This window comes from Cupriavidus sp. 09_S30 (genome assembly GCF_056930435.1).
The window spans coordinates 4,153,174-4,268,516 of sequence record NZ_JBXOWI010000001.1; the positions used below are offsets into that span (position 1 = coordinate 4,153,174).

The window sequence follows — 115,343 nt, forward strand, 5'->3', positions numbered from 1 at the left end:
TTGCACTGAAGACATACTGGGTGGCGCTGGCCATACGCTAGGCCAGCGGCCCGGGGGCCGAAACCGGCGCCTTCGTCCGAAATGGGGCGCGCAGGCGGAATATCAAGAGTTGCAGTGCGGCGCGTCATCTTGATGACGCGGGGCACGGATAGGATAAGAGGGTCTTGCCCGCGGTGACCGGCCATTCGGCCGAAGGTGAGCAAGATGACTACCGGGTGTTCGCGGAGCGCGGCGCCGGTCTACAGATTTCGCAATATACCGTTCGTTCGACATGTCTGAAGCTATCCAAGGCGCGGAACACGTGCTTACACCCTCCGGCTATATCGCCGAACACTTGCAGAACCTGAACTCCGTCGGCGGCAAGCAAGCCTCCGTGGTCGATTTCAGCGTCCTCAACTACGACACGGTGTTCTGGTCGGTGCTGTGCGGCGTGATCGCCGTCGGCTTCCTGATGATCGCCGCGCGGCGCTGCACGCCCGGCGTGCCGGGCCGCTTCCAGGCCTTCGTCGAAATGATCGTCGAGATGGTCGACGACCAGGCCAAGGGCATCATCCACGGCGACCGCTCCTGGATCGCCCCGCTGGCGCTGATGGTGTTCTGCTGGATCACCATGATGAATGCCATCGACCTGATCCCGGTCGACTGGGTCACCGGCCTGAACGGCCTGCTCGGCATCTTCCACATCCATATTCCCCACCACCGCGCAGTGGCGACGGCCGACCTGAACGGCACGCTCGGCATGTCGTGCTCGGTGCTGGTCCTGATGATCTACTACAGCTTCAAGATCAAGGGCGTGGGCGGCTTCGCGCACGAGCTGTTCTCGGCCCCGTTCGGCGCCAAGTGGTACCTGGCTCCGTTCAACCTGATCCTGAACATCATCGAATTCCTGGCCAAGGCCGTTTCGCTCGGCATGCGGTTGTTCGGCAACATGTACGCCGGCGAACTCGTGTTCCTGCTGATCGCGCTGCTGGGCTCCATCTGGACGTTCGGTGCGGACCTGTCCGCGCTGGGCTTCGCTGGCCACGTACTGGCTGGTACCGTATGGGCGATCTTCCACATCCTGATCGTGCTGCTGCAGGCCTTCATCTTCATGATGCTGACGCTCGTGTATATCGGCCAGGCTCACGATCACCACTGATTTCCGGTTTTTGGTTTTTTGGTTTTTTGGTTCTAAGTCTCTCTAAATTAAAGGAGTCATCATGCAAGCATTTCTCGCCAACATCCAGGGTCTGACCGCTATCGGTATCGGCATCATCATCGGTCTGGGCGCCATCGGTGCCTGCCTGGGTATCGCCCTGATGGGCGGCAAGTACATCGAAGCCTGCGCACGTCAGCCCGAGCTGATGAACCCGCTGCAGACCAAGATGTTCCTGCTGGCTGGCCTGATCGACGCGGCATTCCTGATCGGTGTGGGCGTGGCCATGCTGTTCGCCTTCGCCAACCCGCTGCTGGCTGTCATCAAGTAATTCTTTTCGGTCTGCATGATGCTGACGGGCGGCGCGGGCCACTAGCCTGGCCGCCCTTGCGCATTTATCTGTAGTTTGATTACCGAAAGGAACACACCATGAATCTGAACGCAACGTTTTTTGCGCAGATGGTCGTGTTCTTCATCCTGTGGTGGGTTGTTGCCAAATTCATTTGGCCGCCGCTGGTGAAGGCGCTCGACGAACGCGCAAAGAAGATCGCCGATGGCCTCGCCGCCGCCGAAAAGGGCAAGGCAGAGCTCGAACTCGCCAACAAGCGCGTGGACCAGGCCATGGCCGAAGCCCGCACCGAAGGCGCACAGCGTGTTGCCGACGCCGAGAAGCGTGCCCAACTGGTCGCCGACGAGATCAAGCACAACGCCCAGGCCGAAGCCGCACGCATCATCGCCCAGGCCAAGTCCGACGCCGATCAGCAGGCTACCAAGGCGCGCGAGCAATTGCGTGACCAGGTTGCCGTGCTGGCAGTCAAGGGTGCCGAGCAGATCCTCAAGCGTGAAGTGAATGCGCAGGTCCACGCCGACCTGCTCACCCAACTCAAGGCTGAGCTCTAATCATGGCAGAAACCGCAACCATTGCCCGTCCCTACGCTGAGGCGCTGTTCCGCGTCGCAAGCGAATCGAGCGCTGGCAATCTGGGTGCATGGTCCGAGCTGGTGTCGGAGATGGGGCAGGTTGCCGCCAACCCCGACATGCAGGCGCTCGCCGCTGATCCGAACGTTCCCGGCAACAAGCTGGCCGAGACGTTCCTGTCGGTGCTGAAGTCCCCGGTCAACGACGAAGCCAAGCGCTTCGTCGGACTGCTGGTGGATAACAGCCGCCTGACCGTGCTGCCGGAGATCGCCGAGCAATTCCATGCGCTCAAGAACGCCCGCGAAGGGCAGGCCGATGTCGAGATCACCAGTGCCTTCCCGATGGAAGGCGCCGAGTTGAACGACCTCGTCGCCGCGCTCGAGCGCAAGTTCGGCCGCAAGCTGCAAGCCAAGGTGGCGGTTGACCCGTCCCTGATTGGCGGCGTGAGCGTCAAGGTCGGCGACGAAGTGCTCGACACCTCCGTGCGTGCGCGCCTGGCTGCCATGCAAGCCGCGCTGACCGCATGATGCGCCATTGAGCGCATCGGCCGACGGATTGAAGAATTAGGAGCATTGTGATGCAACTGAACCCCTCAGAAATCAGCGAGCTGATCAAGTCCCGCATCTCGGGCCTTGGCGCCGAAGCTGAAGTGCGCAACACCGGCACGGTGATTTCCGTGACCGATGGTATCTGCCGCGTGCACGGCCTGTCCGGCGTGATGCAGGGCGAGATGCTGGAATTCCCGGGTAACACCTTCGGCCTCGCGCTGAACCTCGAGCGCGACTCGGTCGGCGCCGTGGTGCTGGGTGATTACGAACACATTTCGGAAGGCGATACGGTCAAGTGCACCGGCCGCATTCTGGAAGTGCCCGTGGGCAAGGAACTGCTGGGCCGCGTGGTCAACACGCTGGGCCAGCCGATCGACGGCAAGGGCCCGATCAACGCCAAGGAAACGGACGTGATCGAGAAGGTCGCGCCGGGCGTGATCGCACGCCAGTCGGTGAGCCAGCCGGTGCAGACCGGCCTGAAGTCGATCGACGCCATGGTGCCGATCGGCCGCGGCCAGCGTGAGCTGATCATCGGCGACCGCCAGACCGGCAAGACCGCCGTCGCTGTCGACGCGATCATCAACCAGAAGGGCAAGGGCGTCTTCTGCGTGTACGTGGCAATCGGTCAGAAGGCTTCGACCATCGCCAACGTGGTGCGCAAGCTGGAAGAACTCGGCGCGATGGAATACACCGTCGTGGTCGCCGCCGCCGCTTCGGACTCGGCCGCCATGCAGTACCTGGCTGCCTACGCCGGCTGCACGATGGGCGAGTACTTCCGCGACCGCGGCGAAGACGCGCTGATCGTCTATGACGACCTGACCAAGCAAGCCTGGGCCTATCGCCAGGTCTCGCTGCTGCTGCGCCGCCCGCCGGGCCGCGAAGCCTACCCCGGCGACGTGTTCTACCTGCACTCGCGCCTGCTCGAGCGTGCCGCTCGCGTGAACGACGAGTACGTCGAGAAGTTCACCAAGGGCGCAGTCAAGGGCAAGACCGGTTCGCTGACCGCGCTGCCCGTGATCGAAACGCAGGCCGGCGACGTGTCCGCCTTCGTGCCGACCAACGTGATCTCGATCACCGACGGCCAGATCTTCCTGGAAACCGACCTGTTCAACGCCGGTATCCGCCCCGCAATCAACGCCGGTATCTCGGTGTCGCGCGTCGGTGGTGCCGCCCAGACCAAGGTCATCAAGAAGCTGTCCGGCGGTATCCGTACCGACCTGGCCCAGTACCGTGAGCTGGCTGCGTTCGCGCAGTTCGCCTCGGACCTGGACGATGCCACCCGCAAGCAGCTCGAGCGCGGCCGTCGCGTGACCGAACTGCTGAAGCAGCCGCAATACCAGCCGCTGCAGGTATGGCAGCTGGCCGCGTCGCTGTACGCCGCCAACAACGGCTACCTCGACAACGTGGAAGTGAAGGACCTGCTGCCGTTCGAGAAGGGCCTGCACGACCACCTGAAGTCGAAGTACGCCGATCTCGTCAACCGCATCGAAGACACCAAGGATCTCTCGAAGGATGACGAGGCCGCGCTGCGTGCCGCGATCGAGGATTTCAAGAAGTCCGCCGCGTTCTAACCACGTTATTCCGCAGCGCCGTGCCGCGCGCCACCGGCTGGTGGCGTGCAGCGCGGCGTGAATGGAGAGGAAGATATGGCCGGAACGAAAGAGATTCGAACCAAGATCAAGAGCGTGCAAAACACGCGCAAGATCACCAAGGCGATGGAGATGGTCGCCGCGTCCAAGATGCGCAAGGCGCAGGAGCGGATGCGCAATGCCCGTCCCTACGCCGAGAAGGTGCGCAATATCGCAGCGCACCTGGCGTCAGCCAACCCCGAGTTCAAGCACCCCTTCATGCAGGAGCGCGACGTCAAGCGCGCGGGCCTGATCGTGGTGACGACCGACAAGGGGCTGTGCGGCGGCCTGAACACCAACGTGCTGCGCTCGGTCACGAACGAGCTTCGCGACCTGCAGGCGCGTGGTGTGCAGGTGCAGGCGACCGCCATCGGTACCAAGGGCATGCAGTTCCTCGGCCGTATCGGCGCCAAGGTGGTTTCGCACGTGGTGCAGCTCGGTGACACCCCGCATCTGGAAAAGCTGATCGGCGCGGTCAAGGTCCAGCTCGATGCCTTCACCAATGGCGAGATCGACGCCGTGTACCTGGCGTACACGAAGTTCGTGAACACCATGAGGCAGGAGCCGGTGGTCGAGCAGCTGCTGCCGCTGGCAGCCGACAAGCTCTCCCAGACCGACGAAGAGAAGCGCGCGTACTCGTGGGACTACATCTACGAGCCGGACGCCCAGACCGTGGTGGAAGAACTGTTGGTCCGCTACGTGGAAGCGCTGGTGTACCAGTCCGTGGCCGAGAACATGGCGTCCGAGCAGTCGGCGCGCATGGTGGCCATGAAGGCGGCATCCGACAATGCCAAGAACGTGATCGGCGAGTTGCAGCTGGACTACAACAAGACCCGCCAGGCCGCGATCACCAAGGAACTGTCGGAAATCGTCAGCGGCGCAGCCGCTGTCTGATGCGCGTCTGAGGCGTCAAGAATTCAAGCTATCGGAGATACGAAATGAGTATCGGAAATATTGTGCAGTGCATTGGCGCCGTGGTGGACATCGAGTTCCCCCGCGACGCGCTGCCGAAGGTGTATGAGGCGCTCGTGCTGGAAGACAGCGCCGAGGCCTCGTTCGCCGAGAAGGGCCTGACCTTCGAAGTGCAGCAACAGCTCGGTGACGGCGTGGTCCGCACCATCGCCCTGGGTTCGTCCGACGGCCTGCGCCGCGGCATGGCCGTGAAGAGCACCGGCGCCCCGATTTCGGTGCCGGTCGGTCAAGGCACCCTGGGCCGCATCATGGACGTGCTGGGTCGTCCCATCGACGAAGCCGGCCCGATCGCTTCGGACGAGAAGCGCGCGATCCACCAGAAGGCACCGAAGTTCGACGAGCTGTCGCCCTCCGTTGACCTGCTCGAAACCGGCATCAAGGTGATCGACCTGGTCTGCCCGTTCGCAAAGGGCGGCAAGGTGGGTCTGTTCGGTGGTGCAGGCGTGGGCAAGACCGTCAACATGATGGAGCTCATCAACAACATCGCCAAGCAGCACAGCGGTCTGTCGGTGTTCGCCGGCGTGGGCGAGCGTACCCGTGAAGGGAACGACTTCTACCACGAAATGAAGGACTCGAACGTGCTCGACAAGGTGGCCATGGTGTTCGGCCAGATGAACGAGCCGCCGGGCAACCGTCTGCGCGTGGCGCTGTCCGGCCTGACCATGGCCGAGAAGTTCCGCGACGAAGGCCGCGACATCCTGTTCTTCGTCGACAACATCTACCGCTACACGCTGGCCGGTACCGAAGTGTCGGCACTGCTGGGCCGTATGCCTTCCGCCGTGGGCTACCAGCCGACGCTGGCCGAGGAAATGGGCAAGCTGCAGGAGCGCATCACCTCGACCAAGACCGGTTCGATCACCTCGATCCAGGCCGTGTACGTGCCTGCCGATGACTTGACCGACCCGTCGCCGGCTACCACCTTCCTGCACTTGGACTCGACCGTCGTGCTGTCGCGTGACATCGCTGCGCTCGGTATCTACCCCGCCATCGACCCGCTCGACTCGACCTCGCGCCAGCTGGATCCGCAGGTCGTCGGCACCGAGCACTACGAAATCGCTCGCCGTGTGCAGCAGACCCTGCAGCGCTACAAGGAACTGCGCGACATCATCGCGATTCTGGGCATGGACGAACTGGCGCCGGAAGACAAGCTAGCCGTGGCCCGCGCCCGTAAGATCCAGCGTTTCCTGTCGCAGCCCTTCCACGTCGCGGAAGTGTTCACGGGTTCGCCGGGCAAGTACGTGCCGCTGAAGGAAACCATCCGTGGCTTCAAGATGCTGGTGGACGGCGAGTGCGACCACCTGCCCGAGCAGGCCTTCTACATGGTCGGCTCGATCGACGAAGCCTTCGAGAAGGCCAAGAAGCTCCAGTAAGCGCCGTCTTCGCCCTGATGCACCGCGCCGCGTCCATCGCGGGCCGAAAGGCCTGCGGCGGGCGTGGAGCGATAGCGGGGCGGAAACCTGGCTTCCCGGTAACGGGAAGCCGATGCTTACCGGGACAAAGGAATTCACATGGCAACCATTCTTGTAGACGTCGTCAGCGCGGAAGCGTCGATCTTCTCCGGCCAGGCGAAGTTCGTGGCGCTGCCGGGCGAGGCGGGTGAACTGGGCATTCTGCCCGGCCACACGCCGCTGATCACGCGCATCCAGCCGGGCGCCGTGCGTATCGAGAAGGAAGACGGCAGCGAAGAGTTCGTGTTCGTTGCCGGCGGCATTCTCGAAGTCCAGCCCAAGCACGTCACCGTGCTGGCCGACACCGCCATCCGCGGTGCTGACTTGGACGAGGCCAAGGCACAAGAGGCCAAGCGCGCGGCCGAGGAAGCGCTGCAGAACAAGAGCAGCGACCTGGATCTGGCGCGCGCCCAAAGCGAACTGGCGGTTGCTGCCGCCCAGCTCGCCGCGATCTCGCGCCTGCGCCGCAAGCGTCGCTGAGCACGCTGCGCCGCCGCGGCTGTTGTTTTTTTGCGCGGCAACAAAAAAGGCAGCCGCAAGGCTGCCTTTCTTATTCGCGTCGCGCTATTCTTGAAACTTGAATCCGCAAAAAAAACGCGCGGGCCGGGGAGGCACCGCGCGGACGGGAAAATCCCTTCGAGGGGTCAATTCGAAGGAACGGGTTGGGTTCAGGATTCACTGCGGCGGACTGGCAATTGCCGCGTCGCGTCTTCGGTCTTCCTGCGTACCTGGACGGCCAGGTCTTGTATCTGGGCTGTCCAGGGTACTCTGAAAATATTCCTGGGCTTTCTTCGGACTGGCCTCTTCATCCTCTCCCTCTCTTGGGGGGCAGGGCCAGCGCATTCGAAACGCTGATCTGTGAAAGCATTGTGGGGGAAACTTCCTGTAATGGCAGTAACAAAGTGTATCGTTTTGCAAGAAGTTGAAAGCCGGATCTGACGGCAATTCGTCGGCTTCTGCGCCGTTTGTGCCCCATTCCCCCCCGGCTCCTGCCTGCTCTCGCCCAACCCTCCTGGGCTGCACCCTCCAATGAAGTATCGTAATAGGCACTTAAAGCGCCCATGACGTGGCGATTGCGCCGCTTTTATCCGGCGCCTGCACCACGCCTGTGCGCAGTCAGGGGCAATCCTGCCGTTCGGTCCTGCCGTATCATGCGGCGATAGGCCCACGTGCGGCCGGCATGGTGACGGCCGGGTGCGAGGCACCGCGAATGTGGGATAGCAAACAAAGCAAGCGCGCAGGCGCCGGAGATCGAGGGATGACAGAGATGGAAAAGGCCGTGCAGGCCATGCTGGCCATGAAGACAGTTGCGGTCGCTGGCCTTTCCGATCGGCCTGACCGGGCCAGCAATGAGGTGGCGGCCTTCCTGCAGGGCCAGGGCTTCCGTATCGTGCCGGTCAATCCTCGCCATGCCGGCGAGCGCATCCTGGGCGAGCGCTGCCACGCCAGCCTGGCCGATGCCGTGGCGGCGATCCGCGCCGAGGGCGGCGAGATCGGCTGGGTGGATATCTTCCGTCGGCCGGACGACGCGCTACCCGTGGTCGACGAGGCGATCGCGCAAGGTTTGCGCGGTGTCTGGCTGCAACTCGGCATTGTCAACGATGTCGCCGTGGAACGGGCTCGTGCGGCAGGCTTGCTGGCGGTGCAGGACCGCTGCAGCAAGATCGAGTGGATGCGCCAGTAGGCCTGCCAGTAGCCGAGCGGCTGCCGCCGTCGCTACACTTCGACCATCCCGTACCCCATTCAGCGCGCCCCCACCGTCCATGGCCATTGACCCGCAGATCCTTGCCTACTATCAGCAGCTTGCCGAGCGCTATGCCGGCCAGCCCGACCCGCAGGACGCACCGTCGCGCCGCGCCCGCTTTGCCGAGATCGCCACGACCTCGCGCGCGCCGGATCCTGAGGCGCTGATCGTCAAGGAGATCGAGATCCCGCTGCCCGGCCGCACGCTCGCCGCGCGGCTTTTCCTGCCGGCGGGCCAGGCGCGCTCGCGCCTGATCGTGTATTTCCACGGCGGCGGCTGGGTGGTGGGCTCGCGCGATACGCACCACACCGTGGCGGCATACCTGGCCGCTGACACCGGCTGTGCGGTGGCCAGCGTCGAGTACCGCATGGCGCCCGAGTTTCCCTTCCCCGCGCCTTGCGACGACGCTATCGAATCGCTGCTGTGGCTGGCGGAGCAGCGCGTCCGGCTGGGTTTCGAGCCGGGCTTCCTCGCCGTGGCGGGCGACAGCGCGGGCGCGCACCTGGCCGCGCAGGCAGCCAGCCAGGCCAGCGCCCGGGCGCGCCCTGGCCTGGTCGACGCGCAGTTGCTGGTCTACCCGGCCGCCGTGCCCGCGTTCAGCAGCGAGAGCTACCGTGCGTTCGCCGCCGGCCCGGGGCTCACGCGCGACGAGATGGCGTGGTACTGGTCGCAATTCATCGGTGCCGAAGCCCTGTCGCAGGGGGCCCGGCTCGAAGACACCCGCATCCATCTGATGGGCGCCGCCCCCGTGCACATGCCCCCCGCGACCGTGGTGGTGGTGGCTGCGCACGATGTGCTGCGCGACGACGGCCTGGCCTACGCAGACTATCTGGTGCGCTACGGTGCGCCGGTGATCACGATCGAGGCGGCCGGCATGACCCATGGCTTCGCGCGGTTGCAGCCCGATGCCCCGCGGGCGCGCGAGTGGATGCGTCGCGCGGCGCAGTCCTTCGTCAGCCTGCTCGACGAGGCCTGAGGGGCGCCAGGCCGCTTGCGCTGCCGGTCGCCGGCTTTGATCCGAATCGGCGGCCGAGCGGCGCCTATCCCTTAGAATGGCGGTCTTACGAGGGAATCTATGACCGCCTTGCAGAACGATACCTTGCTGCGCGCGCTGCGCCGGCAGCCGACCGAGTACACGCCGCTGTGGCTGATGCGCCAGGCAGGCCGCTACTTGCCCGAGTACAACGCCACGCGCGCGCGCGCCGGCAGCTTTCTTGGCTTGGCCAAGAACCCCGCCTACGCGACCGAGGTGACCCTGCAGCCGCTGGACCGCTTCCCGCTCGACGCGGCCATTCTTTTCTCGGACATCCTTACCGTACCCGATGCGATGGGCCTCGGGCTCTCCTTTGCGCAAGGCGAAGGTCCCCGATTCGCGCACCCGGTGCGGACCGAGGCGGATGTGGACAAGCTGGCGGTGCCCGATATGTCCTCGCTGCAGTATGTGTTCGACGCGGTCGCCGAGATCCGGCGCGCCCTGGTTCAGGACGGCCGCCAAAGAGTGCCGCTGATCGGCTTCTCGGGCAGCCCCTGGACCCTGGCCTGCTACATGGTCGAGGGGGGCGGCTCGGACGACTTCCGCACCGTCAAGTCGATGCTGTACGCGCGCCCCGACCTGATGCACCGCATCCTCGACATCAATGCACGCGCGGTGACGGCCTACCTGAACGCCCAGATCGAGGCCGGGGCGCAGGCGGTGATGATTTTCGACACCTGGGGCGGCGTACTCGCCGACGGCATTTACCAGGCCTTCTCGCTGGAGTACATGCGGCGTGTCCTGTCCGGGCTCCAGCGTACCCATGCGGGAGAGACGGTGCCGGCCATCGTGTTCACCAAGGGCGGGGGACTCTGGCTGGAGGCGCTCGCCGACAGTGGGGCCGACGCCGTGGGACTGGACTGGACCGTCAACCTGGCCGATGCACGCCGGCGCACTGCCGGCCGCGTGGCGCTGCAGGGCAATCTCGACCCGACCGTGCTGTTCGCCCCGGAAGCGGCGATCCGTGCACAGGCGCGCCGTGTGCTGGACGACTTCGCCGCCGGCGGCGGCTGCGATGGCCACGTCTTCAACCTGGGCCATGGCATTTCCCAATTCACGCCACCGGAGAGCGCCGCCATCCTCGTCGACGAGGTGCATCGCTACAGCCGCCAGTTGCGTGCGGCGCAAGCCTGATCACCCGGTGCGCCGCGCGCCACAAGGCGGCGGCGCCATCATGCGCTGCAGCGAGTCGCCGACGTTGCGGCCCGGTGCCGCTGGCGGCTCGGCACACGCGCTGTCAAGTAAACTTTTTTGTGCCATTTCGCCAAACCGGTGCAGCTTCCCGCTTGTCAAGGCTTGACTTATGCACACCAATGAGTTTGCCGCAGTGCAAGAGCGGGTTAGCCCTTAACTCATCTGAGGGGGGTTCGCAAGTGCTTGATTTCAAAGGGATTGGGTCTGTGTCAATCCCTGTGGGAAAGCCAGCGGATGCCTTGATTCTCGGGCCTTGGCGGGATCTGGAGGCCAGTTTTCAACAAAGTTATCCACAGGCGGCGGGCGGGCAGTGGAAAAGCAGTCATCTATCATCGACTTAGGGGCACATTTGATGTTTTACTTTAAGTTGATGCTGCGCCGCACACTAAACCGCCCCTTCGTCGTGACGCCGGCGTGGCTGCACAACTGGGGCGCAAGCCGCCCGCGCCCGGTGCACGGCGCGGCACGCCTGTCGGGCCGGGCGGCATGAAGCCTGCTGCACCAGACGCGATTCCAGATGCGCCGGATAGCGCCGGCGTCTTCCCTTCGGCCAGGCCAGGCATCGTCCGCGTGGCGCTCGACACGCCGGCCGCGGATCACTTCGATTACCTCACCCATCTCCCCCTGGAAGCCGGGGCCATTGTCAGCGTGCCCTTCGGGCGGCGCGAGCTGGCGGGCGTCGTGGTCGCCCGCGCTGACAGCAGCGAGGTGCCGGTGGAGCGCCTGCGCCCGATCGCGGCGCGAGTCGACTGGCTGCCGCCGCTCAACGCCGAATGGCTGGCGCTGGCGGCCTTCGCGTCACGCTACTACCACCGCGGCCTCGGCGAGGTCATGCTGCCGGCATTGCCACCGGCCTTGCGCGAGAGCAGCGGCTGGGCCGGCCTGGCGCAGCGTGCGCAGGCCAAGGTCTATCGCGTGCTGCCCGGCGCCGCCCAGGCGCTGCTCGACAGCGTGCCGGCGCGGGCGCGCAGTGTCATGGCGCTGGCCCAGGCACTGGTGGCCTGCCACGATCCCGCGCACGAGCAGGGTGGTGCGGGACTGGCGCTGACGGAAGCCCGTGCCCTGTGCAGCGCCGCGCCAGCGCGGCTGGCGCAGTGGGAAGAGGCCGGCTGGCTCGAAGCCGAGACCTGCGCGCGGCCTTTGCTCGATGTGCATCCCCAGCAACAAGCGTCCGTGCCGCCGCCGCTGCACGAGGAGCAGCGGCTGGCCACCGAGGCGATCGGCCAGGCGCAGGGTTTTTCGCCCTTCCTGCTGCACGGCGTGACGGGCAGCGGCAAGACCGAGGTCTACCTGCACGCCATCGCCCGCGCGCTGGCGGCGGACCCGCAGGCCCAGGTGCTGATGCTGGTGCCCGAGATCAACCTGACCCCGCAGCTGCAGGCGCGCGTGGCCGCGCGCTTTCCGGCCGAACCGCTGGCGGTGCTGCACAGCGGCCTGGCCGACCAGGAGCGCAGCCTGCAATGGCTCGCGGCGCACCGTGGCGAGGCCCGTATCGTGCTGGGCACGCGCATGGCCGTGATGGCATCGCTGCCGCGGCTGTCGCTGATCCTGGTCGACGAAGAGCACGATACGTCCTACAAGCAGCAGGAAGGATTGCGCTATTCGGCGCGCGACCTCGCTGTCTGGCGCGCCAAGCAACTTGGTATCCCGATCGTGCTGGGTTCCGCCACGCCCTCGATGGAGTCATGGTGGCGCGCGGAGCAGGGCGCCTACCGCAAGCTGGTGCTGCGCGAGCGCGCCCAGGCGGACGCCGTGCTGCCCACGGTACGGCTGGTCGACCTGAACCATGAGCGGCAGCGCCAGCGCCCGCTTTACGAAGGGCTGTCGGCGCCGCTGCTGGAGGCAGTGCAGGCGCGCCTGGAGCGCGGCGAGCAGAGCCTGCTGTTCCTCAACCGGCGCGGCTATGCGCCGGTGCTGGCCTGCGATGCCTGCGGCTGGCTGTCGGGCTGCCCGCGCTGCTCTGCCTACCTGGTGCTGCACCGGCCGGAACGGCGCCTGCGCTGCCACCATTGCGGGCTCGAGGCACCGGTGCCGCACCACTGCCCGGATTGCGGCAACATGGATATCGCACCGCTCGGGCGCGGCACCCAGCGTGTGGAAGAAGCGTTGGCGGCACGCTTCCCGCAGGCCCGAATCGCCCGCATCGATGCCGACTCGACGCGCCGCAAGGGCAGCGCCCAGGCCATGTTCGACGAGGTCCACGCGGGCGAGGTCGACATTCTGGTCGGCACCCAGATGGTGGCCAAGGGGCACGACTTCCAGCGCGTGACGCTGGTCGGCATCGTGCATCCGGACGCGGCCATGTTCAGCCACGATTTCCGCGCCGCCGAGCACCTCTTTGCCTCGCTGATGCAGGTGGCTGGCCGCGCCGGACGGGCGGGGCTGGCCGGCGAGGTCCTGATCCAGACCCGCTATCCGGATGCGGCCGCATTGCAGGCGCTGGCCCGGCATGACTATGATGGATTCGCCGCGGCCCAGTTGCGCGAGCGCCGGCAGGCCGGCCTGCCGCCCTTCGCCTACCAGGCCTTGCTGACAGCCGAACACGGGCAACTCGAGCGCGCGCTGGCCTTCCTGCAGGCCGCGCGCCGGCAGGCGGAATTGGGGTCGCAGGCGCCTGAGGTGCAACTCCACGACCCGGTGCCGATGTCGATGGTGCGGGTAGCCAACCGCGAGCGTGCCCAGATGCTGGCGGAGAGCCACTCGCGCCAGGCCCTGCAACGCTTTATCAGCGAGTGGGTGCAGACTTTCGGTGCACTTGGCGAGGCCGGAAAAGGGGTACGCTGGCAGTTGGAAGTGGATCCTCTAAGGATCTGAGGCAAGCAGGCCGCGGCTTGTCGCGAGATCCGAGGTGCAACCGCGTTTACCCCTAGGAAAATGTGGGTTGCACCCGGTTGCACCCGATGTTTTGCGCGGCGTATGATGGCGGCAGTCCACGGGCTGCCGCGCCGTCACGGCCGGCCGCCGCGCATCACGGAGAACCGCACGCATGGCCACCACCACCCTTGGCGTCAAGCTGGACGACGCTTCCCGCGAGCGCCTCAAGCGCGCGGCGCAACGCATCGACCGCACCCCGCACTGGCTGATCAAGCAAGCCATCTTCAGCTACCTGGAGCAGATCGAGCGCGGCCTGCTGCCGCACGAGGGTGCCGATGGCGCCGATGCCGGCACGGCCGAGGCCGGGGAAGGCGTGTCCGCCGAAAGCGCACCGCAGCCTTTCCTGGAGTTCGCGCAGAGCGTGCAGCCGCAGTCGGTGCTGCGCGCGGCCATCACCTCGGCCTATCGCCGGCCCGAGCCCGAATGCGTGCCGGTGCTGCTGGAACAGGCCCGGCTGCCCGCGGCGCAGGCCGAGGCGGCCGTGACCATGGCCGCCACGCTGGCGGGGCGGCTGCGCGAACGAACGGCCAGCGGCAGCCCTGGCTGGAGCAAGCAGGGGCTGGTGCAGGGCCTGATCCAGGAGTTCTCCCTGTCATCACAGGAGGGGGTGGCGCTGATGTGCCTGGCCGAGGCGCTGCTGCGCATCCCGGACAAGGCCACGCGCGACGCGCTGATCCGCGACAAGATCAGCGGCGCCAATTGGCAATCGCACCTGGGGCAGAGCCGCTCGCTGTTCGTCAACGCCGCCACCTGGGGCCTGCTGCTGACCGGCAAGCTGGTGACGACGCACACCGAGACTGGCCTGACGCACGCCCTCACGCGCCTGATCGGCAAGGGCGGCGAGCCTGTGATCCGCAAGGGCGTGGATATGGCGATGCGGCTGATGGGCGAGCAGTTCGTCACCGGCGAGACCATTTCGGAAGCGCTCGCCAACGCGCGCAAGTACGAGGCCGAGGGCTTCCGCTATTCCTACGACATGCTCGGCGAAGCCGCCATGACCGAGGCCGACGCCCAGTTCTACCTGGCCGCCTACGAGCAGGCCATCCATGCTATCGGGCAGGCGTCCGGCGGGCGCGGCATCTATGAAGGGCCGGGCATTTCCATCAAGCTCTCGGCGCTGCACCCGCGCTACAGCCGGGCCCAGCACGAACGCGTGATGGGCGAGTTGTACGACCGCCTCAAGTCGCTGACGCAGCTGGCGCGCCACTATGACATCGGCATCAACGTCGACGCCGAGGAGGCCGACCGGCTGGAGCTGTCGCTGGACCTGCTGGAGCGGCTGTGCTTCGAGCCGGAACTGGCCGGCTGGAACGGCATCGGATTCGTGGTGCAGGGCTACCAGAAGCGCTGCCCCTTCGTGATCGACCACCTGATCGACCTGGCGCGCCGCAGCCGCCATCGCCTGATGATCCGCCTGGTCAAGGGCGCCTACTGGGACAGCGAGATCAAGCGGGCCCAGGTCGAGGGCCTGGAAGGCTATCCGGTCTACACCCGCAAGGTCTACACCGATGTGTCCTACCTGGCCTGCGCGCGCAAGCTGCTGGCCGCGCCCGATGCCATCTTCCCGCAGTTCGCCACCCACAATGCCCACACGCTGGCCGCCATCTACCAGATCGCCGGCCACAACTACTACCCCGGCCAGTACGAGTTCCAATGCCTGCACGGCATGGGCGAGCCGCTCTACGACCAGGTGGTGGGCCCGCTGGCGCAGGGCAAGCTGAACCGGCCCTGCCGCATCTACGCGCCGGTGGGCACGCACGAGACGCTGCTGGCCTACCTGGTGCGCCGCCTGCTCGAGAACGGCGCCAACACCTCCTTCGTCAACCGCATCGCCGACGAGTCGGTGCCGATCGACGACCTGGTCGCCGACCCGGTGGCCGTGGTCGAGCGGCTGCACCGTGAGGAAGGCGTGCTCGGCCGGCCGCACCCTCGCATCCCGCTGCCGCGCGATCTGTATGGCGTGGTGCGCGCCAATTCGGCGGGGATCGACCTGTCCAATGAACAGCGCCTGGCCTCGCTGTCGTCGGCCCTGCTGGCCGCCTCGGGCGAGCGCGTCAGCGCCGAGCCGATGCTGGGCGTCGCGGCCAACGGCGAGGTGGCGGGCGGTGCGCGCGCCGAGGCCGTGCCGGTGCTGAACCCGGCCGACCGCCGCGACGTGGTCGGCCATGTCAGCGAGGCCGGCACCGCCGAGGTGGAGGCCGCGCTGGCCGCCGCCGTCAATGCCGCCCCGATCTGGCAGGCGACGCCGCCCGCGGTCCGCGCCGCCGCGCTGGAGCGCGCCGCGGACCTGATGGAAGCGCAGATGCAGTCGCTGATGAACGTGATCATGCGCGAAGCCGGCAAGACCTTCTCCAATGCCATCGCCGAGGTGCGCGAGGCGGTGGACTTCCTGCGCTACTACGCGGCGCAGGTACGCGAGGGCTTTTCCAACGACACCCACCGGCCGCTCGGCCCGGTGGTCTGCATCAGCCCGTGGAACTTCCCGCTGGCGATCTTCACTGGCCAGGTGGCGGCGGCACTGGCGGCAGGCAATACGGTGCTGGCCAAGCCCGCCGAGCAGACCCCGCTGATCGCGGCGCAGGCCGTGCGGCTGCTGCGCGAGGCCGGCGTGCCAGCCGGCGCGGTGCAGTTGCTGCCGGGGCGCGGCGAGACGGTGGGCGCGGCGCTGGTGGCCGACGCCCGCGTGCGCGGCGTGATGTTTACCGGGTCCACCGAGGTGGCGCGCCTGCTGCAGCGCAGCCTGGCGGGCCGGCTGGACGCCGGCGGCCGGCCGATCCCGCTGATCGCCGAAACCGGCGGCCAGAACGCGATGATCGTCGACTCCTCGGCGCTGGCCGAGCAGGTGGTGGCCGACGTGATGCAATCCGCCTTCGACTCCGCCGGGCAGCGCTGCTCGGCGCTGCGCGTGCTGTGCCTGCAGGAGGACGTGGCCGAGCGAGTGCTGAAGATGCTCAAGGGGGCGATGTCTGACCTGGCCCTGGGCAATCCGGACCGCCTGTCCACCGACGTCGGCCCGGTCATCGACGAAGAGGCGCGCGCCAACCTCGTGGCGCACATCGAAGCCATGCGCGCCAAGGGCCGCAGAGTGCACCAGGCGGAGCCGAACGCGGGGCTGACCGAGGCATGCCGGCATGGCACCTTCGTGCCGCCGACGCTGATCGAGCTGGACAGCGTTGCCGAACTGCGGCGCGAGGTGTTCGGCCCGGTCCTCCATGTGGTGCGCTACGCGCGCGAGGACCTCGAAGCGCTGATGGGTCAGATCAATGGCACCGGCTACGGCCTCACCATGGGCGTGCACACCCGCATCGATGAAACCATCGCGCGCATCGTAGAGAGTGCCCATACCGGCAACCTCTATGTGAACCGCAATATGGTCGGTGCCGTGGTGGGCGTACAGCCCTTCGGCGGCGAAGGCTTGTCCGGCACCGGGCCCAAGGCAGGCGGTCCGCTCTACCTGGCGCGGCTGCTGGCCGTGAGCCCGCAGGATGCGGTGGCGCTCGCGGTACGGCGGGCAGCGGCCGACGGTACCGGCGGCGCCGGCCAGGGCGAGGACGGCGCGCGCAGCGATTCCGCGCTGCGCACCCCGGCCGGCCGCGCAGCCCTGGCCCTGCTGGCGGAACTGGGCGCGTGGGCGGGCGAGTCGCATCCGGCCCTGGCCGAGGCCTGCCGCCGCTATGCCGCGGCTGCGCCGGCGGGGTTGGCGGTGACGCTGCCCGGCCCCACGGGCGAGCGCAATACCTACACCCTGCTGCCGCGAGACGGCGTGCTGTGCCTGGCGCGCGACGAGTCCGACCTGCTGCTCGAGCTGGCGGCGGCGCTGGCGGTCGGCGCGCCGGCGTTGTGGCCCGACGACGCGGCGCGACGAGCGCTGCAGGCGCGCCTGCCCCGGGCAGTACAATCGCGCGTCCAGCTGGTCGCCGACTGGACGGCGCCGGACTGCGCTTTCGACGCGGTGCTGCACCACGGCGATTCCGACCAGCTGCGCACGGTCTGCCAGCAGATTGCGGGGCGCACGGGCGCCATCGTCAGCGTGCAGGGACTGGCCCACGGTGAACCGGATGTCGCCCTGGAGCGTTTGGTGATCGAGCGCTCGTTGTCGGTCAATACGGCGGCGGCGGGCGGCAATGCCAGTCTGATGACGATCGGCTGAGATGGCCGGCGTCGTCGGGCATCGGACCGCGCGGGCAGGTGGCGATCCTGCCTGCCTGCGCAAAAAAGCGAGGCGCCGCAAAGGCGTTCCGCGCATACTGCCGTTATCGGCACCAATCGGGACCCAAAGGGACCAAGGAGAACTGATGAACTCGACATTGCACAAGACGGCGCTGGCCGTCGCCCTGGCCACGGCTGGCCTGGCTTCCACCACGGCGTTTGCCCAGGTGCAGGAGGTCAAGCTGGGCTTCGCCGCGCCGATGACCGGCGGCCAGGCGCAGTATGGCAAGGACATGCAGAACGGCGTGGTGCTTGCCATCGAGGACATGAATGCCACCAAGCCGAAGATCGGCGGCAAGCCGGTCAAGTTCGTGCTGCTCTCCGAGGACGACCAGGCCGATCCGAAGACCGGTTCGGTGGTGGCGCAGAAGCTGGTCGATTCCGGCATCCAGGGCATGCTCGGCCATTTCAACTCGGGCACCACGATCCCGGCCTCCATGGTCTATAACCGCGCCGGCATCCCGCAGATCGCCATGGCGACGGCGCCCGAGTACACCCGCCAGGGCTTCAAGACCACGTTCCGCATGATGACCTCCGACACCCAGCAGGGTTCGGTGATCGGCGCCTTCGTGGTCAAGAAGCTGGGCGCCAAGAACATCGCCATCGTCGACGACCGCACCGCCTACGGCCAGGGCCTGGCCGACGAGTTCGAGAAGGCCGCCAAGAGCGCCGGCGGCAAGATCGTGCGCCGCGAGTACACCAACGACAAGGCGGTGGACTTCAAGGCCGTGCTGACCAACATCAAGCGCAGCAACCCGGACGTGATCTTCTACGGTGGCGCCGAGACCCAGTCCGCACCGATGGCCAAGCAGATGAAGGAGCTGGGCATCAAGTCGCCGCTGGTGTCGGGCGAGATGTCGAAGACCGACAACTTCCTCAAGCTGGCGGGTTCCGCCGCCGAAGGCACCGTGGTGTCGCTGGCCGGCCTGCCGCTGGACGACATGCCGGGCGGCAAGGCCTACGAGCAGAAGTACGAGAAGCGCTTCGGCTCCAAGGTGCAGACCTACTCGCCGTATGCCTATGATGGTGCCACCGCCATGATGTCGGCCATGATCAAGGCAGGCTCCGCCGACCCGACGCGCTACCTGCCGGTGCTGGCCGCCACCAATATGCAGGGCGTGACCACCAAGAACCTGGGCTACGATGCGCGTGGCGACTTGAAGGATGGCGGCATCACCGTCTACAAGGTCGTCGATGGCAAGTGGACGGTGCTGCAGACGATGGGCGGCAAGTAAGCAATAGTCGCTCAGGAGAGCACGAAACGCCACTCCGCCAAGGGGTGGCGTTTTTTTTCGCTGCTATTGCCCGCGATGTCCTGCCCGCCATTGGCGCATAATTCCGCACTCGCACAATGATTGAGCAGAAGGAGTTGTCGTGTCCGTGCAGGAAGTGAGCTACGCGCATGCCGTCGAACTGGCCAACGCGGAGCGCTATGACGAGGCGCTGCAGATCGCCGACCAGCTCGCGCGTGCGCATCCCGAAGTGGTGGACTACGTGTTGCTGCAGGCGCGGCTGACCTTCGACCGCGGCGATGCGGCCCGCGCCTACGCCATTCTCGACGAAGCGCTGGCCGGGCTGCCCGGGCTGTCCCTGCAGCCGGCGCACCGCTGGGCATCGCGCGGCCTGCTGGCGCAGCGCTACGGCATGCTGCTGATGAGCGAGGGCCGTTGCCAGGAAGCCTTGCCCTGGCTGCGCGAGGCGGCGCAGCGCAATGGCCTGAGTTCGGGCGACTGGACGGCGCTGCTGCACGCGGGCCTGGCCCATTTCCGCCTGGGCGAGTTCGCCGCCGCCGGCCAGTGCTGGCACGCGCTGCTGTATCGCGCGCCTGACCTCGGCGCCGACGAGATCCTGCCGCTTTGCGTGGCCCACATCAACGCCGCCGGCGAGCGCGCGGAGCCGATGCTGCGGATTTGCCTGGGCCGTATCGCGCTGGACAACCCCGATCTGCTCGGCATGGATGCCGCGCAAGGCGACGCGGTGGCGCTGGATCAGGCCAGCCAGGTGCTCGGCGCGCACCCCGACCATCCGCAGGCCAGGCGCCTGCGGGCGCCGCTGCGCCATGGCGTCGGCGACCTGGCTGGCGCACTGGATGACCTGGACACCTATCTGCGCCAGCAGCCCGACCCGCAGGCGCAGGTACGCGCGCTGAACTGGCGCCACCAGGCCGCGGCGGCGACGGGCAATGGCGCCGCGGTCGGCGAGGTCTGGCAACGCTTCGCCTTCGATGCGAATGCCCAGGATGCCGCCGGCTACTATCGCGCGGCCGAGGCCCTGGCCGACTTCATCGGCACCGTGCCCTCGTCCGAAGCGGCGCTGCGGCCCCAGTTGGTGCAGGCGCTGCGCCTGGGCCAGCAACGCTTCGAGCGCTATTTCGAGACCGGCGAGGGCAGTGCCGAGGGCCACGGCGGCGACGCCGACCCGCACTTGTACGCACTGCTGTGCCGGCTGCTGGCGCGCAGCCTGCCGGCCGGCGCCGCGCATCTGGCCGAGCGCATCGAGCTGCATCGCAAGGGCATCGCCGCCAGCGAGTTCATTGCGCAGTGGATCGACCTGCTCGACTGCCACGCCGAGGCGGGCGACCACCACAAGGCGGTGGAAGTCGCCGGCGAGCTGCTCAACCGCTATCCTCTTGAGCGCGACCCCGCCAGCGTCGGCTGGATCTTCAGCAGGCTGATGGCGGCGTGGCAGGCCATCGGCGGGGCCGAGGCCACTGAATCGGCCCGCCTCGCATTGGCCCATATGGACGCGCGCCTCGACGGCCTGCCGGTGGAGGCCCGCAGCGAGGCGGCCCATGCCATGGCGCATGCGCGCGCACACCTGGCCGCGCTGCTGCAGGCCGGTGCCGATGGCGCGCACGAGCATGACCGGGCCGACCTGTGCACCGAGATCGAGGCACTGCAGCGGCGCGCCCTGCTGGTCGAGGACGCCTGGCTGTTCAATCGCTTCGGCCTGGTCTGGCGCGACATGGGCGAGCGCGAGCGTGCTTTCCCGCTGTTCGAGCAGGCCATCGCGCTGGCCGGAAACGACCCGCGTGACCAGGCCGGCCCGCGGGTGCAGCGCGCGCTCATCCTGAATGCCCAAGGGCGCCATGCCGAGGCGCTCACCGATTTCGACATGGCCTTCGCCGTGCGAGACGACTGGGATGCCGAAGCCTGCCTGAACGCGGTGCAGGCCGCGCTGGGGCTGGACCGGCGCGAGACTGCGCTGGCCTACTTCGACAAGGCAAGGGCCCGCGGCGCGGCCCAGGGGCGCAGCCGTGGCCTGTACGCGAAGGTGGAGTCGGCCCTGCGCGCGACCCGTCCCAAGTGGAAGCTATGGGGTGTGTGACCTGCCGCACATAGGCGGCTACCCGACCCGATCCATGTAGAAGACAGTGGTTTCGCTGGAGATCGAAGATAATCTCGTAGCGATGGGCGCAATGTCGGACAAACGCCGACTAGAATTGTCATGGGCTTCCAGTACCATGGCTGCCATGAATGGACTGAGCCAACTGTTTCCTAGCCTGCCGCTGGTACCCGGCGGGCTGTTCTGGGTCGGGCTGGCGCTGGTCGGCGCGGGGCTGGCTGGCGAGCTGAGCCGGGCCTACCTGCGCCTGCCGCGCATCGTCGGCTATGCCGCCGCCGGCCTGGCGGCCGGCACGCTTGGGCATGCCATCATCGATGAAGAGATGATCGAGCAGACGCGCGTGCTGATCGACATGGCGCTGGCGCTGGCGCTGTTCGAACTGGGCCACCGGCTGTCGATTTCCTGGCTGCGCGCCAATCGCTGGCTGCTTTTCACCAGCGCCTTCGAGAGCCTGCTCACCTGGGGCCTGGTCTCGGCCGTGCTGCAGTGGATGGGCGTGGCACCTGCGGTGGCCATCCTGGCCGGCGGCATCGCCGTCAGCACTTCGCCCACCATCGTCCTGCAGCTGAAGAACGAACTGCGCGCCGAGGGCCAGGTGACCGAGCGCCTGCTGGCGATGGCGGCGCTCAACAGCATCTACGCGGCCATCATCGTGCAGCTGGCCACCGGCTGGCTGCATTCCGAGTACGGCAATCTGGGCGCGGCGTTGCTGCACCCGCTCTACCTGTTCATCGGCTCCTGCGCGCTGGCCTGGGGCATCGGCAAGGCCGGCCATGCCATCTACGCCCGCATGTCTACTGACGATCACTACAGCTTCCTGGTGCTGGTCGGCCTCGTATTGTTCGCGCTGGCGCTGACACGGGTACTAAAATTGTCCATGCCGCTGACGCTGATGCTGGCCGGCGTGGTGTTCAAGCACCAGGACCGTCAGCCCCATGTGTGGCCGGCGCATTTCGGCAGCGCCGGCAGCTTGCTGATCATCGTGATGATCGTCTCGCTCGGCCTGCCGCTGACCGCCCATGACTGGGTGGTGGGCGGCGCGGCCGCCGTGGTGCTGGTGATCCTGCGCCATGCCGCCAAGCTGGCCGGCGTGGTCTCGCTGGGCTCCTTCTCCGGGTTGAGCCTGAAGCAATGCATGGCGCTCGGTCTGGCGCTGGCGCCGATGTCCGGCCTGGCCTACCTGCTGATGAGCGACGTGGGACGACTGTATCCCACCACCGGCGAGCCGCTGGCCGCCATCATCCTGTGCACGCTGGCCATCGAACAGTTGCTGGCACCCGTCCTGGCGGCCTGGGGGCTGCGCATCGCCGGTGAGTTGCGCGGCGGCAATGTCAGTGGAGGAGGGCGCTGATGTCTCTCGAATCGTTCAAGCACTCCGAGGCGTTGACCTTCGGCATCGAGCTGGAGCTGCAACTCGTCAACCGGCACGACTACGACCTGGCCCCGTTCGCGCCCGATCTGCTGCGCGCGCTCAAGGGAGCCCGGCACGAGGGCGACATCAAGCCCGAGATCAGCCCGTCGATGATCGAGATCAGCACCGGCATCTGCCATAGTTATGCACAGGCGCTGGACGAGCTCGGCACCATGCGCGACCTGATGGTCGAGGCTTCGCACGCGCTCAACCTGGGCATCGGCGGCGGCGGCACCCATCCGTTCCAGCAGTGGTCGGATCGCACCATCTCGGATTCGCCGCGCTACCGCTACATCTCCGAGCTCTACGGCTACCTGGCCAAGCAGTTCACGGTGTTCGGCCAGCACGTGCACATCGGCTGCCCCAGCGCCGACGAATCGCTGTACCTGCTCCACGCGATCGGCCGCTACGTGCCGCACTTCATCGCGCTGGCGGCGGCCTCGCCCTATGTGCAGGGCGTGGACACCGGCTTCGCCTCGGCACGGCTGAACTCGGTCTCCGCGTTCCCGATGAGCGGGCGCGCGCCCTTCGTGCTGACCTGGGAGGCCTTCACCGCCTACTTCAACAAGATGCACGCCACCGGCGTGATCGAGAGCATGAAGGACTTCTACTGGGACATCCGTCCCAAGCCGGAATTCGGCACCATCGAAGTCCGCGTGATGGATACCCCGCTCACGGTTCGGCACGCCTGCGACATCGCCGCCTATATCCAGGCCCTGGCGCGCTACCTGCTGCTGGCGCGCCCCTTCATGCCACAGGAAGACGACTACCTGGTCTATACCTTCAACCGCTTCCAGGCCTGCCGTTTCGGCCTGGAGGGCGAGTACGTGCATCCCAACGAACTGACGCGGATGCCGATCGCCGACCACATCCTGTCGATCTGCGACGCGCTGGTGCCCCACGCCGAAGCGCTGGGCTCGCTCGAGGCACTGGCCAATATCCGTGCACTGGCGCTCAGCCGCAACGGCGACGAGCGATGGCTGCGCCAGGTGCACGCGGACTCGCGCAGCCTGCGCGAAACGGTGCGCCAGAGCTGCGACCGCTGGGCCACGTGAGCCGCCGCGCGGCGGCGCGCGCAGGCGGCGCCGCCGGCTAAGCGGAGCCTGCCGCCGGCGCGGGCATGCGCCGGATCACGGCCGACGCCGTCGCCGTGGCAAGCAGCTCGCCGCCCTGGTAGAGCTCGGCGGCAAGCAGGCAGATCTGGCCGCCGCGCCGCACCACTCGGCCCATGGCGTGGATGCGGCCGGGCACGGCCGGGCGCGCGAACGAGACATTGAGATTGACGGTCGGAGCGAACTCGCCGCGCGCCAGCGTGGCAGCCAGCACGGGGCCCATGGTGTCGTCCAGCATGGCGGCGAGGAAGCCGCCCTGGATGTGCCCGGCCGGATTGCAGAAGGCCGGCCGGCCTGCGAAGTCGATCTCGATGCGGCTGCCGTCGGCCGATACGCCGCGGATCTCCATGCCCAGCGTGTGCGCCGCGGGCGGCTGCGGCAGCCGGCCGTCCTGTATCTGCCAGAAGAAGGCTTCCCGGTCCATCGTCGCTTGCTCCCCAGGGTGAGAAGACCCGATGCTGGGCCAGGCCTGCTGACAGCGTGCTGTCAGCAGGGGCGGCACCGCCGCAGCGGATGGACCGTGCCCGCGTACAGGCTGCGGCCCCCGCCGTTCAGCGCGGCAGCAGCACCTCGCTGAGCTGGATCACCGGCTTGGCGTCGGTGTAGTTGGGGATGTCGCGCTGCAGTTCGGCCGCATTCGGGCCGAAGGCGGCGGCGAAGGCCTCGGTGGTATCGAAGAGGAAGTGGCCCATCGCCACGAAGGCCGGCGGCGTACCCGGTGCTGCACCGCCCAGACCGCGCTCCACGCCGTAGCCGCGGTAGCCCGCCTGCGCACGGAACAGCTCGTCCGCGCGTGCCATATGGCGCGAGAGGTAGTAGTCGAAATCGAACTTGCCGCCTTCCTGGTAGGGATAGAGGATGCTGACTTTGATCATGGGAGTCCTGGTCGGAACTGCATCGGAGGCCGCGCCGCTCGCGTGCTGCCCCTGCCCGCCGCGGCGCGGCGACGACGGACAGGACGCCAGCCTAGCAAAAAGCGGCGCGGCCTGCCGGACCGGATTCAGCACTCGACGATATTGACGGCCAGCCCGCCGCGCGCGGTTTCCTTGTACTTGGTCTTCATGTCGGCGCCGGTCTCGCGCATGGTCTTGATCACCGAGTCGAGCGACACATAGTGCATGCCGTCACCGCGCATGGCCATGCGCGCCGCGTTCACCGCCTTGACCGCGGCCATCGCGTTGCGTTCGATGCAGGGGATCTGCACCAGGCCGCCGACGGGGTCGCAGGTCAAGCCCAGGTTGTGCTCCATGCCGATCTCGGCGGCATTCTCGACCTGCGCCGGCGTGCCGCCCAGCACGGCCGCCAGCGCGCCTGCGGCCATCGAGCAGGCCACGCCGACCTCGCCCTGGCAGCCTACCTCGGCGCCGGAGATCGAGGCGTTGAGCTTGTAGAGCAGGCCGATGGCGCCGGCGGTCAGCAGGAAGTCCACCACGCCCTGCGCGCTGGCGCCGGGCACGAAGCGGTCGTAGTAGTGCAGCACGGCGGGGATGATGCCGGCCGCGCCGTTGGTCGGTGCGGTGACGACCCGGCCGCCGGCGGCATTCTCTTCGTTGACGGCGATCGCATAGAGGTTGACCCAGTCGAGCGCGGAGAGGGGATCGGACAAGGCGCGTTCGGCGCGCTCGGTCAGGTTGCGGTACAGCTCGGGGGCGCGCCGCCTGACATGGAAGGGGCCCGGCAGCTCGCCTTCGGTGCGGCAGCCGCGCACCACGCAGCCCTGCATCACCTCCCAGATGTGCAGGAGGCCAGAACGTATCTCGGCCTCGCTGCGCCAGGTCAGTTCATTCTCCAGCATCAGCTGCGCGATGGACTTGCCGGTAGCCGCGGCCATCTCCAGCATGGTGCGGCCGCTGCGGAAAGGATGGGGCAGTTGCCGCTCGGCCTCGCGCAGCTGCGTGTTCGGCGCGCCGGCGGTGACTACAAAGCCGCCGCCTACCGACAGGTAGCGCGCTTCGCGCAGTGCCACGCCGGCCTCGTCGAAGGCGTGGAACTTCATGCCATTGGGGTGTTCGGCCATGGCCTCGCGCCGGTAGAAGACGATGTGCTCCTTTTCGACGAAGGGCACTTCGTGCTTGCCCAGCAAGGCCAGCCTGCCGCAGGCGCGCAGCGCGGCGAGCTGCGCCGCGATGCCGTCGGGGTCGACCGTGTCCGGGCTTTCGCCCATCAGGCCGAGGATCACGCCACGGTCGGTGCCGTGGCCCTTGCCGGTGGCGCCGAGCGAGCCGTACAGCTCGACTCTCACGCTCGCCACGCGCGACAGCAGGCCGTCGCGCTCCAGCCCGTGCGCGAACAGGTTCGCCGCGCGCATGGGGCCCACCGTATGCGAACTCGACGGGCCGATGCCGATCTTGAACAGATCGAAAACACTGACAGCCACGATGGTCTCCTTATCGATGGCTTTGCGGGTGCCGAGCCGGCCTCAGACCGTCTCGTCCTCCGTTTCCTTGTCACGCCACAGCGAGCCGGCGGCATCGTGCGGTGTCACGGGTGCTTCCTTGTGCACCAGCACGCTGATGCTGCCGTCGGTTTCGAGGATGGCGAAATGCACATCGCCGATGCGCTCGCAGCCGGCGCGGCGCAATGCTTTGTGCAGGTCGTCGCGGGTGATCCGCTCGCGCCTCATTAATTCAGTGTAGACCCGGCCGTCGTGCACCAGCACCTCGGGCCGGCCTTCGGTCAGGCGCTCGAAGCGCCGGCTGCGCGCGGTCAGCGTGGCCAGCAGAAGGTTGGCGGCGACCAGCGTGACGGCCAGGATCAGGCCTGCGGTGACCGAGTTGTCGCCCGCGTTCATGGCGTTCTGCACGGCATTGGACAGCACCAGCAGCAGCACCAGGTCGAACGGCGTGAGCTGTCCGATCTGGCGCTTGCCGGTGATGCGCAGCAGCACCAGCACGCCGCCGTAGACGATCAGGCCGCGCAGCACGAATTCCCACCAGGGGGCACTCAGGTTCCACATTGCGACTCCTGCTTTACAGCATTGTGCCATGTGGCGCGGCCGGCGCCGGGCGGCACCCGGCGCCTTGCTCGCTCACGCGCGCGCTCAGTCCTGCGCGTACTCGCTGACCGGCACGCAGCTGCAGAACAGGTTGCGGTCGCCGTACACGTTGTCGGCGCGTCCGACCGGCGGCCAGTACTTCTGCGTGCGCAGCGAGGCCACCGGATAGGCCGCTTCTTCGCGCGTGTACTGGTGGGTCCACTCGTTGGCGGTGACGACGGCGGCGGTGTGCGGCGCGTGCTTGAGCGGATTGTCCTCGCGGTCGAAGCTGCCGTCCTCGACGCGGCCGATCTCCTTGCGGATGGCGATCATCGCGTCGATGAAGCGGTCCAGCTCGTGCAGGGCCTCGCTCTCGGTCGGCTCGATCATCAGCGTGCCCGGCACCGGGAAGCTCATGGTCGGTGCGTGGAAGCCATAGTCCATCAGGCGCTTGGCCACATCCTCGTTGCTGATGCCGGTGGACTTCTGCAGCGGGCGCAGGTCCAGGATGCACTCGTGCGCGACCAGGCCGTGCTGGCCCGTGTACAGCACGGGATAGTACGGCGCCAGGCGCTTGGCCACGTAGTTGGCGGCGAGGATGGCGTTCTCGGTGGCGGCGGTGAGGCCGGCCGAGCCCATCATGGCGATGTACATCCACGAGATCGGCAGGATGCTGGCCGAGCCGAAGGGTGCCGAGGAGATGCCGCCGATGCCCCTGTCGTCGCGCCGGTAGCCCACGCTGTCCTGGTTGGGCAGGAAGTCCGCCAGGTGCGCGCCGACCGCGACCGGGCCCACGCCCGGGCCGCCGCCGCCGTGCGGGATGCAGAAGGTCTTGTGCAGGTTCAGGTGCGAGACGTCGCCGCCGAACTGGCCCGGCGCCGCGGTGCCGACCATCGCGTTCATATTGGCGCCATCCACGTAGACCTGGCCGCCGTGCTTGTGCACGATCTCGCAGATCTGCTGCACGCCCTGCTCGAACACGCCGTGCGTCGACGGGTAGGTGATCATGACGGCCGCCAGGTTCTGGCTGTGCTGCTCGGCCTTCTTGGCCAGGTCTTCCAGATCGACGTTGCCGTTCTCGTCGCAGGCCACCACCACCACCTTCATGCCGGCCATCTGCGCGGACGCCGGGTTGGTGCCGTGCGCCGACGACGGGATCAGGCAGATGTCGCGATGGCTCTCGCCGCGGCTCGCGTGGTAGGCATGGATGATCTGCAGGCCGGCGTACTCGCCCTGCGAGCCGGCGTTCGGCTGCAGGCTGACCGCCGCGTAGCCGGTGGCGGCGCACAGCATCGCCTCGAGCTGGTCGATCATCTCGCGGTAGCCAACGCTCTGGTCCAGCGGCGCGAACGGGTGGATCTGGCTGAACTCGGGCCAGGTCACCGGGATCATCTCGCTGGTGGCATTCAGCTTCATCGTGCACGAGCCCAGGGGGATCATGGTGCGGTCGAGCGCGAGGTCCTTGTCGGCCAGCATGCGCAGGTAGCGCAGCATCTCATGCTCGGCATGGTGCGTGTTGAACACCGGATGCGTCAGGTAGGCGCTCTGGCGCGCCAGCTCGGCCGGATACGCGTCCTGCACGGCGGCTTCGATGGCGTCGAAGGCGAGCGAGGCGGGCAGCGGCTTGCCGTGCGAGAAGACTTCCCACAGCGCGACCACGTCGTCGCGCGTGGCGGTCTCGTCCAGCGAGACGCCGACGCGGGTCGGGCTCACGTGGCGCAGGTTGAGGCCGCGCGAGGTGGCGGCGGCGTGGATCGCTTCGGTGTTGAAGCCGGTCTCGAACGTCAGGGTGTCGAAGAAGGTCGCGTTGGTGCGCGCGAAGCCCAGGGACTGCAGGCCGGCGGCCAAGGTTGCCGTGAGGCGGTGCACGCGCTGCGCGATGCGCTTCAGGCCGGCGGGACCGTGGTAGACCGCGTACATCGACGCCATCACGGCCAGCAGCACCTGTGCGGTACAGATATTGGAGGTCGCCTTCTCGCGGCGGATGTGCTGCTCGCGCGTCTGCAGCGCGAGGCGGTAGGCCTTGTTGCCCTGGGCGTCGATGGTAACGCCGACGAGGCGGCCCGGCATCGAGCGCTTGAAGGCGTCCTTGACGGCCATATAGCCTGCATGCGGCCCGCCGAAACCGAGCGGCACGCCGAAGCGCTGCGAGTTGCCCACGGCCACGTCGGCACCCCATTCGCCGGGCGCGGCCAGCAGCGTCAGGGCCAGCAGGTCGGCGGCGGCCACCACCAGGCCACCGGCGGCATGCACGGCATCCGCGATGGCGCGGTAGTCGTTGACGTCACCGTTGACGCCGGGATATTGCAGCAGCACGCCGAAGGCATGGGCGCCGGCGGCGTCGGCGGCGGGACCGACCTTGACTTCGATGCCGAGCGGCTTGGCACGCGTGCGTACCACTTCCAGCGTCTGCGGCAGCACGTCGTCGGCCACGTAGAAGGTGTTGGAGGCGTGCTTGTTGACGCGCTGCAGCAGCGTCATCGCCTCGGCGGCCGCGGTGCCTTCATCGAGCATCGAGGCATTGGCGATGTCCAGGCCGGTCAGGTCGGTGATCATCTGCTGGAAGTTGAGAATCGCTTCCAGGCGGCCTTGCGAGATCTCGGGCTGGTAGGGTGTGTAGGCGGTGTACCAGGCCGGGTTTTCGAAGATGTTGCGCAGCACCACGCCAGGGGTGTGCGTGCCGTAGTAGCCCTGGCCGATGAAGCTCTTGCACACCCTGTTCTTGCCGGCGATGGCGCGCAGCTTGGCCAGCGCCGCTTCCTCGCTCAGCGGCTCGGTGAATTCGCCCAGCGGCAGGCCGTCGCGGCGGCGAATGGCGGCGGGGATCACGGCGTCGATCAGCGCGGCGCGGCTGTCGTAGCCGAGCACCTTCAGCATGTGTTGCTGTTCGGCGGCGTCTGGGCCGATATGGCGGCCGGCGAAGGCGTCGCGCGCCTCCAGTTCGGCCAGCGTGGGCCGTGTGGTATTGGCGGCGTTCATGGGCAGCGGGGCGTTCATGGCAGGAATCTCGTGGGCGCGGCGCCGGTGGTCGGCCGGCCGCCGCGCGGTCTTTCGGTCTCGGGCGGCCCGCTCGCGGGCCGCTAGGCGTCAGGCGCCGACGCTGGCCTTGTAGGCATCGGCCGACATCAGGCCGTTGACGTCGTCCGCATTGGCCGGCTTCAGCTTGAACAGCCAGGCCTCGAAGGCGTTGGCGTTGACGCTTTCCGGCGCGGCGCTGGCGGCCTCGTTGACGGCGATCACTTCGCCGGCCACCGGCGCGTAGATGTCGGAGGCGGCCTTGACCGACTCGACCACGGCCAGCGCATCGCCGGCGCCGACCGCGCGGCCCACCTCGGGCAGCTCCAGGAAGACGATGTCGCCCAGCGCGTCCTGCGCGTGGTCGGTGATGCCGATGGTCAGCGTGCCGTCGGCTTCGACGCGCACCCACTCATGCGACTCGGTGTACTTGAGGTCGGGGGGGAAGTTCATGCGGATTCTCCAGATTCGGATTGTTCTATTTGCGTCCGCCGGCGTGCGGGTGCCGACCGCCGGCGGACGCGCTGTGACCGTTGCGAGCGTCAGCTCACGAGTGCCTTGCCATTGCGCACAAACGGCAGTTTAACCACAGTCGCGGCCAGCTTGCGGCCGCGGATCTCCACTTCGACGTTCTCGCCGATCTGCGTGCCCAGCGGCAGGCGGGCGAAGGCGATGGACTGGGACAGGGTCGGGCTGAAGGTGCCGCTGGTGGTTTCGCCGTTGCCGGCGGCGGTGATGACCGTCTGGTGCGCACGCAGCACGCCGCCCTTGTCACGCAGGATCAGGCCGGCGAAGGCGGACTTCTGGCCGGCGGCCAGCAGCGCGGCCTTGCCGGTGAAGTCGCGTTCGCTTTGCAGGTCCACGGTCCAGGCCAGGCCGGCGTCCAGCGGCGAGGTGTGGAGATCCATGTCCTGGCCGTACAGGTTCATGCCGGCCTCCAGGCGCAGCGTGTCGCGCGCGCCCAGACCGGCCGGGCGCACGCCGGCCGCGTCCAGCTTTTCCCAGACCGCGGCGACGTTCTCGGCCGGCACCACCAGCTCGAAGCCGTCCTCGCCGGTGTAGCCGGTACGTGCCACCATGATCTCGCCGACGGCCGGGTCCTGCACCGTGATGGCATTGAAGGGCTTGAGCGCATCGCTAGGCTGGGTGCTGGGGAAGGTGCTCCACACCTTGGCGCGCGCGTTCGGGCCCTGCACGGCAACGATGGCCAGCGGCTGCACGCCGGCGGGCGCGTTGTCGGTGCGGCGCGGCGTGATGGTGACACCGCTGCCGGTGGCCGCATTGCGGGCCTGGATCCATTCGATGTCGGTGGGCGCGGTGCTGGCGTTGACCACCAGGCGGAAACGGTCTTCGGCGAAGAAGTAGACGATCAGGTCGTCGATCACGCCGCCCTTTTCGTCGAGCATGCAGGAGTACAGCGCCTTGCCCGGCGTCTGCAGCTTGTCGACATTATTGGCCAGCAGGCCGCGCAGGAAGGCGCGCACATTGGCGCCGGCGAGGTCGACCACGCACATATGGGAGACGTCGAACATGCCGGCGTCGCTGCGCACGGCGTGGTGTTCCTCGATCTGGGAGCCGTAGTTGACCGGCATGTCCCAGCCGCCGAAGTCGACCATGCGGGCGCCGAGGGCGCGGTGGATGGCATTGAGGGGCGTGGCCTGGAGCGTCATGGGATGGATCTCTTCGGTTGCGAAAACGAAAAAAGGGCCATCCGCCGCATGGCTCGCGCGCGTTGCGCTGCGAATCCGCTGCGGCGGATGACCCCTCTGTCCTCGATACCTGAGAGATTACAAGGCGGTTCCTGGCGGAACCGGACCCTGTGCGCCCCTTCGGTGGACACGCTCACCGTCATTCATGCGAACGATGGCGGGTGTCGCTCTCCAGAGTACGGCGTGCATCGTGTGCATACTGCGCGCCGATCCGACCAGTCCATGGTGCCTGAGAGTTTTCGGGTGATACCCCTTCGGCGGCGCGATCTCTCGCGCGCTCTCCCGGCCGGATGCGCGAAATTTACGGGAGGCCCCTGGCTTTGTCAACGCGCTCTTTATCGACACGCTGCAGCCTGGCCGGGGCGGAGATCCATTGCCCTTGTTGCCCCTGTTAATGGCCCCTGTGGTTGCTCGGGGTGGTCACGTTGCCGATGACACCGCCCACGGCCGCGCCGCCGACCGTGCCCAGCGCATCGCCGCCGGTCAGCACTGCGCCGCCCACGGCGCCGACGCCGGCGCCGATGACGGTGTTACGCTGCTTCGGCGTCATATCCGCGCAGCCGACGAGCGCCACCAGCGCAGCCCCGACCAGCATCGCCCGTCCCCCGGTCTGAAGGAAATGCCTTTGCGTCCGCATGCTGCTTCCCCCTTTGTGTCTGACATGCCATTCCGGGCACGTACGACTTACTCGGCCATACTGATTAGAGGGTGAAGGCGGCGCGATTCTCCGGCACTTACGCAAAGTTACATCGATCAGACAAGGATCAGACCGGCAAAGTGGCGCGCAGGCAGGCCGGCGACGCGGCCGCCGCGTGTTAACATCGACCGCTTCGATCGACCGGATCGACCGCTTCGGCGGCCGCGCCCCGCATTGCGTATCCGTCACGCTCCGCTGCCTGCGGCCGCGCCCGGCGCGCCCTTCCGTACCCACTCCACTGCCACGCCGCCTTCCCGCGCATGACCCACGGACTCAATCCCGCCCAATCCGAAGCCGTCCGCTACCTCGACGGCCCCTGCCTGGTGCTGGCCGGCGCCGGCTCCGGCAAGACGCGGGTGATCACGCAGAAGATCGCCCACCTGATCGAAGACAAGGGCTTCGAGCCCCGCCACATCGCCGCGGTCACCTTCACCAACAAGGCCGCCAAGGAGATGCAGGAGCGCATCGGCAAGCTGATGGAAGGCAAGACCACGCGCGAGGGCAAGCGCATCCCGCTCAAGCAGCTCACCGTGTGTACCTTCCACTCGCTGGGCGTGCAGATCCTGCGCGCGGAAGCCGAGCACGTCGGCCTGAAGCCGCAGTTCTCGATCATGGATTCCGATGACTGCTTCGGGCTGGTGCAGGAGCAGCTCGCCACCACGGACAAGAAGCTGATCCGCAGCGTGCAGAGCACGATTTCCCTGTGGAAGAACGGCATGGTCGATCCCGAGGCGGCCATCGCCCAGGCCGCCGATGCCGACGAGCACCAGGCAGCGCTGGTCTACCGCAACTACGTGGCCACGCTCAATGCCTACCAGGCGGTGGATTTCGATGACCTGATCCGGCTGCCCGCCGAGCTGTTCGCGCGCGACGAGGCCGTGCGGCTAAAGTGGCAGAACCGCCTGCGTTACTTCCTCGTCGACGAGTACCAGGACACCAATGCCTGCCAGTACCAGCTGCTGAAGCTGCTGGCCGGCGGCTCCCACCTGCGCGCGCCGGCCTTCACCGCGGTGGGCGACGACGACCAGGCCATCTACGGCTGGCGCGGCGCGACACTGGACAACCTGCGCCTGCTGCAGACCGATTTCCCGGACCTGAAGGTGGTCAAGCTGGAGCAGAACTACCGCTCCACCGTGCGCATCCTGGAAGCGGCCAACGCCGTCATCGCCAATAATCCGAAGCTGTTCGACAAGAAGCTCTGGAGCGAGCACGGCATGGGCGATCCGGTCGCCATCAACCCGATGAACGACGAGGAGCACGAGGCGGAATCCGTCGTGTTCCGGCTCTCCGCCCACAAGTTCGAGCGCCGCGCGCAGTTCCGCGACTACGCCATCCTCTATCGCGGCAACCACCAGGCACGGTTGTTCGAACAGATCTTGCGCCGCGAGCGCATTCCTTATGTGCTGTCGGGCGGGCAGAGCTTCTTCGACAAGGCGGAGATCAAGGACATCTGCGCCTACCTGCGCCTGGTCGCCAATCCGGACGACGATCCCGCCTTTATCCGCGCCATCACGACGCCCCGCCGCGGCGTCGGCAACACCACGCTGGAGGTGCTCGGCACCTTCGCCGGCCAGGCCAAGGTGTCCTTGTTCGAGGCCGCCATGATGGGCGGCATCGAGGGCAAGCTGCAGCCGCGCCAGCTCGAGCCGCTGCGCGTGTTCTGCGAATCGATGGTGCGGCTGGCCGACCGCGCCGCCAAGGATCCCGCCACGGTGGTGCTCGACGACCTGATGGAAGGCATCCACTACGAGGCCTATCTCTACGACACCTTCGACGAGCGCCAGGCCCAGTCCAGATGGACCAACACGCTGGAGTTCCTCGAATGGCTCAAGCGCAAGGGCACTAAGCCCGAGGGTGAGGTGGGCGACGGCGAAGCCACCGGCTACGACACTGCCGACGGCTTCGGCAGCGAGGGCAAGAACCTGCTCGAACTGACGCAGACTGTAGCGCTGATGAGCATGCTCGAAGGCCGCGAGGAAGATCCCGACGCGGTGCGGCTGTCGACGCTGCACGCATCCAAGGGCCTGGAGTACCCGCACGTGTTCCTGGTCGGCGTGGAGGAGGGCATCCTGCCCCACTGCCGCGAGGACGAGGACATGAGTGACGAGAAGGTCGAGGAGGAGCGCCGGCTCATGTACGTGGGCATCACGCGCGCGCAGCGCAGCCTGCACATCAGCTGGTGCAAGAAGCGCAAGCGCGCGCGGGACACCTATTCCTGCCAGCCCTCCCGCTTCATCGGCGAGATGAAACTGGAAGAGGCGCCCGCGCCCAAGGACGAGGCGCCGGCGATGAGCCCCAAGGATCGCCTGGCCGGACTCAAGGCCCTGCTCGGCAACGGCAAGGCCGCCGGATGAAGCCCGGCCACGGTCCGCTGATACAAAGTGGATACATGGGGTTACTAGGCAGACAAGACCGGCACGGGCACCGGGGCTAGCATCAAACCTGTCCGCGGCCTTGCGTCGCGGGTACCGCTCCGGGCTTAACCCTTCTGTCCGGCGCGGTCGGGCATGCGTGCCCGGTTCTTCCCTGTTTGACGCCCTCGGCCTATGGCGCGGGGGCGTTCTTTTATCTGCTTGTATCTGCGTCTGCGCCCGGATGGCGCAGCAGATCCTATCGGAAAGGGCCGATCAGCGTGGAGAGTCGCGCCCGGGCCTGTTCCTGCCTTCCGGTTCCCCATTGCTGCCTAGGCCGCCGCGCATCCCGTGCATGGACGGTGGCATCAGGCCCAGCCAATGCGCCGCCTCCGGCATCGCGCGCAAGCGCTGGCGCTGAGCCGCATCCAGGCTTTCGTCCAAGGCCAGCCAGCGCTCGCTGACCGCGCGGCGATCCTTCTCCAGGGCATCGTGCAGGCGTTCCATGGCCTGCACGCGCGGACGCAGCGGCGCGCTGCCGTCTCGGATCGCATCGGGATCGCCGCCGTCGCGCAGGAAGCGCGCGCGCAGTTCCAGCGCATGCGCGCGCGCCTCGCGCGTGGCGGACTGCGCAGCCTGCCAGAGGGCGGTCTGCGCCGGGTTCAGGTTCAGTGCCTCGCGCAGTGGAACGGCCGCGCCGGCGCGCGCGGGCGGGTCCATCGGTGCACTTTGCAACGCGTGCGCCGGCAGGGCCAGCGCGGCGGCGGTGCCGAGCACGGCAAGGCTGAGGAGGAAGCGGGCGCGGCGTAGCGCGCCCTGCAGTCTGGTTGGGCTCGTCATGGGAAGGCTCCGTTAGCATCGAGGAAGGTCGATCGAGGAAGGCCGGCATCAGGAGGCGGATGGCCGACATTTCCATGCTATGCCCCGTTTCCGTGCGCAGTTTGAGCACTTCGTCACTGTGCGGACGCGTGTCCGTACATCCACCGGCCTGCGGGCGCCACTCTGTATCAGCGTCGATACAAAGCGGCCAAAGCCGGAGTATGCTGTGCTGCTACAGTGAGCGCCTGCGGCGCATGCCGCCTTGCTGAAATGAGAATGGAACCCTCCGCCACCGCTCCGCTTCAATTGCTCGTCGTCGACGACGACACCCAGATCCGCACGATGCTGGCCGACTACCTGTCGACCTTCGGCATGGCGGCCGACGGCGCCGAGGGCGGTGCGGCCATGCGCGCGGCGATGGCCGCCAAGACCTATGACCTGGTCATCCTCGACCTGTCGCTGCCCGGCGAGAACGGTCTTGCACTGTGCCGCGAGATCCGCGAGAACGGCGACACGCCCGTGATCATGCTGACCGCGCGCGCCGAACTGGCGGACCGCGTGGTCGGGCTGGAGGTCGGTGCCGACGACTACGTGACCAAGCCCTTCGAGATGCGCGAACTGGTGGCGCGCATCCATACCGTGCTGCGACGCAGCCAGGGCGGTCAGCGCCGGTCCGCCGCGGCCGCAGGCCACGACGTGCGCTTCGGCAACTGGCGGCTCAACACCACGCTGCGCCAGCTGGTCGATGGCGAAGACACGGTGGTGCCGCTGTCCAATGCGGAATTCCGCCTGCTGCTCACCTTCATCGAGCATCCGCACCGCGTGCTGGACCGGGAGCTGCTGATCAACCAGGCGCGCGGACGCGACCTGGACGTGTTCGATCGCAGCATCGATCTGCTCGTCTCCCGCCTGCGCCAGAAGCTGCGCGACGATCCGCGCGACCCCGTGCTGATCCGCACCGTGCGCGGCGAAGGCTACGTCTTCACAGCCACCGTGGAAGGCTGACGCCGTGCCGCTTCGCAGTCTGCTGGCGCGCTACGACACCATGTTCGTGCGCCTGTTCCTGGTGATGGCCTCGATCATGCTGGCCGTGCACCTGCTCGGCCTGACTGTCATCGAGAGCATCTTTCCGCGCCCCGGCTTCGAGCACCGTGAACACAGCACCACCGCTGCGGACGCGCGCCACGCGCAGCCCGCAGGTCCGGGTTTCGCGCCAGGCATGGAAGCCGGCCGCTTGCCGCCGCCTGGCGATCTCTTCGCCGCGGGCATGCCCCCGCCACCCCCGCCACCCCACGGGCGCCGCCTGCATGGGCTGTGGCCGCCGCGACTGGGCCTGCTGCTGCAACTGGCGGCCATCGTGGCCGCCTCGTGGGTGGGCGCGCGCCTGCTGGCGCGGCCGATACAGCAGCTGGCCAGCGGCGCTGGCCGCCTCGCCCAGGACGTCAACGCCCCCCAGCTCGATGAGGGCACCGGGCCGGTCGAGGCGCGCGCGGCAGCGGTGGCCTTCAATCACATGCAGCAGCGCATCCGCACGCAGATGGGCCAGCAGTCGCGCTTCCTGGCCGCGGTTTCGCACGACCTGCGCACGCCGCTGACGCGGATGAGCCTGCGCATCGAGCGCGTGGAGGACCGCGACGTACGCTATCGCCTGCGCCAGGACCTGGCCGAGATGAACGGCCTGATCGACTCCACCCTGTACTACCTGCGCGACCGCGACAGCGGCGGGCCGCGCCAGCGCGTCGACGTGCTCGCGCTGCTGCATGCCATCGTCGACGACGCGGCCGAACTCGGCCAGGACGTCGCGCTGGAGGGACAGGCCGCGCCGCTGCTGGCGTATCCGGCGGAACTGCGCCGCGCGGTGGTCAACCTGATCGAGAACGCGCACCGCTACGGCGGCGCCGCCCGGATCCTCCTGAACGACGAGACGGAGCGCGTGGTGATCGACGTGTGCGATGACGGTCCCGGCATTCCGCACGAGGAACTGCCGCGCGTGCTCGAGCCCTTCTACCGCGTGGAGTCCTCGCGCAGCCGGGCCACCGGCGGCGTCGGCATGGGCCTGTCCATCGCTGCCGACATCGTGGCGCGCCATGGCGGCGAGCTGGCGCTGGCCAATCGCACCGAAGGCGGACTGCGCGTGCGCATGGTGTTGCCGAGAGTCTGATGCGCCGCCCGGCGGGCGCGCAATCCATGCAGGCTTGACCGCCGTCAATCTGCTAGCGCCGCGCGGGAGCTAGCATGGGCCGTCAAGAATCCGTCCGCAGAGGGCGCCCCCATGTCCTGTCCTACCCCTTACGCACCGCGCGCGGTCGACCGCCGCGCGCTGGCCGATTTCCGCGCACTGGCCGGCCGCATTGACGGCAACGGTCCGCGCTACACCTCCTATCCCACCGCCGACCGCTTCCATGCCGGCGTCGGCGAAGCCGACTACCTCGCGGCGCTCGCCCACAGCGGCGCCGCGCCGGATGCGCCGCTCTCGCTCTACGTGCACGTGCCGTTCTGCGAGAACATCTGCTACTACTGCGGCTGCAACAAGATCATCACGCGCGACCACGGGCGCAGCGCACGCTACGTGCGCTACCTGGCGCGCGAGACCGCGCGCGTGGCCGAAGGGCTGGGCGCGCGCCGGCAGGTCCTGCAGTCGCACTGGGGCGGCGGCACACCGACCTTCCTCGATGAGACCGAGATGCGCAGCGTGATGAACACGCTGCACACGCACTTCGACCTGCCCGCGCACGGCGAGCATTCGATCGAGATCGACCCGCGCGTCGTCGACGACGCGCGCATGGCGCTGCTGGCCGAACTTGGCTTCAACCGTATCAGCCTGGGCGTGCAGGACTTCGACCCCGAGGTGCAGCGAGCGATCCATCGCGAGCAGTCGGTGGAGCAGACGCGCATGGTGGTGGATGCGGCACGCCGGCTGGGCATGCGCTCCATCAGCATGGACCTGATCTATGGCCTGCCACACCAGAATGCGCAGCGCTTCGCCGTCACCATCGAGCGCGTGCTGGAGATGCGTCCGGAACGCCTCTCGGTCTACAGCTACGCGCACCTGCCCCATGTATTCAAGCCGCAGCGGCGCATCGACGAAGCCACGCTGCCGGCGCCGGGCGAGAAGCTGGAAATCCTGGTCGCCACCATCGAGAAGCTGACCGCGGCCGGCTACGTCTACATCGGCATGGACCACTTCGCGCTGCCCGACGACGACCTGGCCGTGGCCCAGCGCGAGGGCAAGCTGCAGCGCAACTTCCAGGGCTATTCGACCCATGCCGGCTACGACCAGATCGGCCTGGGCGTGTCGGCGATCGGCGCGGTGGCAGGCCGCTACGTGCAGAACGCACGCACGCTGGATGACTACTACGCCGCGCTGGATGCAGGCCACCTGCCCGTGATGCGCGGTTTCCAGATGTCTGCCGATGACCACCTGCGCCGCGAGATCATCGGCGCGCTGATGTGCAACGGCGTGCTCGACACCGCTGCGCTGGGCGCGTCCCATGGCATCGATTTCGAGGCTGTCTTCGCCGCGGAACTGGCCGACCTGGACCGGCTCGCAGCCGATGGCCTGGTGGTGCACACTCCCGGCAGAGTCGAGGTGACCCCGCTCGGGCGCCTGCTGGTGCGCCGCGTGGCCATGGTGTTCGACGCCTACCTGCGGGCCGATGCCGCACGCCCGCGCGTGGCCGCCGACGAGGCTGTGGTCGCACCGCTGGTGCGTTACTCGCGCGTGGTGTAGCCAGTATCGGCAGCCCGGCGCCCGGGCTGGCTCCGGTCACCGGACACAAAAAAGCCCGCGGCATGCCGCGGGCTTTTTGCTTGGGGGAAGACGCCGGCCTTACTTGGCGGCGGCGGCCATGTAGTCGGCCGCGGCGAGCACGTCGCTGTCCGCGCCGGCGTAGCCACCCTTGGGCGGCATCACGCCCTTGCCCTTCAGCGCATAGTTGTGGACGACGTCCATGCCTTCCTTCAGGCGCGGCGCCCAGGCGGCCTTGTCGCCGAACTTCGGCGCACCGGCCACGCCGGCTGCGTGGCAAGCAGCGCAGACCTGCTCATAGACCTTCTTGCCGGTGTCGGCCGAAGCGACTGCCGGGGCCGCTGCGGCAGCGGCAGCGGGTGCAGCTGCAGGTGCGGCGGCAACGGCGGCCGGAGCCTCGCCTGCCGGCGCAGAAGCCGCTGCGGTGGCACCTGCCGCGGCCGGGGCGGCGGGCTCGGGGAACTTGGCGCCGCCAGCGTCGGCCATGTAGACCACGGCGCGGCCCAGTTCGTAGTCGCTATAGTCGTCGGGGGTGGTGCCGGCGCGCGCCTGCATCGCGCCCTTGCCGTGCATCACCGAGTTGAGCAGGCCGTCGAAGCCCTGGCCGATGCGCGGGGCCCAGTCGCCGGCGTTACCGTACTTGGGTGCGCCTGCCGCGCCGGTGGCGTGGCAAGCCGAGCAGACTTCCTTGTAGACCTGTTCGCCGGTCTTGTAGACGCGCGGCGCGTTGACGTCCTTCAGTTCGAGCGAGGCGATGGGCTTGATGCGGTCGGCGACGGCTTCTGCGGTATCCGTGGCGCCGGCGCCTTCCTTGGAGCCGTGGCCGACGAAGTTGACCAGCAGGATGATGACCAGGATCGGCACCAGGAACGCGGCGATGACTACCGCGATCAGCTGCTTGGGCGTCTTGATGGGAGACTCGTGTTCGTCGTGTGATTGTTGGACGTCGCTCATGTGCTGAACTCTCGTTTTTTGCAGGAAACCTGTCTGGCTGTCTGGCCGCACGCGTTCAGTTCTGATCGGTTCGGCCTCTTCTTCTGGCGCCACCATTCGCGCCACGGTTGCGTCAGCGGTGGGCCATTGCTCCTCCTGCTGGCGCCGCCGCGACTACTGCTGCGCACCAAGTGATGCGAAGCGGTCCCGTCCTTGCACAAATAGCTTGCGATTATAGCGGCAAAGCCCTACAGGCAGCGGCGAAAGCGACGGCTGCGTGACCTGGCTCAAATTGGCGGTCGCGCCCGTATTGGACGCGTGAGGACAAACAGGGTATGCTATGCGCCTTTCCGGCGAAGGCTGTCGTCTTCGCCACCTGCTCTGCGCGCCCGTAGCTCAATGGATAGAGTACTGCCCTCCGAAGGCAGGGGTTGCTGGTTCGATCCCAGCCGGGCGCGCCAATCCTGACAAGGGATTCCAGCACTTTTCCCCTGTGGCGGTAGGCAAAAACTGGCGGAAAAGACAGGATCTCCTTACGCCAGGTGACCCAAAAGAATCACCGAGGGCGCTCAGCTCCTAGTTTTCCGCCTTCGCACCGGCTTCGACGCCTCGCGCGCGCCAGTAGGCTTCCTGCACTTCGCTCCAACCAAGGCGGACCCCGCACTTCTCCAGATCGGCAAGGACTCGTCGACGAGTCGGCGACTCTCCTCGGGCGACGATTTCCTGATGCGCGCGACAGTACGCCTCAATTCGGCCCCTGGCGCGATGGGCCGACTCATGACGTTTGCGATTTCGCGATGCCTGCACGACTTCCCTAGCTCTGTCGGGGGAATGGCGCCGGATGTACTTTTGGTTCACCCCTGCTGCCTGGGCCACCTCCATCAGAGTCAACTGCTGGCTTTGGACTTCGTCGATCTTCTTTTCAACGGCGCTCCAGTTCAGCTTTCCGTTCCTGCAGCGCGGAGCATGGAGCTGAAGAGGCGCCTTCGTTAGCTGAGGCTTGTACCGAGGCACGATGTCATTGTTTAAAAGCACGTCGGAAATCAAACAATCAAACGCTTGCGCCATCCGCACGACCGCAGGGAAGGACGGAACTACATGTCCATGGAACCACCCGTGCATGTTGTTCTTTGTCGAGCCAAGCATTCCGGCGAGCTTCGAATACCGTCCATTGGCCACTTTGCGGGTCATCTGATGGAGAAAGTCTTTAACGCCCTCGCCATTCACCTGGGCACCTTTTACCCATCGCGCGTTGTCGAGGAATTCGCCGACTCGTCGTGCCGCATCGATTTCATTAGCCTCGGCTTCGCATGTCGGCGTGTTGCTAAGGTCGTAGGCGCATTTTGGGCAGACGCCAGGCACATATCGCCCATACGGCTTCGAAGGTTCGCCGTGCAATTTGCAGTACGGACAATTTTCGGGCAGCCGAACACCGTGAGTAGGGCATGCGCGAACAACATCGATGCTCCACAGGAGGCGGTTGTACACAGGGCGCCGCTGCTCCACATTCGCCTTGTAGCAGTGCGGGCAGAACCGTTGCGACTGTGCAAGCAACTTCGACTCCGGCAGCAGATGGGCGACCGGCAACAGCGTCAGCAACTCCAGATTGGGCTGGAGCGTGAGTTCACTAAGGGCATCGCACCAATCTCTTGCTTGTCTCCCGCGCCCACGGTTTGCCGGGTGGTTCCAAGTATCCATCACGCGAGAGCGCTCGACCCCCCGTTTGCGCAGGACATGCGGAATCACCATTCGCCACGCAAGAGTGCCAGGAGGCAAATGATGTGCGTCGCTGACACGCATAAAGAAACTCACCAGATCCTCCAGGGTCTGTCCGCACGATCCCATGATCGGGATTGCACTTAGCAAAGAGCGAGGCGGAAGTTCGTCTGGCCAATGCGACACCGTGCTGAGTTCGACGCAGATTTCATTACTAACCGTCATGCTGTCGCTCCCTCCGCATCAATGCCTTCCTGTTCGTCTTCGTCCTCGAGCTTACCCGCGGCCTTCAGTCGCGCTCGAATGGCTTCTTCGCTCGCAGCGTACTGCGGCTGAGACGTCCAGTGCTCGAATGGCTTCATGTGTTCTTCGCCTAGGATGATGTCTTCGATGATCGTGTTGCGCTTTGCGTCGGATGGCATGGCATGCCAGAGATACTCGTCACTCCATGTGCCAGGGTTCGTCTCCTTCAGTGAAGCCTCCACAACGGCTTGAGTGATCGTATCGGCGGTTAGGCCGCCAAGCCGACAGCATCCTTCATAGAGAGTCGCAGCGTGACGCATGAGGTCAGGCGCCTTTGCAAGCGGCAACGCATGGGCCAGCGTGTTGAGGTAAATGCAGTAGTTCTCAAACGAATCGAAGCGCCGAAAGTGCACAACGTTCACGCGCCTGGCCAGTTGTGCGGTCGTTTCGATGATCCTCTCTGCTCCGTACGCTCCCAGCATGAGAACATTCATTCCCCCAGCATTGGCCAGAGACTTGAGCACGTTCCCGTAGACCTTTGCGTCCGCCGCCGAGTCTACAAAGTGCCCGCACTCGTCAAGAATCAGGTGTCGAAGCTTGCGATTGACGATCGCCCGCTCGAACGCCGCTCGCAGGCCCGGCTTGTAATTCGGCATATCGCCGCCGTTGTACGTCGAGTTCTCTGGCGCGATGCGCTCCTCCGGTAGCGCGTCATGCATTGCAATCCCACATCGCCGATGAAAGAGATTCCAGTCAACGCCACCTTCCTTCTCCGATGGTGGGACCTCGACGTAAGCCGAGGGCACGCAGCTTGGGTCGTCACGTAAGTCGGCTGAAAACTGCTGCAAGGAATGCTCCATCATGCAGCGTGCCAGCGTAGTCTTGCCCACGCCAGTCGGTCCCACTACGACGGTGATCGAGATACCGGTGCCGGGTGTGAGAAGGCGAGTGACGTTTGTGATTGCTTCCTGAAGCTGTGGGTGAATGGCGCGTTGCTGACGCATGTACTTGATTTTGATCTGAACATTGCCAGCGATCGCTTCGGCTTTTGTGAGCTTGGCCATCATCGTCTCTGCTGATTGCTGCCAGGCGATTTGCCTGGCTAGACATGGAAGAAAGTGCCACCTGCGCTATTGCAGGTGGGGACGGTGCTTCTGTGCGTAGTGCGCCGGCGTTACTGCATGGGATACAGATCGTTCGGGCCGAGCTTAGGGGCCGGACGCGCGACTGGGGGTACGTAGGCAGGCATGGGCTTGGGCTTGCTGCTCTTGGCCTTCGCCGGCGGAACCGTTCGAACAGTCGAGCCCATGCCCCGCATCTCGTAGACGTCCTCGATATCGAAGTCATCCTTTTCCGCGACGCTGGCGTTGCGAGGCAGCTTTCTGAAGACAATCAACCGTTCGATGTCGGCCGCCGTCACGTCGCGTCCAATCCGTCGCAGCGAGATGCGCATCGAATCCATCATGTATCGCAACTCGATTCGGCTCATACGTTTGGTCGCGGCAAAAAGATGGCAGATGCATCGCTTCCATTCGCCATCAACATTCGCAAACGCCACACCGGCGTTCCACGGATCCAGCTTCACTTCTACAGACTTCTTGTGGTGCTTGGGGCTGGCAAAATCGGGACACCAATAGTGCAAGTGCCCAATCTTCACGCCACGCAAACGATCCACGATCCGGGTGCGATCCTTAACCGGCGGAACGCACGTAAGCACGCAAAATTGCGAGTCATAAGTGACCCGACGATTGAGCCGCCAACCGGTCTCGGTGAGTCGGCGCTCCATGTAGGAGCGTGGTGCCTCTTGAATTGCAGGGTGAACCTGGTTGGCGTAGATCTCGAAGAAGAAATAGTCCAACAAGCCGTGCAGTTGAGGCAACGTAGGCGCATCAGCGTTGATCGGATTGACCTGCTTGGTGACCCTCCGCACTTGAAGCGTGGCCTTGGTATTGCCGGCAAGATTGTGGATCAGCATCTTGTCGGTGGTCCCAAAGAGGCGTTCACAAACCGCGCCGAACCTAGCCTTATGGGGCGGACGGTATCGAATGCCAGTTCGCGTGGCGATGAGAAGTTGGTCAAAGGCCCATGAGTGGAACTCCTTTCCGTTGTCCACCACAACGAGCGAGGGCATTCGGCCGTGGCGATGGACAATGTCCCTACACAACATCATGCAACTCACGATACTCGGCGCATGCACGCTGAGGTAAAAGCCAACCACCACACGCGTTTCAGCGTCAATTGCAAGCGAAAGCCACGGCCGAATTTTGCGGATCTTCCCGTTGTGAAGCCGGATGGGCACCCGGAGCATCAACTTCGTGTGATCGAAGTGGACCATCTGAAACGGACGGACGCCGTTGATCTTCGTTTCTCGCTTGAGATAGTCGACGGCCGGTGTCTCCTGATACGCGGCACGAGAGCCGCGTCGGTGTTCTACGGACTTCCGTCGGTTGTATTCCTTGGCAAAACTCTGGCGCGAGCAAGCCTTGATGCTGCGCTGGTGGCATGTCACCCTGTACTCGCGGTAAGCGTCCGCTGTGAGGCGATCGGTGGGATTGTTGTCGGCATTCGCCATCTCCGCGATGATGTGAATCGTCTCATCGCCCAGCTTGGATTTCTTGCAGCCACGCAGATGCTTCTTGCTCACGAGTGCGAGAAGCTGTTGATGCTCGGATGGGCCAGCATCGCGCACGGCGCGGCGATAGCGAGAGAGTGTTCGGTTCGAAAGGGGCGTTGTGACGGGACCGAGGAAGGATGCACGGACGAGATTGAGGCGTTTGCGCGCTTCAATGAGCTGGGCTTCCGTAGGGACAGCTACCGAAGACCAATCCACTTCACCCAGTGCTCGCTTCGAGACAAGCTGAATCGTACCGCCTTCAACAGCCCTGGCCAGATCATCGACCTGCCACGGCTGGTGCCGTCCTTTCCCGTCACGGAGGATGCAATTTTGGCCGTTCAGCAGTTCGACAACGAGGATCTCGTCGCCGTGCCGAAGTTCGGCGCCGACCTCGAGATTTGTATCCAGATATTCTTCGACAACGTGGGAGACGGGGCGACTCGCTTGCACCATTTCGAGATGCGCTTGTGTCTCGCAGATGATGGTGTCGTGATGATTGGAGAGGTCATCATGCAACAGATCCACGAAGACGAGTCCGTCTGCAATGGCCTTGTAGGCGTGATCGGCCGTAAGCCGAGGGCCTGCAAACTCCACTGGCTTAACGTACTGGTCATCGCCTTCTTCTTCGGTGGGTGTCGCACCAGGAAGAAGGTCAGCCAAAGACAATGTGTGATGACGCGCGAGAATTTCCTGCATGAGCCTCCACGCCGTTGGGTCCAGCGCGGGCGCGTCGACTTCGCGATAGTCGGCCAGGAACTCGATGTTCTGAATGAGTTGTGGCGGGTTCTCTTCAGCAGTGTGAATCGAGTAATCGATACCCATCTTCGCGAAGTACTCTTCGCGCTCCGGGCATCGGTACCCGTTCTCTGTCTTCTCGTAGCGATATGGAAAGAGACGAACGAGTTCGTCCATGTTCTCGCGGGTCTTCCATTCTTCCAGCAGGAACCTGTTCTCAGTGATTCGCAGGATGTCCGGGGTATAGCGGGCAGGCGATTTGTATGGCTTCCGTGGAGAACCGTCTCGTCGGGTTCCCTTTGGCTGAACCACCAAGTCGATGACCCGCGAGGGCGGCTGGACGTAGAACTCCTGGGTTTCCATGTCGTAATCGTAGCGAAGTACCGCACCTTGTTCCGCGTAAAGACTTTCGGTCGAGATGCGTTGAGCCATTTTGCGACTCATGTACTTCGACACGACATTGCCCTTGCGGGAGCTAGGTGTGCGAGAAGGGCCAAACTTTCGCGCCTGGCGGATGTAGTCTCGGCCGGCTCTGGGGGTGCCCTGTTGCTCGAACCTCGACTCGAGCTCTGCAGCAGTAAGTCTTGCCATGGTGTGTCCTCTTAAGTTGGAAGTTGGACGTGTCTTCAACTCACGTGCGCAGCCTGTTCACACGCCAACCGTCAATCGCTTCGAAGCGAGATGCGATGGGTCGACGACGCTGACGTTGAATGGGTGGCACAAATTCGCGCGCCAACCGATCGAGCTCGGTGGCGCGCAGCGATCCCTCAGTGCATTGCGATATCGCGACCGAGGTTGTGAAGGATTGCAGTGAGGCCCTGGGAACTCTTGAGCGAGAGGCCTCGCCGAGTTGGAACGGACGGGGTTCGGTGATGATGCGCGGTCTGATGTCGAGCTCTGGCCCGAGACGCGAAAGTGCAGCGCTGACGAATGACCTCTTCAGCTTGCTCGGCAAGCATGGTTGCCGCAGCCAGATTCAATTCTTCGATGAGGCAGTCAAAGTCGTAGTTATCGATGAAAGTCGTCTTCATTTTCTGAAAGAAGAGTGAGCGCGTCCCTGCATCCGGAAATGCATTGAAAATAGACGAGCGAGTTAGCGGCCGGCGCTAGTGCGCGAAGGCCGGAAAGCGGGCGAGCACAGGCGACGGACTACGGGAGTCCGCGTCCGAACGTGATGCCGTTAGGGGCGAATGTCGGGATGGCGCCGAACAGGCAACTGGCCACGCGCCGACACGGTGCAGCCGCGGAAACGGCATGTACCGAGGGGGCGTTTTTGAGGGTAGGCGAGAAAATGTGGACGAAAATCCACAATAATGTGATGCATGATACTCTCAAGTGTCAAAAAAGTGAGCAAAGGCCCGCCTAAAGGCGAACGTTTACCTTGACGCCCAGAGTCGCACCTGAGAGTATACGCGCGCGTCCCAACGCGGCGCATTCACAGATGCGTCTCAAGGGCCAAGCATTAGGTCGCACTTTTGCTTGGCCCTTATTCCGTTTACGCACGGGTCAATCTCAGACCCGTGCCCCCCGGCAGGTGCCAAGCAAAAGTGCGACCTAAATTCTGTGCACCACTCCGCTGATTCCTGTCTACGTCCTCCCTGCCGTCGCATTGCAGGGGCTCGTCGCATTCATCGCTGCCATAGCAGCCCACGTCGCGGTACGGCGTGCATGATATACGCGCGAAAAAAGAATTGGCAATAGTTTTCGGTCAAGAAATTCCCGCCGCGAATGCTTGTCAATTCTTGCTCGAGTTGCTATATCGCGAGCGACCCTCTCATTGCGAATTTTGCAAAGATCCCCGAGCAATTTCTGCTAGCCCGTGGCGCGAACCTGGGAACTGTGAAAAAGATGGCTCAGACGCTCCAGTGAGTCTTTCAAATAATTCCGAAAGGCCGCATCCAAAAGGTTGTCGTCATCGCAGAAAAAAATGGCTCGATGTTGGAGTGCTCTGCTGATCGGTTCGTTGATGTCCTCAATGATGATCCAGTAGGGGTTGTGTCGTTGTTCGATGCTTGTCGTGATGATCTGTCCTCGCGAGGCCAAGACCATTGGAGAATCGCTTGACGGGGCATCGTCAGCCACCGGATGCGATGCGACCATCAACGACGAAAACCCCTTGTTTATAGGTACTTTTGTGGATCCTCGTGATGTCATGAAGAGCCTGAATGGGGCGCCTGCGGGGAGACACTTGCGCAGCAGATCGCAGCCCTTATTGATCGCCGCCCCGCGGCTTCCATACGCAGGCTCGACAGCGTGTCGGCGATGTCTTTCGCGCCCGTCCAGGAAGACATCGTCATTTACGTACAGGTCGATCTCGTCTTCGAAGAAATTCAAGGTTTTTTTCATGTGAATTTCGATAGAAAAATATTGCGAAAATTAGACGAAATTTCACGGAGGACGCTGTCGGGGCGGGGGCGCGTGCGGCAGGGAGGCGACAGAAGTTTGAGGCGGTCTTGAACAACTCAATGACACTCCACTGGAAGTGTATAATAGGTATTAAACGCGATTAATCTTTTGCTACTGAACGCGATGCGAAAAGATGCGTCATGGAGATCGTCTCTGTTGGGCGTCTGCAAGGCACTCAATGAGCGCAGTTAGTGTGTGTACCGATTTTGGGTCGGCGATGCCGTTCGTGTGAGGGAAGACGAACGACCGCGTTCCGAACTCGGGAAGCGCCTGCGTAGGCTCGCTGTCGATGAGGATCGGGAGCGCCGGATGGCGCCATCCGAGGTCGCGTCGCAGCCAGTCGCGGCGTGGAACATTCTTGCGGAATCTGAAATGACGCGAGCCTGGAATCGTCGCGCCAGCGATGTAAGATTGAAGTTCTAACGGAAGTTGGCGCAGCGAAGTTATGTAGCCGACCGAAGCGACCCACCAGGTGTGGAGAACGATTTCGGTATCTGGATGCGAGGCGAGCAGCGAGGCAAGGAGGCCGCAATGCTCGAAGAGTTTGTGGTTGCCGGCGTGAGATAGCCGGGGCAGTTTTCCTTCGCCCATGGTCACACTGCGTGGGTGAAGGACGCCATCGAAGTTCAGGTAGATCGTGCTCAGCACAATGAGCTCCCTAGAGATGTTGGCCACTTTACGGTCATCGCCAAAGCGTCAAGCGCGGGATTAGAATCGGGACGTCTCACATTCCGACTTTGCTGTCGCGACGTTGGAAGGGGCGGCGTTTGACTCAAAGACTCCAAGTCTGCGTGTCCTGTTTCGAGGGAAGAACTCGTGAGCCATACGGAATCTGCTTGGACTCGCCTGGCGTCGCGCACAGCTCGCGGACTACTCGTTCGAAAGGGGGTCACACACGAAGAGCTGATTCGGCGCCTCGCGTCCCTTGGCGTCGTTGAATCGGCCCGCGCGGTCGAAGGGAAGCTGCTGCGAGGTTCGTTCCGCTTCAGCTTCTTTCTGCAGATCCTTTGTGCAGTCGATTCCGACCATCCTGCTCATTGGAAGCACGTCATCGAGGGCAGCGCCAACTGGGACGATGCTTCATCCAGGATTATTCGAGCCGAACTGCGCGCGAACGCCGCGTCCGTACAAGAAGTTTGTGCCGCGCTCATCCGAAGCGGTATGGCACTGGATCCGCCAGCGACGGAGGTCGCTGTGGACAAAGGCACGTTCTCACTCGTGCTCTTTCTGCAATTCTGTCTGGTATTGCAGATCCCGGAGATCGGAAGCTTCGTCGATCTCTCCGACATCCGTCGTACCGCAGAAGAGGCGTTGCCCGCGTAGCGATCGCCGGAGTTGTTAAGCATCTACGTATGGGATAACCCTCACCACCATCGTAGTGCGAAGCACGACAATTTCAAGCGATGGTTACACATTGGCCCAGAGGCAATGTGTCAAGCAACCTCGGCCGCGGAGTCTGCAAATCAGCGTTTGACTTCGCTGGACGGTGGACTATAGTCCGTCTTGCATCAGTTCTTGATGCAATCGTTACGCGATAAGTAGAACGAAACTGCGTAGCCGTCTACCTCCCCCGCCAACCGCTGCAGTTCCACACGGTCCTCCGTAGCCATCCCACGAGCCGTCAGAGAGGCTGCTCGGCTGAGCCGCAACGTCTGGCGTCCCTTGCGAGCATCATGGAAACGAAATTCAAGGGACCTATCAACAGGTCACCCCCTGTCGACTTGCAACCCGTCGTCGCATTGGTGAACTGGCGCATCGTTCAATCGCCCTTCAGGACAAAGCACTTCATCGGGGTGAGCATCGAGGAGGGCTGTGCCCGAGTTAGTAGTGCGATTGTCGCGTTTGACGAGGCATCGTGCACAGGATTCACCCTCTCCGGCCGGGAGTATCACTTGCTAGGTGAGTCTGCTGCAGACGACGACGCGTCCGACCTGTTCACGGCGATGTACGGCTGCGCGCCCGTTGAAACGGATGTGGATGGCATTGCCGCGAACGGGGCACGCGCACACCAAGTCAATCACTTCCACGACGAGAGCGATTCCTCTTCTGACTCCTCCAATGGGTTGGACGGAGAAGGCCTCGACTAAGGAGCCCTCAATGACCGATATCACTGAACTCACAAACTGGCGGGTGTTTGCCACATCGACAGGCAGCATTCACTTCGCGGGGTACCGTCTTGAGGACAATCGACCGTACGTGAGTCCTGCCATTTTGTTCTATGACGCAATGTACAAGACCGGTGTCTCCTGGAGCGGTGCAGAGTTCATCCTTCTTGGTGAGCACGCCGCCAGTCGGCTCGATGCGGTGGTGGCGCCATACGTCGCGTTCGACGACAGACTATCGCGGCTGATGGACCTGAGCCAGATCTATTCGTGCGGGCTCGCTTCAAAGCCCGTTGGAAGCGCGTTTCGGATTTCGGCAGGACTACGGGCAACTTGGCGGGCTGGCGGTTTCGGGGCACGGGTAGCTCCGCCCGCGAGCCGCAGTGGCGCCGCCGTACGGGAGCAGCGATCTACCGTGAAGGTGCACGGGCACTGCAAACACACGGGGCTTCGCTCATAGGATCTCACCGGCTCTCGGATGGGATATAGCCATGAAGATCGTCGGACGCCGTAAGCCACGCCCGCGCATTGAGGTCGGCACGGAGAATGCGGCACCGAGAATGTCTACGAGAGGATCTGGGAACCCGGATGCGCAAATGATGCCCTACAACGCGATGATCGCGATGGCGATCGATCATGCAATTGGCCAAAAACGCATGACGCGGGAGAGCGCGGCGGCCGCGATTGACTGCCCTGAACTCACCCGATCCTCAACAGAAAATTCTCTAACGTAAGCGCCTCGAGAATTGGATCACTTCTCGTCCAGATCAAGCGGTTGCCATGCTCAGTGCTAAACGGGCATCGACTGATTGCGCCGAGGGCCGATGCTGCGGCTAACGGATGCAGCATCGCAGCCGAGCTTCACGCGACCAACTTGGGGTTCACCCTGAAGGAGAACAACTATGAACGTCGCAGCTAAGCAGTCCGGGCGACCAAGCGTCCCTTCAGAGGTACTCCATTGTCGGTGGCTATACGCTGCGGCACCTGGTATCGATGCTTTCTATTCGAATGACCGTACAGGCAAATGGTGCGTCTTCAAGCCACGCGAGAGCATCGACGCCGCGTGGCGGACCGTCCAGGCGCTCGTAGCGGCCGGGCAATTTCCCTGTGCAAAGTCCTCGACAGCAGCGTCGAGTAGCTACTACTCCGATTTCGTCATCTGTGTGTACACGACCGATTGGTCGGATATGGGAGCGCTGCTCGAATCCAGGGAAATTCTCCGCCTCGCTGGATTCGAAGAGAGACTCGGGTACAAGCGGGACGTAGACACCGCGAACGGCGTGTACGGGCCGAACGAGTGGTTTCTCAAGCTTTGAGAAGAGCAAAGCCTGGCCGCAGCCTGAGACGATCCAACAACGACGGCTCGCACGCAAGAACCCCAAGGAGGGCGCCCCAAAGCGCTGACAGCAGGCGAATCCTAAGAGCAGAAAACGTACGTTACGCGAACCGGCCCAGGTTATAGATGACGACGACCCAATGAACTTTGTCGACGTGGCGAAGCGCTTGTCCATCAGCATCCCGTACGCCTTAACGCTGATGGAAAGCGGGGCGCTAGGAAAGGTAACTGTAAAGGATGGAGTGTCGTATGTGCTGTCCACAGCCGTCGAGGCCTATCGCAGGGCGCAACCACGACGCGCTGGTAAGGCGGGCGAAGTTTCAGAGTCGGAGGGATTGGATGAATGCGACGACCTTCACCCCATTTCAGGACCCAAGAAGCGCTGAGCAGCAAGAGGTCGCCGACATGCCCGAGCAATCATGCACACGGACCCGATGTGTGAGATCCCGCAACGCCGGTGGTCGCCGTTGTACCGGGTATCGGCTTCAATAGCAGTTTGCTGGCCGGCGCTTCGCGACCCTTCTGCGACGTTCGACACAACTACCCTGGTTGGCTGTGATGGTCGAGAAAGCGCCATTCGACTTGGATTAGGGGATGGCCGAAGCCAGCCTAATAGCTGCCACCCACGCCTCGCGCTGTGGATGTGTTGGCGAGGAAGCAGGCGTCCCGGCTCCACGCCCGCGGCATTCGAGACAACGTCCTCAAAACGGCCCCGCCGACGGATCTGGAAGTCACTCCAGTCGGCAGGGCGCCCAGACGTGGCTATTCCTGGCTGTTGTCGGTCACGCCACGCAGGTATTCGATGCAGGCGACGTAGGCGCTCCGGTCCGGGATTTGCACCTGTTCATCGTGCATTGCCGCCGTGAAGTGTGACCAGTCACGCAGGATCTGCTCGCCCAGTGCGAGCGATGTCAGTCCATGCGCGTTAGCTTGGTAGGGCAAGCCAGCATCATATTCCACCAGAAGCGGCATGATCTCGGTACGTCCAAGCCTGACGGCGGTGTGCAAGGCGTTGTTGCGCTCACCATACTCGACGTTCCGCGACTCTGGCATGCGCGCGAGAATGGCAACGACGCACTCGGACGAGCCGCCCCTTACCGCGGCGTGCAGCGGCGTCCTGCCCAGATAGTCCTGCTGGTCAACAGCAGCGCCGGCTTCGAGCAGCGCACCGACAATCTGAACGTCGCCGGCGTCCGCCGCCAGCATGAGCGGGCTTTGCCGCTTGAAATCCGCCAGGTTCGCTTGTTCAGGCCACGCTTTGAGCAGAAGGCAGATCGCGTCGCGGCGCCGTTCGAGGTGCGCGGCAAATTTAGCGACATCGCCGGCCAGTTCGTCCGGAAGCAGGGCGCTCAGGAGCGGCATGTTCGCGTCGGAAATGTTGAGAAACTTCAGCCAGATCAGCAGGACAGAATCGCCGCGTACGCTGTCCGTCTGCTTATCGTGAAGCGCTTTGGCATTGCTGTCGAACCACCGCTGAAGGCTGTCCCAGTCTCCTTCTTCGATCATCCGGAATGTTTCACTCATGAACGTCTTTGCCTGGTCCGCGATGAGCGGGCGCCGCCTTGCATAGCCCGGATATGGCTTGTAGAGGTCGTCCCAGAAGTGTTCGGCGACCTGCTTCGCAACCTCCTCAATGCTGATGTTCATGGGGTCGCCTTCGATCATGTTGTGCATCAGCATGATGCGGTACTGTCGTTCATGCTTGGAGGGCATGAGACGCCGGTCCGCGACGAGCGTCGCGAAGAGGTCATGCGCCGCCTCGCCGATCATCGATCCGAAGTTGCGCTCAAAGCCACGGTCGACTGCCTGCTTGAAGAACTCGGCGGCCTTGCGGAATTCGTTGCGCGCGAGACAATGCTTCGCGCGATATTGCAGGAGCGGCAGCGCCCAAAGATCTCGGCCGGGGCTGCTCTCGGCTTCCTCCAGCAGCGCCTCGACGCGCTGTTCGACGTCGCCTGGCCTGTCCGAGATGTCGCAGTTGATCAGACTTCCGAGTGCACAGACAATCGCGCCGACAGTCTCTTCGGGTGACTTCGCGACTTCACGCAGTCGCACAAGCGCGGCCTCCCGCGCCCTCGGCGAGATGTCGTCGGACAAGGCCAACTGGCTGACCACGGAGTAGTCAGATTCCGTCTGCAAAAGGCGCCACGGCGAATGCCTGCGGAACAGGTCTTTCAGTTCAAGCTCCCGTTGCAGAACCTTGAAAAAGTCGTTCATCAGCGAGATCTTCGTCTGGGCGACGCGGGGCCAGTCCGCGCTATCCAGCGCGAAAAAGTCGTCAAGGGGCGCCTGCGGGTCCAGCTTGGCGAAGCGGTGCGTCAGCAGATCGCCGACCTCGGTATGCGCGGTGGGTCGGTGCGAAGGCAAAACCGACTGAAAAAGCGTCGCTTGATCCTCGGGCGGCAGATGAGCCTCGAACCACGCGTTCTGTTCTGTTTCGAAGTCGGCGCGTTTGTAGGCCTCGACGGTCAGGTTGTAGCTGAACTGGACGAGGGCGAAGAGTTGCAGGACCTTGTTCTCATTGGCATTGGTACAGGTGAAATCAACGTCCGGACACAGAAACTCGACGAGGCGCTTGTAGCCATCCTGCACCGCACGGGCGATGCGAAGGCGCTGACGGATGGTTCGCATCGACGGCCTGCCATAGCGAACCGCGAGCAGTCGTACGAATTCGGCTTTTTCTTCGGTCGACGCCTGGCCGTTCATGATGGCTTCGATGCGGCCCGGCTGCGTCATCGGGATCTGCGAGCGCAGTGCCTGGGGATCCAGCCGCTTGCGATCAACGAAAGCCAGCGCGGCGGCGAACCGGTCCTCGTGCGGCAGTTCCGCGGACACCTCGAAGGTGCCTTTAAAGTTCAAAGCGGAATCATTCGGAAAATATTCCTCGATCGTCTTGACCTGGGGGATCGTCCCATGTTTCCACTTGTAGAGTGAGCGCTCCATCGAATCCTGCTTGCCGCTAGCGCGCCCCTTCGCGCTGCCCAGATTCGCTGCGAGCTGATCCATCGGCAAGCCGAGAAGATCGATGATCCAGTCGACCACCTGCTGCATGGGTAGGGCAAGTTGTTTCGTCTTCTGGTCGACGTGAGGAAGGAACCAGAACTCGCCGCCTGGCATGCCGTGGTCAAAGGCTTCGCCGAGATTCCAGTTTGCGATCAAGCGTCCGGCCGCCGGAGCGTACGTGAAAGCGCACAGATGCCAGACGACTTGCCGAGCGCTGGCGTCAAATGTCCAGACATTCTGAGCAAGGAGACGTTGGAAGCCCGTCCAGTCGCTCAGGTTGAGAAAGGCGTCACGGCGGGCAGCGTCGCTCATCTCGAGCGCATCGAAAATCCCTTGGAGCTCGCTTGCCACCATGTCCAGGTGATTCTCGAGCGTCATTTCGAGATTGACGAACTCACCTTGCTTTTTCGTCGGCCGACGCTTGAGGCCAAGGCACTGGCTGATTTCAAGCAGCACGGATTCGAAGGTCGGGAGGGTGGCCATGAAAACGTCCTGACAAGTGGATTACAAGCCTCATTCTCTGCGATGGAGGGAAGGAAGCCAATGAACTTTCGCGTCCCCCATGTTTTCGGCCCGCTGCAAACGGAGGGGACGGGCAAGTTCATTTCGGGGCGAGACGGCTCTTGGCAATCTGGGGTGACCCACCACCCACCGGAGATCCCCCTTGCTGCAAGCCGAAAAAGACCGTCAGTCCATCTCGCGTGAGTTGGTCATCAACTGGCATGTGACCGAGGCGTGCAACTATGCCTGCCGCTACTGCTACGCCAAGTGGGACAAGCCCGAGTCCCGGCGTGAACTGATCCACGACTGGGCCGGCACGACGCGCCTGCTCCCGGAACTCAGCGCCTACTTTGCCCCCGGGAGCGCCGCCCATCCGCTTGCCGGTGCCATCGATTGGACGTCCGTCCGCCTGAACCTCGCCGGCGGCGAGCCGCTCCTGTATGGCCAGCAGGTCCTGCGCATCGCGGCGCTTGCGCGCGAGCTGGGGCTTGGCGTCTCGATCATCACGAACGCCAGCTTGCTGACGCCCGTGCTGGCCGAAGGGTTGGCCGAGCATCTGTCGTTGCTTGGCGTCAGTCTGGACTCCGCATGCAGGGTGACCAATCGGCAAATCGGTCGTCTAGACCGTCGAGGGAGGCAGCTAGCGCCCGACACGCTGGAAGCAAGCCTGGCGGCCGCGCGTCGGATCAACCCGGGACTTCGCCTGAAAATCAACACAGTGGTCAACGCCCTGAACTGCGACGAAGACATGACGCCGCAGATCAGAAGACTGGCCCCGGGGAAGTGGAAGGTGCTCCGGATGCTTCCGATCGTGACCACCGATCTCGCCGTCTCCGACGCGCAGTTCTGCGCCTTCGTGCAACGCCATTCCGGCCAAGGCCTGCCACTGCGCGTGGAGGACAACTCCGACATGACCGAGTCGTACATCATGATCGATCCGCTCGGGCGCTTCTTCCAGAACGCGGATGCTCGCGGCGGGTACCGCTACAGTCTGCCGATTCCTCGCGTCGGCGCGGCCGCGGCATTCGCGCAGACGGCGCTGTCGTCGTCGAGATACCTGGCTCGATACTCTTCGACGGAAACCGAGCGATGAAGTATTCCACGGGGAAGGAGATTGACGTCTTGGTGCGCCGACTCGTCAAGGAGGGCTGGCGATTCAGGCGAGGAGGCAGACATGGCCGCCTGCTGCACCCGTCTGGGCAAGGCGCGGTGATTGTCCCGTGCACCCCAGGCGATCGGCGGGCCTGGTTGAACTTCAAGGGCGACGTGAACAAGGCGCGTCGGGTCAGGGGCGAGGGCTCCGGCTAGGCCGGGCCGCGACTGTGGCTGGCCGGCTTAATCTTCGATGATGAGGGCGGCGGTCACGCATACGGACCCATCTAACCGTCGGCCCAATTTGCCGGCCCGCTGGGGTAGAAGTAGCCTCATTCGACCCGGGGGAGCGCGATGGCCGTAGCCGGGCTGGCAACGGCCGTAGTAACGTCAAGAGTGAACGGCGGAAACTCGGCCGACTCGGCCCTCCGACGGTGTAGGGACGCATGGCCGAGAATGGCCGGTGACGGACGTCTCTTTCGTTTGGGGAGAGTACGGCACGTTCGAATTGCGAACGATTTATCGTTCCAGGATAAATGCCGATAATTGGTGGGGCGACGCGTGGACGGTTGGCTGGCAGCGGCCGCGGCAGCCTCCACGCCACACTATTTTCGAAAGTCGTCGCCGGTCAAAACGATTGGCTTATCTGACGGCATGCGCCGGCTCCTGGCGGCAACGTTCCGGATTCGCTCCCACGCCGCAAAGAACGCAGATCGCATGTTTGCGTCCAGGGCGGAAGATTCCGAAACGTCTATTTGCAGACCAAGGTGGTCCTCCAGCGCTTCCCGCGTGACCACGAAGGCCTGGTTCCATCCCCCAATGACATACTGGAACTGAACGCCAAGTCCGCCGTCGACTGCGGCGACGTGAACTCCAATCGGGTAGACCATAGTGCGAGTTCTTTGGAAGTTGCCTGACGCCAAAATAGCATGAGCATTCACCCAACGCTGAGGTTGCATCGAAGTGGGCGTCGTACACCAGGGACAGTGAGCGCCAATGATCCGATCCAACCGACGCCTATCCGCACAGCAGTTTGCTGTCGGCGCTTCGCGACCCAGCAGAAGTTCGCGCCTCGCAGAAGCGGACGTCCGCGATGCGCCGGCGATCGTCATCTAGTCAGGTTGCACCTGGCCAGTTCTAGGAAGAACCACCTGCCTGTGGCAACATGTGCCGTCGAAAGCGCGCTAGGTCTCGCATGTCGCTCAACGCTACACTTCTCCAGGACGCATGCTCATCGTCACCATGGGATCTCGGCAACGAGGTCCTCTACTCCCTCTGCCGTGCGCATCCAACGCACGCGAACGGCGCGGGAGTCATTGCCAAGGTATGGCTCATCGGCCGCTCCTACGCCGCTGCGATTGAGCGCGGACGCGGCAGGGCAGAAGACAATGACGACTTCTACATTGACGTTGTGGCGCCGCAGATCGTCGCGTCTCCAATTGACCAATGGCTACAGCAGCTAGCCAAATTCTCTCATCCGAGCGCCGACTCACTACCCCACATTCTTCGAACACACGCGCAAGTCACCGCGCTTTTCGGTCAAATCAGTGGATTGGAGAAGCGTTCTCTCGCATCAAAGTACCTCCACTTCCACTTGCCGCACCTTTTTTATATCTTCGACACGCGAGCTGTCGAGGCAATGCGCAAGCTATCGCGCCTCGTGGGCCGAGCGCCCGTCACTCCGGTGGACGCCGACTTGGAATACGGAAAGTTCGCGTTAAAGTGCCTGCGCCTACAAGAACACACCGCTCAGGAGTTCGGCATTACTGTGCTTCCGCGTGGCCTCGACAACTTGTTGCTTCGGCTCTATAAGAGCGAGCACTAACTCTTCGTTTGCGCCGGGGCGCCATGGCGGATGAGGCTAGCCCTCGCGGGGTGCCGCGCCTGCCGCGGCACCCATCCCGGCACCAACGTTAGGCATCCGAATGCGACCACTGTTCACTATCCATGCAGGCGAATACATCGTTGGCGACTACATCGAAGAGCACTTTCGCGATCTAAGAGTTTGGATCCCCTCGAAAGACGAAGGCGTGGATTTGCTCGTGACAGACAAAGCCCATCGCAGGGTAGCCTCATTGCAGATCAAGTTCTCAAAGGACCACTTGGCCACCGGGCGGGATCGAAATGCCACCCACGCGATTAAGTCGGGCGGCTGGTGGCGCTTCGACCTGGAGAAGATCGCTCGAAGTACTGCCGACTACTGGGTGCTTGTCCTCTGCGAGTTCACTCGTAGAAGCTATGATTTTGTCATCATCGAACCTAAGGAACTGGCACGCCGGTACCAGCACATCGCGCCGGACGCCGAGACAATACAGAGCTATTTCTGGGTCACTCGGCAGCAAGAGTGCTGGGAAACACGTGGTCTAAACAAAGAGGAGTTGGAACAGGTTTGCGACGGATCCTACAGGAACGACACCAGGCGGTTCTCGCACTTCCTAAATCGATGGCAGCCATTCGTAGACGCCTAACCCCTCGTCGTAGGCGGTCCCGAGAACGCGCCGCGACTCTCGCGTGGTACTTGAATGTCGGCTCGCAGCACGAAGCGGCCAGTGCTCGCGTGGAAGCAAGCATCTACGCGCGCCAATAGGATGGCGAATCTCGCGCAGAGAAGCAGAATGGATCGCATACCGTCTTCGTGAGCTTTGCGTGTAGATTGGGGCCAGCATGCAGGACATCCTCTTCCTATCCGCCCCATATTAGGGTCTGTGACGGCGGGTGCAGTGTGGCTGGCCACTCGGCCTACAGGCTCCGTGAAGAGTTCCAAAAAGTGGAGGAGCTTACGACCTCGCCGCCGCAAGGTGCTCCGGCGAAAACTGGCTAGGAACCGTTCGCGACGATCACGAAACACCTCAGGCGCGCCCATCCGGCGTTCGCTTGAACAGCGCTATCTTTCTGATCTTGCGCTGCTACTGGTCAGCGGTCCAGTCGGAAGCTGATCTGACGGTATTGGTACAGAATCGACTTCCGTCGGAGATGATCATCCGGCTGCACGACGCCGGGTTCGCATGGGAGGAGATCGCGGACATCGTCCCACTCCAAACGCGGGGGCATGCACATGGCCGGTCGAGCGGTCCGACAAAGTCATTCGCCTTGCCCGGATACTTGCACGAGCCAATAGGACCTTTGGAGAGTGCGCGGCCGCGTTAAGATGGCTGCGAACAAAGCAACATCGCTTGGGTGGCCGATGAACTCCGCTTCTGCACGCAATCGGCGACGCGCAATGCGCCGACACGCGAGGTGCCTACGTCTACGTCTCCACTACATTCAATACGCCGTCGCAGACGTTCGCGATGACGTACTCGAGGCATGGATTGTGGCAACGCGTGCAAATGCTGGCAGGCTGCCCGCCGGTCTGATCCTCGACCCAGAGCTGGCCACCGCCGTCGAGCAAGCAATAACGCGCCCCCTCCACCTGATTCCATCTGTGCCGGTGCGCGGATCGCGCCGAGCAGCTCGTGCGCTAAACGCGGAGGGCGCCATTGCCCTCGGAAAAGAGCTAGCCGCTGGGCTGCGAAAGTAACCGTCGGATCAATCCGGCTTTTATCGCGAGTTTGCCGAGCCGGCTCGCACCGGTTCGCTTGGTGAACGAAGGATTGTTGCAGGGGTAAAGATTGGGGAAGAGGGCGGCCGGCAGGGGCCCGGCGCCCGCAGCGATCAGGCCGCCAGTGCCAGGCTGCCCTCATCGGGGCCGGCCGCCGCCGTCTGTGCGACCAGCGCCTCGGCGAATCGGGCCTGGCAGGTTTGCCGATCCGTTAGCCCCGCGCGCAGGTCGGCACACAAACGTCTCAGTTCTTCGACGCGCGTGACAATGCGTTCTTGCTCTGCTAGCGGCGGCAAGGGGATGAGAGTTGCTTTTACCTTGCCAACATTCAGGTTGGGCTGCGCGCCTCCCGCTGCTAGCTCGCGAATCTCGTCATAGCTTTTCTCGAAGAAAAGCTTCACGTACTTCCGGTGGTGAGCCTCGCCATTAACCAGAACGATGGCAGCGCAGGCCTGGTTGGTAGCTGCCGGCTCCAACAGCTCAGAGATTTGCCCCCGCGTTTTGCCCTGGCCGTACATCGCAACTATCAACGTGTGCACGGGATAGACCGTCAAACTTGTTTCGCGCAAGGCTAGATCAGAAACGTGTTGCGCTGTGGATGCGATAAAGGGCGCGCCAGTTTCACCACTCGTGACCCAGTTGACAGTAGGGGGAGCAAAGTAGTCCGGTCTGTCTCGTGATGGAGTCGTACCCGTTCCCACCGCGGCGATCTGATCTAACTGGCACCACTTCCATCCTACCGGAACTTCGTAGGGCTCCTCGTCCTCAGGGGGGGCAGAAGCAGAAGACCTCTCTCGCCTGATCTTGCCTTCAATAACAAGGCGCTCCTTCTGCGCGCGGATTTCTTGGATCAGAGTGCTGGCGGCCTCCTCTTTAGAATCCTGCGGCACGAGCATCCCCGCCACTGCAAGCCGCAGAATCGTCTGCTCGAGCGCATCGACGGCTGCCGGGCGGTCGAGCAGCAGGTCGAAGTGCGCGGCGACACGGGCCCAGTTTTCTGCCAGGGCATGCGCCGACTCGCTCGCGGCCAGCGCCTCGAACAGCGTCGCCGTCAGGCGGGCGTGCTGCTCCGCTTCCAGGCGTCCGTGGGCTTCCAGTTCGTCGCAAAGCTGCATCAGTTCGTTGACCTTGGCAACGATACGATCTTGCTCATTCAGTGGAGGAAGCGGGACAAGGATCTTCTCCATTTTCTCCTTGGTCATATGCACCATGGCAACGCCATGACCAGAGGCCTTGATCTCTTGGGTCTTCTCTTGAAGGAACGTGTACAGGTAGTGTTTATTCAGGTGTACATCTGAGTGCGGGACAAGTTTCCAAATGTGATAGTGGTAGATCGCTCGCGGACCAGACCAGATGAAAGGGCCAAAGGATGCCGACCATGCATATAGCAAGTCGCCTGGATCGCAATACTTGTCGGCGTCAAGCTTCAAATCAGAGTAATACCAGTGATTCGAAGTGAACAAATTTCCCACGCGGAGGACAGGCACTTCACCAGCCTCTAGCAGCTCGTGCTTGGCATACGCTCGTCCGTTCAAGACGGAGGTGAGATCCGAGAGTCGCGCCCACGTCCACGACTTTGGAAGCTCGTATGGCCTCTCCTCTTGCTCGCGCTCCGACTTTCGTTTGCTACGCCCCGACGTGACGGCCCCAATTCTTCCTTCTTTTTCGGCCAGAATCTTAGCAAGCAGATTGCCCGCCGGCTCGTCATCAGCATCTTGGGTTACCAGCCTGCCCTGTACTGCCATAGCAAGGATCAGTTCGCGCAGACGAGCGATGCCACCGGGCGCGGTGGCCAGCCATTCAAAGCCATCGCTGAGCTTCATGCCCGGCCCTCCAGTGCGTTGGCCAGAATCCCCTTGAGCTGGTCGCGCAAGGCCTGCGCCTCGTCGGTCAGCCGCCGGTACTGGGCGAGCAGTTCATCTGGGTCGTGGCTGATTGCTTCGCCCTGGTGCGGGTTCTTCTGGTCGAGGTTGAAGCCGTTGGCCTTCAGCGTGTCGATGTCGACCTTCCAGGCGAATTCGTTCTCCACACGGCTGGCAAAGCCATCGGCCTCGCTGCCCCACCAGGCCTTTTCCGGGGCGAACTCCTCGATGCGGATGGGCTTGGTCTTCGAGTAGCTCTTGTAGCCGGGGGGGTAGGGGTGCTCGTAGTACCAGACCTCGCGCGTGGGCGTGCCCTTGGTGAAGAAGAGCAGATTGGTCTTGATGCCGGTGTAGGGCGCGAACACGCCGTTGGGCAGCCGCACGATGGTGTGCAGGTTGCACTCGGTGAGGAGCTTTTCCTTGATGCGACTTTTCACGCCCTCACCAAACAGCGTGCCATCGGGCAGCACCACCGCAGCGCGCCCGTTGTGCTTGAGCAGCTCGATCATTAACACCAGGAACAGGTCGGCCGTTTCCCGCGTGCGCACGTCGGCCGGAAAGTTGGCCTCGATGCCCGGCTCTTCCGTGCCACCGAACGGCGGATTGGTCAGGATCACGTCGACCAGATCGCGGTTGCCATAGTCGATCAGCGGCCGCGACAGCGTGTTGTCGTGGCGGATCTGCGACGGCACCTCGATGCCATGCAGCATCATGTTGGTGCTGCACAGCAGGTGCGGCAACTGCTTCTTCTCGACCCCGTTGATGGCGTTCTGCAGCACGATGTCGTCGTCGGCCCGCTGGCGCTGGGGCTTCAGGTGCTCGATCGCGCAGGCAAGAAAGCCGCCGGTGCCGCAGGCCGGGTCGAGCACGCGTTCGCCGAGGCGCGGGTTGACCTGGTCGACCATGAATTGCGTGACCGCACGCGGCGTGTAGAACTCACCCGCCGTGCCCGCGCTCTGCAGGTCCTTGAGGATCTTCTCGTAAAGATCGTTGAACAGGTGCCGCTCGCTGCGGTTGTTGAAGTCAATCTCGTTGATCTTGTTGATCACCTGACGCAGCAACTGGCCCGACTTCATGTAGTTGTAGGCGTCGCTGAACACCTCGCGCGCGACGAAGCCGCGCGGGCTGCGCTTCTCGTCGGCATCGAGCGCCTTGAGGGTCGGGAACAGGTCGCCATTGACGAACTCGAGCAGTTCGTCGCCGGTGATGCCTTCTGGATCGGCCGCCCAGGTGCGCCAGCGCAACCGCTCCGGCAACGGCGAGCGGAATGTGTCGCGCAGCAGTTCGAGCTCGGTTTCCTGGTCGTCGAAGATCTTCAGGAACAGCAGCCAACTCAGTTGGGAGATACGCTGGGCGTCGCCGTCGACACCGGCGTCCTGGCGCAGGATGTCCTGCACGGACTTGATGAAGGTGGTGCTGATGGTCATGGGGATGCGTCGTTATTGGTAGAGGGCGCGTTCCAGATCCTGGAGCGCGGCCTGGTATTTCGCTTTGCCGCCGAAGGCGGTGATGATCTCGACGGGCGAGCCGAATTCATTGAGCGGCGCGAGCTTGAGCACCTCGATCTGCTCGATATTGGTGATGCCGGCATCCGCATACTTGTCGAGCAGCGCCTGCAGCACGCGCCTGGCGGTCTCGCCGTACTGGCCGAAGACGTTGCGTTTCCTGACGCGCTCGGCGCGCTCGCGTCGCGTCAGCGGCGGCTGATTGAAGGCGATATGGCAGATCAGGTCGAAAGGGTCAAGCTCCTTGCCGGCCATCTCAGCCAGCTCCTCGAACAGCACCCCCTGTTTTTCCAGTTCGGCTAGGATTGCCGCCTTGCGCTCGGCCGCATTCCAGGCCTGCAGGAAGCCTTCCAGCGACGCGTAGCGCTTGTTGAGCTGGATCCGGGTGAAGTCGCGCAGCGACTCGGTGATCAGCTTGCCGTCGGGCCCTAGGTACTGGACCTGCTCGTGCGCAACGCGCACCGGCACGTGATCCAGTACGTAGCGGGTACGGCCGGGCCCGGTCGGTTCGCACGGATCGTCGAAGCTGCCAGGCTTCCCGTCCTTGCCGTCCGGGTCATCGCCACCGGCACCAGGGCCTTGCGGGACATCGTCCGGCGGCAGCACCGGCCCCCCCGGCTCAGGGTTATACACCACGACCGGATCCCCATCGAAGGCCGGGTCCGCGAACAGGGCCGTGGCCCGCTTGAAGTCGAGGATCGTGAACCAGAGCTTGCCGTGCTCCTCGTCGATGCGCGTGCCACGGCCGATGATCTGCTTGAACTCGGTCATCGACTTGATGGTGCGGTCGAGCACCACCAGCTTGCAGGTCTTGGCGTCGACCCCCGTGGTCAGCAGCTTCGATGTGGTCGCGATCACCGGGTAGGGCTTGCGTGGGTTGATAAAGTTGTCGAGCTCGAGCTTGCCCTCGTCGTTGTCCCCAGTGATCTGCATCACATACTTCGAATTGGCGCTAACTAAATCAGAATTGGCATTGGCTAGCGCCTCGCGCATGCGCTCGGCGTGATCGATGTCCTCGCAGAACACGATGGTCTTGGCCATGCGATCGGTCGCGCGCAGGAATTCGGTGATGCGCGCCGCCACGGCCACGTCGCGCTGGGTCAGCACCAGCGTGCGGTTCATGTCGGACTGGTTGTAGATGCGGTCCTCGACGACCTGGCCGTGGCGGTCGATGGTGCCCACCGGCGGGCGCCAACCCAGGTCCTTGTCCAGATCGACGCGAATTACCTTATAGGGGGCGAGGAAACCATCGTCGATGCCCTGGCGCAGCGAGTAGGTGTAGACCGGCTCGCCGAAATAGGTGATGTTGGACACCTCCTCGGTTTCCTTCGGTGTCGCGGTCAGGCCGAGGTGGATCGCCGAGCTGAAGTAGTCGAGGATCTCGCGCCAGGCCGAGTCCTCGGCCGCGCTGCCGCGGTGACACTCGTCGATCACGATCAGGTCGAAGAATTCCGGGCTGAACTGGCGGTAGATATTTTGAATTTCTTCTGTCCCGGTGACGGCCTGGTAGAGCGACAGGTAGATCTCGTAAGACTTATCAATCGTCCGCTTCGTGATCTTGGTCATCGCCTTATCAAAGGGGGCGAAATCCTTGTTCTTGGCCTGATCAGCCAGGATGTTGCGGTCGGCGAGGAACAGGATGCGCTTGGCGACTTTCGCCTTGCGCAGGCGCCAGATGATCTGGAACGCGGTGAAGGTCTTGCCGGTGCCGGTGGCCATGACCAGCAGGATGCGCTTCTGACCCTTGAGCACCGCTTCGATGGTCCGATTGACGGCGTTTGCCTGGTAATAGCGCACGGGCTGCCCGGGATGGTAGTCCTGGGCGAAAACCGGCACGGCGTCCGGCGCGATGTCTTTCCATGCCAGGTAGCGCTGCCACAGCACGCTCGGGGGCGGAAAGTCCGCCAGCGTGATCTCGCGCTCGACGACGCCATCGGGCGCGGTCTTGTCGTGCCAGACGAAGCCATCGCCGTTGCTCGAGAACGCGAACGGCACGTCCAGCATCTCGGCATAACGCAGCGCCTGCTGCATGCCGGCACGCACGCTGTGGTGGTTGTCCTTGGCCTCGACCACCGCCAGCGGAATACCGGGCTTGAAGGACAGGACATAGTCGGCACGGGAAATGGTTTCCTCGTCGCGCTTCGCTTTCTTACCGCGCACGATGATCCGGCCATGGGTGAGGGACACTTCTTCACGCAGTTGCGTGTGCAGGTCCCATCCGGCTTCGACGATGGCCGGCGAGATGAATTTGGTGCAGATGTCCCGTTCGGAAAGCGATTTCTTGTTCATGTTCTGTCCTTCGCGTTATGCGCCAATGCCGCTTCAGTCGAGCGGCCACAGTTCGAGGGTCACCCGCGCCTGCTGTTTGCGCAACCCATCGATCTCCTGTTGCAGCTCTGCCTCTTTGTTTAATGCCGCTCCGGCCTTTCTCTGCTCTGTCAAACTCGGTTGCAGTACCTGCAGGGCTCTCAGCTCCGACAGGTTGATCATCTGCATCGTGGCACCGCCCGACACAATGCCCTGCAGCAGCGCCTGCCCGAGAGGCGAGCGCAGTTGCAGGAACAGGGCGCGCGGATCGGTGCCAGCCGCCGGGTCGACGCGCAGCACCATTGCCGACTGCCCGGCGACCCAGCCGCCTTCGCCCGGTGGCGGGACCTCGGGCGGCACGATCCCTACCTTGCCCACCCCGCCCTTGACGATCAGGACGATGTCGTGCGGCAGCAGGAACTGCTTTTCATTGCATTGCTGCGCAATCTCGCGCGGCAGGCTGACCGCTCGGCTGGCGTCCTGAATGTAGCCGTAGGCCGGCAGGTCGGCTGGTCCCACCTCCCAGGCCGACGCGGCGTCATCGCTGTCCAGGGACTTGATCGCCAGCGGCCGAAGCGTCGTCACCAGGTCGCCTAGCCTGACCATTTCGGCGTGGGCGAGTTTTTCCCGCAGCCGCTGCTGTGGGGGGGGCACGACGTAACGACTGACCTGAAGCTGGGCATCGTTGAACAGAATTTCCTTAACCGATACCACTATGACATCCGGGTCTGCAGCTTCCGTCAGAATCAGGTCGCCGAGCATGGAGGTATTGGTCAGCCTGGAACGCGCCTTCGACAGGGGCTCCACAAATCGCTCATTGTCGGCGTTGACGAAGCGCACTGTGCGATGGCCTCCACGCGGATCGAGCACCAGCAGCGCGATGGCAACCTGTGGACCGCTCAGAATGCCGCTGGGCAGGGCGACCACGGCCTGCACCATGCCGCGTCGCAGCAGATCGATGCGCAGCGCCGCCTCGCCTCGGCCGAACATGAAGCTGGGTGTCAGCGCGACCGCCACGCGTCGGCGAGTTTGAGCTAACAGGTGGCGAATCGACAGGATCGTCCCGGAAGTTGTCTTCTCCGGAAAGCGGCCGAACCAGTCCTGCTCGGCGACCTCGCGCTCATAGCGTTGGTTCAAGGGGGGGAAGGCGATGGCAACATCAAATTGGCGTGGTTTCCCCCCCTCAATGGCTTGGGGAAAACGAATCGGGTCCCCGATTTCGACGGTCAAAGGCCCGTCGGCCAGCAGTCCGATCTGCAATGTTACCCGCCATGGAAGGGGCGATTCCAAATAAACGGCGGCCCCTTGGCGCGTTCCTCTTACGCTCAGTTGCGCGCCGGTGTCCCAAGGCGTATAGAGCGTGTCCCCGGCCTGCAACTGGCCAAGGGTCAGCATCAGATCCGCCAGTTCAGGTGGATAGAACAGTTCGCCATCCCCCCTGCTGCCTGCCAGTCCAGTGACGACATCTGCGATGTCCAGGTGTTGCAGTACCCCGGTGTCGCGCAACTGCAGCACGAGATTCACGAGGTCCTGTAAGCCGGCTACCCTCAAGCGAGAGCCTTCCTTATCGTCGGGAAAGGCTCGCCGCAGGTCCCCATTTTGACTACTGAGCTGCTGCCAGCGCTCGACATAGTCCTGCGGCCTTTCACTCCTTGTAAGACACAGCGGCGGCGGCAGCTTGCCATCGCTCGACCACTTCTCCCAAACGAGAACCTGCAGCACCAATTCGAGTGCAATGGCGTTGTCTAATTGACCGCGTAAGGACTCAACCAGCCCCCAAACAATGTCTTTCATCCACTGAGTTCCCTTTAGTGGCGGCGTTCGCAGTTGTACGCCGTGACTAGTTCCTCGCCTGCTGCAACGACCGTTACCCCGCCTTTGTCCAGGATCTTCTTCAGAACCCGCTCCGTCTGCTGCATGGCTTCCAACAGACGGCGAGCCTCCCTGTGTCCTAAAACGTACTTGTCCTGATCCGCCACGCCGTGCGCGAGCACCAGATCCACCATGTCTTGGGTGATGCCGCGTTGGGACATGCGTTGCTTGATGTGATTAGTGTGTCGCATCCAGCGCTCCTCTTGGTGGAGCTAATCATATGATGTAATTTCTAAAACAACAAACGTAATTTAATTACAAAAACGAGAATTGAAGCCCAAGTTGATGCGTTCTGACGGAGCCAGTCCAGCTCCTGGGGTGGGCGAGTGCCTCGTAAGGCACTAAGATTGGGCGACGGCTTGCGCCAAGACCCGGACGCACCAGACATTCATAGAGACGCCCTCGTTGATGGCGTTGATGGCTGCGGCATTGAGAAGAATTTTCAACGTCTTGTCCATGCGTAGCGTTAGCGTGGTGCTCGGATCTCCGGCTTCCGGGACGTCGATGTAGCCTTCTATCTTGTGGTTGCAGTGCTCCTCCATCCATTTCATGGCCTGTTCCTGGTTCATGGGGAAGAGATGGCCAGCCGCGGCATTCCACTTCCGGGGGCAACCAGCCAGAGTCCACAAGGCCCGATGTTTGGCGTAAGTCGGAATGCGGAAACGGTTGAATGCCCCGCGTGTTGCGCGCTTCACGGCATGCAGTGGGCATTGCCGTGAAATCTTCCGATTTCGGTGGCGCGTCGAAATGGCGGGAATGTCGCGGTAGCGCTGTAAGCCAACACAGAAGCCACACCAGGTGGCCTCTATGATCTGATTGAAGTATTTGGGCCGCTAAGTGGCGCGCATTTCAATTCAGCGGTCAGCTCAGTGATGGCGTTGTGGGGCGAGCTACCGGGCGCGGCGCGGGTCCCCAACATCACGGTCCAGTTGGCGGGGCGGGGCCCATGATGCGACGCCACTTCAGCGATCGAACGACCGCTTACTGAGTGGAGCTGCCATGTGAATGTCTCGATGACGCATGGGACGAGGGCCCCTTCACGGCCGAACTCCGCCGTCAGCTCACCGCTCGATGGCCGAGGGCGGTCACCGGCGGCTGGCGACCCTAAGCGGGCATTCAAACTGCCACTGGCTAAGACCGTTCTCTTTAGGTCAGCGGATAGCGGCTGGCCTCATCGACTTCGTCAGCGACCTGAGCCGCACGGAATGTGCGATCACTGCGACGGGAATGGCAACAGTCGCATCCATTGCGGGGATGCCGCAGTCTGTTCAGTAGCCGTGATAGGTACCTAGGCCGTCCGCAGCCTCGTAGACTCTTCGCTGCCGCTCACGATCGGCAGCGGTTACCTTTTTTACTGCGCTGTGTTTCTCCGAAGGCGGTGAACTCTTGACAGCGGGTGCACCAAAGGCCTCTTTAACCGCTTGCTCTAGCGCGCCGATTCTCGGCACGCCTTGCGCAATGAGTTCGTCTCTCCTGACCCGGATCTGCCTGGTGGTCGTCACTTGATAGAGGGGCGAGTTTGGGTCGATTTGCGGGTATTGCCGCTCCAGCCGCGACACCGCCGCGTTGTAGTAGTCAATTGAGGAATCTGTACCTGGCGGCGTTGGCGTTGGCGTTGGCGTTGGCGTTGGCGTTGGCGTTGGCGCACTGTAACTCGCTGAGCTTACTGCAGGCGGCGGGTCCCGATGCGCCATGAGATCCTTGATGACCCCTTGCTCGACGAGCATCAGAAGCATGATCACCGCGAAGAGGGCCCATTTGCCGATCCTTACAAGGCCGCTCCCTAGCTTTCGCCCAGTTGCCGTCGCGCTAGCCACGACAACCTCCGCTCCATCCGTCGCAAATGCCGCGAGGTCCTGGAGGTGCCGGCCTGGCTGCCCGTCAGATTGCTTGCCGGCTTTCAGCCATTTGACGATAGATAGACCCAACTTCGTCCCGAGTGCGAGCCCAAGCAAGTCCGCGAAAACGAATATGGGATTTCCCATGGCGAACGCGATGAGGGCGCCTACAGCGGCTCCGATCATTACGCCGGTCCTGGACTTGCCCCAGATTGCGCCAAGGATGGGAGGAATTGCGTGAAGCGCTCCGATTGCTAGTACTACTAGGCTCATAATTTCACCCCTTTCCATTATCGTGGGTCTAACCGGCGAGCGATCTGCGACACATTATCATTCTGAATAATGAAATCAGGCGCTATCGCCCTCCGTAAGAAGGGCTTGACGTGCGCGGCAGAGGGGGGGCTGGGTGACAGGGCTAGATCTGAAGAGCTCGCAGGGCGCCAGACCGAGCCGCTCAGGAGATCTCTACAAGATGGCTAGCTTCCCTTATCTGCTGAAGTACCCGGCAAATGGGGGGACATTGGTTACCCGGAGCTGCCACTATGGACGGACCGTGTGGAAGTTCGTTTCGTGCAGGCGACAGTGGAGGCCCCCCACTTCGGCAAGATAGACGGATCTTTGCCAAGTGAACTACCATCCCGGTCTATGAGTAGCGCATTCGTCAACCCCGCCATGCTTACGTGGTCCCGCTCGCGAGCGGGGTTGAGTGAACACGACGTCGCAGATCGGATCGCAGTCAAGATTGCGCGAGTTGAAGAATGGGAGTCGGGCGACAGCCTACCGACGTTCAAGCAGGCACAGAAGTGGGCGTCCATTGCCCATATTCCTTTCGGATTTCTATTCCTCAAGCAGCCGCCGGCTGAAGAATTACCTCTGCCCGATCTGCGAACGATTGGCAATCTCGCACCAGAGCAACCGAGCATAGAACTTGTTGACACGGTCAAAGACGTGCTCTGGAAGCAAAGCTGGTACATCGATTACCTCAACGAACACGAATCTCCGCCGCTTCCATTTGTCGGCAGGTTCACCATTCGGAGCTCGATCAAAGACGTCGTTGCTGACATGCGGAATACGCTAAAAGTTGGCGTAGGAGAGCCGCGGCCAAACCAGGACGAGTTTTTCCGTGGAATCATTAAGGCTGCAGAGACGGTAGGCATACTCGTTATGCGCAGCGGTATCGTTGGTTCGAACACCCATCGAAGGCTGGACGTCGGTGAGTTCCGAGGCTTTGCTGTCAGCAACCCCTTAGCCCCTATCATCTTCGTGAACGTTGCGGACGCGCCGACTGCGAGACTGTTCACACTAGTCCACGAGTTGACTCATCTTTGGATAAATAGCAGCGGTATTTCTAGCTTATCGGTCAACACCTCGCGCCGTGAGGAGGTGTTCTGCAATGCGGTCGCCGGCGAGTTTCTGGTACCTGAAGTGGCATTCCGTAAAAAGTGGGATGCCTCTGTAGATTGGTTGCAGAACCTTTTACCGCTAGCCGATGCGTTCAAGGTCAGTAAGCTTGTCATAGCGCGGCGTGCCACTGATTTGGGCTTCGTATCGAAGGATGCCTACAGTGCGTACTACCTCGCCGAGCTTGAGGCGTATCGAGGGAAGGAAAAGAGTGGTGGCGACTACTATCGAAACGCCGGAGCTCGCAATAGTGCGAGATTCAGCCGAGCCGTAATTGCTGAAGCTATGCGAGGCAACATGCTTCTACGCGACGCAGCCAAGTTGCTCGGCATCCAACCGTCCAAACTCAAGACTTACGGCGCGAGCGTAACTGAATGAACTACCTGCTCGACTCGAATACCCTGATTGAGGCGAAGAACCGCTACTACAACATGAAGTTCTGTCCAGGCTTCTGGGACTGGATCGCGAGTCAAAATCTAGTGTTGGAGGTCGCGAGCATCTCGCTGGTGGGGGAGGAGCTTAAAAAGGGCAACGATGAGCTTGCGACATGGGCGAAAGACAATGCCGACTTGTTTATCGAAGTTGACGACGATGCCACCCAGCGCGCCTTCGCCGAGATTGCAGAGCTCGTCGCACAAAAGGCGCCTGCCATGAAAGTCGGCGCCTTTGATGACTTCATGGGAGGAGCAGATCCTTGGTTGATTGCAAAAGCAATGGCGACGGATGCGGTTGTTGTGACGCATGAAAGCTTCAACGCAGACATCAAGAAGAAATTTCTCATTCCGAACATCTGCAAGGATTTCGGCGTCACCTGGATCAACACCTTCGAGCTCATGCAAAAACTTGGAGCCGAGCTTGTGCTCGCTCAACGAGCCTGATGAAACACGCCGGTGCAATGCCAAAATGCACGGCCCCGAGTGACGAAAAAAGCCCCCTTTAACACGTTCAAGGGGGCTTTATTTCGGGCGCCGGCTAAGTGAGTCAGTAGGCGTAAATTCTTGGTGGCCAATGAGGGAATCGAGCCCCCGCCTCTCCGACGAAAGGGCGCTTTCTAAAAACAGCCCTTTCGTCGGAAGGCCGCGGGATTTCTCCCGCGACCTCGGAGTGCACTGCCGCTATGCAAACTGGCCAATGCTCATAAGGCTCTCACCACTTGAGCGCATGAAGCGTATCATTTATCTCCGCGGGCGCATAGAGAACCCGACGCCGGCTTGGCGACTCCCCGCGGGCGAGCACTTCGTGGTGAGCACGACAGTAGGCGTCCAGACGGGCCGTGGCTCGGTGCACAGTTTCCCGACGCTTGCGATTTCGCGAGGCCTGCACAATTGCTCGAGCCTTTTCCGAAAAACGGCGACGGATGTATTTTGGATCTACGCCCGCGATCTGGGCCACTTCCGTTAGGGTGAGTTCTTGGCTTTCGACATCTTCAATCTTGTTTTGGACGTCGGTCCAGTTCACCTTGCCGCTCCTGCGACGAGGGGCATGAAGCTTGAGGGTCTCTCTCGCCAACTGGGGTCTGTAACGCGGGACGATGTCGACGTTCAAAAGAACATCCGATATCAGGCAATCAAAGGCTTGCGCCATTCGGACTATGGCGGGAAAGGAAGGAACGACACGCCCGTGGATCCACCCATGCATGTTGTTCTTCGTCGACCCAAGCATTGTGGCCAGCTTTGAGTAATACCCATCTGCGACCTTTCTGGTCATCTGACGGAGGAAATCTTTGACGCCTTCCCCGTCTGCTTGGGCCGACTTCACCCAGCGTGCGTTGTCGAGGAATTCTGCGACTCGGCGCGCGGCGTCGATCTCACTCAGTTCCGCCTCGCAAGTGGGAGTATTGCTCAGATCGTACCGCGCACTTTGGGCAGATGCCAGGAGAATGCAATCCATAGGGCTTCGCCGGCTCTCCGTTATTTCTGCAATGTGGGCATTCTTCGGCAAGACGTACCCCATGGATCGAACACGCGCGTACGACGTCAAGGCTCCAGACGAGTCGGTTATACATCGGCCCGTCTCGCTGCACGTCCGCCTTGTAGCAGTGCGGGCAAAATCTCTGCGCTTGAGCAAGCAGCTTCGACTCAGGCAACAGGTGAGCGACTGGTAAAGGGGAATCGTGTCCTCCCTCAGGCCGTCGCAACGCCACCTCAAGGCACTCCGGAAGCTCATTCCTGCGTTCGAGGTCGCGTTCCTGACTCGCCCGTTACTCACATTTAATTAGTTCAGCAATCTCCATTGCGATCTCTTCGACCGTATGCGTCGCAGTACTTCGAGCAAGCTTGTCAGCGAGGGACGGGCTGTACTCGATCACCTCTTGCTTGCTGAGCTTGTGCCAGATCGGAAGCAAAACCTGCTCGCCGGTTACCGACCTAGTCACAATCCCATCAAGCTCATGGTTCGTCCACCCCTTTTTAAGGAAAGATGGGGAAAGCACAACAAGACCGATGCGGCTGTTTGCCAGCCCTTCGTCAATCTTCCGTCGCAGACTATCTCCGATCCGAAGTGTGAATTCGTCATACCAGACCCGCAGGCCTTGTGACTGCAATGCTTCGGCAAGCGGCCTGGCTACCTCACTCTTGTCTTCCGATGCGTGCGAGATAAACACATCGAATCGCTCGGAAGACCGCTCGTAGCTCGGAGGAGCTTCAGGGCGAAGGAGGCTAGGGACACTTGAAAGCGGATCCTCACGGATAGCGGGTAACGGGCTTGGAAGAACCCTGATGCTGTGCCGGACTGAACCGCTAAGCCCTTGTAGATCCACGGTTACGTACCAATGTCCCGACCGGGGGACCTGCAAGCGAACAGGCGATTGCCGAGCCAAGCCACCATAATACTGATGGCGGCCCCCCCGCTTGTAGCTACTGAAATTCGAGCCGTCCAACAGCCGGACGTTGGCAGCGTTCCCCGACAGAGTCACTTCGACGATCTGCCCGGATTGAAGCTGTCCCAAGTCGTAGTAAGAGAACTTTCCCGACACTAAACTCCCCCAAGCTTTATACGCGAAGCGGGCTTCTACCCGTGTGGAGTGTACGAAAACCAAACTATCAAATAGCCGATAATAAACCAATACATCACTCGCGCGTGGCTACTTACCCCGTCTGGGGGGTGTGGAAGCGGTCAATAGGAACGATCCTACGCCAAATACGTACGCTGGTCTTCGTTTCGATGTCGATAGTGTTATAATTTGCGGTTTAATAACCAAGGCTAGTCGCGAACTTGAGCTGACGGCAACAGTGTTAGATCGCCTTTCGTCAAGGCATTCCAAGGGTCGATAATATAGATATGGCAGCCAATAAGAAGAATATTGCAGCGTCTGTTGCACGTGCAAAAAAATCTGTTCCACGGAAAAGTCTTGCTGCAAAAGGGCGTAGCGCCGCCGTTAAGAAGGCTAGGGCTCAGCAATCCCCTAAAGAGCCTGCACAGCAGGTCGCGCGTTTGACGCTCGACTCCATTGACTTCAACTCCCCACCGTTTCGGAAGCTCGGTAATATCAAGATTAATATCGCCGACCGAATCACATTGATTGCAGGGCGGAACGGCGTAGGAAAATCGACCGTACTCGCACTGATTGCTAGCGCATCAGGTCTCAGTCGGACTAAATTCAAGACATATCTCGGAATCGAGCCGCGAGTCAACTCGGAAGAAATCCTTCGGCTATCGTACGATCGCGAATATAAGCGCACCGAAGCAGAGCGACCCTATGTGCTCCTCAACTACAAGGTTGGGAGTAATGTTTTTACAAAAAAAGGAAATGTTTCGGGCAATTCAACGCGCTTGCGCGTTGTTCCTCGAAATGAACCCAAGCAGCCTATTATCGTCGATGGGCTTCAGATTGGTGAGGCCGGCAAGGTTCCCTTGCCAACAATTTATCTTGGCATGACTCGCGTTATTCCGACTGGGGAAACTGAAGCCAGTTCCTTGGACGCAAAGAAGATGCGGATGCATGTGGATGATCTCAAGATTTACAATGAGATTGTCGAAGCCGTTATCCATCCAGGCCCGCTAAACGAGGATGGAACCGTTACCGCCCAGAGTATCAGGGGAACTCGGAAGAGTGCGCTGTATTCAAACTACGCGGATTATGATTCCGCCACAGTTTCGCTCGGCCAAGATTCGCTGAGTGCGATAGCGACGGCATTTGCTTCTTTCGGCAAACTTAAGCGGGAGTTGGGTAATGGATATCGCGGCGGCATTTTGGTAATCGATGAGCTAGATGCAGGCTTCCATCCACGTGCGCAGCAGGATCTGTTGGACCAAATAAAGGGCAAAGCGCGTAGTCTCAAGGTTCAGGTGATCGCGACGACGCATTCCCTGACGATGCTCGAGTACGCCCATCGTGAGATTCACAACACAAAGTTGCTGGGAGCGCCCCTCGATCAGATTGTGTATTTGAAAGGCGGAAATCCGATCCAGCTCCTTGATGTAAAGAGCTTTGAGGCGGTGCATGCGGATATGCACATGACCCTCTTGGCGCCGCGGACAACGCCTAAGGCGGGTTCCGTGAAGGTCTACGTGGAAGATAAAGAAGCGGCTTTGTTCCTGGAGGCGATCTTGTCGGAGCAAAGGAGGGATCAAGTACTGTCCTCAACCGGATTTAACTTGGACGTAGTTCCCGTTCATGTTGGGTGCGCAAATCTTGTGGGTCTTTTGAATGCGGATGATTACTTTAAATCCGTCGTGATTGCCGTTGACGCGGACGCCAGCGCAGGCAACGCCCCTAATGTCGTGAAATTGCCACCTGATCCCCAGAATAGCAAGAAGCAGTCTCCAGAAGTCATTCTGCGCGAAATGTGTGCAGCTATTGTGGCATCGGCTACGGCATACCCGGCGACGAAAGAATTAATTCGTAGTGTTGGTGCGGATGAAGATTACATTCAAAAGCACATTCTTGATCGTCGAAAGCATGAGTCTGACGGAAAACCAATCGAGGCAGACCGCGAGGTGGCAAAATCCTGGTTCACGACTCGGCTGGAGGAAATTAACAACATGAAGCTAGTTGAAGGTTGGGTCCTTGATAACGCGGTCGGTGTTGAATCATTTATGCAGGATTTGATCCTCGCTGTTAGGAATGCAACCGTCGATCCGTCCGAGTTGGCCAAGCAGTCTGGAAAGAACTCAACTGGGCAAAAGACAACCAAGAAATCGGAATCCGCGAGCGTTGCTGTCTCTCAAGCCTAATAATGTATTCCAATCGCCTTTACACTCCACTCCGCTATCCCGGCGGGAAAGCTCGGTTCGCCCAGTTTATCGGCGCCGTGATGCAGCATAATGGGCTTACGGGCGGGCATTACCTCGAGCCCTATGCCGGGGGTGCCGGCGTGGCTTTGGACCTGCTATTTCATGATGTTGCTGGGCATGTTCATATAAATGATTCGGATTCGGCCCTGTTCGCATTTTGGATATCCGCGACACAACACTCAGCCGAGTTGATCGAGCTTGTTCGGGAAACGCCCGTTAATATGGAGCAGTGGCACCATTGGCGACGGGTTCTGCGGGGGGAGGTGGTCGCAAGTCAAGTGGAAAGAGGCTTCGCTACTCTGTTCCTGAACCGTACCAATAGATCTGGGATCCTCAAGGCAGGCGTCATCGGAGGGAAGGATCAAGCTGGTCCCTATCGTTTGGATGCGCGGTATAAGAAGGAACAATTGATTGGGCGCCTAAACAAGATTGCAGCTTATGCGGACAGAATTTCGGTTCACAATGAGGACGCATTTTCCTTGCTCGGTTGCGCTGAGAAGATTCTTCCTGAAAGGTCGTTTATTTATCTTGATCCTCCCTACTACGTAAAGGGGCAAGATCTATATAGAAACTTCTACGAGCACGAGGATCACGCCCGAATTGCAAAATTGCTTTGTGATTCGAGATTCCCTTACCCCTGGGTGGTCTCCTACGATGGGGTCGATGAAATTCGAGGAATGTATGGGTTGGTGCGCTCGCGTGACTACAGTCTGCACTACACGGCACAGTCGCGGTATGTCGGCTCCGAGGTTATGTTTTTTAGTCCGAATCTCGACCTCGGAGAAGATTTCGAGTTGGACGCCCCGAAATTCGCGGCCTAGCAGCGCCATGCGGGTGAGCTATCAGGTCCGTCACGCAATAGGGAAGTCCGTTTTCCTCACCTAGCGAGGGGGATCGGTCATGGCGACTGCCCTTTGCGTTCTCTGGCACGCTTTCCGGATTTGCGTCAATCGAACCGCCGGCCTTGAGCGAGGGGAGTAATCCACACGATGATGGTAGCCATCTGACCAGATCGGCACTGGAGCTTCGCAGAGACGATGGTCGCGCGCGGGCTCATGCGTATTAAGCTTCGATGGTAATCTTGATGCTGTCCGGCGCCACCCCGAAAGTTGCAGCTAGCCGGCGTTTGGCGTCCGCGATGGTTAGCGGGCCTTCTTCCCGAGCGGCCGGCGGCGCGACGACTACCGGCATATCGATTGTCGACTTGGAGCCCTCTGGTTCCCTAGGCTCGATGTCGGCCAGAGGGATCTTCGCGATTGGTGGGTGAACCAGGCCAATGCCACAGCCGACATGACTCGGCGGGTCTTCAGCCTCGGGCTGGTAGATACCAACCCAGACGCCGCGGCCAGCGGGAATCGAATGTCCTGCCTTCAGGCGTGCGGCATGGGCACGATCAAAACGCGATCGAACCTCATCGCCGTCGAAGATATGGAAGTTGGCATATCGGGGCTCGCTGGGATCGTCGACAGACACGGCCACCACGGCGTCAACGTCAGAGAGCGTTCCCCACCGCTCGTCTGCCGCATCGCGCGGAAAAGCGATCCAGGTGTCCTGGGTGGTCCGAATACTCACCAGCTTACTTTCCTTGGCTCGCGTGATACGCCGCACGCTACCTTTGCCGGAGCCGGGCACTGGTGCCACCTCCCAACCTTCTTTGCGCAAAAACCCCCTCAAGATCGAGGGGGTTCGCGATTGACCTTACGCCGGGTCGAGCATGTCGGGCGGCAGCGGCGTGCAGTCATCCAGCGTGGTCTGGGCATCCAACACAATGTCCCTCGCCTCGTTGAAAGCCTGCGTGGTGACCTTTTCGCCATCGAGCAGCCTAGCCGCGCGCTTGAGCGCCAAGGGCAGTTCCTTCGTGCGTACCATCTCTTCACCGTACGGCAGATCGTCCAAGGACAGGCGGCGGTCTTCGTTCTGGCTCTCGACCTCCGCGTCAATCTGACCTGCGCAAGCGCGGTAGTTCAACACTGCCGCGCTAGTGGCAGCCACCGCGTCCTCCAACAGTTCAGCCTCCTCGATGGTCGGCGCAACCTCAATCGCGTCCGGGACTACAATAATGCTCATTGCATCACTCCACTCTATGGCTTCGGCTTCTCGTACTCAAGGCGAGAACGCCATATACCGTTGATTGATAAAGGAAAAGGCCGAGTCCTGGGACCTCCTGATGTGCGCCCGAAACTCGACAGGGCAAATGTATGAGGTGGGCTGTTCTCAGGCCACCGGAAAGGACGAGAGGCGATGAACGACGTGCCAGACCAGCGCTATGCGATGACTCCAACCTACGAGAAGTTGTTCGAGGAATTGGCGATCGGATTCGGGCTGGCGACGTCCCCGCCCGAAAGACTCTCCCAGGCTCGCTCCTGGACGGGTAAGCAGAGACGCTACGCGACAAAAATTCCGCATCAGCAAATTCGCGGCCTGGCCGACGAGCTTGCGCCGCTTCTTGGTGGAAACGACCCTTCCGCTGCGGATACGGTCCGCCACTGGCTTCAGCAATACGAAGCGCTCCTGTCGCATCTCCGAGCAATCCCACTTTTGACGCGGCGCGGGCATGCCGACGGAGTGGTCCTGTTCCTGCACCTCTGGGTTTTTCCGCAGGCGGCCGTGGTGCTTCGACGCGCCCGGGTATTTGGCAAGACGTCACCTTTGTTTTATATCCCCGACTTGTTGCCGCCCCTTGATGGCTCGCCCTACGATGTCGTGGCTGCAGTGAAGGAGGTTGTGAGGGCGCAAATTGCCTCAGAAGAAGTCGGTACAGCAGCGTCGGAATTCAGAAATCGGTTGGGCAAGCTTGATACCCGCTCGGATAAGAAGCGAGCGACCATTGATTCGGAGATCGAGGCGCTAAGAGCATCCCTGACACCGCGTCTTAGCGAAGACGCTATCGACGCAGTGATCTCCCAAGTGCGCGCGGCATACATCGCTGGCATGGCAATGAAGCGACTCATGGCTCGTACGTCCGATCTCGTACCCGGCGACCCTGTTACGCACTGGCGCGAATTACACCGTCGCTATGAACAGTTGGCCGACCTTGATCCGGAGGGATCGCTTGAAAGCTACCCGGAGGTTGCTCAAATTACGGGCGGTCACCTTCACCTGTTTGAGGAGCTGATGGCGTCTCTTGATCTGGATGCTTTGGAGCGAGACGGCACCTCTCCGTTCAATCTGCTCCGCCTGGCGTTTTGGCGGCGCCTCGACAATGTCGCGGCGTCGGGGTGTCGCCCTCTGCTCGACCTGCATTCGCTATTAGGTGCCAGATCCATAGACGCCGCCGTGTTCGACCGCGCGCTGACAGTCTTCCAAAATCACCCAAACCATTCAGTCCTGGAACCCTATGGTGACCTCACTTTGGGGCGGTACTTGCTTGCCAAATCCGATCTCGAGGGCGCCGCGGCCCAATTCCGGCGGGTCTTAAATCATGGGGAGACCCGGCAACTCGGTAACGTAGGCGCCGCTGCCGCTCGCTTCGCGATTGCGCTGGCCGTCATGTGCAAAAAAAAGCTCAACCACGGGAGCCTGGACCCATTGGTCATCCACTTTGCGCAAGGAATGAAGCTGGCGAATAACTGGTCAATCCAGCACCCGACAGTATTTGCGACCTTCTCCGAGACGCCCAACCTGGCTTCGTCCGACGAAATGGTGATGCAGGCCATCTGCCTGTTCAATAACGACTACATTGCAATGCTTCCGGGGCATGCGAGGCCATACTGCAACCCGCTCGAGCGCCTGGATCAAGCGATCGGCGAGTACTTCCGCCTTCGCGACGGGGTAGTGTCCGCGGGCGGGGACACCACTAATACGCCCGGTCTCGATCCCAAGCGGCTCCGCGAGCCGCTTGACTCCGCCATTGAGCAGGCTATCGACCGCGCATTCCCGCCGAGCGGCCGTAAGGGCAGCTACCTTCGCTTCGCTACCATTCCGCCTTACGACGCATTACGCGACCTGTCGTACTACCATCCGCGGCTATTTGGCAACAACACGGAGGGCGATAAGCTATTCATGGCGCTCAACCCGAATCTCCTCCGTTTCCAGACGTTGGCCGTGAGCGAACAGAAAGCAATACTTCGGCACCTTGATGAAACCGCATACGCGGAGGATGTCGCCAAGTATGCCGCCCGGCCGCGACAGACCAGTTGAGGCCCGAAGACAACGCGCAACTTGACCCCAATTACAAGAGCAACAGACCAGAGCACGCCGCATCGGCGTGCTCTGGGACTTGTTGCCTGCAGGGGATCACGATGCCCCCGCTAGTACCCTGATCGCACCAAAAGAATGAGGTAAGTGGGAAGTCGGATATACACAAGGTCGGCGTCGATATTGGCGCCACCCTGGCTGCACTTCAACGAATTAGCTGTCCCGGGGCAGACGAGATCTTGAGAGGTTGAGATCACTGGCCGCGCTACAGCGGAACTTCTCGTCCAGGATACCCAACCTTGATAAGGCGTTGGCGCCTGCGCGGGAGGTGATCCAGGCCCTCAGTAACTCGACGGCTCATCTGCGGGAAATTGGAGCTGTGTTTGAGAGCCAGCGCGTATGGCAAGTTTCTAGTTCGCTGCGTGCGCTGCTGCCGTCGGCCAAATCTGCTTCGGCGAACTTTCACTACCATGGAGTGGTGTCGCGGCTTGCGAAGCTAGACATCGAGGCTTTGCGTGCCCGGGACGAACGGGCCGTCCTCATCGCTGCGCGGCACAATTGGTTCTTCGTGCCCGATGCACCAATATCCTTTGCCGCCGATGTAGAGGAATGTGGGGATGATCCCGGCAAGTTGGACTCGTTGTTTGGCGATCTTGTGCGAGGCTTGCTTCCGACGATTAGGGCGAATCTGGAAGCAGCATTTCCTCACCGGGCGCCAATGCTGCGAGAGGTCTTTGCCCTTCACGAAGAGGGCCGCTATCTGGCAGCGGTGCCCTTGGCGATCATGTCGACGGAGGGCATTGCGTATGAGGTGAGCGAGACGTCGGTCTTTAATACCAAACAGAACCGACCAGCGATTGCGAAGTGGCTCGGCGACCAGGTGGTGGCGGACTATGCGAAGGCCTTTGTCGCATCGCTTAGCGTTCAGCATCCAATTAGCAAGCCGACCAACTCAGCAGCGCCAAACCACCTGAGCCGGCACCGCGTGCTACATGGGCACGACGTTGCCTACGGGAAGGAGCTTTATTCCCTACAGGCGATATCTCTGCTTGGACTGGTGGGGTGGGCATTTTGGCCCAACGGCTTCTTTGATTGACGAGGAGGGGGAGGAGGGCGCGATCTCCTGAGGCGCCTGCAAGAATATGCGGTGGCCACGGCCCCTCTCCCGATATTCGGGTGGACGGCGCTCTTGAAAACTTCATATGATTCAAAGGCTTACTCGTCCGATTCAGATAGGGACATTTAAACCGTAAAGAATGGGAACCTCGGACATTTAAACCGACAAAACGAAGCCACGAAAGCGCCTTATTGGTCATATTGATGGCGGGCACGGACAGCATCCGGATCCGAAACACGCCACTAATTGCTTAACGCCACATCCCCCACCGCATTGCACACCGACCGTAGCTGAATTGCAGCCAGCTTCGGCGCGCGCACGTCTGCCGGCGGCGTCTGCACCCAGGTCAGCGGTGTCACCGATTGCGCCAGGGGGGCGGCGCACATGCTGCCGTCTCCGATGGCCGGGTTTTCCCGCAAGAACAATGAGCCCGGTGGCAAAGTCCAATGAACGCGGCGGAGACATTCGGCCACATGTGTCCGCCGCGGCCTATGAAGAAGACCCCCGCCTATCCCTATCAGCCGGTCCCGGAGCGCGGCACCCTGTGGTGCTTTCTCCTCGCGCTCCTGATGCATCTGTTGTTCGGCGCCTTTCTTTACTACGGCGTGCATTGGCAGAGCAAACCACCAGTCGGTGTCCAGGCCGAACTGTGGGACGCGATCCCCGAGACCACGACCGCGCCGCCGGAAACCGCGGTGCCGCCGCAGCCGGCCGTGAAGCAGAAGGAGGAGGAGGCCGATATCTCGCTGCAGCAGAAGCGCCGCCAGGAGATCGCTGCCGAGCGTGAGCAGGCGCGCAAGCAGGCCGCCCTGAACACGCGCCACGCCCGCGAGGAAGCCGAGCGCCAGGACGCTGCCCGCAAGGAAGCGCAGGCAGAAGCCAAGGCTGCCGCCGACGCATCGCGCCGCGGCGAACTGGCGCGCCTGGAGGCCATGGCCGGCCGCTCGGCTGGCGGCAGCAGCAGCGGCGGAGGCAGCGGAGGCGGCACGGCCTCATCGGGCTATCCAGATCGATTGCGCAGCCGCGTCAAGCCGAACATCATCTTCTCCGAAGAGGTCGCCGGTAACCCCGCGGCGGTGGTTTTGGTGCAACTGGCCCCGGACGGCACGCTGCTGTCGGCCCGGCTGGTCAAGTCGAGTGGCAACTCGGACTGGGATAGCGCCGTGCTGCGCGCTCTGGAAAGATCCAATCCGCTGCCACGCGACGAGAACGGCATAGCGCCAGCCAGGGTCACCATCACCTTCAAGCCGAAGGACTAAGCCACCACCGCATCGCCATGGGCTCACGGTTTCGCATCCTGGCAGATTGCGTCAAGCGTACCAACGACCGCACTGCCGTCCTGTCAGCGAATGTGGGCGGCACCTTGCCGGAGCGGGTCCGGCCGAGGCCACTGCGGCACTGCAAGCTGCGTGCCGCCCCGCAATCGGCTACAGTGGGCCTGCGGCGTGACGCTCTCGTGGCGCGGGCCATCCGGCGGGAATCCGGCGCGTGCAGTTCCCATCCCAACATCATCCCAACAAAAATCAGGAGACGATGCATGGCGAAGCGAACGTTATCGGTTCTGGTGTCCGGCTATACCTTCCTCGAGGGCCTGAGGTGGCACGAGGGCAGGCTGTGGGCATCCGATTTCTACACGGGCAAGGTGATCGCCGCCGGTCTCGACGGCGCCGTCACCGAAATGGCGCAGGTGCCGCAGCAGCCCTCCGGCCTCGGCTGGCTGCCCGACGGGCGCCTGCTGATCTCGTCGATGCGCGACCGCAAGGTGCTGCGCTGCGATCCCGACGGCACCGTGGCCGTGCACGCCGACCTGAGCGCGCTGACCGGCGGCCATATCAACGACATGGTGGTCGATGCCACGGGCCGTGCCTATGTCGGCAATTTCGGCTTCGACCTGATGGCCGGCGCGCCCTTCCGGCCGACCGGCCTGGTCTGCGTCGAGCCCGACGGCGCGGCGCGCGTGGTGGCCGACGGCCTGTGGTTTCCCAACGGTTCCTTCATCACGCCCGACGGCCGCGAGTTGATCGTCAACGAGACCTTCGGCAATCGCATCTCGGTGTTCGACATCCCGGCAGGAGGCGATCTGGGCCCACGGCGCGACTGGGCGAGCTTCGGTCCCATGCCCGACAGCGATGACGTCGGCACGCTGATGGCCGCTGCCTCGATCGCGCCGGATGGCGGTGCGCTCGACGCCGAGGGCGCGGTCTGGGTGGCCGATGCGCTCGGCAAGCGCATCGTGCGCGTGCAGCAGGGCGGCAGGATCCTGGAACAGATCGACACCGGCGAGCAGGGCATCTTCGCCGCCGCGCTGGGCGGGCCGAAGGGCACCACGCTGTTCATGGCGGCGGCGCCGGGCTTCGCCGAGCACGAGCGGCGCACATCGCGTCTGGGCCAGATCCTGATGACCGAGGTGGATGTGCCGCACGCGGGGCTGCCCTGAGCCGCCTGGCCCTGGCCCGGCTACGCCAGCCCCATCTTGCGGGAAGCCGGGCGGCTACTTCTGCGGCGGCAGCAAGCTCAAGGGGCGATCGTCGTAGTTGGCGGGCACCCAATCGTAGCTCGAGATCATGGCGCCGCTGGACATGGACGCGGTCTCCCCGTCCATGATCTGGCACGAGCGCACGCACGACGACCCTGCGCACACCTGGTTGCGCCGGCAGATCATGGAAGTGGCGCAGGAAGCCGGATGATTCCGGTGGGTCTCACAGGGCGGGGTCCGCCGTGCTGCCGCCTTGCGCGCCGCCGCGCAGACGCTGCATGATGCGGCCCAGGGCGCGCCACTGCTGCGCCCACAGGCCGGCGCCGTAGTCGCGCCCGCTGCCCAGCGGTGCCGGCAGCTGGTCGCGGATGCCGGTCGGTTCCGCGCCGCTTGCCCACGAGGCCGTGCCGAACAGCATGTCCCACCAGGGGAACAGCACGCCGAAGTTGCAGCCGTAGCGCGAACCCTCATGACCGTAGCCGATGGCATGGTGGCGGCGGTGGAACGCGGGGCTGACCACCAGGCGTTCCAGCAGCCGGCCGAAGGGCAGGTGAGCATTGACGTGCTGCACGCTCTGCATGAAGTTGCCCACAGCCACCAGCACGACGAACTGCGTCGGCTGCACGCCGATAAACAGCGAGATCAACGCAAAGAAGGCCGCCTGCAGCAGCTCGTCGAGGAAGTGGTTGCGGTCGTCCGCCCACAGCGACATCTGCTGCTGGCTGTGATGGACCGCATGCAGCTCCCACCACAGGCCGAAGCGGTGCTGCCAGCGGTGGTACCAGTAGCCGGCGAAATCGAGCGCCACCAGGTAGACCAGGAAGGACGCCACCGGCTGCTCGCCCGCGTCCGGCAGAAGACGGTCGAGTTCGAAGGCCGTCACGCCGTGCATCACCATCAGGTTCTGCCAGTGATCGAAGAGCGGCCGCAGCAGGAAGAAGAAGGCGAGGTTGATCACGCCCAGCTTGCCGATCCAGGTGTAGGCCACGTCGGCGCGCACGGCCTTGCGGTCCGGCCAGCGTTCGAGCGGCCGCAGTGCCTCGAGGGGGCGCAGCAGGGCGTACATCACGGCGATCTGCAGCACGCCGATGATGACCCAGTACAGTGCCTCGTAGGCGTCCTCGTCGTAGCCCATCAGGCCGAAGCGGTAGCACAGCGGCTGCACGAGGTCGACGTACAGCAGCGTCTGCAGCGCCGCCACGGCGTTGTCGAGTTGAGCGAGCAGTTGGTGCAGCATGGCTTGCCTGGTCAAGTGCGCTGGCGGGAAGCGGATCCCGCGCCGCGCGCCGCCGCTGGAGAACGCCACCGCGTGGTATTTCCGATGTCAATAACGCGCGAACAATCGCCGCCGATGACGCACGGCCGGCATGTGCCCTGTCTTGTCCCTGAGGTAGCATTGCGGTCGATTGGAGCCGGCGCCGGCGCGACTCGTGTCGCCGGGGTGCGGCATCCGGAGGATGGAGCAGATGCTGGGCAAATCGAAACGGGCGGAGCAGGCAGAGCAGCTTGCGCAGATGGAGCAAGCGGACCAGGCAGGAAAACCGGAGTCCGGCGACGCGGCGGACGGCCTCGCCGCCCGGCAGGCTGCGACGCGGATCAGCACGCTGGTGAGCGTGGCCGTCAACACGGTGCTGAGCATCGTGCAGATCGTGGCGGGCCTGCTGTCCGGATCCAGCGGCCTGGTGGCGGACGGCCTGCACACGCTGTCCGACCTGGTGGCCGACTTCGTCGTGCTGTTCGCCGGCCACCACGGCGGCAAGGCGCCCGACGCCGAGCACCACTATGGACACCAGCGTTTCGAGAATGCCGCCTCGCTCGTGCTCGGCCTGCTGTTGCTGGTGGTCGGCGCGGGCATGCTGTGGTCGGCAGCGCACAAGCTGCAGCATCCGGAGGACATCCAGCACGTCAAGCCGATCGCGCTGTGGGTAGCGCTGGCCGCGCTGGTGGCCAAGGAATCGCTGTTCCGCTACATGCTGGCCGTCGCCCAGCGCGTGCGCTCCAGCATGCTGGTAGCCAACGCCTGGCATGCGCGCTCCGATGCCGCCTCCTCCCTGGTGGTGGCTTTCGGCATCGTCGGCAACCTGCTCGGCTACCACCTGCTGGATCCGGTCGCGGCCATCGTGGTGGGCCTGATGGTGGCGCGCATGGGCTGGAGCTTCGGCTGGGACGCGCTGAGCGACCTGACCGACCGCGCGGCCGACGCCGAGACGGTGGAGGTGCTGCGCGCAGTGATCGCGGCCACGCCCGGTGTGCAAGGGGTGCACGACCTGAAGACGCGCAAGATGGGCGACATGATCCTGGTCGACGTGCACCTGGAGGTGGACGGCAGCCTGACCGTGGCGCAAGGGCATGCGATCGCAACCGAGGCCAGCGATCGCGCGATGGCGCGCGCCGATGTGCTCAATGTGATGACCCACGTCGATCCGGTCAGTGTGGCGCGCTGAGCGGCACTTCCTGGGCACGCCTTGCTAAGATGCGCGCATGCACGGCGAGACCACCATCCCCCACCACGAGTACGAGATCACGGCGATCCGCGCGCAGGGCGCGGGCGGCCAGAACATCAACAAGGTCTCCAATGCCGTGCACCTGCGCTTCGACATCCGCGCCTCCTCGCTTGCCCTCGACCACCAGGAACGGCTGATGCAGCTGCACGACCACCGCATCACGCGCGATGGCGTGGTGGTCATCAAGGCGCAACAGCATCGCAGCCTGGAGGCCAATCGCGAGGAGGCGGTGCGCCGGCTGCACGAGCTGGTGCGAAGCGTGGCGCAGCCGCCGCGCACGCGCCGGCCGACCCGCCCCACCTATGGCTCCCGCGTGCGCCGGCTGGAAGGCAAGAGCCAGCGCAGCCAGCTCAAGGCACAGCGCGGCAAGGTCGTGGAATAACGGGAATAACGGGAACAACGGAGATAGCGGGAGTCGCGCGACAGGTGCGCCGGCACGCACGCTGAAGCGGCCCGCTGCGCCCATGCTCAGTTACCCGCCACGCGGCGCGCGAATGCCGCGGCCTGGTCCAGCGCGCGGCGCGCCTCTGGCAGGAAGGGATGGTAGATCTGCCACACATGGGGCACGCCGTGCCACAGGTGCAGTTCGGCCTGGCCGCCGGCCGCCTGCACGCGCGCCACGAGGCGGCGCGAGTCATCCAGCAGCACTTCCTTGTCGCTGGCCTGCACGTAGAGCGGGGGCAGGGCGGCGAGGTCCGCGTCGGCCGCATACAGCGGCGACACCAGCGGCTCGGTGGCCGGCGTCTGCGCCAGGTACAGGCGCGCCACCAGGCCGATCGCGTCGCCGTGGAACATGACGTCGTGGCGGTCGTTGCTGCGCAGGGTCTCGCCGGTGGCCGCCAGGTCGGTCCAGGGCGAGAACAGCAGCGCGCCGGCCGGCAGCGGCAGGCCGCGCGCATGCAGCGCGAGCAGGGTGGCCAGCGCCAGGCCGCCGCCGGCGGAATCCCCCGCGATCACGATGTGCGCAGGGGCCAGGCCGCGTGCCAGCAGGGCCGTGTAGGCCGCCAGCGCATCGTCGAGCGCCGCCGGGTAAGGGTGCTCCGGCGCCAGCCGGTAGTCCAGCGAGAACACCGGCATGCCGCTTTTCTGTGCCAGTGCCAGGGTCAGGGGCCGGTGCGTCTGTGGCGTGCAGAAGTAGTAGCCGCCGCCATGGAGATAGAACAGCGTGGGCTCGTCGGCGCGGGCGGCGGCGTCGGTGCGGCGTGTCCATTCGCCCGGCAGCGCCGCCTCGGTGCTCGCATCAATGCGCCAGCCGGCCGGCACGGGCGCATTGCGGCCGAAGCCGGACATCGCCTCGCGCATGGCCTCCACATCGATCTCCCGGGGCATCGGGCCGCGCTTCAGGCGCCGCTTCAGTCCAAAGGACAGCAACAGGTTCTGCAGGCTCATCGGGGGGCTCCTCTTGATGGTCTGACTTGCCTTGCTCTCGATTGTGCCGCCTGTTTCGGCCGGTCGCTGGCGCCGCCAATCAGCGCGGCGGCCTGCTTAGGTCTGCCTAAGCAGGCTTGCCGTTCCTGCCCGCGCCCCGGCAGGGCTCGCCCGCCTGCGTAGCCGCCGCGCCGTGCAGCAGCCAGGAAACCAGGCGCATCGCCCGCGCGACAAGCTCGCGCCGGCCTGCTTCGTCTGCTTCCAGGTACTCGGCCGACAGGTGGAAGAGATGGAAGACGATGTCGGCGCAGGCCGCGTCGATGGTGGCGCGCGGCAACGACGGGTAGAGTTGCAGCCGCTCCATATCCTCGGCGATCTCGGCGGCGACGTCGGCCAGCAGGCCGCGAATGGCCGCGCGCAGCGCGGGCTGCGGCCCCGTGCTGCCGCACAGTGCCAGCAAGAGCGCGTCGGCATGGTCGTGCGCATAGGCGAAGAAGGCCGCACAGGTGCGCTCGGCCACCACCTGCGAGCTGTCGCGCGCGGCCGCCCATCGCACCTCGCGCAGCATCGGCCGCAATTCCGCGCTGACCTCGGCCACCGCCGTCAGGGCCAGGTCTTCCATGTCGCGGAAGTGACGGTAGAAGGTGTTCGGATTGAGGCCGGCCTCGCGGGCCAGCTCGCGCAGCCCCAGCGAGGCAAAGCTGCGCTTGGCGGCGGCCAGCCGCAAAGCGGCGTCGATCAGTCTGCGTTTGCCGTCGGCAATGTCTTCCATGTGCAGCAAGGTCCACGGGCGCAGGCCCGCGCGTGTCGAATGGTTCTGGGGAATGGCCGCCTGTCATTCAAACGGCCGCGGCTGCTGGCCGATTCGCTGGCCGATTCGAATTGACACTCAGTCTACATTCGTCTACTTTGTTGTGGAAGTAGACGAGTGTCTACCGTCTTTCGGGTTTGCCCCCTGGATGTCCCGCGCCGGCCTGGGAATTCGCGCCGGCAGTTTTCCATCGCTTCGCCGAACGTGAACGCACGCCATGCCCCAAGCCGTATCTTCCTCGCCCGAGGCGCCTGTCGCGCCTGCCGCACCCGTCACCCCCCAGTCGCCGGCGCCTTCCCTGCAGCCGATCCCGCGCGATCCCGGCTGGCCGCTGGTGGGCAATATGCTGCAGATCACGCCGGGCGCCTTCGGCCAGCACCTGCTCAAGCGCGCGCGGGCGCATCAGGGCATCTTCGAGCTCGACTTCGCCGGGCGCAGCGTGCCCTTCGTCAGCTCCGCCGCGCTGGTGGCCGAGCTGGCCGATGCCACGCGCTTCCGCAAGCACATCGGTCCGCCGCTGTCTTTCCTGCGCGACATGGCCGGCGACGGCCTGTTCACCGCCCACAGTGATGAAGCCAACTGGGGCCGCGCCCACCGCATCCTGATGCCGGCCTTCAGCCAGCGCGCAATGAAAGGCTATTTCGACGTCATGCTGCGCGTGGCCATGCGGCTGGTGGACAAGTGGGACCGCCAGGGCCCGGATGCCGATATCGCCGTGTCCGACGACATGACGCGGCTGACGCTGGACACCATCGCGCTGTCCGGCTTCGGCTACGACTTCGATTCCTTCGCCAGCGAGCAGCTGCACCCCTTCATCCATGCCATGGTGGGCGCGCTGGAAGAGGCCATGGGCAAGATGACCCGCTTCGGCTGGCAGGACCGTTTCATGCACGCGGCGCACCGCAAGTTCGCCGAGGACACGCGCTTCATGCGCGAGCTGGTCGACGATGTGGTCCGCCGCCGGCGCCAGTCCCCCACATCGGCGCATGACCTGCTCAACCTGATGCTGGAGGCGCGCGATCCGGATACCGACCAGCGCCTGGACGACGTCAACATCCGCAACCAGGTCATCACCTTCCTGATCGCCGGGCACGAGACCACCAGCGGCCTCTTGACCTTCGCGCTGTACGAGCTGATGCGCAACCCGGGCGTGCTGGCCCAGGCCTATGCCGAGGTCGACGCCGTGCTGCCGGGCGACGCGCCGCCGGTCTACGCCGACCTGGCGCGGCTGCCGGTGCTGGACCGCGTGCTCAAGGAAACGCTGCGCCTGTGGCCTACCGCGCCCGCCTTCTCGGTGGCGCCGTTCGAGGACACCGTGATCGGCGGCCGCTACCTGATCCCCAAGAACCGCCGCGTGTCGGTGGTGCTGACGGCGCTGCACCGCGATCCGGCGGTGTGGGCCGACGCCGACCGCTTCGACATCGACCGCTTCCTGCCGGAGAACGAGGCGCGCATCCATCCGCATGGCTACAAGCCCTTCGGCAGCGGCGAGCGCGCCTGCATCGGCCGCCAGTTCGCGCTGACCGAGGCCAAGCTGGCGCTGGCCATGATGCTGCGCCACTTCCACTTCAGCGATCCGCATGACTACCAGTTCCGCATCAAGGAAACGCTGACCATCAAGCCGGACAACTTACTGTTGCGCGCGCGCCGGCGCCGCCCGCACGAGCGCATCGTGGCGCTGTCCGTGCCCGGCGCCAACGTGAACGCGGAGGCTGCGCGCCCGGCCGTGGCCGGCGGCGGCGAAGCGCTGGCGGTGCTGTGCGCCTCCAGCCTGGGCACCGCGCGCGAACTGGCCGAACAGATCCACGCGGGCGCGCTCGCCGCCGGCTACCAAGCCACGCTGCGCGACCTCGACGATGCGCTCGACGCGCTGCCCGCCGAAGGACTGGCGGTGATCGTGGCCGCCACCTACAACGGCCGCGCGCCCGACTCGGCGCGGCGCTTCGAGGCCATGCTCAACGCCAGCGGCGATGCGCCGGGCAGCTACCACGCCGCCGGCCTGCGCTACGCCGTGCTCGGCTGCGGCAACTCGCAGTGGACCACCTACCAGGCCTTCCCCAAGCGGCTCGACGCCTTCTTCGCCGCCGCCGGGGCCCAGCCCTTGCTGCCGCGCGGCGAGGCCGACGGCAACGGCGATTTCGACCAGGCCGCCGAGCAATGGCTGGCGGCGCTGTGGGGCGCGCTCGCCCGGCACCAGCCGGACGGCGCGGGCCGGGAAGCCGGCGCGGAGGGTGCCGCGCCGCTGGCGGTCAAGGTGCAGTTGCGCGGCATCGAGGAGATCCGCGCCGCGGTGCTGCCGGCCGGCACGCAGACCTTCACCGTGCTGGCCAACGAGGAACTGGTGCGCGATCCTGCCGGGCTGTGGGACTTCGCCATCGAGGCACCGCGCACCTCCACGCGCGACATCCGGCTGCGCCTGCCCGCCGGCGCCAGCTATGCCGCCGGCGACCACCTGGCCATCTACCCGCAGAACCATCCGGCGCAGGTGGCGGAACTGTGTGAGCGGCTCGACCTGGATGCCGAGGCCGTGGTCACGCTGAGCGCGGCGCGTGCCGGCGCCGCGCGCGGGCTGCCGCTCGACCAGCCGCTGCCGCTGCGTGCGCTGCTGACGCATTTCGTCGAGCTGCAGGACGTGGTGTCGCGCCACACGCTGCGGCTGCTGGCGCAGCACACGCGCTGCCCGTTCACGCGACAGTCGCTGGAGCGCCTAGGCTCCGACGATGCCGCCGAGGGCTACGCGGCCCAGGTGGCAGCGCGCCGACTCGGCCTGCTCGACGTGCTGGTACGCCATCCGGCCATTGAACTGGACCTGCCCGGCCTGCTGGCCTGCCTGACGCCGATGCGCCCGCGCTTCTACTCGATCGCCTCGTCGCCGCTGGTCTCGCCCGAAGTGGCGACCCTCACCGTCGGCACCGTGCGCGCGCCTGCGCTGTCGGGGCGCGGACAGTTCCGCGGTGTGGCCTCCAACTGGCTTCAAGGGCTGGCGCCGGGCGCCACGGTGGCGGCGGCGGTGCGCACGCCCAATCCGCCCTTCGCCCCGGAAGCCGATCCCGCGCGCCCGATGATCCTGATCGGGCCCGGCACCGGTATCGCGCCCTTCCGCGGCTTCCTGGAAGAGCGCTCCGCGCAGCGGGCGGCAGGGCAGCCGGTGGCCTGCACCGAGCTGTACTTCGGCTGCCGCCATCCGGAGCATGACTGGCTCTACAGGGACGAGTTGCTGGCGTGGCAGCGGCAGGGCGTGGCGCGGCTGCACGTGGCGCACTCGGCCACCGGCGGGCCCCTCCGCTTCGTGCAGGACCTGCTGTGGCAGCAGCGCGGCGAGCTGTGGCAGCAGCTGGCGGCGGACGCGGTCGTCTACTTGTGCGGCGACGGGCGCCAGATGGCGCCGGCGGTGCGCAAGACGCTGATCGACATCGCCGCCGCCGAGGGCGGCATGGACGCCGACGCCGCCTCGGCCTGGTTCGCCGGCCTGGTGGCGCAGGGCCGCTACCGGCAGGACGTATTCAACTGAGACAACTGAGAAGCGGCCGGCGCGCCGCCTGGCAGGATTCGACGGAACATTGTCCGTCGGGCACGGCGCGCCGGTCCTACGCTTGGGGGGACTTTTCCACCACCCCTCGGAGCGTTCCATGGCCACGCCGGCATTGTCGCAGGCCCGGGTACTGGCGGTCTGCCAGGCCCTGTTCACCGCAGCCCTATCCGTCGACCTGACGCTGACCGGCCTGGTCGGCTACACCCTGGCGCCCGACAAGGCACTGGCGACGCTGCCTTTCGCGCTGATCACCGTGGCCTCGGCTGTCACGGCCATCGCTGCCGCCTTCCTCATCGAGCGCCTTGGCCGGCGTGCGGCCTTCTGCCTGGGCGGGCTGGCCTGCACCGCGGGCGGCCTGGTCTCGGTGTGGGCCATCTCGCACCGCCACTTCGTGGCCTTCTGCGCCGGCACCGCGCTGGTCGGCGTGTTCCAGGCCTTCGCGCGCTTCTACCGGCTGGCGGCGGCCGACGCGGCGGCCCCGGCCGACAAGCCGCGCGCCATCGCCGCGGTGCTGACCGGCGGCGTGGTCGCCGCCGTGTGCGGGCCGGCCATTGCCGCCTGGAGCCGCGACATGCTGCAGGCCGAGCCTTTCGCCGGCGCCTACCTCGTGGTGGCCGGGTTCGGCGCGGCCACCATCCTGCTGCTGGCCTTCGCCTACCGCGAGCCGCCGCGCGCGGTGGCCGGCGCCGAGCCCGGCGCGGGACTGCCCGCGCGGCCGCTCGGCGAGATCGTGCGCCGGCCGGTGTTCCTGGCCGCCTTTGCCAACAACGGCATCGGCAACGCGGTGATGATGTTCGTGATGACCGCCACGCCGATCGCCGCCGTCGCCTGCGGGCACACCATCGGCCAGGGCGCGCAGATCATCGAGTGGCACCTGGTCGGTATGTACGCGCCCTCGTTCTTTTCCGGCTGGCTGTTGCAGCGCTTCGGCACCGCGCGCATGCTGGCCTGCGGCACCCTGCTGTGCGCCGCGGCCGCGCTGGCGGCGTTGTCTTCCACCACGCTGCCGGCCTTCTACGTCGCGTTGCTATGCCTGGGCGTGGGCTGGAATTTCATGTTCGTCGGCGGCACCGCCTTGCTGGCCGCGTCCTACCGCCCGGCCGAGCGCGCCCGCACCCAGGCGGCGGCCGAGTTTTCCACCGCGGTGCTGACCGCCCTGGCCACGCTGGCGGCCGGCCAGGTGCTGCACCGGCACGGCTGGCAGGCGGTCAACCTGGCCGTGCTGCCGGCACTCGGTGTGGCGCTGGCGTTGACTCTCGCCTGGCAGCGCCATGCGCGGCGCGAAGGGCTGTCGGCCGCCGCGGCGGCGGCAGGCACGGCCAATTGAGCCACGCCGCGAGCGGAAGGGGCCGGCCCGGTATGATCGTGGGCGGACCCGTCCACACTGCCGCCATGCCATCCCGTCCCCAACTCGTCACCGAACCACCGCGCCGGGTGGTCGTCGTCGCACCGGATCCGGCGCAGGAACTCGACGTGACCGGCCCGACCGCCGTGTTCGGCCAGGCCAACCGGCTGAGCGGCCGCGCCAGCCCCCCTTACCAGATACACGTCGCCAGCGTGCGCGACGACGGCATGATCCGCACCGAGAGCGGTCTCAGGCTGCTGGCCGACGCCCCTTACCACGGCATCGAGGCCTGCCTGGGCGGGCCCATCGATACGCTGCTCATCGCCGGCGGCGCGGGCCATGCGCGCGCCGCGGACGACGCGCGCCTGACCGCCTGGCTGCGCGCGCAGGCCCCGCGCGTGCGACGGCTCGGTGCTGTGTGCACCGGTGCGTTCGTGCTGGCCGCCACCGGCCTGCTCGATGCCCACCGTGCCACCACCCACTGGCGCCATGCCGACCGGCTCGCCACGCGGCACCCCCGCGTGCGGGTCGACCCCGATCCGATCTGGATCCGCGAGGGCGGGCTCTATACCTCCGCTGGTGTGACCGCCGGCATGGACCTGGCACTGGCCCTGGTCGAGGAAGATCTGGGCTACGCGGCCTCGCTGGAAGTGGCGCGCGAACTGGTGCTGTTCCTGCGCCGGCCCGGCACCCAGGCGCAGTTTTCCACTGTGCTGCAGGCGCAGGCGGCGCAGAGCCCCGAGCTCCGTGAACTGCAGGCCTGGATCGCCGACCACCTGGCGCATGACCTGTCAGTGGCAGTGCTGGCCGAGCGCGTGGCGATGAGTCCGCGCAACTTCGCCCGCGTGTTCGCGCGCGAGGTCGGCGAGACCCCGGCGCGCTACGTCGAGGGACTGCGGGTGGAAGCGGTACGGCGCATGCTGGAGGCGGGCGACCAGCGTCTCGAGGCCGTGGCGCGCACTGCCGGCTTCGGCAATGCCGACGTCATGCGCCAGGCCTTCCTGCGCCATGTGCAGACCACGCCGGAACGCTACCGCGCGGCCTTCCGGGCCGGGGTCGCGGCCTGAGCGGCGGCAAGCGCCGCCTGGACGGGACGGAGGGGAAGAAGGGAGTGAAGGGAAGGCGCGGCGGCCGCGCCCGTGCGATGCCGCCGCGCCTCAGCGCACCTCAGCGCGCCGCTTGCAGCGCGGCGATGCGCTGCTCGATCGGCGGATGGCTGGAGAACAGCGCCATCCACGACTTGCCGCCGGCGATGCCCATGGCCTGCATGTTCTGCGGCAGGCCTTCGGCGTCGAGGCCGCCCAGGCGGCGCAGGGCCGCCACCATCGGCGAGGGCGTGCCCATCAGTTGGGCCGCGCCGGCGTCGGCCCGATATTCGCGCTGGCGCGAGAAGGTCGCCACGATGACGCTGGCCAGGATGCCGAAGACGATCTCGCAGACGATCACGGTCACCATGTAGCCGATGCCGGGGCCGCTGGATTCCTCGTCGTTCTTGCGCAGCATCGAGTCGACGAAGTAGCCGACCACGCGCGCAAGGAAGATCACGAAGGTGTTCACCACGCCTTGGACCAGCGTGAGCGTGACCATGTCGCCGTTGGCGACGTGGGCCACTTCGTGCGCCAGCACGGCTTCCACCTCATCTTCCGACATGGACTGCAGCAGGCCGGTGGACACCGCCACCAGGGAGCTGTTCTTGCTCGCCCCGGTGGCGAAGGCGTTGGGCTCGCCTTCGTAGATGGCCACCTCGGGCATCGGCAGGCCGGCGCGCGTGGCCAGCTTCTCCACCGTCTGCACCAGCCACAGTTCGCGGCTGGTGCTGGGGTGGGTGATGACCTGGGCGCCGGTCGACCATTTGGCGATGGGCTTGGACATCAGCAGCGAGATGAACGCGCCGCCGAAGCCCATCAGCGCCGCGAAGGCCAGCAGCATGCCGAGGTTGAGTCCGTTGGCGGTCAGGAAGCGGTTCACGCCGAGCAGGCTGGCAGTGAAGCTGAGGACGAGCATGACGGCGAGGTTGGTCGCCAGGAAGAGCAGGATACGTTTCATGTTGTGGATAACTGTTGTGGATAACAGCAGGGGACGACAAGGGAATGCGGCCAGGCCGCGAACGCGCACCGCGCCATCGGCGCGACAGGCGAGAAAACAGCGAAAAAAAAAGCGGGAAGGGTGCGCGGTCAGGGCCGCGCGAAGGCGTCAGCCGCGCGGGGGGCGCGGCGGCTGGGGCAGGTCGGGGTCGGGCAGGGCGGCGCCGGTGTAGCGTGGCGCACCGGCCCGGGCGGGCAGCGCGGCCAGCCGCGGCGGCGTTGGCGGGAGCCACTGTTCGGCCAGGTCGGCGCCGGCCTGGGCGCCTTCAGCAGCCTTGCCGCTCGGGTCGCCGAGCGGGCTGCGGGAATCCTGTTCGCCATGGTCGGCGCTTGCGTCGGCAGTGCTGCCGGCGCTCAGGCCGCACTCGACGTTCATCGCGGCCGCCAGCGGGAGTGCGCGGTCCAGCCGCTCCAGCCCGGCCGCGCGCGCGCCGGCGGCTGCCCAGCTCTGCACGGGCAGGAAGGCAAGCAGCAGGATCAGCAGCAGGAGGCGGAAGGGACGGAAGAGCCGCAAGGGTCGCTAAAGTCGCAAAGGTCGCTTTTGGCGGTCGGATGGCGATGCGTTGACTGCGGATTCTACAGGATGCAGACCCTGTCGCAGCCCGTCCGGCAGCCCCGTCAGGCAGGCGCGCCGCTTCTGGGCTACACTGTCATAAGTCTAAAGCTACTACAGGGTTGAGGAGTTCCTATGCGTATCGGAGAACTGGCGCGCCGCAGCGGCTGTGACGTAGAGACGATCCGCTACTACGAGCGTGAGAGCCTGCTGGACTCGCCCCAACGTGAAGACAACGGCTATCGCCGCTATGGCGAGTCCCATGTGGTGCAGCTCAACTTCGTGCGCCACTGCCGCTCTCTGGGCATGAGCCTGGCCGATGTGCGCCGCCTGCGCGACTTCGAGCGCAATCCCGACCTGGCCTGCGATGACATCAATGCCCTGCTGGATCGGCAGATCGAACAGATCCATGCGCAGCGCGTGGCGCTGGAGACCTTGGAGAGCCAGTTGCGGGCGCTGCGTCACACCTGCATCCAGCCGCATCAGGTAAGCGAGTGCGGCATCCTGCAGAACCTGCAACAGGCCGCAGCCGGCGCCGGCTGCGAGTGCCATGCGCACGGCTGAGGCGGCGCCTGTGCTACGATGCCGGTTCCTGTCGCAATGGCACGCGGTGCCACAGACGGGGCGTGCAGCCAGCCTGCGCGGCAAATGATGCACCCGATGTGAGCCCTCGCTCGCGCCGAAACGGCGCAGCCGTGGCCAGAATATCCCGACTTCCCATTTTTGCAATGATGCCCGACCGCCTGCCGACGATCGCCACCTTGCCTGCCCGCCTTGCGCGGCAGGCAGGCGCGCGCGCGCGCGTGGCGGGCATGCGGGTCACGCCCGCCCTGTCTTGCAGCCGGATCAGCAAGCCGCTTGATCCGGCCCGGTTCCCGGCCTGACCGCCTTCGCAGCTTGCGGGCACGGGCCGGACCGGGCCCGGGCAGCAGGCCGCCTGGCATCGTTCCAGCCGGCGTTTTCCCCAGCATTTCCCAGTAATTGATCCGATGCGCGCCATCAGCGGCGCCGGTCCGGGCTTGATCGCCCGCGGTCTGGCCCGGCGGGCAGCATCAAGCACCAGGAGGCTTACCATGACCGCTTCTTCCGCGAAAAAGACCACGCTCTACCTGACCGAGCTCGACGTGACCCGCCTCGAGCGCATCGCCGAACGGGCGGGCAACGCACAACTGTCCGAGATGCTCGATGCGCTGCTCGAGCGCGCTGCCGTGGTGGCGCCGGAGGCCATCCCGCGCGATGTGGTGACCATGAATTCCCAGCTTCGCTGCGCGCTCGAGGGCGATGCCACGCCTCGCGACTGGACCCTCGTCTACCCGGACGCCGCCGATTTCGACGCCGGCCGGCTCTCCGTCCTGTCGCCGGTGGGGCAGGCATTGCTCGGCGCGCAGGCGGGCGAGACCGTCGGCTACCGGCTGCCGGACGGCAGGGAACAGCGCGTGACCGTGGTCGAGATCGCCTTCCAGCCCGAAGCCAACGGGCAGTACAACCTCTGAGCTCCGCCGGGCGATGTGCTTCAAGGCAGTCATCAGCCCGAATCCCTCCTTCTGAAAGTGCTTCAGGCGGCGCTATTGCCGCCTGAATGCCTTTTCCGCCCGGCGCGCCGGGCCCCCGTTCATCCCACCTCCCGGCGTTTCACGGCTCGCAACTCACCATTCGTCGCAGCGGTGTTTGTCCTGTCCAGGCGAGCAACTAATCTACAGTCCGTGCTCGCATCGCAACATGCCATGTCGTCGGCGCATGCAGGCAGGAATACACAAAAAAGACGATAGCCCAGTTGAAGGAGTCCGAAATGATCGCCAAACGCCTTATTGGCGGTGTGCTGGTGTTTGCCGCTGTGGCCGCTTCGGCCACGGCGCTTGCCGCCCCCGCCCGCAGCAAGGTCGGCAAGTTCGACGTCTACGCGGATGCACTGCGCGTCGGCAAGGCCGATCCCTATACCGATGGCTCCAAGATCAGCAGGTACGACACCTACACCGACGGTGCCAAGTCGGGCAAGTTCGACCCGTATAGCGACGGCACGCGGACCGGCAGGTTCGACCCGTACAGCGAAGGCTTGCGTGCTCCCGGTGGCCCGATCGCGGCCTCTTCGCTTGACAACTCCCGCTCCGGCGACGGCTCGCTTTACGGCTATCGCGTCTGACGTGAGGCCGTCCGCCTGAGCGCGGACGGCTCCTCCCGCCCGCGGCCGCCGCAAGGTGGCCGCCACGTTTATCTACCGCCTGCCCGCTCGACCTCCTCCTCCTTCTCTCTTCGCCGGGCAGGCGACTTTTCTTTCGGTCTTCCTCCGTGGCGGTGGCTGCCGTGACCCGAGCCACCGCCAGGCATTGGCGCGCGCTAGCTAGCGCCGGCGTTGCAGCCGGCCGATCAGCGCATAGAGCAGCGGCACGGCCAAGGTACCGAGCACGGTCGCACCCAGCATGCCGCCCAGCACGCCGGTGCCGACGGCGCGCTGCGCCGCAGCGCCGGGGCCGCTGCTGAGCACGAGCGGCACCACGCCGAGGATGAAGGCCAGCGAGGTCATCACCACCGGGCGCAGGCGCTGGCGCGCCGCCTGCTGCGCCGCTTCGAGCAGGCCCATGCCGCCGCTGCGCAGCTGCTGCGCGTACTCGACCACCAGGATCGCATTCTTGGCCGCCAGCCCCATCACCACCACCAGGCCGACCTTGAAGTAGACGTCGTTGGGCATGCCGCCCAGCCAGATCGCCACGGCCGCGCCGATCATGCCTGCCGGCACCACGGCCAGCACCGCCAGCGGCAAGGTCCAGCTCTCGTAGAGCGCCACCAGGCACAGAAAGATGAACAGGGCCGAGCAGGCGAACAGCCAGGGGGCCTGGTCGCCGCTCTGCAATTGCTCGAAGGCGCGGCCGGTCCAGCGCACGCCGTACTCCGGGCCCAGCTCGCGTACCAGGGCGGTCAACCGCGCCATCGCCGTGCCGCTGCTGTAGCCGGCTGCGGTATCGGCACTGATGCGCACCGACGGCACACCGTTGAAGCGCTCCAGCGTGGTTTCGCCATTACCCCATGCCAGGCTGGCGAAGGCGCCGAGCGAGACCATCTGGCCGTGCGCGTTGCGCACGTGCACGCGCGCCAGTTGCTCGGGCTGCATGCGGTGCGGCGCATCGGCCTGGAGGATCACGCGGCGGATGCGGCCCTCGCGCGTCACCTCGTCCACATAGCGCGAGCCCAGCGTCGACGCCAGCGCGTGATGGATCGTCTCGGCCTCGACGCCGAAGCTCTCCGCCTTGCGGTAGTCGATGCGCAGGTCCAGTGCCGACGTGGGCTGGGCCGCGGTGGCACGCACCTCGCGCAGCGCCGGGTCCGCCTCGGCCGCCGCCAGCAGCTTGTCGCGCGCCGCGAACAGGGCCTCACGGCTGGCACCGTGGGCCGAGGTCAGGCGCATGTCGATGCCGCTGGTGCTGCCAAGTTCGGGCAGGGCCGAGCTGTTGTAGGCGAACAGTTGGGCGTCGCCGCGCCCGGGCCAGCGCTCCAGGTCGGCGGACAGCCGCTCCAGCACCGCGGCGGCCTTGTCCTTGCTGCCGCGCTGCTCCCAGTCGGTCAGCGACAGCACCAGGTTGGCCCGCTGCTCGCCGTTGCCGCCATTGCCCCAGCCGATCACGGCAAAGGTGGACCTGAGCGGATAGCCTCGGTCGCGCAGCCAGTGCTCCAGGCCGGCGACCAGCGTGCGCGTCTGCTCCTGCGTGCTGCCGGTCGGCAGCTCGATGTCGACCACCAGCTCGCCGGTGTCTTCCTCGGGCAGGAAGCCGCTCGGCGTCTGCGACAGGCCGTAGCCGCAGGCCAGCGCCAGCGCCAGGTAGGCGCCCAGCCAGCGCAGGCGGCGCCGCTGCGCGCCCGCCACCCAGCGCCCGTAACGCCCGGTCAGCGCAGTGAAGCGGCGCTCGAACCAGGCCAGCGGCCCGCTCGCCGGCGCCGCGCTGTGGCGCAGCAGCCCGGCGCACATGGCCGGCGTAAGCGACAGCGCGAAGAACAGCGAGAAGGCGATCGAGATGGCCAGCGTGACGGCGAAGTGGCGGTAGATCACGCCGACCGCGCTGCCGAAGAAGGCCATCGGCACGAACACCGCGCACAGCACCAGGGTGACCGCCAGCAGTGCGCCCGACACCTCGCGCATCGAGCTCGCGGCGGCTTCGCGCGCGCTCACGCCCTGTTCGTGCACGATGCGCTCGACGTTCTCCACCACCACGATGGCGTCGTCGACCAGGATGCCGATGGCCAGCACCACGCCGAACAGCGTGATCGCGTTCAGCGACATGCCCAGCGCGTACAGGCAGGCCACCGTGCCCAGCAGCGATACCGGCACCACCACCACCGGGATCAGCGTGGCGCGCAGGTTGCCCAGGAAGAGGTAGAGGATCAGGAAGACCAGCACCACCGCCTCGACCAGGGTCAACAGCACACGCGAGATCGAGCGCTGCACGAAGCCGGCATTGTCATAGGAGACCTCGTAGCGCACGCCGACGGGAAAGCCCGGCGCGGCTGCGTCCAGCGCGGCACGCACCGTGCGCGAGGTGGCCAGCACATTGGCGCCGTCGGCCAGTTTCAGGCCGATGGAGGCGGCCGGGCGGCTGTCCAGGGTCGAGCCGAAGCGATAATCGCTGGCGGCCAGTTCCACGCGCGCCACGTCGCGCAGCAGCACGGCGGTGCCGTCGAGGCTGTTGCCACGCACGACGATATTGCCGAAGGCTTCGGGATCGGCCAGCGGCGCCGGCGGGCGCACCGTGGCCTGGAACGGCTGGCCGGGCAGGGCGGGGGCGCCGCCGAGCTGGCCGGGCGTGACGTTGCCATTGCGAGCCTTGATGGCAGCCTCGATCTCATCCGTGTTCAGGCCCAGTGCATTCAGCTTGTCCGGGTCGAACCAGATGCGCATCGCGTACTCGGAGCCATAAGCCTCGGCCTTGCCGATGCCCGGCAGGCGCCGCAGCATCGGCAGGATGGAGCCGGCGACGAAATCGCCCAGCGCGGTCTCGTCGAGCTGGTTGCCATCGGAGACCAGCGACACGTACATGAAGGCGCTGCTGCTGGCCTGGTCCACATACACGCCCCCGCGCCGCACCGTTTCGGGCAAGAGCGGCTCGGCCTGGGCCACGCGGTTGCGCACGTTGACCTGGGCCAGCTGCGGATCGGTGCCCTGGCGGAAGGACAGCGTGACCGTGGCGGCGCCAGGCTCGCTGCTGGAATCCAGGTGCAGCAGGCCGGGAATGCCGTGCATCTGCTGTTCGAGCACCGCGGTCACGCGGTCCTCGACCGTGCGCGCCGAGGCGCCGGGATAGTCGGCATAGACGATGACCATGGGCGGCGCCACCGCCGGATACTGGGCGATGGGAATGCGCGTCAGGGCCAGCAGGCCCGCGACCACGGTCAGGATGGCAAGCACCCAGGCAAAGGCCGGGCGGCGAAGGAAGAAGGACGCCATAGGTGACGACGGATGAACGGCATGGGCTGCCCTCAGAAACGGCGTGCGGCGGCGTGCGTGCGGCAGCACCGCGGCATCGTTGCAAGAGTGCGGCAGGCAGGGAATGAAGCGGCGGGGAGGGGCGGGCTGGCTGTCGGGTCCGCCGACCCTAAGTGTGCGGGCCGAAGCCGCGCAGCAGAGAGTCGAACAGCACGCGCCGGCGGTGCGCCAAGGGCTGCCAGTGCTCGCGCGACAGGTGCTCGAAGGTGATTTCGAGAGCAGCCAGCCCGTGCGCCGCGGTCCACAGCGCGTCGGCCACGTCCTCGGGCCGGTGATGGGCGGCGATGCCGCCGGCGGCCTGCAGGTCCTGCACGCAGGCCTCGAGCACCGAGCCGACCGGATCCTGCGGGAAGCGTTGCTGCCAGCGCAGGTCGATCGCACGTTCCGCCTCGGCGGGCAGGCCCATCATCAGCATCAGGTGGTAGCCATGGCGGTTGGCCATGGCCCAGTCCAGATAGGCGGCGAATACGGCCGGCAGCGCCTGGCCGGGCTGGCAGCCCTCGCGGGCCGCGGCCAGCGCCTGTGCCAGGCGTACCCAGTCCTGCGCGCACAGCTCGAACAGCAACGCGGCCTTGTCCTCGAAGTGCCGATAGATAGCCGCGGCGCTATAGCCGCAGCGCTCGCCGACGCGGCGCAGCGTGACCCCCGCGTAGCCGGCTTCGGCGAACAGGGCGCGCGCTGCGTCGAAGAAACCTTGCCGTACCGCTTCGCGGCGTGCGGCGGCACCCGGCGAGCGGGCGGCCGGCGCATCGGGCACGGTTTGCGGGAGCGAGGGCGTGGCGGACATGTGGCGCATTATAAACATCGTCCATTTTGTGAACAACGTTTACTAAGTGGAATTCACGCCACACCGATGAGGGGATTCCCGTCATCCGCCAACGGGGAAGACGGGCGTCCGCCTCAGAGCTGCTTGGCCGCGAAGGTATCGCAGCGGCGCATGTCGCCGGTGGTCAGGCCCTGGCGCAGCCAGCGGACACGCTGCTCGCTGGTGCCGTGGGTGAAGGCTTCGGGCACCACATAGCCTTGGGCCTGTTTCTGCAGGCGATCGTCGCCGATGGCCGCGGCGGCGCGCAGGCCGTCTTCGATATCGCCCGGTTCCAGCAGGTTCTGGTTGATCCGCTGCGCGTTGGCCGCCCACACACCGGCCAGGCAGTCCGCCTGCAACTCCATGCGCACCGACAACTGGTTGGCCTGCGCCTCGCCCATGCGGCGGCGGGCCGAGTCAACCTTCTCCGACACGCCCAGCAGGTTCTGCACATGGTGGCCGACCTCGTGCGCGATCACATAGGCCTGGGCGAAGTCGCCGCCCGCGCCGAAGCGCTGGCGCAGCTCGTTGTAGAAGGCCAGGTCGATGTAGACCTTGTGGTCGCCCGGGCAATAGAAGGGCCCCATGGCCGACTTGCCGGTGCCGCAGGCGGTAGGCGTGGCGTTGGAGAACAGCACCAGCGTGGGCGGTTCGTAGCGGCGGCCCAGCTCGGTCTCGAAGACACGCTCCCAGGTGCGCTCGGTGCTGCCCAGCACCTTGCGCGTGAACACCGTGAGGTGGTCGGTGGCCGGCGCATGCGCCGGCGCTTGCCGCTGCTGCGCGCTTTCGGAGCCTTGCAGCACCTGCGCGCCCTGCATGATCATGCGCGGGTCGATGCCGAAGAAATAGGACGCCGCCAGGGCGACGATGATGGTGCCGATGCCGATGGTGCCCGGCCCGCCGAACCCGCCGCCACCACCGCGGCGGTCTTCCACGTTCTGGCTTTCGGCTTCGTCGTCAAGACGCATGATGACTCCGTGATGCTGATGGTGAACGCGGCGACAGCCGGAATCGCCGGGTCGCCGCGTGCCGGTCAGTATAGCAATGGCATGCTTCGGCCAGATTTCAAAAAGTGTGACCGACGGTGTCTGGCGGGTGAGGCGCGGCAGGCGCGCCTTGCGAATGGGGTGGCGTTGCCGCCGGGTGGGTCGCGCTGCCGGGAGGGCGTTGCCGGCAGCGTGCTGGCCGAAAAAAGACGCCGGCGAGGCGTTGCGCAGTGGCGTGCTGCGTTCCGCCCCGCCGGCGCCGCGGGTGAATCAGGGCGGGCGCAGGTGGCGGCCGCCTGTCGCCTGCCGCCGCCCGCCCCGTGCAACCTGCCTTCGTATCGATCAGGCGGAGGCAGGCTCCGCCGCGCGCACGCAGGCAGCGTGGCCGGCCTGCGCCGTCGCGGCCACGGCTGGCGGGCCCGGGATCTCCGCTACGCGCAGCAGGTTGGTGGTGCCGCCCTCGCCGAAAGGCATGCCGGCGGCGATGGCGATCTGGTCTCCCGGATTGGCGAAGCCCTCGGCCACGGCCGCGCGGGTGGCGGCTTCCACCATCTCATCGACGCTCTGCACATCGGGGCTGACGGTGGAGTGCACGCCCCAGGCCAGCGCCAGGCGCCGCGCGATCTCCGGATGCGGCGTGATGCTGAGGATGGGCGCGCAGGGTCGCTCGCGCGCCGCCCGCAGCGCGGTAGCGCCGGAGGATGTGTAGGCCACGGTGGCGGCCGCGCCGATGATGTGCGTAACCTCGCGCAGCGCGGCGCAGATCGCGTCCTGGCGCGTTGCCAGCGGCGCCTCGTGCTGCGCATCGAGGAGGTTCCGGTAGAGCGGGTCGCGCTCCACCTCGCCGATGATGCGGTTCATCATCGCCACCGCCGGCACCGGGTGGCGGCCGTTGGCCGACTCGGCCGACAGCATCACCGCGTCGGCGCCGTCGTAGATGGCGCTGGCCACGTCGGAGGCCTCGGCGCGCGTCGGCACCGGCGACTCGATCATCGATTCCAGCATCTGCGTGGCGATCACGATGGGTTTGCCGTGCTGGCGGCACAGGCGCAGGATGCGCTTCTGCACGCCGGGAACGCGCTCGGGCGGCAGCTCCACGCCGAGGTCGCCGCGCGCCACCATGATGGCGTCGGACACGCGCACGATCTCTTCGAGCTGCTGCAGCGCGGCCGGCTTCTCGATCTTGGCCAGCACGCCGGCGCGCGTGCCGATCAGCTCGCGCGCCTCGACGATATCGGAGGGCCGCTGCACGAAGGACAGCGCGATCCAGTCGACGCCGAGCGACAGCGCGAACGCCAGGTCCGTGCGGTCCTTGGCGGTCAAGGCGGGAATGGGGATCACCGCGTCGGGCACGTTGACGCCCTTGCGGTCCGACAGCGTGCCAGTATTGACCACACGCGTGGCGATGCTGCCGCTGGCCACCGCTTCGATGCGCAGCTGCACCTTGCCGTCGTCGATCAGCAGCGACTGGCCCGCGCTGGCCGTGCGGAACAGCTCAGGGTGGGGCAGGTGCACACGGCTGGCGTCGCCCGGCGTGGGATCGCTGTCGAGCACGAAGGCGTCGCCCGCCTGCACGGCCACCTTGCCCGCGGCGAAGGTGCCGATGCGCAGCTTCGGTCCCTGCAGGTCGGCCAGGATCGCGATGGGCCGGCCGCGCTCGCGCTCTACTGTGCGCACGGCGTCGTAGCGGCGCTGGTGGTCCTCATGGCTGCCGTGGCTGAAGTTCAGCCGGAACACATCGGCGCCGGCATCGAACAGTTGCCGGATCACCTCGATGTCGGTGCTCGCCGGCCCGAGCGTGGCCACGATCTTGGCTTTGCGCTGGCGTCTCATCTTGCTCTCTCCTCCAATCCCCGGAGCGCGCCCTCGCGCCCCGTTCGAACTTTTCTGGCCCGGCCGTACGGCCGGATCGATACGCACCGCGGATCAGGTGATCAAGATCGCGCGGAAGTCGTTGACGTTGGTGCGCGTGGGGCCGGTGACGATCAGCTCGTCGAGCGCGGCAAAGAAGCCGTAGCCGTCGTTGTCTGCCAGGCGCGCGCGCGCCGACAGCTCCAGCGCGGCCGCGCGCGCCAGCGTGTCGGGGCCGAGCAGCGCACCGGCGTTGTCCTCCGAGCCGTCGATGCCGTCGGTGTCGCAGGCGATGGCATGCACGCCGGGCAGCCCGTCCAGCGCCACCGCCAGCGCCAGCAGGAACTCCGCATTGCGCCCGCCGCGCCCGTTGCCGCGCACCGTCACCGTAGTCTCGCCGCCGGATAGCAGCACGCAGGGCTTGTCGAAGGGCTGGCCGCGCTGCGCGATCTGGCGCGCGATGCCGGCATGCACTAGCGCCACATCGCGCGCTTCGCCCTCGATGCAGTCCGACAGGATGTGCGCCGCCAGGCCAAGCTCGCGCGCGCGTGCCGCTGCTGCTTCCAGCGACTGCTGGGCGCTGGCCAGCGTGACGCTGTGGTGGCCGTCGAAACGCGGGTCGCCGGGCTTGGGCGTCTCGCCGGCACCGCTCTCCAGGTGGGCGCGCACCTGCGCGGGGACATCGATGCCGTATTTGGCAATGACGGCCAGTGCGTCGGCGCAGGTAGTGGCATCGGGCAGCGTGGGGCCGCTGGCGATCAGCGCCGGGTCGTCGCCCGGGATGTCGGAGATCAGCAGCGTGTGCACGCGCGCCGGCGCGCACTGCAGCGCCAGGCGGCCGCCCTTGAGCGCCGACAGGTGCTTGCGCACGCAGTTCATCTCGGCAATGCTGGCGCCGCTCCTAAGCAGCGCCTTGTTGACCGCCTGCTTGTCCTGCAGCGTCAGGCCGGGCGCGGGCGCCGCCAGCAGCGCAGAGCCGCCGCCCGAGATCAGGCACAGCACCAGGTCATCCGCCGTCAGGCCCTGCACCAGTTCCACCATGCGCTGCGCGGCGCGCTGGCCGGCCGCGTCGGGCACCGGATGGGCGGCCTCCACCACCTCGATGCGATGGCACGGCGCGCCGTGGCCGTAGCGCGTGACCACCAGGCCGGAAAGCGGCCCGGACCAGTGCGCCTCGACCGCCTGCGCCATCGCGGCAGCGGCCTTGCCCGCGCCGATCACCACCGTGCGGCCCTTGGGCGGGGCGGGCAGGTGTTGCGGCAGGCAGTGGCCGGCGCTGACGGCTGCAACCGCCGTGTCGAACAGGTCGCGCAGCAGCGCGCGCGGATCGGAGAGGCCGGGGGCGCGCTGGGGTGCCAGCAGCGCGGCCTGGGAAGGGGGGACGAACATGGCGGAATCCGGTTGCGGTGAGGCGATCGCGCCGGCGCACCCGTCGGGGCCGGCGCGGCGCGTTGCTGGCGACTTACTTGCTGCCTTACTTGTCGCCCTTGGCGATGTCGTGGTTCGACATGAGCTCGATGGCGCGGCACAGCGCCGAATGGTCGAGCTTGCCGAAGCCGTTGGCCGCGCAGGTGTTGAACAGCTCCTGTGCGATCGCCGTGTTCGGCAGCGACACGCCCAGCGCCTTGGCACCCTGCAGTGCCAGGTTCAGGTCCTTCTGGTGCAGCTCGATGCGGAAGCCCGGGTCGAAGGTGCGCTTCACCATGCGCTCGCCGTGCACCTCCAGGATGCGCGAGGACGCGAAGCCGCCCATCAGCGCCGCACGCACCTTGGCCGGATCCGCACCCGCCTTGGAGGCGAACAGCAGCGCCTCGGACACGGCCTGGATGTTCAGCGCCACGATGATCTGGTTGGCCACCTTGGTGGTCTGGCCGTCGCCGTTGCCGCCCACCAGCGTGATGTTCTTGCCCATCAGCTCGAACAGCGGCTTGACCTCCTCGAAGGCCTCCGCCGGGCCGCCCACCATGATGGTCAGCGAGGCCGCCTTGGCGCCCACTTCGCCGCCCGACACCGGCGCGTCCAGATAGGCCGCGCCCAGCTTGTTGATGCGCGCGGCGAAGTCCTTGGTGGCGATCGGCGAGATCGAGCTCATGTCGACCACGATCTTGCCGTGCGCGGCTTCCTTGCCGGCCGCCTTGAGCGCCGCGGCCACGCCCTTGTCGCTGAACAGCACGGCGTCCACGTGCGGGGTGTCCGGCACCATGACGATGATGATGTCGGCGCGCTTGGCCACTTCCTCGGCGCTGGTGCAGACCGTCACGCCGGCATCGACCAGGACCTGCGGCGCGGGGTTCACGTCATGCACGAACAGCGTGTGGCCGGCCGCGCGCAGGTGGCCCGCCATCGGCGCGCCCATGATGCCAAGACCGATGAAGCCGACGTTGCGTTGCTTTGCCATGTTGATGTCTCCTGAAGAATGGAAAGAAGAACGAAATGCGAAATCGAAATTCGGTTGAACCCAGAAGGCTCTTGCTAGAGCCCAAGGTTCGAGGTGCACCCAAACCGCACGAACTAGCCAACAGGTGTGCCCCCTCTCCCCTCATGGGGAGAGGGTTGGGGTGAGGGGTGGTCTAGCAAGGCGCCACACCCAATCGAAGCCTTCGGTGTTGTCCAACACGCCGACATCTCAACGAAGCCTTCGGGGTTGTCCAGCACACCGACATCACAATGAAGCCCTCGGTGTTGGCCAACACGTCGCCGCTAGCCAGCGCCTGCCCTCTCCCCCGGCCCCTCTCCCGCAAGCGGGAGAGCAACTGTGTTTCAAGTCAAGGCTGGAGGGCCTGTGAAGCATGCCTGGTTGGATCCCATAGGGCGCCATCCCTGGCCATAGCATTGAGGATGGTCAGCAGCTTGCGCATGCAAGCGACGATCATGACCTTCTTGGGCTTGCCGGCGGCCAGCAAACGCTGCCGGAAAGCCGCGATCGCCGGGTTGTAACGCATCGCCGACAGGGTGGCCATGTAAAGCACCGCCCGCACGTCTGCACGCCCACCCCAGATACATCGGGTCCCCTGGCGCTTGCCGGAATCACAAGCCAGTGGCGCAACGCCAACGAGCTTGCTGATCGCCCGGCGCCCAAGCTTGCCCAGCTCCGGCAGCGCCGCCAGCAATGTCATGGTCGTCACCGCCCCGACACCCTTGACGCTATCGAGCAGCTTGCGCTGCTCCTTGAAGTGCTGCTCGATGTGGTCATCCAGATCCGAGTCGATCTCGGCAATCTGCTTGTCCAGCGTGCGTATCACTGCGCGGATGCTGCGCGCCGTCTTCGGCCCCGCCTTCTCCAGCCGATTGCCTTCGGCCACTCGCATCTCCACCAACTGGCGCCGCCGAATCATCAGCGCCGCCAGCGACTCCCGGTGCGCCTCCAGCGGTGCCGTGAGGTACTTGTGGCGATCCGGATGGCGTGCCAGCACATCGGCAAAGTCGCGCAACCCTCGCGCGTCGATCCGGTCTGTCTTGGCTAACTCGCCCATCGCCTTAGCAAAGTCGCGAGCCTGACGCGGATTCACCCGCGCAACTTCCACTCCTTCTTGCTGCAGCGCCCGTACCAGGCCTCGCTCGTAGCCGCCGGTCGCTTCAACCACAACCAGGTCGACATCGCACGCCTTGAACTTCGCTATCAACTCGCCCCATCCCGACGCCTCATTGCCTACCCGCAGCGACTGATCCATCCAGCAAGCATCAAGATGCTCCTTGGACACATCAATCCCTGCGGTGGGCCGTGGACGCCCGTCATTCGGTTCCCTGCCTTGCGGATGCATATTCAAAATTGGCAACTGTTCGGGTTATACGAAATGGATGAAGCGGACCCGTACGTTGACCACATGCTCTCCCACGAGCTTCAGACTCCGAGGGGTTTCAGGTTTGGCGTACCGGTGGCGAAGTTCCGCCCTATCGACAGCACTGTCCTATAAACCTTTGATCTTTCCTTGGCAATAGGACTGCAAATCCTGGCTTCGATTCGGGCTGATGGAAACATACAAGGGGAGCACACCGGCAGCGTTGTCCGAGGCTCACGCCTCAAGCCGCGTGGCCGTCGGTGCAAACTCACTGCACCCCATGCTCCGCACGCCAGCCCAGCCCCGCCTCGGTGCTCGTCTTCGGCTTGTATTCGCAGCCGACCCAGCCCGTGTAGCCGATCGCATCGAGCCACTGGAACAGGAAGCGGTAGTTCAGCTCGCCGGTGCCCGGCTCGTTGCGGCCCGGGTTGTCGGCCAGTTGCACGTGCTTGATCTTCGGCAGGTGGGCCTTCAGCGTGGCGGCGATCTCGCCCTCCATGCGCTGCATGTGATAGATGTCGTACTGCACGTAGAGGTTGGGCGCCGCGACCTGCTCGATCAGTTCCAGCGCCTCTCGTGTGCGCGAGAGGAAGAAGCCGGGGATGTCGAAGGTGTTGATCGGCTCCACCAGCAGGTCGATCTGTTCCGCGGCCAGCGCGCGGGCGGCGAAGCGCAGGTTTTCCACCAGCGTTTCCTGCGCCTGCTCGCGCTTGACGTTGGGCGGCTGGATGCCGACCAGGCAGTTGAGCTGGCGCACGCCCAGCGCCTTGGCGTACTTGATGGCCTCGCCCACGCCGTCCTGGAATTCGCCGACGCGGTCAGGGTGGCAGGCGATGCCGCGCTCGCCCGCTTCCCACTTGCCGGCCGGCAGGTTGTGCAGCACCAGGTCGAGCTGGAAGCGGTTCAGCCGGTCGGCGATCTGGTCAGCGTGGAAGGCATAGGGAAAGAGGAACTCCACGCCGCGGAAGCCGGCGCGTGCGGCGGCTTCGAAGCGGTCGAGGAAACCGACCTCGTTGAACAGCATGGTCAGGTTGGCGGCAAGTTTCGTCATCTATATCTCCGGATAAGATCCGCGGGTTCGCGCCCGCCGTGGCGGGTGCGCCTGCGTGTTGTGGGCAGCGCCGTCGGGCCGGGCCCTCAGGCGGTCTCCGCCCCCTCGTTGATGATGTCGTCGTCTTCGACGCGGTCTTCGATCGGCTCGAACTCGTTGATGTTGTCGATCTCGGTGCCCATCGCGATATTGGTCACGCGCTCCAGGATCACCTCGACCACCACCGGCACCGAGAACTCGGCCATCAGCTTGCGGGCCTGCGCGAAGGCGGGCTCGATGTCCTCCGGCTTGAACACGCGCAGCGCCTTGCAGCCCAGGCCCTCGACCACCTTGACGTGGTCCACGCCGTAGCCGTCGAGCTCGGGCGCGTTGATGTTGTCGAAGGCGAGCTGCACGCAGTAGTCCATGTCGAAGTTGCGCTGCGCCTGGCGGATCAGCCCGAGGTAAGAGTTGTTCACCACCACGTGGATGTAGGGCACATTGAACTGCGCCGCCACGGCCAGCTCCTCGAGCATGAACTGGAAGTCGTAGTCGCCCGAGATGGCCACCACATCCGAGTCGGGCGAGGCCACCTTGACGCCGATCGCCGCCGGGATGGTCCAGCCCAGCGGGCCGGCCTGGCCGCAGTTGATCCAGTGGCGCGGCTGGTTGACCGACAGGAACTGCGCCGCGGCGATCTGCGACAGGCCGATGGTCGACACATAGCGCACGTCGCGCGGGAAGTAGCGCTTCATCTCACGGTAGACGCGCTGCGGCTTGATCGGCACGTTGTCGAAGTCGCTCTTGCGGTGCAGGGTGCGGCGGCGCTGCTGCACTTCGGCCACCCAGTCCTTGCGGCAGGGCAGGCGGCCGGCCATCTTCATCTCGCGCGCCACCTCGACGAACAGCGCCAGCGCGGCCTTCGCGTCAGACACGATGCCCAGGTCCGGTCCGAACACACGGCCGATCTGGGTGGGCTCGATGTCCACGTGCACGAATTTGCGGCCCTTGGTGTAGACGTCGACGCTGCCGGTGTGACGGTTGGCCCAGCGGTTGCCGATGCCCATCACGAAGTCGGAGGCGAGCAGGTTGGCGTTGCCGTAGCGGTGCGAGGTCTGCAGGCCGACCATGCCGGCCTGCAGCGGATGGTCGTCGGCCAACACGCCCCAGCCCATCAGCGTGGGCACCACCGGCACGTCGACCAGCTCGGCGAATTCGACCAGCAGCTCGCTGGCGTCGGCATTGATCACGCCGCCACCGCAGACGATCAGCGGTCGTGCCGCGCCGTTCAGCATGGCGATGGCCTTCTCGATCTGCGCGCGCGAGGCGGCCGGCTTGTAGGGCTCGAGCGGTTGGTAGGTGTCGGGGTCGAATTCAATCTCGGCCACCTGCACGTCGAAGGGCAAGTCGATCAGCACCGGACCAGGACGGCCGGAGCGCATCAGGTGGAAGGCCTGCTGGAACACCTGGGGCACCAGCGCCGGCTCGCGCACGGTCACGGCCCACTTGGTCACGGGCTTGGCGATCGACTCGATGTCCACCGCCTGGAAGTCCTCCTTGTACAGCCGCGCGCGCGGCGCCTGGCCGGTCACGCACAGGATGGGGATGGAGTCGGCCCAGGCCGAGTACAGGCCGGTGATCATGTCAGTGCCGGCCGGGCCCGAGGTGCCGATGCACAGGCCGATATTGCCCGCGGCCGCGCGGGTGTAGCCCTCGGCCATGTGCGAGGCGCCTTCCACGTGGCGTGCCAGCACGTGGCTGATGCTGCCGGCCTTGCGCATGGCCGAGTAGAAGGGGTTGATGGCGGCGCCGGGCACGCCGAACGCGGTTGTGATGCCCTCTTTTTCCAACACGGCGATGGCCGCGTCGACTGCTCTCATCTTCGGCATGCTTGTCTCCAAAGGTCCGGATTAGTGGATTTCGTTTCGGGACCAATGTATTCCCGCAAGTCCGTCCGGATAAAGGGAGGCAGCGTCTATTGATTCGATACCAGGAGTACACAATGAGAGTGGGCTCGGGATGCTGCCATGCAGCATCGGCGGCGTGGCACGCCGTTTCGATACGTTTTCGTGAGGGGGAGTCAACCGGCGCGGCGGTGAAGCCCAGCGCGCCAGTCGAAGCCGGCAGGCTGCGCCAACACCGTGAGCCAAGCACGAGGTCTCGGCTCCCTCTCCCCTCAGCGGGAGAGGGTTGGGGAGAGGGGTGGTCTAGCAAGGCACCACAAACAACGAAGCCGACGGTGTGATCCCGCACGCCAAGGCAATGACGAAGCCGACAAGATGCGCCAGCACCGCTGGCCAAGCATAGTGTCCTGGCTCCCTCTCCCCTCATGGGGAGAGGGTTGGGGAGAGGGGTGGTCTAGCAAGGCACCACACCAAAACGAAGCCGCCGGTGTGATCCAGCACGCCAAGGCAAGCCGAAGCCGACAGGATGCGCCAGCACCATTGGCCAAGCACAGTGTCTTGACCCCCTCTCCCCTCAGGGGAGAGGGCCGGGGTGAGGGGTGGTCTAGCAAGGCGTCACAAACAACGAAGCCGGCGGTGTGATCCAGCACGCCAAGGCAATGACGAAGCCAATGGTGTGGTCCAGCCCGTCGCCGCCAGCAAGCGCCAACCCCTCTCCCGCAAGCGGGAGAGGGGAGCAAACAGCCGGTACAGTAAAGACCGTTGTGCTGGCACCGCACAGTGTGCGGCCTACCCCCGCAAGAACGTCTGCGCCAGCCTCACCCAGCAAGCCGCGCCCAGCGGCAGCACCTGGTCGTTGAAGTCATAGCCCGGGTTGTGCACCATGCAGCCGCCGAACTCGCCCTCGCCGTTGCCGAGGATCAGGTAGCAGCCCGGCACCGCGTTCAGCATCCAGGCGAAGTCCTCGCTGCCGTTCAGGCCCTTGGGCGCCTGCGTGACCACCTTGTCCGCGCCGACCAGCTCGGCGCAGACCTGCTGCGCCAGCTGTGTCTCGGCCTCGGTGTTGACCATCGGCGGCGTCAGCTGGCGATAGTCGATGTGCGCTTCCACGCCGTGCGCCTGCGCGGTCAGCGCCACGATCTCGCGGATGCGCTGCTCGACCAGCGCTCGCGTCTCGGGCCGGGCCGCGCGCACGTTCAGGCCCAGCGTGACGGATTCGGGAATCACGTTGTGGGTGGCGCCACCGCGGATGAAGCCCACCGACAGCACCGCGGTGTCGTCCGGCGCCACGTTGCGCGCCACCACCGTCTGCAGCGCAGTGACGACGGCCGCTGCGGCGGCGATCGGATCGCGCGCCCGGTGCGGCATGGCACCGTGCCCGCCCACGCCCTTGATGGTCACGTCGGCCACGTCGGACGACAGGCTGACCGGGCCGGGCAACACACGGAAGGTGCCGGCTGGCACACCGGGCATATTGTGCAGAGCGAACACGGCATCGCAGGGGAAGCGCTCGAACAGGCCGTCCTCGATCATCGCGCGCGCCCCGCACAGGTTCTCCTCGTCGGGCTGGAAGATCAGGTTGAGCGTGCCGTCGAAGTCGCGGCTGTCGGCCAGCGCCTTGGCCGCGGCCAGCAGGATGGCGGTGTGGCCGTCATGGCCGCAGGCGTGCATCTTGCCGGGTGTCTTGCTCGCATAGGGCAGGCCGGTGTTTTCGACGATGGGCAAGGCGTCCATGTCGGCACGGATGCCCAGGCGGCGCTTGCCGCTGCCGAGCTTGAGCTGGCCGACCACGCCGCTCTTGCCGATGCCGGTGTGCACCTCGTAGCCCCAGCTCTCCAGCAGCGTGGCCACCAGCCTGCTGGTGGCGCCGACCTCGAAGCCGAGCTCGGGCTGTGCGTGGATCTGGCGGCGGATGCCGATGAAGGTATCGGCGTCGATGCGGATGTCGGGCAGCAGGTGCGGCAGCAGTTGGAACGGCGTCAGCGTGGGTTCACGTGTCATGTCTTCTCCTTCGCCGGCAGGGCGGCCTTGGGTATCGCTATCGGTATCGATATCGGGTCAGTCGGCGCGATGCTCGCGGATGGTGAGGATGGTCAGCAGCGTCACCAGGCCGCAGGCCATCATGTAGAACGCGGGCGCCAGCGGGTTGCCGGTGCGCGCCAGCATCCAGGTCACGACGAACTGGCAGGAGCCACCGAACACGGTCACGCCGATGGCGTAGATCACCGACAGGCCGCTGGCGCGCACCCTGGTCGGCAGGATTTCCATCAGCACCAGCAGCATCGGCGTGGAGCCGAGGTAGAGGCTGGCCGTCAGCATGGCCGACAGGCTGAGCACCAGCGGCACGCTGGGGTAATGCGTCATCAGCCAGAAGGCGGGATAGAGCGACACCAGCGTGAACAGCATGGCGCCCACCACCAGCGGCTTGCGGCGCGGCAAGCGGTCCGCGAGCCAGCCCGACAGCAGCGAGGCCGCCAGGCAGACGAAGCCGGTGACGCAGCCCGACAGCAGCGACAGCGAGGGCGGCAGGTGCAGCTCGCGGATCATGTAGGTGGGCATGAAGTAGACCACCAGATAGGTGCCGACGGTGCCGCCGATGATGGTCAGGATGCCCTTGACCACCAGGCCGCCATGCTCGCGGAACAGCGTGCCGAGCGGGCTCGGCGCATGGGCCGGGGCGGCGTGGGTTTCATCGAGGTGGCGGCGGATGTAGAGGCCCACCGGCGCGATCGCCAGGCCGAGGAAGAAGGGCAGCCGCCAGCCCCAGCTTTCCAGCGCGTCCTGCGGCAGCGTACCGTACAGCACGGCCGCGGTCAGCGCGCCCAGCAGGGCCGCGATGCCCTGGCTGCCGAGCTGCCAGCTGATGCGGAAGCCGCGCCCCTTGATGCCGCCGGCCTCCATCAGCATGGCGGTGGAGGCGCCGATCTCCCCGCCGAGGGAGAAGCCCTGCAACAGGCGGCCGAGCACGATCATCACCGGGCCGAAGGCCCCCGCGTAGGCATGGGTCGGCGCCACCGCCAGGCACAGCGTGCCGGCGACCATCAAGCCGATGGTCAGCGTCATGGCAGCCTTGCGGCCGTGGCGGTCGGCGTAGTTGCCGATCACGAAGCCGCCCAGCGGACGCATCACGAAGCCGATGCCGAAGGTGGCCACGGCCAGCAGCAGCGAGCCATAGGCGCTGTCTGCGGGAAAGAACAGCTTGCCGATCAGGATCGCGAAGAAGCTGTAGACGGTGAAGTCATACATCTCGAGCGCGTTGCCGATGGAGCAGGCGGCGATCAGCCGGAACTGGCTTTGCCGCGCACCGGCTGCGCCCGGTGCGGCGGGCTGCGCGATGGCGGCGCCTGTGGCGCTCAGGGTGGCGTCGTTCATGTCGGATCTCCAGGAACGGTGGAGGGGGGACAGGATCCGTGCAGCAGGCCGCAGCCGGCTTCCGGGTTGTGGGGCCGGCGAGGCCGGGTCGACCAATATTCGGATAAGCGGAGCAGGGCGAAAAATCATATATTTTCATCCTGATAACCAAATAGAATCGCCGTCATAACCAGTGCGTTCGGACCATCCGTACAACTACCGATCGGCACCGCAACGGAACCGCGCGCACAGCCGTGGTGCGCGGCAAGGAGGAGCATGAAACTGCATCAGCTGCGCATCCTGCTGGCCGTGGCGCAGCACGGCAGCATCCACGAGGCCTCGCGCAGCCTCCATGTATCGCAGCCGGCACTATCCAAGGCCATCGCCGAACTGGAGCGCGAGTTGGGTGTGACGCTGATGTCGCGCTCGGTGCGCGGCGTTAGCCTGACCGCCTACGGCCTGGCGCTGGTCAAGCGCGCCAGCGTGGTGGAGCAGGAGCTGCGCCACGCGCTGGAGGACATCGAGGCCATCCGCGGCCACGCCGAAGCCCAGCTCAACATCGGCTTCACCGCGGTGGCGTCGAGCGGGCCGCTGCCCGAGGCGATCGCCGCCTTCCGGCAGCGCTTTCCCAATGTGGAACTGTTTGCCTACGAGCTGCGCCCGCAGCAGATCCTGGAAGGACTGCGCGAAGGGCGCCTCGACCTGGGCCTGATCTCCACCAACAGCGGGCCCGGCACCGGCGCCTTCCAGTGGGAGCCGCTGTTCTCGGTGGGCATGTCGCTGGCGGTGCGCCCCGGCCATCCGCTGCGAAGGGTCAGCCGGCTGCGCCCCTTGCTCGATGCCGACTGGCTGACGCTGGACCCCCTCGACGATCCCGGCAGCCCGCTGCCGAGCCTGATGCGCCTGCACCGCCTGGACATGCCGCGCCGCATCGTGCAGAGCGCCTCCAACCTGCTGGGCGTGCAACTGGCCGCCCGCACCGACCTGATCAGCATGTGGTCGGACTTCGTCTTCCATGGCACCGGCGGCCCGCTGCGCCTGGTGCAGGACTCGCTGGTGCAGTTGCCGATGCGCGACGAGCTGCCCGACTTCCGTGTCTTCCTGGTCTACCGCT

General features: G+C 64.9%; 94 protein-coding genes, 2 tRNA genes, 2 pseudogenes and 2 riboswitches (2 of these 100 only partly in view). Of the genes and pseudogenes, 52 read left to right on the plus strand and 46 right to left on the minus strand.

The annotated features are described in order from the left end of the window. The 18 genes from AC1Z3O_RS19325 to AC1Z3O_RS19410 form a co-directional block, all read left to right on the plus strand. Positions 1-41: the 3' portion of an ATP synthase subunit I gene (locus AC1Z3O_RS19325; protein ID WP_483517312.1), read on the plus strand. It extends 502 nt beyond the left edge of the window; only the last 41 of its 543 coding nucleotides appear in the window; the start codon falls outside the window, past its left edge; its stop codon occupies positions 39-41. Positions 42-271: 230 nt separating this feature from the next. Further along, positions 272-1,138 (plus strand): F0F1 ATP synthase subunit A, encoded by an 867-nt coding sequence (gene atpB / locus AC1Z3O_RS19330; protein WP_483517313.1) that lies wholly within the window; start codon positions 272-274, stop codon positions 1,136-1,138. A gap of 61 nt (positions 1,139-1,199) precedes the next feature. Next, positions 1,200-1,466 carry a F0F1 ATP synthase subunit C gene (atpE, locus tag AC1Z3O_RS19335; protein ID WP_013958389.1) on the plus strand — a complete coding sequence of 89 codons (267 nt, stop codon included), beginning with the start codon at positions 1,200-1,202 and terminating at the stop codon, positions 1,464-1,466. Between the two features lie 98 nt (positions 1,467-1,564). Further along, positions 1,565-2,035 (plus strand): F0F1 ATP synthase subunit B, encoded by a 471-nt coding sequence (locus AC1Z3O_RS19340; protein ID WP_483517314.1) that lies wholly within the window; start codon positions 1,565-1,567, stop codon positions 2,033-2,035. 2 nt (positions 2,036-2,037) lie between these two features. After that, positions 2,038-2,580 carry a F0F1 ATP synthase subunit delta gene (locus tag AC1Z3O_RS19345; RefSeq protein ID WP_483517315.1) on the plus strand — a complete coding sequence of 181 codons (543 nt, stop codon included), beginning with the start codon at positions 2,038-2,040 and terminating at the stop codon, positions 2,578-2,580. Positions 2,581-2,630: 50 nt separating this feature from the next. Continuing rightward, positions 2,631-4,172 (plus strand): F0F1 ATP synthase subunit alpha, encoded by a 1,542-nt coding sequence (gene atpA / locus AC1Z3O_RS19350; RefSeq protein WP_483517316.1) that lies wholly within the window; start codon positions 2,631-2,633, stop codon positions 4,170-4,172. A gap of 75 nt (positions 4,173-4,247) precedes the next feature. Continuing rightward, on the plus strand, positions 4,248-5,123 hold the full coding sequence (gene atpG / locus AC1Z3O_RS19355; RefSeq protein ID WP_483517317.1) for a F0F1 ATP synthase subunit gamma: 876 nt from the start codon (positions 4,248-4,250) through the stop codon (positions 5,121-5,123). 44 nt (positions 5,124-5,167) lie between these two features. Further along, positions 5,168-6,571, plus strand: a complete 1,404-nt coding sequence (gene atpD / locus AC1Z3O_RS19360; protein ID WP_483517318.1) for a F0F1 ATP synthase subunit beta — start codon at positions 5,168-5,170, stop codon at positions 6,569-6,571. Positions 6,572-6,709: 138 nt separating this feature from the next. Beyond that, complete coding sequence (locus AC1Z3O_RS19365; RefSeq protein ID WP_071010386.1) at positions 6,710-7,129, plus strand: F0F1 ATP synthase subunit epsilon; 420 nt, start codon at positions 6,710-6,712, stop codon at positions 7,127-7,129. A gap of 778 nt (positions 7,130-7,907) precedes the next feature. Further along, positions 7,908-8,333: a CoA-binding protein gene (locus AC1Z3O_RS19370; protein ID WP_483517319.1), complete on the plus strand. Its 426-nt coding sequence runs from the start codon at positions 7,908-7,910 to the stop codon at positions 8,331-8,333. Between the two features lie 79 nt (positions 8,334-8,412). Then, positions 8,413-9,369, plus strand: a complete 957-nt coding sequence (locus tag AC1Z3O_RS19375) for an alpha/beta hydrolase (RefSeq protein WP_483517320.1) — start codon at positions 8,413-8,415, stop codon at positions 9,367-9,369. Positions 9,370-9,468: 99 nt separating this feature from the next. Beyond that, the gene (gene hemE / locus AC1Z3O_RS19380; RefSeq protein WP_483517321.1) at positions 9,469-10,560 is read left to right on the plus strand and encodes a uroporphyrinogen decarboxylase; all 1,092 of its coding nucleotides are present in this window, start codon (positions 9,469-9,471) and stop codon (positions 10,558-10,560) included. Between the two features lie 546 nt (positions 10,561-11,106). After that, on the plus strand, positions 11,107-13,434 hold the full coding sequence (locus AC1Z3O_RS19385; protein WP_483517663.1) for a primosomal protein N': 2,328 nt from the start codon (positions 11,107-11,109) through the stop codon (positions 13,432-13,434). Positions 13,435-13,606: 172 nt separating this feature from the next. After that, on the plus strand, positions 13,607-17,644 hold the full coding sequence (putA, locus tag AC1Z3O_RS19390; RefSeq protein ID WP_483517322.1) for a trifunctional transcriptional regulator/proline dehydrogenase/L-glutamate gamma-semialdehyde dehydrogenase: 4,038 nt from the start codon (positions 13,607-13,609) through the stop codon (positions 17,642-17,644). 145 nt (positions 17,645-17,789) lie between these two features. Next, a complete protein-coding gene (locus AC1Z3O_RS19395) occupies positions 17,790-18,938 on the plus strand; it encodes a branched-chain amino acid ABC transporter substrate-binding protein (protein WP_483517323.1) in 1,149 nt (382 codons plus the stop codon). A 139-nt stretch (positions 18,939-19,077) separates the two neighbouring features. Further along, complete coding sequence (locus tag AC1Z3O_RS19400) at positions 19,078-21,030, plus strand: hypothetical protein (protein ID WP_483517324.1); 1,953 nt, start codon at positions 19,078-19,080, stop codon at positions 21,028-21,030. 145 nt (positions 21,031-21,175) lie between these two features. Further along, on the plus strand, positions 21,176-22,399 hold the full coding sequence (locus AC1Z3O_RS19405; RefSeq protein WP_483517325.1) for a cation:proton antiporter: 1,224 nt from the start codon (positions 21,176-21,178) through the stop codon (positions 22,397-22,399). After that, a complete protein-coding gene (locus tag AC1Z3O_RS19410; RefSeq protein WP_483517326.1) occupies positions 22,399-23,514 on the plus strand; it encodes a YbdK family carboxylate-amine ligase in 1,116 nt (371 codons plus the stop codon). The genes AC1Z3O_RS19405 and AC1Z3O_RS19410 overlap by 1 nt, the downstream gene beginning before the upstream one ends. 37 nt (positions 23,515-23,551) lie before the next feature. Here the strand turns inward: AC1Z3O_RS19410 and AC1Z3O_RS19415 are convergent, their stop codons facing one another. The 8 genes from AC1Z3O_RS19415 to AC1Z3O_RS19450 all read right to left on the minus strand — a co-directional run bounded on the left by AC1Z3O_RS19415 (position 23,552) and on the right by AC1Z3O_RS19450 (position 31,864). Continuing rightward, positions 23,552-23,995 carry a PaaI family thioesterase gene (locus tag AC1Z3O_RS19415; RefSeq protein ID WP_483517327.1) on the minus strand — a complete coding sequence of 148 codons (444 nt, stop codon included), beginning with the start codon at positions 23,993-23,995 and terminating at the stop codon, positions 23,552-23,554. A gap of 127 nt (positions 23,996-24,122) precedes the next feature. Next, positions 24,123-24,446 carry an EthD family reductase gene (locus AC1Z3O_RS19420; protein ID WP_483517328.1) on the minus strand — a complete coding sequence of 108 codons (324 nt, stop codon included), beginning with the start codon at positions 24,444-24,446 and terminating at the stop codon, positions 24,123-24,125. 125 nt (positions 24,447-24,571) lie between these two features. Further along, a complete protein-coding gene (locus AC1Z3O_RS19425) occupies positions 24,572-25,948 on the minus strand; it encodes an L-serine ammonia-lyase (protein ID WP_483517329.1) in 1,377 nt (458 codons plus the stop codon). Between the two features lie 42 nt (positions 25,949-25,990). Next, entirely contained in the window at positions 25,991-26,527 is a 537-nt protein-coding gene (locus AC1Z3O_RS19430) for a DUF421 domain-containing protein (RefSeq protein WP_483517330.1), read from the minus strand. Between the two features lie 84 nt (positions 26,528-26,611). Next, positions 26,612-29,542, minus strand: a complete 2,931-nt coding sequence (gcvP, locus tag AC1Z3O_RS19435) for an aminomethyl-transferring glycine dehydrogenase (RefSeq protein WP_483517331.1) — start codon at positions 29,540-29,542, stop codon at positions 26,612-26,614. 90 nt (positions 29,543-29,632) lie between these two features. Then, a complete protein-coding gene (gene gcvH, locus AC1Z3O_RS19440) occupies positions 29,633-30,013 on the minus strand; it encodes a glycine cleavage system protein GcvH (RefSeq protein WP_483517332.1) in 381 nt (126 codons plus the stop codon). 89 nt (positions 30,014-30,102) lie between these two features. Continuing rightward, a complete protein-coding gene (gene gcvT / locus AC1Z3O_RS19445) occupies positions 30,103-31,230 on the minus strand; it encodes a glycine cleavage system aminomethyltransferase GcvT (RefSeq protein WP_483517333.1) in 1,128 nt (375 codons plus the stop codon). An 86-nt stretch (positions 31,231-31,316) separates the two neighbouring features. Beyond that, a riboswitch (glycine riboswitch) is annotated at positions 31,317-31,454 on the minus strand. A 21-nt stretch (positions 31,455-31,475) separates the two neighbouring features. Beyond that, positions 31,476-31,564: riboswitch (glycine riboswitch) on the minus strand. A 96-nt stretch (positions 31,565-31,660) separates the two neighbouring features. Beyond that, positions 31,661-31,864 carry a glycine zipper 2TM domain-containing protein gene (locus AC1Z3O_RS19450; RefSeq protein ID WP_483517664.1) on the minus strand — a complete coding sequence of 68 codons (204 nt, stop codon included), beginning with the start codon at positions 31,862-31,864 and terminating at the stop codon, positions 31,661-31,663. A gap of 362 nt (positions 31,865-32,226) precedes the next feature. Between AC1Z3O_RS19450 and AC1Z3O_RS19455 the strand changes: the two genes are divergently transcribed. Continuing rightward, the gene (locus tag AC1Z3O_RS19455) at positions 32,227-34,320 is read left to right on the plus strand and encodes a UvrD-helicase domain-containing protein (RefSeq protein ID WP_483517334.1); all 2,094 of its coding nucleotides are present in this window, start codon (positions 32,227-32,229) and stop codon (positions 34,318-34,320) included. A 273-nt stretch (positions 34,321-34,593) separates the two neighbouring features. Here AC1Z3O_RS19455 and AC1Z3O_RS19460 read toward each other — a convergent pair whose 3' ends face one another. After that, on the minus strand, positions 34,594-35,157 hold the full coding sequence (locus tag AC1Z3O_RS19460) for a hypothetical protein (RefSeq protein WP_483517335.1): 564 nt from the start codon (positions 35,155-35,157) through the stop codon (positions 34,594-34,596). Between the two features lie 255 nt (positions 35,158-35,412). Here AC1Z3O_RS19460 and AC1Z3O_RS19465 point away from each other — a divergent pair, with 255 nt between their 5' ends. The 3 genes from AC1Z3O_RS19465 (at position 35,413) to hemN (ending at position 38,866) form a co-directional block, all read left to right on the plus strand. After that, positions 35,413-36,141: a response regulator gene (locus AC1Z3O_RS19465; RefSeq protein ID WP_483517336.1), complete on the plus strand. Its 729-nt coding sequence runs from the start codon at positions 35,413-35,415 to the stop codon at positions 36,139-36,141. A 40-nt stretch (positions 36,142-36,181) separates the two neighbouring features. Then, complete coding sequence (locus AC1Z3O_RS19470; RefSeq protein WP_483517665.1) at positions 36,182-37,297, plus strand: ATP-binding protein; 1,116 nt, start codon at positions 36,182-36,184, stop codon at positions 37,295-37,297. A 111-nt stretch (positions 37,298-37,408) separates the two neighbouring features. Next, entirely contained in the window at positions 37,409-38,866 is a 1,458-nt protein-coding gene (gene hemN / locus AC1Z3O_RS19475; RefSeq protein ID WP_483517337.1) for an oxygen-independent coproporphyrinogen III oxidase, read from the plus strand. Positions 38,867-38,965: 99 nt separating this feature from the next. Here hemN and AC1Z3O_RS19480 read toward each other — a convergent pair whose 3' ends face one another. After that, positions 38,966-39,838, minus strand: coding sequence for a c-type cytochrome (locus AC1Z3O_RS19480; protein WP_483517338.1), 873 nt, complete (start codon positions 39,836-39,838; stop codon positions 38,966-38,968). 364 nt (positions 39,839-40,202) lie between these two features. On the opposite strand from AC1Z3O_RS19480, the gene AC1Z3O_RS19485 reads away from it, so the two are divergent. Continuing rightward, positions 40,203-40,278, plus strand: a tRNA-Arg gene (locus tag AC1Z3O_RS19485). A gap of 115 nt (positions 40,279-40,393) precedes the next feature. Here AC1Z3O_RS19485 and AC1Z3O_RS19490 read toward each other — a convergent pair. The 3 genes from AC1Z3O_RS19490 to AC1Z3O_RS19500 form a co-directional block, all read right to left on the minus strand. Continuing rightward, positions 40,394-41,758: a TniQ family protein gene (locus tag AC1Z3O_RS19490; protein WP_483517339.1), complete on the minus strand. Its 1,365-nt coding sequence runs from the start codon at positions 41,756-41,758 to the stop codon at positions 40,394-40,396. Continuing rightward, positions 41,755-42,843: a TniB family NTP-binding protein gene (locus AC1Z3O_RS19495; protein ID WP_483517340.1), complete on the minus strand. Its 1,089-nt coding sequence runs from the start codon at positions 42,841-42,843 to the stop codon at positions 41,755-41,757. Before AC1Z3O_RS19495 ends, AC1Z3O_RS19490 begins: the two co-directional genes overlap by 4 nt. Positions 42,844-42,950: 107 nt before the next feature. Further along, positions 42,951-45,557: a hypothetical protein gene (locus tag AC1Z3O_RS19500; RefSeq protein ID WP_483517341.1), complete on the minus strand. Its 2,607-nt coding sequence runs from the start codon at positions 45,555-45,557 to the stop codon at positions 42,951-42,953. 278 nt (positions 45,558-45,835) lie between these two features. On the opposite strand from AC1Z3O_RS19500, the gene AC1Z3O_RS19505 reads away from it, so the two are divergent. Next, complete coding sequence (locus tag AC1Z3O_RS19505; RefSeq protein WP_483517342.1) at positions 45,836-46,174, plus strand: hypothetical protein; 339 nt, start codon at positions 45,836-45,838, stop codon at positions 46,172-46,174. A 763-nt stretch (positions 46,175-46,937) separates the two neighbouring features. Here the strand turns inward: AC1Z3O_RS19505 and AC1Z3O_RS19510 are convergent. Further along, complete coding sequence (locus AC1Z3O_RS19510) at positions 46,938-47,471, minus strand: hypothetical protein (protein ID WP_483517343.1); 534 nt, start codon at positions 47,469-47,471, stop codon at positions 46,938-46,940. Positions 47,472-47,669: 198 nt separating this feature from the next. After that, positions 47,670-48,179, minus strand: a complete 510-nt coding sequence (locus AC1Z3O_RS19515) for an HAD domain-containing protein (RefSeq protein WP_483517344.1) — start codon at positions 48,177-48,179, stop codon at positions 47,670-47,672. A 168-nt stretch (positions 48,180-48,347) separates the two neighbouring features. Here AC1Z3O_RS19515 and AC1Z3O_RS19520 point away from each other — a divergent pair, with 168 nt between their 5' ends. From AC1Z3O_RS19520 to AC1Z3O_RS19545, 6 genes are all read left to right on the plus strand, one after another. Further along, complete coding sequence (locus tag AC1Z3O_RS19520; protein WP_483517345.1) at positions 48,348-48,854, plus strand: DUF6471 domain-containing protein; 507 nt, start codon at positions 48,348-48,350, stop codon at positions 48,852-48,854. A 350-nt stretch (positions 48,855-49,204) separates the two neighbouring features. Beyond that, entirely contained in the window at positions 49,205-49,618 is a 414-nt protein-coding gene (locus tag AC1Z3O_RS19525) for a hypothetical protein (protein ID WP_483517346.1), read from the plus strand. A gap of 10 nt (positions 49,619-49,628) precedes the next feature. Beyond that, complete coding sequence (locus tag AC1Z3O_RS19530) at positions 49,629-50,093, plus strand: hypothetical protein (protein WP_483517347.1); 465 nt, start codon at positions 49,629-49,631, stop codon at positions 50,091-50,093. A gap of 31 nt (positions 50,094-50,124) precedes the next feature. After that, entirely contained in the window at positions 50,125-50,367 is a 243-nt protein-coding gene (locus AC1Z3O_RS19535; protein ID WP_483517348.1) for a hypothetical protein, read from the plus strand. Positions 50,368-50,535: 168 nt separating this feature from the next. Further along, positions 50,536-50,949, plus strand: coding sequence for a putative phosphothreonine lyase domain-containing protein (locus AC1Z3O_RS19540; RefSeq protein ID WP_483517349.1), 414 nt, complete (start codon positions 50,536-50,538; stop codon positions 50,947-50,949). Positions 50,950-51,109: 160 nt separating this feature from the next. Next, on the plus strand, positions 51,110-51,355 hold the full coding sequence (locus tag AC1Z3O_RS19545; RefSeq protein ID WP_483517350.1) for a hypothetical protein: 246 nt from the start codon (positions 51,110-51,112) through the stop codon (positions 51,353-51,355). A 376-nt stretch (positions 51,356-51,731) separates the two neighbouring features. Here AC1Z3O_RS19545 and AC1Z3O_RS19550 read toward each other — a convergent pair whose 3' ends face one another. Next, positions 51,732-54,455: an ankyrin repeat domain-containing protein gene (locus tag AC1Z3O_RS19550; RefSeq protein ID WP_483517351.1), complete on the minus strand. Its 2,724-nt coding sequence runs from the start codon at positions 54,453-54,455 to the stop codon at positions 51,732-51,734. Between the two features lie 181 nt (positions 54,456-54,636). Between AC1Z3O_RS19550 and AC1Z3O_RS19555 the strand changes: the two genes are divergently transcribed. The 3 genes from AC1Z3O_RS19555 to AC1Z3O_RS19565 all read left to right on the plus strand — a co-directional run bounded on the left by AC1Z3O_RS19555 (position 54,637) and on the right by AC1Z3O_RS19565 (position 58,033). After that, the gene (locus AC1Z3O_RS19555) at positions 54,637-55,566 is read left to right on the plus strand and encodes a viperin family antiviral radical SAM protein (protein WP_483517352.1); all 930 of its coding nucleotides are present in this window, start codon (positions 54,637-54,639) and stop codon (positions 55,564-55,566) included. A gap of 1,194 nt (positions 55,567-56,760) precedes the next feature. Continuing rightward, positions 56,761-57,390, plus strand: a complete 630-nt coding sequence (locus tag AC1Z3O_RS19560; protein ID WP_483517353.1) for a hypothetical protein — start codon at positions 56,761-56,763, stop codon at positions 57,388-57,390. A gap of 100 nt (positions 57,391-57,490) precedes the next feature. Further along, positions 57,491-58,033, plus strand: coding sequence for a hypothetical protein (locus tag AC1Z3O_RS19565; protein ID WP_483517354.1), 543 nt, complete (start codon positions 57,491-57,493; stop codon positions 58,031-58,033). 1,186 nt (positions 58,034-59,219) lie between these two features. Here the strand turns inward: AC1Z3O_RS19565 and AC1Z3O_RS19570 are convergent. The 6 genes from AC1Z3O_RS19570 to AC1Z3O_RS19595 all read right to left on the minus strand — a co-directional run bounded on the left by AC1Z3O_RS19570 (position 59,220) and on the right by AC1Z3O_RS19595 (position 67,221). Then, positions 59,220-60,929, minus strand: a complete 1,710-nt coding sequence (locus AC1Z3O_RS19570) for a restriction endonuclease subunit S (RefSeq protein ID WP_483517355.1) — start codon at positions 60,927-60,929, stop codon at positions 59,220-59,222. Beyond that, positions 60,926-62,395, minus strand: coding sequence for a type I restriction-modification system subunit M (locus AC1Z3O_RS19575; protein WP_483517356.1), 1,470 nt, complete (start codon positions 62,393-62,395; stop codon positions 60,926-60,928). Before AC1Z3O_RS19575 ends, AC1Z3O_RS19570 begins: the two co-directional genes overlap by 4 nt. 12 nt (positions 62,396-62,407) lie before the next feature. Further along, positions 62,408-64,762: an EcoAI/FtnUII family type I restriction enzme subunit R gene (hsdR, locus tag AC1Z3O_RS19580; RefSeq protein ID WP_483517357.1), complete on the minus strand. Its 2,355-nt coding sequence runs from the start codon at positions 64,760-64,762 to the stop codon at positions 62,408-62,410. A gap of 33 nt (positions 64,763-64,795) precedes the next feature. Further along, positions 64,796-66,574 (minus strand): N-6 DNA methylase, encoded by a 1,779-nt coding sequence (locus AC1Z3O_RS19585; RefSeq protein ID WP_483517358.1) that lies wholly within the window; start codon positions 66,572-66,574, stop codon positions 64,796-64,798. A gap of 14 nt (positions 66,575-66,588) precedes the next feature. Beyond that, positions 66,589-66,843 (minus strand): DUF4258 domain-containing protein, encoded by a 255-nt coding sequence (locus AC1Z3O_RS19590; RefSeq protein ID WP_483517359.1) that lies wholly within the window; start codon positions 66,841-66,843, stop codon positions 66,589-66,591. Positions 66,844-66,993: 150 nt separating this feature from the next. Further along, entirely contained in the window at positions 66,994-67,221 is a 228-nt protein-coding gene (locus AC1Z3O_RS19595) for a hypothetical protein (protein WP_483517360.1), read from the minus strand. 171 nt (positions 67,222-67,392) lie between these two features. Here AC1Z3O_RS19595 and AC1Z3O_RS19600 point away from each other — a divergent pair. Then, positions 67,393-67,590, plus strand: a pseudogene (locus AC1Z3O_RS19600) (aquaporin family protein); the annotation flags it as partial. Between the two features lie 330 nt (positions 67,591-67,920). On the opposite strand, the gene AC1Z3O_RS19605 reads toward AC1Z3O_RS19600, so the two are convergent. Continuing rightward, the gene (locus tag AC1Z3O_RS19605; RefSeq protein ID WP_483517361.1) at positions 67,921-68,763 is read right to left on the minus strand and encodes a hypothetical protein; all 843 of its coding nucleotides are present in this window, start codon (positions 68,761-68,763) and stop codon (positions 67,921-67,923) included. Between the two features lie 429 nt (positions 68,764-69,192). Between AC1Z3O_RS19605 and AC1Z3O_RS19610 the strand changes: the two genes are divergently transcribed. Both AC1Z3O_RS19610 and AC1Z3O_RS19615 read left to right on the plus strand, forming a co-directional pair. Next, a complete protein-coding gene (locus tag AC1Z3O_RS19610) occupies positions 69,193-70,269 on the plus strand; it encodes an ImmA/IrrE family metallo-endopeptidase (RefSeq protein ID WP_483517362.1) in 1,077 nt (358 codons plus the stop codon). Beyond that, on the plus strand, positions 70,266-70,769 hold the full coding sequence (locus AC1Z3O_RS19615; RefSeq protein WP_483517363.1) for a DUF4411 family protein: 504 nt from the start codon (positions 70,266-70,268) through the stop codon (positions 70,767-70,769). The genes AC1Z3O_RS19610 and AC1Z3O_RS19615 overlap by 4 nt, the downstream gene beginning before the upstream one ends. A 121-nt stretch (positions 70,770-70,890) precedes the next feature. Here the strand turns inward: AC1Z3O_RS19615 and AC1Z3O_RS19620 are convergent. The 5 genes and pseudogenes from AC1Z3O_RS19620 to AC1Z3O_RS19640 form a co-directional block, all read right to left on the minus strand. Then, positions 70,891-71,021: transfer RNA gene (locus AC1Z3O_RS19620), tRNA-OTHER, on the minus strand. Between the two features lie 16 nt (positions 71,022-71,037). Beyond that, positions 71,038-71,781 carry a hypothetical protein gene (locus tag AC1Z3O_RS19625; RefSeq protein WP_483517673.1) on the minus strand — a complete coding sequence of 248 codons (744 nt, stop codon included), beginning with the start codon at positions 71,779-71,781 and terminating at the stop codon, positions 71,038-71,040. Continuing rightward, the gene (locus AC1Z3O_RS19630) at positions 71,699-72,034 is read right to left on the minus strand and encodes a TniQ family protein (protein WP_483517364.1); all 336 of its coding nucleotides are present in this window, start codon (positions 72,032-72,034) and stop codon (positions 71,699-71,701) included. The genes AC1Z3O_RS19625 and AC1Z3O_RS19630 overlap by 83 nt, the downstream gene beginning before the upstream one ends. Positions 72,035-72,091: 57 nt before the next feature. Then, on the minus strand, positions 72,092-72,493 hold the full coding sequence (locus AC1Z3O_RS19635) for a toll/interleukin-1 receptor domain-containing protein (protein WP_483517666.1): 402 nt from the start codon (positions 72,491-72,493) through the stop codon (positions 72,092-72,094). Between the two features lie 111 nt (positions 72,494-72,604). Beyond that, positions 72,605-72,865 (minus strand): annotated as a pseudogene (locus tag AC1Z3O_RS19640) (DUF1883 domain-containing protein); the annotation flags it as partial. A 305-nt stretch (positions 72,866-73,170) separates the two neighbouring features. On the opposite strand from AC1Z3O_RS19640, the gene AC1Z3O_RS19645 reads away from it, so the two are divergent. Beyond that, positions 73,171-75,066, plus strand: coding sequence for an AAA family ATPase (locus AC1Z3O_RS19645; protein ID WP_483517365.1), 1,896 nt, complete (start codon positions 73,171-73,173; stop codon positions 75,064-75,066). A 2-nt stretch (positions 75,067-75,068) separates the two neighbouring features. Beyond that, positions 75,069-75,947, plus strand: coding sequence for a DNA adenine methylase (locus AC1Z3O_RS19650; RefSeq protein ID WP_483517366.1), 879 nt, complete (start codon positions 75,069-75,071; stop codon positions 75,945-75,947). Between the two features lie 241 nt (positions 75,948-76,188). Here the strand turns inward: AC1Z3O_RS19650 and AC1Z3O_RS19655 are convergent, their stop codons facing one another. Then, positions 76,189-76,698 (minus strand): hypothetical protein, encoded by a 510-nt coding sequence (locus AC1Z3O_RS19655; RefSeq protein ID WP_483517367.1) that lies wholly within the window; start codon positions 76,696-76,698, stop codon positions 76,189-76,191. Positions 76,699-76,824: 126 nt separating this feature from the next. Beyond that, the gene (locus AC1Z3O_RS19660; protein ID WP_483517368.1) at positions 76,825-77,193 is read right to left on the minus strand and encodes a hypothetical protein; all 369 of its coding nucleotides are present in this window, start codon (positions 77,191-77,193) and stop codon (positions 76,825-76,827) included. 174 nt (positions 77,194-77,367) lie between these two features. Here AC1Z3O_RS19660 and AC1Z3O_RS19665 point away from each other — a divergent pair, with 174 nt between their 5' ends. The 5 genes from AC1Z3O_RS19665 (at position 77,368) to AC1Z3O_RS19685 (ending at position 83,067) form a co-directional block, all read left to right on the plus strand. Continuing rightward, positions 77,368-79,266 carry a hypothetical protein gene (locus tag AC1Z3O_RS19665; protein ID WP_483517369.1) on the plus strand — a complete coding sequence of 633 codons (1,899 nt, stop codon included), beginning with the start codon at positions 77,368-77,370 and terminating at the stop codon, positions 79,264-79,266. 376 nt (positions 79,267-79,642) lie between these two features. Then, the gene (locus AC1Z3O_RS19670; protein WP_483517370.1) at positions 79,643-80,359 is read left to right on the plus strand and encodes a hypothetical protein; all 717 of its coding nucleotides are present in this window, start codon (positions 79,643-79,645) and stop codon (positions 80,357-80,359) included. A 467-nt stretch (positions 80,360-80,826) separates the two neighbouring features. Continuing rightward, a complete protein-coding gene (tolA, locus tag AC1Z3O_RS19675; protein ID WP_483517371.1) occupies positions 80,827-81,639 on the plus strand; it encodes a cell envelope integrity protein TolA in 813 nt (270 codons plus the stop codon). Between the two features lie 278 nt (positions 81,640-81,917). Next, on the plus strand, positions 81,918-82,817 hold the full coding sequence (locus tag AC1Z3O_RS19680; RefSeq protein WP_483517372.1) for an SMP-30/gluconolactonase/LRE family protein: 900 nt from the start codon (positions 81,918-81,920) through the stop codon (positions 82,815-82,817). Positions 82,818-82,944: 127 nt separating this feature from the next. After that, positions 82,945-83,067, plus strand: coding sequence for a hypothetical protein (locus AC1Z3O_RS19685; protein ID WP_483517373.1), 123 nt, complete (start codon positions 82,945-82,947; stop codon positions 83,065-83,067). A 12-nt stretch (positions 83,068-83,079) separates the two neighbouring features. On the opposite strand, the gene AC1Z3O_RS19690 is transcribed toward AC1Z3O_RS19685, so the two are convergent. After that, positions 83,080-84,093, minus strand: a complete 1,014-nt coding sequence (locus AC1Z3O_RS19690) for a sterol desaturase family protein (protein WP_483517374.1) — start codon at positions 84,091-84,093, stop codon at positions 83,080-83,082. Between the two features lie 277 nt (positions 84,094-84,370). Here AC1Z3O_RS19690 and AC1Z3O_RS19695 point away from each other — a divergent pair, with 277 nt between their 5' ends. Both AC1Z3O_RS19695 and arfB read left to right on the plus strand, forming a co-directional pair. Beyond that, the gene (locus tag AC1Z3O_RS19695; protein ID WP_483517667.1) at positions 84,371-85,300 is read left to right on the plus strand and encodes a cation diffusion facilitator family transporter; all 930 of its coding nucleotides are present in this window, start codon (positions 84,371-84,373) and stop codon (positions 85,298-85,300) included. A gap of 37 nt (positions 85,301-85,337) precedes the next feature. Beyond that, on the plus strand, positions 85,338-85,742 hold the full coding sequence (gene arfB, locus AC1Z3O_RS19700) for an alternative ribosome rescue aminoacyl-tRNA hydrolase ArfB (protein ID WP_483517375.1): 405 nt from the start codon (positions 85,338-85,340) through the stop codon (positions 85,740-85,742). Positions 85,743-85,828: 86 nt separating this feature from the next. Here arfB and AC1Z3O_RS19705 read toward each other — a convergent pair whose 3' ends face one another. Continuing rightward, positions 85,829-86,749: an alpha/beta hydrolase fold domain-containing protein gene (locus AC1Z3O_RS19705; protein WP_483517376.1), complete on the minus strand. Its 921-nt coding sequence runs from the start codon at positions 86,747-86,749 to the stop codon at positions 85,829-85,831. Between the two features lie 106 nt (positions 86,750-86,855). Beyond that, complete coding sequence (locus AC1Z3O_RS19710) at positions 86,856-87,500, minus strand: TetR family transcriptional regulator (protein WP_483517377.1); 645 nt, start codon at positions 87,498-87,500, stop codon at positions 86,856-86,858. Between the two features lie 256 nt (positions 87,501-87,756). Between AC1Z3O_RS19710 and AC1Z3O_RS19715 the strand changes: the two genes are divergently transcribed. From AC1Z3O_RS19715 to AC1Z3O_RS19725, 3 genes are all read left to right on the plus strand, one after another. After that, positions 87,757-91,050, plus strand: coding sequence for a bifunctional cytochrome P450/NADPH--P450 reductase (locus AC1Z3O_RS19715; RefSeq protein WP_483517378.1), 3,294 nt, complete (start codon positions 87,757-87,759; stop codon positions 91,048-91,050). A 118-nt stretch (positions 91,051-91,168) separates the two neighbouring features. Next, positions 91,169-92,398: an MFS transporter gene (locus AC1Z3O_RS19720; RefSeq protein WP_483517379.1), complete on the plus strand. Its 1,230-nt coding sequence runs from the start codon at positions 91,169-91,171 to the stop codon at positions 92,396-92,398. Positions 92,399-92,463: 65 nt separating this feature from the next. Continuing rightward, a complete protein-coding gene (locus AC1Z3O_RS19725; protein WP_483517380.1) occupies positions 92,464-93,483 on the plus strand; it encodes a GlxA family transcriptional regulator in 1,020 nt (339 codons plus the stop codon). Between the two features lie 100 nt (positions 93,484-93,583). Here the strand turns inward: AC1Z3O_RS19725 and htpX are convergent, their stop codons facing one another. Both htpX and AC1Z3O_RS19735 read right to left on the minus strand, forming a co-directional pair. After that, entirely contained in the window at positions 93,584-94,462 is an 879-nt protein-coding gene (gene htpX / locus AC1Z3O_RS19730) for a protease HtpX (RefSeq protein WP_483517381.1), read from the minus strand. Between the two features lie 147 nt (positions 94,463-94,609). After that, positions 94,610-95,014 carry a hypothetical protein gene (locus AC1Z3O_RS19735; RefSeq protein ID WP_483517382.1) on the minus strand — a complete coding sequence of 135 codons (405 nt, stop codon included), beginning with the start codon at positions 95,012-95,014 and terminating at the stop codon, positions 94,610-94,612. 174 nt (positions 95,015-95,188) lie between these two features. Between AC1Z3O_RS19735 and AC1Z3O_RS19740 the strand changes: the two genes are divergently transcribed. The 3 genes from AC1Z3O_RS19740 to AC1Z3O_RS19750 all read left to right on the plus strand — a co-directional run bounded on the left by AC1Z3O_RS19740 (position 95,189) and on the right by AC1Z3O_RS19750 (position 97,193). Then, positions 95,189-95,617 (plus strand): Cd(II)/Pb(II)-responsive transcriptional regulator, encoded by a 429-nt coding sequence (locus tag AC1Z3O_RS19740; protein WP_483517383.1) that lies wholly within the window; start codon positions 95,189-95,191, stop codon positions 95,615-95,617. A gap of 509 nt (positions 95,618-96,126) precedes the next feature. Further along, positions 96,127-96,546, plus strand: a complete 420-nt coding sequence (gene rnk / locus AC1Z3O_RS19745) for a nucleoside diphosphate kinase regulator (protein ID WP_483517384.1) — start codon at positions 96,127-96,129, stop codon at positions 96,544-96,546. A 296-nt stretch (positions 96,547-96,842) separates the two neighbouring features. Then, positions 96,843-97,193: a hypothetical protein gene (locus AC1Z3O_RS19750; protein ID WP_483517385.1), complete on the plus strand. Its 351-nt coding sequence runs from the start codon at positions 96,843-96,845 to the stop codon at positions 97,191-97,193. A 198-nt stretch (positions 97,194-97,391) separates the two neighbouring features. On the opposite strand, the gene AC1Z3O_RS19755 is transcribed toward AC1Z3O_RS19750, so the two are convergent. From AC1Z3O_RS19755 to AC1Z3O_RS19805, 11 genes are all read right to left on the minus strand, one after another. Then, complete coding sequence (locus AC1Z3O_RS19755; RefSeq protein WP_483517386.1) at positions 97,392-100,484, minus strand: efflux RND transporter permease subunit; 3,093 nt, start codon at positions 100,482-100,484, stop codon at positions 97,392-97,394. A 148-nt stretch (positions 100,485-100,632) separates the two neighbouring features. Next, on the minus strand, positions 100,633-101,319 hold the full coding sequence (locus AC1Z3O_RS19760; RefSeq protein ID WP_483517387.1) for a TetR/AcrR family transcriptional regulator: 687 nt from the start codon (positions 101,317-101,319) through the stop codon (positions 100,633-100,635). 104 nt (positions 101,320-101,423) lie between these two features. Further along, the gene (gene ypfJ / locus AC1Z3O_RS19765; RefSeq protein WP_483517388.1) at positions 101,424-102,296 is read right to left on the minus strand and encodes a KPN_02809 family neutral zinc metallopeptidase; all 873 of its coding nucleotides are present in this window, start codon (positions 102,294-102,296) and stop codon (positions 101,424-101,426) included. A gap of 360 nt (positions 102,297-102,656) precedes the next feature. Then, on the minus strand, positions 102,657-104,147 hold the full coding sequence (gene pyk / locus AC1Z3O_RS19770; protein WP_483517389.1) for a pyruvate kinase: 1,491 nt from the start codon (positions 104,145-104,147) through the stop codon (positions 102,657-102,659). A gap of 93 nt (positions 104,148-104,240) precedes the next feature. Continuing rightward, positions 104,241-105,554 carry a glycerate kinase type-2 family protein gene (locus AC1Z3O_RS19775; RefSeq protein ID WP_483517390.1) on the minus strand — a complete coding sequence of 438 codons (1,314 nt, stop codon included), beginning with the start codon at positions 105,552-105,554 and terminating at the stop codon, positions 104,241-104,243. An 85-nt stretch (positions 105,555-105,639) separates the two neighbouring features. Next, complete coding sequence (glxR, locus tag AC1Z3O_RS19780) at positions 105,640-106,563, minus strand: 2-hydroxy-3-oxopropionate reductase (RefSeq protein ID WP_483517391.1); 924 nt, start codon at positions 106,561-106,563, stop codon at positions 105,640-105,642. A 367-nt stretch (positions 106,564-106,930) separates the two neighbouring features. Next, complete coding sequence (locus AC1Z3O_RS19785) at positions 106,931-107,926, minus strand: IS110 family RNA-guided transposase (RefSeq protein WP_483515946.1); 996 nt, start codon at positions 107,924-107,926, stop codon at positions 106,931-106,933. Positions 107,927-108,212: 286 nt separating this feature from the next. Beyond that, the gene (gene hyi / locus AC1Z3O_RS19790) at positions 108,213-108,995 is read right to left on the minus strand and encodes a hydroxypyruvate isomerase (protein WP_483517392.1); all 783 of its coding nucleotides are present in this window, start codon (positions 108,993-108,995) and stop codon (positions 108,213-108,215) included. 86 nt (positions 108,996-109,081) lie between these two features. After that, complete coding sequence (gcl, locus tag AC1Z3O_RS19795; RefSeq protein ID WP_483517393.1) at positions 109,082-110,863, minus strand: glyoxylate carboligase; 1,782 nt, start codon at positions 110,861-110,863, stop codon at positions 109,082-109,084. 804 nt (positions 110,864-111,667) lie between these two features. After that, positions 111,668-112,879 (minus strand): M20 aminoacylase family protein, encoded by a 1,212-nt coding sequence (locus AC1Z3O_RS19800; protein ID WP_483517394.1) that lies wholly within the window; start codon positions 112,877-112,879, stop codon positions 111,668-111,670. A 57-nt stretch (positions 112,880-112,936) separates the two neighbouring features. After that, entirely contained in the window at positions 112,937-114,250 is a 1,314-nt protein-coding gene (locus AC1Z3O_RS19805) for an MFS transporter (RefSeq protein WP_483517395.1), read from the minus strand. A 255-nt stretch (positions 114,251-114,505) separates the two neighbouring features. Between AC1Z3O_RS19805 and AC1Z3O_RS19810 the strand changes: the two genes are divergently transcribed. Continuing rightward, positions 114,506-115,343, plus strand: partial view of a LysR family transcriptional regulator gene (locus AC1Z3O_RS19810; RefSeq protein WP_483517396.1) — the 5' portion only. Its footprint extends 116 nt past the window's final position; the window shows 838 of its 954 coding nt (coding positions 1-838); its start codon is at positions 114,506-114,508; its stop codon lies beyond the right edge, outside the window.

Bases quoted from the DNA above. Each gene is read 5' to 3' on its own strand.
- atpB (WP_483517313.1), top strand. From the start codon at position 272: ATGTCTGAAGCTATCCAAGGCGCGGAACACGTGCTTACACCCTCCGGC.
- atpE (WP_013958389.1), top strand. From the start codon at position 1,200: ATGCAAGCATTTCTCGCCAACATCCAGGGTCTGACCGCTATCGGTATC.
- AC1Z3O_RS19340 (WP_483517314.1), top strand. From the start codon at position 1,565: ATGAATCTGAACGCAACGTTTTTTGCGCAGATGGTCGTGTTCTTCATC.
- AC1Z3O_RS19345 (WP_483517315.1), top strand. From the start codon at position 2,038: ATGGCAGAAACCGCAACCATTGCCCGTCCCTACGCTGAGGCGCTGTTC.
- atpA (WP_483517316.1), top strand. From the start codon at position 2,631: ATGCAACTGAACCCCTCAGAAATCAGCGAGCTGATCAAGTCCCGCATC.
- atpG (WP_483517317.1), top strand. From the start codon at position 4,248: ATGGCCGGAACGAAAGAGATTCGAACCAAGATCAAGAGCGTGCAAAAC.
- atpD (WP_483517318.1), top strand. From the start codon at position 5,168: ATGAGTATCGGAAATATTGTGCAGTGCATTGGCGCCGTGGTGGACATC.
- AC1Z3O_RS19365 (WP_071010386.1), top strand. From the start codon at position 6,710: ATGGCAACCATTCTTGTAGACGTCGTCAGCGCGGAAGCGTCGATCTTC.
- AC1Z3O_RS19370 (WP_483517319.1), top strand. From the start codon at position 7,908: ATGACAGAGATGGAAAAGGCCGTGCAGGCCATGCTGGCCATGAAGACA.
- AC1Z3O_RS19375 (WP_483517320.1), top strand. From the start codon at position 8,413: ATGGCCATTGACCCGCAGATCCTTGCCTACTATCAGCAGCTTGCCGAG.
- hemE (WP_483517321.1), top strand. From the start codon at position 9,469: ATGACCGCCTTGCAGAACGATACCTTGCTGCGCGCGCTGCGCCGGCAG.
- AC1Z3O_RS19385 (WP_483517663.1), top strand. From the start codon at position 11,107: ATGAAGCCTGCTGCACCAGACGCGATTCCAGATGCGCCGGATAGCGCC.
- putA (WP_483517322.1), top strand. From the start codon at position 13,607: ATGGCCACCACCACCCTTGGCGTCAAGCTGGACGACGCTTCCCGCGAG.
- AC1Z3O_RS19395 (WP_483517323.1), top strand. From the start codon at position 17,790: ATGAACTCGACATTGCACAAGACGGCGCTGGCCGTCGCCCTGGCCACG.
- AC1Z3O_RS19405 (WP_483517325.1), top strand. From the start codon at position 21,176: ATGAATGGACTGAGCCAACTGTTTCCTAGCCTGCCGCTGGTACCCGGC.
- AC1Z3O_RS19410 (WP_483517326.1), top strand. From the start codon at position 22,399: ATGTCTCTCGAATCGTTCAAGCACTCCGAGGCGTTGACCTTCGGCATC.
- AC1Z3O_RS19415 (WP_483517327.1), bottom strand. From the start codon at position 23,995: ATGGACCGGGAAGCCTTCTTCTGGCAGATACAGGACGGCCGGCTGCCG.
- AC1Z3O_RS19420 (WP_483517328.1), bottom strand. From the start codon at position 24,446: ATGATCAAAGTCAGCATCCTCTATCCCTACCAGGAAGGCGGCAAGTTC.
- AC1Z3O_RS19430 (WP_483517330.1), bottom strand. From the start codon at position 26,527: ATGTGGAACCTGAGTGCCCCCTGGTGGGAATTCGTGCTGCGCGGCCTG.
- gcvP (WP_483517331.1), bottom strand. From the start codon at position 29,542: ATGAACGCCCCGCTGCCCATGAACGCCGCCAATACCACACGGCCCACG.
- gcvH (WP_483517332.1), bottom strand. From the start codon at position 30,013: ATGAACTTCCCCCCCGACCTCAAGTACACCGAGTCGCATGAGTGGGTG.
- gcvT (WP_483517333.1), bottom strand. From the start codon at position 31,230: ATGACGCTCCAGGCCACGCCCCTCAATGCCATCCACCGCGCCCTCGGC.
- AC1Z3O_RS19450 (WP_483517664.1), bottom strand. From the start codon at position 31,864: ATGCTGGTCGGGGCTGCGCTGGTGGCGCTCGTCGGCTGCGCGGATATG.
- AC1Z3O_RS19455 (WP_483517334.1), top strand. From the start codon at position 32,227: ATGACCCACGGACTCAATCCCGCCCAATCCGAAGCCGTCCGCTACCTC.
- AC1Z3O_RS19460 (WP_483517335.1), bottom strand. From the start codon at position 35,157: ATGACGAGCCCAACCAGACTGCAGGGCGCGCTACGCCGCGCCCGCTTC.
- AC1Z3O_RS19465 (WP_483517336.1), top strand. From the start codon at position 35,413: ATGGAACCCTCCGCCACCGCTCCGCTTCAATTGCTCGTCGTCGACGAC.
- AC1Z3O_RS19470 (WP_483517665.1), top strand. From the start codon at position 36,182: ATGTTCGTGCGCCTGTTCCTGGTGATGGCCTCGATCATGCTGGCCGTG.
- hemN (WP_483517337.1), top strand. From the start codon at position 37,409: ATGTCCTGTCCTACCCCTTACGCACCGCGCGCGGTCGACCGCCGCGCG.
- AC1Z3O_RS19480 (WP_483517338.1), bottom strand. From the start codon at position 39,838: ATGAGCGACGTCCAACAATCACACGACGAACACGAGTCTCCCATCAAG.
- AC1Z3O_RS19490 (WP_483517339.1), bottom strand. From the start codon at position 41,758: ATGACGGTTAGTAATGAAATCTGCGTCGAACTCAGCACGGTGTCGCAT.
- AC1Z3O_RS19495 (WP_483517340.1), bottom strand. From the start codon at position 42,843: ATGATGGCCAAGCTCACAAAAGCCGAAGCGATCGCTGGCAATGTTCAG.
- AC1Z3O_RS19500 (WP_483517341.1), bottom strand. From the start codon at position 45,557: ATGGCTCAACGCATCTCGACCGAAAGTCTTTACGCGGAACAAGGTGCG.
- AC1Z3O_RS19505 (WP_483517342.1), top strand. From the start codon at position 45,836: ATGGGTGGCACAAATTCGCGCGCCAACCGATCGAGCTCGGTGGCGCGC.
- AC1Z3O_RS19510 (WP_483517343.1), bottom strand. From the start codon at position 47,471: ATGAAAAAAACCTTGAATTTCTTCGAAGACGAGATCGACCTGTACGTA.
- AC1Z3O_RS19525 (WP_483517346.1), top strand. From the start codon at position 49,205: ATGGAAACGAAATTCAAGGGACCTATCAACAGGTCACCCCCTGTCGAC.
- AC1Z3O_RS19530 (WP_483517347.1), top strand. From the start codon at position 49,629: ATGACCGATATCACTGAACTCACAAACTGGCGGGTGTTTGCCACATCG.
- AC1Z3O_RS19535 (WP_483517348.1), top strand. From the start codon at position 50,125: ATGAAGATCGTCGGACGCCGTAAGCCACGCCCGCGCATTGAGGTCGGC.
- AC1Z3O_RS19540 (WP_483517349.1), top strand. From the start codon at position 50,536: ATGAACGTCGCAGCTAAGCAGTCCGGGCGACCAAGCGTCCCTTCAGAG.
- AC1Z3O_RS19545 (WP_483517350.1), top strand. From the start codon at position 51,110: ATGAACTTTGTCGACGTGGCGAAGCGCTTGTCCATCAGCATCCCGTAC.
- AC1Z3O_RS19550 (WP_483517351.1), bottom strand. From the start codon at position 54,455: ATGGCCACCCTCCCGACCTTCGAATCCGTGCTGCTTGAAATCAGCCAG.
- AC1Z3O_RS19560 (WP_483517353.1), top strand. From the start codon at position 56,761: ATGTCGCTCAACGCTACACTTCTCCAGGACGCATGCTCATCGTCACCA.
- AC1Z3O_RS19565 (WP_483517354.1), top strand. From the start codon at position 57,491: ATGCGACCACTGTTCACTATCCATGCAGGCGAATACATCGTTGGCGAC.
- AC1Z3O_RS19570 (WP_483517355.1), bottom strand. From the start codon at position 60,929: ATGAAGCTCAGCGATGGCTTTGAATGGCTGGCCACCGCGCCCGGTGGC.
- AC1Z3O_RS19575 (WP_483517356.1), bottom strand. From the start codon at position 62,395: ATGACCATCAGCACCACCTTCATCAAGTCCGTGCAGGACATCCTGCGC.
- hsdR (WP_483517357.1), bottom strand. From the start codon at position 64,762: ATGAACAAGAAATCGCTTTCCGAACGGGACATCTGCACCAAATTCATC.
- AC1Z3O_RS19585 (WP_483517358.1), bottom strand. From the start codon at position 66,574: ATGAAAGACATTGTTTGGGGGCTGGTTGAGTCCTTACGCGGTCAATTA.
- AC1Z3O_RS19590 (WP_483517359.1), bottom strand. From the start codon at position 66,843: ATGCGACACACTAATCACATCAAGCAACGCATGTCCCAACGCGGCATC.
- AC1Z3O_RS19595 (WP_483517360.1), bottom strand. From the start codon at position 67,221: ATGAACCAGGAACAGGCCATGAAATGGATGGAGGAGCACTGCAACCAC.
- AC1Z3O_RS19605 (WP_483517361.1), bottom strand. From the start codon at position 68,763: ATGAGCCTAGTAGTACTAGCAATCGGAGCGCTTCACGCAATTCCTCCC.
- AC1Z3O_RS19615 (WP_483517363.1), top strand. From the start codon at position 70,266: ATGAACTACCTGCTCGACTCGAATACCCTGATTGAGGCGAAGAACCGC.
- AC1Z3O_RS19625 (WP_483517673.1), bottom strand. From the start codon at position 71,781: ATGGATTGCATTCTCCTGGCATCTGCCCAAAGTGCGCGGTACGATCTG.
- AC1Z3O_RS19645 (WP_483517365.1), top strand. From the start codon at position 73,171: ATGGCAGCCAATAAGAAGAATATTGCAGCGTCTGTTGCACGTGCAAAA.
- AC1Z3O_RS19650 (WP_483517366.1), top strand. From the start codon at position 75,069: ATGTATTCCAATCGCCTTTACACTCCACTCCGCTATCCCGGCGGGAAA.
- AC1Z3O_RS19660 (WP_483517368.1), bottom strand. From the start codon at position 77,193: ATGAGCATTATTGTAGTCCCGGACGCGATTGAGGTTGCGCCGACCATC.
- AC1Z3O_RS19665 (WP_483517369.1), top strand. From the start codon at position 77,368: ATGAACGACGTGCCAGACCAGCGCTATGCGATGACTCCAACCTACGAG.
- tolA (WP_483517371.1), top strand. From the start codon at position 80,827: ATGAACGCGGCGGAGACATTCGGCCACATGTGTCCGCCGCGGCCTATG.
- AC1Z3O_RS19680 (WP_483517372.1), top strand. From the start codon at position 81,918: ATGGCGAAGCGAACGTTATCGGTTCTGGTGTCCGGCTATACCTTCCTC.
- AC1Z3O_RS19685 (WP_483517373.1), top strand. From the start codon at position 82,945: ATGGCGCCGCTGGACATGGACGCGGTCTCCCCGTCCATGATCTGGCAC.
- AC1Z3O_RS19690 (WP_483517374.1), bottom strand. From the start codon at position 84,093: ATGCTGCACCAACTGCTCGCTCAACTCGACAACGCCGTGGCGGCGCTG.
- AC1Z3O_RS19695 (WP_483517667.1), top strand. From the start codon at position 84,371: ATGGAGCAAGCGGACCAGGCAGGAAAACCGGAGTCCGGCGACGCGGCG.
- arfB (WP_483517375.1), top strand. From the start codon at position 85,338: ATGCACGGCGAGACCACCATCCCCCACCACGAGTACGAGATCACGGCG.
- AC1Z3O_RS19705 (WP_483517376.1), bottom strand. From the start codon at position 86,749: ATGAGCCTGCAGAACCTGTTGCTGTCCTTTGGACTGAAGCGGCGCCTG.
- AC1Z3O_RS19710 (WP_483517377.1), bottom strand. From the start codon at position 87,500: ATGGAAGACATTGCCGACGGCAAACGCAGACTGATCGACGCCGCTTTG.
- AC1Z3O_RS19715 (WP_483517378.1), top strand. From the start codon at position 87,757: ATGCCCCAAGCCGTATCTTCCTCGCCCGAGGCGCCTGTCGCGCCTGCC.
- AC1Z3O_RS19720 (WP_483517379.1), top strand. From the start codon at position 91,169: ATGGCCACGCCGGCATTGTCGCAGGCCCGGGTACTGGCGGTCTGCCAG.
- AC1Z3O_RS19725 (WP_483517380.1), top strand. From the start codon at position 92,464: ATGCCATCCCGTCCCCAACTCGTCACCGAACCACCGCGCCGGGTGGTC.
- htpX (WP_483517381.1), bottom strand. From the start codon at position 94,462: ATGAAACGTATCCTGCTCTTCCTGGCGACCAACCTCGCCGTCATGCTC.
- AC1Z3O_RS19740 (WP_483517383.1), top strand. From the start codon at position 95,189: ATGCGTATCGGAGAACTGGCGCGCCGCAGCGGCTGTGACGTAGAGACG.
- rnk (WP_483517384.1), top strand. From the start codon at position 96,127: ATGACCGCTTCTTCCGCGAAAAAGACCACGCTCTACCTGACCGAGCTC.
- AC1Z3O_RS19750 (WP_483517385.1), top strand. From the start codon at position 96,843: ATGATCGCCAAACGCCTTATTGGCGGTGTGCTGGTGTTTGCCGCTGTG.
- AC1Z3O_RS19755 (WP_483517386.1), bottom strand. From the start codon at position 100,484: ATGGCGTCCTTCTTCCTTCGCCGCCCGGCCTTTGCCTGGGTGCTTGCC.
- AC1Z3O_RS19760 (WP_483517387.1), bottom strand. From the start codon at position 101,319: ATGCGCCACATGTCCGCCACGCCCTCGCTCCCGCAAACCGTGCCCGAT.
- ypfJ (WP_483517388.1), bottom strand. From the start codon at position 102,296: ATGCGTCTTGACGACGAAGCCGAAAGCCAGAACGTGGAAGACCGCCGC.
- pyk (WP_483517389.1), bottom strand. From the start codon at position 104,147: ATGAGACGCCAGCGCAAAGCCAAGATCGTGGCCACGCTCGGGCCGGCG.
- AC1Z3O_RS19775 (WP_483517390.1), bottom strand. From the start codon at position 105,554: ATGTTCGTCCCCCCTTCCCAGGCCGCGCTGCTGGCACCCCAGCGCGCC.
- glxR (WP_483517391.1), bottom strand. From the start codon at position 106,563: ATGGCAAAGCAACGCAACGTCGGCTTCATCGGTCTTGGCATCATGGGC.
- AC1Z3O_RS19785 (WP_483515946.1), bottom strand. From the start codon at position 107,926: ATGCATCCGCAAGGCAGGGAACCGAATGACGGGCGTCCACGGCCCACC.
- hyi (WP_483517392.1), bottom strand. From the start codon at position 108,995: ATGACGAAACTTGCCGCCAACCTGACCATGCTGTTCAACGAGGTCGGT.
- gcl (WP_483517393.1), bottom strand. From the start codon at position 110,863: ATGCCGAAGATGAGAGCAGTCGACGCGGCCATCGCCGTGTTGGAAAAA.
- AC1Z3O_RS19800 (WP_483517394.1), bottom strand. From the start codon at position 112,879: ATGACACGTGAACCCACGCTGACGCCGTTCCAACTGCTGCCGCACCTG.
- AC1Z3O_RS19805 (WP_483517395.1), bottom strand. From the start codon at position 114,250: ATGAACGACGCCACCCTGAGCGCCACAGGCGCCGCCATCGCGCAGCCC.